Source organism: Rhodopseudomonas sp. P1, from assembly GCF_039642825.1.
Taxonomy (GTDB): Bacteria; Pseudomonadota; Alphaproteobacteria; order Rhizobiales; family Xanthobacteraceae; genus Rhodopseudomonas; species Rhodopseudomonas palustris_H.
This window is the reverse complement of record NZ_CP088006.1, coordinates 684,634-797,478: the sequence shown is the minus strand read 5'-3', so window position 1 is coordinate 797,478 and position 112,845 is coordinate 684,634. Positions and strand designations below refer to the sequence as shown.

Sequence of the window (112,845 nt, the reverse complement as noted above, 5' to 3'; positions counted from 1 at the left end):
TGCGCGCGGCGAACGCTTCGTAGTCGAACGGCGTATCGAACAGCGCGCGCGGGAAGTAAGCGCCGAGCGGGCCGCCGACCTGGACGGCGCGCACCGGCCGGCCGCTCAGCGTGCCGCCGCCGATCTCGTCGACCAGCTCGCCGAGGGTGATCCCGAACGCCACCTCGAACAGGCCGCCGTGCTTGATGTTGCCTCCGAGCTGGATCGGCTTGGTGCCGCGCGATTTGCCCATGCCGCAATCCGCATAGGCCTGGGCGCCGCCATCGAGGATGTAGGGCACCGCCGAGAAAGTCAGCACGTTGTTGATCACCGTCGGCCGGCCGAACAGGCCTTTATGCGCCGGCAGCGGCGGCTTCGCCCGCACCGTGCCGCGCTTGCCCTCGAGGCTCTCCAGCATCGAGGTTTCTTCGCCGCAGATATAGGCGCCGGCGCCGACTCGCACTTCGATGTCGAACGAATCCATCGAGTGGCAGATGTGCTCGCCGAGATAGCCGGTGCGCCGCGCCGCCTCGATCGCGGCGTTCATCGCCTCGACAGCATGCGGATATTCCGAGCGGATATAGATGTAGCCCTTGGTGGCACCGACCGAGATGCCGGCGATCGTCATGCCCTCGATGATCATGAAGGGATCGCCCTCCATCAGCATCCGGTCGGCGAAGGTGCCGCTGTCGCCCTCATCGGCATTGCAGCAGATGTATTTTTGGCCGCGCCCGGCCTGCGCCACGGTGCGCCATTTGGTGCCAGTCGGAAAGCCGGCGCCGCCGCGGCCGCGCAGGCCGGATTTGACGACATCGTCGATGATCGCGTCCGAGCTCATCTTCAGTGCGCGTTCGAGCCCGCGATAGCCGCCATGAGCGCGATAATCATCGATCGAGCGCGGATCGACGATGCCGCAGCGCGCGAAGGTCAGCCGGGTCTGCCGCTTCAGCCACGGAATCTCTTCGGTGAGCCCCTGCCTCAGCGGATGCGACGTGCCGGCCACGATCGCATCCAGCAGCGCCGGCACGTCGGCCGGCGTCACCGGCCCATAGGCGACGCGGCCGTCCGGCGTGTCGACTTCCAGCATCGGTTCGAGCCAGTACAGCCCGCGCGAGCCGGGCCGAACCAGATCGACCGGTAGGTCACGGACATGCGCCTGCGCGAGCAGCGCGGCTGCGACCTCGTCGGCGCCGACCGCGAGCGCGCCGGAATCGCGCGGAATGAAGATGCGCAAACTCATCGCTGCGCCTCCGCCAGCAGAGCGTCGAGCTTGCCGGCATCAAGCCGGCCGACTACGCGCTCGTTGATCATCGCCGACGGCGCTGTGGCACACAGACCGAGGCAATAGGCTGGCTCCAGCGTCACTGCGCCGTCCGCGGTGGTGGCCCCGAAGGTCACGCCGAGCCGGGTCTCCGCATGCGCCACTAGCGCGTCGCCGCCCGCGGCCTGGCAAGCCTCGGCGCGGCACAGCTTCAGCACGTGGCGGCCCGGCGGCTCACGGCGGAAGTCCGGATAAAAGGTGAGCACGCCATGAACTTCAGCGCGCGACAGGTTCAGCGCCTGCGCGATCATCGGCTCGGCGTCCTGCGGCACATAGCCGAACGCCTGCTGCAACGCGTGCAGCATCAGCAGCGTCGCGCCTTCCTTGTGCGTCAGCCCGGCGATGATTTCGCTCGCGCGGGCGGGTTCCCATGGTTCGTATTGCATCGGCGCTCTTCGTCGTCGTGGATCGCCGGATGAGAATGAGAATTGTTCAAAAGATCAATAAAGCAGTCCAATGCTGCGATAAGGAATCCGCAACGACAAGGGGCAGCCATAACGAGACGGGGCCGCCATCGCCCTCTCCGTCATTCCGGGGCGCCGCGCAGCGGCGAGCCCGGAATCTCGCAGTTGTGAAGCCAGGAGATTCCGGGTTCGCTCGCGCCCCGGAATGACGGACAGGTCCGCCCGCGATCAGCTCTGCAGCGTCGGCGCGACTTCGCGGGCCACCTGCATCAGGGCGGCGACCAGCGGCGTGTAGGGCTCGCGCGGCGGCACCACGAGGCCAATGCTGTAGGCGACCTTGGGCTCGACAATCGGAATCGTGCGGACTTCGTCGCCGAGCCCGAGCGTCTCGGCGAGCTTGGCCGGCATCACGCTGGCCCAACGTCCGGTCTTGACGTGGGTGTACAGCACGATGATCGAATTCGAAGTCAGCGTCGGCTGCGCGGAGGTGCCGGCGGCGCGCAGCGCGCGGTCGATGATGCGGCGGTTCTGCATGTTCGGCGTCAGCAGGCACAGCGGCACCTGGCCGACCTCACGCCAGGTCACCTGGTCGCGATCCCCGAACATCCCGTCCGGCGAGGTGATCAGCCGATAGCTTTCCTGATACAGCGGTACGCTACGGACTTTGCCGACCGGCTCGTTCTCGGTGTAGGTCAGCCCGGCGTCGACTTCGAGGTTTTCGAGCAGGCCCAGCACTTCCGACGACGTGCAGGACAGGATGCTGAAGCGGACGTTGGGGTGCCGCGCGCGGAACGGCGTGGTGAGCTGCGCCACCATGCCGAGCACGGTCGGGATCGCGGCGATCCGCAGTTCGCCGGACAGCTCGGCCTTCAGCGCACCGATATCCTGGCGCATGGCGCGGCTGTCGGCGACGATCCGGCGCGCCCATTCCAGCGCCCGCTCGCCCTCCGGCGTGAATCCGAGAAACCGCGAACCGCGCTGCACCAGCATCACGCCCAAGATTTCTTCGAGCTGCTTGATGCCGGTCGACATCGTCGGCTGAGTCACGCCGCAGGCCTCGGCGGCTCGGCCGAAGTGCCGCTCCTTGGCGAGCGCGAGTAACAGCTCGAGCTTGTCGATCAAACCGGCCTCTTGGAAATTCTGGTGAATTTCAAGAGTCTTGCCCGATCAGGACGCATTCGGCAAGGCGGCCCAGGCCTTGCACCACCGGACAACAATAACCCCGCCTCCCGGTTGCGCATCGGGAGCGCGGGGCCAGTCTGGGGAGAGACGCTGCCGGCGCGGGAAGCACGAACCATCCGCACCACGCTTCGTCACCGGCAAACTAACTGATCGGCGGGATCGCCGCTTGAGATGGATCAAGCTGACGCTATCGAACTGAAAGGTGCGCAACGCGCTTTACCCAGCTAGTTAGCAATTCTTGTACTGCAAATGCTGGAGACACGTGCACGTCGTCGTCGAAGTGGAATACTTGACGTCATAATAGGCGGGGCCGCTCGAATTGGCCGGACTGTCGGTCGAGCAGCGCGGGAACATCCACACGGTATCGGTCAGATTGACGGTGCCGCTGATCGTGAACCCGAGATTGGGCGTATAGGCGTACGTAACCTCTCCCACGATGAACGACACCTGATCGTTCTGGTTGTTCGGATTGGCCGCGTTGCCGACGGTCCCGTTCAACGACGTCGGCACCGTCAGGCCGGACAGGCTGGTTCTCCCGGTCCCGAAGGTTGCGCCATTATATGAGCGGCTCCATTGCAGGGTCAGGTTGCCGTTTGCGTCGCTGGAAACCTCCGACACGGTGACGGTCAGAAGTGACTTGCCGCTGCTGTCACTGACGGAATATGGCGCGATCGTTGCAGTTGCCCCGGTGAGGATGTTCTGCATCGACGTGGTGCTGAGCGAGGTGTTCTGTGTCACCATGTCGGCCACGGAGTGAGCTGTCGCGCTGACTTTGACGCTGATCGCCATTCCGTTCGCCAGCTCGACTCCGCCAATAAACAGCGCCAGCAGAAACGGCACCACGATCGCAAACTCGGTTGCGGCCACGGCGTCGACGTCGGTCTGCAGGCTCCTGACGGAAACTGATCGGCGGATCATAGGCTGAGGCCTTTACGGGTTGGCAGGCTCGTTCTGAAACGCTGCGGACGCCATGATCAGGCGGGATCCATTCGGCTGGTTTGCCAAGTTGAAGGCGATCGGCCCGAAGAACATCGGCCAGAGATACATCACCCGGACGACGACGATATCGCCGGCATGACCCGGGTTGAATTGCCAGCTGTTGTTGACGTTACCGTTGCTGTCGTAGGTCAGCGTCGGCATGCCGATATCCGTTGACGACCAATTATTGGCAACGTTGACGTCGACCATCAGCCCCGAGCAGCTGAAGAGCACGTTGGCATTGGTGCAGACGGTCTGCTTGAAGGCGGCGGCCGACGCCGCCGGCGTCAGGCTGACATTCTGCGCCTGAACCTGCCCGGTCAGGATCTGGCGGGCCGATTTCCGAACCGTGTTTTCGAGAACCGACTGCGCAAAGAACAACAGAAAGGTTTGGATCAATGCGACAATGATCGCGAAGAACGGCGTGGCGATCAGCGCAAATTCCACCGCGGTGGCGCCTGCGCGATCCTTGGCGAAGGCACCGATACGAACCCGGCCCTGTTTGATTGCTCTCAGTCCAAATCGGGCCATGACGGCTTTCTCATTGCGTGAGGCTGGCAGTACTCGACGCGACCTTGAGGAACAAATCCGTCAAGGCTTGCGTGATGTTGCCGCCGGTTTGGACGTTCGAGAAGAAGCCCGGGGAGGCGCAGGCTTGCAGATTCTGTGCGATGGCGCCGGTCGAAGACGTCGGTTCGTCGTAAGCATCGATCCAACTCATGTACCAACTGTCCGTCACCGGGACATTGGGGGTCTTGAGCTGCAGATACTCCGTATAGAGGATCGCGATCTTGATGCCCCGGTTCTTGATGGTCGTACAGATTGCGGTGTCGAGCGGCTGCTGGCAGCGGCTGTTGGAAGCATAGCTGCCGTTGGGGCAGGACGAGGTGATCTTGTCTTCCACACCATCGGTGACGAGAAACACAACCTCTTGCGGCGTATCGCCCGAAGCATTGCTGCCAAGGCCTGGGCTCGGCATGATCCCGTTGAGGCTGGTGAGAGCCCCCGCGATATCCGTGCCGTTGTCGGTCTTGCAGTTGCTCGGTGAGACCACGCAGTTCTGATAGGCGACGGGCATCAGCGCAATGTTGGAAACCTGAGCGCCAGCCTTCGTCGGGGTGGTGAGCGACGCCAGCGTGTTTAGGCCCAGGTCGAACGTATAGAGAGCCGCTCGGTACGTGGTATTGTTTAGGGCCGACATGCACTGCATGACTCCCCCCGAGATTCCGGACTGCGGGCAGTTCGACCAGGTGTTGAGCAGCTGATTGACAGCGCTGGTCACGAGATCGATCCGCAACGTGATGTTGTTGGCTCGCGCGATGGCGAGGTTATCCTTGGTCCCGCCGTCATGGGCGATATTGGTTTCATGACAGGCGAAGCCGCAGTTCTGCGAGGATGACGCCTTCTGGTATTTCGGAGCAGTGGCAGCAATCAGATTGCTGATGTCGGTGGCAGTCGCACCGATGCCCATCGACGGCGAATCATCCATCAAAAGATAGAAGTTCATGTTTGGCGCGCTGGACGCCTGCGCCGTCGATGCCCCACTGATCGCCCATGACACATTGTTCATCAGCAGTTGGGGGAAGTTGTTCAGGGATGCGGCGTTGTAGGACACCTTGACGGTGCGCTGAAGCCCCACGTCCGTGATCGTAATGGTCGGCGTCGGCACCGTCGCCAACCCGGATGCCAGCCGGTTCGCCGTCGACATGAAGATCGCATAGGCGGTGTTTTGTGCCACCGCGTCGGTTTGCATCAGCATGGCCGGACGAACGGCCGCGATGGCGGCCGCGTCGGCGGCGGCGTCGAGTTGCTGCTTCTTGCGCAACGCCTGGGTGAAGTCGAGCGTCATGCCGAGCAGAAAGATGATGGGAATCATCACGAGCGCCGTAATGACCGCGATGTTCGCTTTGCGATCTCGAACGAAGCGAGACAACAGGGCGTCAGACATGACTTCCATCCCAGTCGCTTTGGTCCAGCGGGCGTCTTTTCGATGGCGTGAAGGCCGAGAAGAGAAGAGCAACAAACGCTCTCTGCTACGTTTTGTAGCAGTGGATGTTGAAGAGGCACCGCTAAGCAATGCTTAAGCCGACCGCGTGAACGTCCGCACTTGAAAGTCGGTCGAAGCTGGTCCGGGCGGTTTGTTTAAGAAGCAGTAAACGCCGAATCCCGGAACGTCTTTCTCGGCCACGGTCTCGACTTAAGGCCTTGTCATCTAGACATTATTTGGTCTGAACGGCGACGATTACACCCAGCATCGGCTCGACCTGAGTGCCCATACTGGCCGCATAGCTGTCGATTAGTTCACTAGCACCGGGCCTCGTTCGCACGCGTTTGCTGCGCCGCTCTCAGTCCGCAACCGGATGGTGTGCCGCAGCGGCGGAATCGATACAGGGAAATCAACACGAATTCGGCTGCGGCAAGAGCGAATCTTGCCGTCAACGATCCTGGACTCGTTCGGGTCGCCTCAACCTCGGACGAACCCCACCAGTAGTTCTGCCTAGCTTCCCGCCCCCGACCGCCGCGTATAGCAGTGGAAGCCGCCGTAGATGCCGGAGCGGTCGCGGTCGAAACCGATGGCGCTGCGTTCGGCGTCGCGCTGCCAGGTCTGTTGCAGCGGAGCCAGCGGCTCGGTCTCAAGCGGGGATTCGGCGCCGGCGGTGCGGAAGATCACCCGCACCTGCTCCTTGCCGGCGCGGTCGATCGCGTCCCACAGCGCGCGAATTTCGTCCGGCGCCATCCAGTCCTGCGAATCGAGCAGCACCACGGCGTCGATCTGGCGGGCCGGCAGGCTCTCCAGGAACACCCGCAGGTTCTCGTGCACTGGGATCACCAGCCCGGCGCCGGCGCGCATCTGCTGATAACGGCTCTCCTGCAGGTATAGCGGCAGGCAGCGGTCGCCCGGCCCCGGATAGCTCCGGCTCAGCGCCTGCCAGGCGAAGTAATTGGTCTCGTTGGGATAGACGTCGATCAGCCGGAGCAGGCGCCGATGCAGCACTTCGTTGAGCGGCTGGTCGCCGCCGAGCAGTTCGCGCTGCTGCGGCGGAATGCCGAGGCTGAACAGCAGCGCCGGGGTCTGGGTGAGCATGCGGGCGAACCGCGAGTGGAACAGCCGGTCGACGCGCTGCAGCGCCGCCTGCCGCTCCGGCGAGTGCGGCGCGCCCTTCAGCAGCACGTTGAGGTCGATCTTGGCGATCTTCGCCAGCAGATGCGCAAAGCCGATGAAGCGGCCGAGCGCGCCGTGGCGATAGAACCCGTCGGTGAAGTAACGGTAGCGCGCCCGGCCGCGGAAGTCGCGCTCGTCCCAGAAGCCGCGGGCATCGAGATCGAGCGCGGGGCGCAGCCGCCGGCGATACAGGTCGGCGTTACCGGCCGCGGTGCCCTCTCCGAAGAACTGCCAGAACGACGCGTAGTCCGGCAGCGCCCGCAGGCCGGCGAGCTTCAGCTTGAGCAGCGCCAGGTGCGCCTCGTTGAGATCGACCGCGAACACCTGCGCCGGCTTGGCGGTGAGGTAGGACAGCGCGTTGCAGCCACCCGACGAGATCGTCACGATGGTGGAGCCGATCGGCAATTGCAGAGCCGCGAGGTCGGCCTCGGGATCTTCCCAGATCTGGGTATAGACCAGGCGACGAAACCAGATCGAAAACAAAGCGTCCCACAACGTCGACTCGCTGCGGTCCTTGCTGTTGCGGACGGCGTCCGCGATCAGTTGCTGCGTGTTCATCAAATCCTCGACTCGGCAATCGATCCAAATTAGCTGCGCAACAATGCAGTTTTGCGACAGCGCGGAACTGATCAGTGCCGCCTCCTTTGTCATCACGCTGTCGCCTGAAATCGCGATGGAAGGCGGATGATGCCGAACCAGGGTGGCAGGCCATGACGACGCTCACTCGTACCGATCTTCCGCGCACCGAGCTGACGCACCACGAGCTCACCGCCGATCCGGCGTGGCCGGTCGACGCGACCTCGCGGATGAATCGGATGTACCGCTATCAGCGGCACATCTACGACCTGACCCGCCGGTACTATCTTCTCGGCCGCGATCAACTCATTATTGAGCTGCAGCCGAAGGCGGGCGAAACCGTGCTGGAAATCGGCTGCGGCACCGGCCGCAACCTGATCCAGGCGGCGACGCGGTACCGCGAGGCAAAATTCTTCGGCCTCGACGTGTCGACCGAGATGCTGACCTCGGCGATCAGTTCGATCGAAGGCGCCGGGCTGATGTCGCGGGTCAAGGTCGCGCATGGCGACGCCACCGCCTTCACCGCGCAGGCGGTGTTTGGCCAGGCGGTCAGCTTCGACCACGTCATGATCTCCTACAGCCTGTCGATGATCCCGGACTGGACCGCGGTGATCGATCGCGCCGTCGCCAATCTGAAGCCGGGCGGCAAGCTGCACATCGTCGATTTCGGCGACCAGCGCGGCCTGCCTTCCGTGGCGCGCAACCTGCTGCGGCGCTGGCTGACGCTGTTCGACGTCACCCCGCGCGACAGCCTGGAAGCCGTGCTGATGCAGGTCGCGGCCCGCACCGGCGCCGGCTTGCGGTTCGAGCGGCCGTATCGCGGCTATGCCCAGCGCGCCGTGCTGACGCTGCCGCCGCGCAACAAGCCATGACCGGTTGGCTCGCGCTGTTTGCCGCGGGCCTGATGGAGATCGTCTGGGCGCTCGGGCTGAAGCATTCCGAGGGCTTCACCCGGTTCTGGCCCGCGGTCGTGACCTTGGCCGCGATCTTGGCCAGCTTCGGCCTGATGAGCATCGCGCTGAAATCGCTGCCGTTCGGCACCGCCTATGCGGTGTGGACCGGAATCGGCGCCGCCGGCAGCATCGTGGTCGGCATGGCGCTGTACGGTGAGCCGGCCAGCGGCGTGCGGGTGCTGTGCCTGTCGATGATCGTGGCCGGCATGATCGGGCTGAAGCTCAGCACTCCCGCCTGAACCGTCGGCCGCCCGACCAAGGCGGCGATTGACAAAGCAGGCCCGCTTCCATTTGATCGCGCCCGTTCAGGTGTGCCGGGAATCGTCCGGCACAGGGAAGCCGGTGCGGGCCCAAGCTTATGGCCGCAAACCCAAATCCGGCGCTGCGCCCGCAACTGTGAGCGGCGAGCGATCCTTCAATCAGCCACTGGGCGGCACTTGCCCGGGAAGGCGAAGGATCGCGACGACCCGTGAGCCAGGAGACCGGCCTGAGCACGTCATCTTCCACCGTGCGGCGCGCGCGGCTGGAGCGGTCCGCCGCACAGGTGACAGGATGCTGCTCACCGGCCGGAGACCGCCATGACCGATCTCGTTCTGCCCGCTTCTTCCGATGGATTCCGCGTCCGCCTAATCGCCGTGCTCGGCGGACTGGTGCTCGCCAATATCGCCGCCTGGGCCTGGGCGCTGACCGCCTTCGCGGGCGAGCCGGTGCTGATCGGCACCGCGGTGCTGGCCTATAGCCTGGGCCTCCGCCACGCCCTCGATGCCGACCATATCGCGGCGATCGACAACGTCACCCGCAAGCTGATGCAGGAGGGCAAGCGACCGGTCGCGGTCGGGTTGTTCTTCGCGCTCGGCCATTCCACCGTGGTGCTGGTGGCGTCGCTGGCAATCGCGATCGCGGCCAATTCGCTGACCGAGCGATTCTCGGGCTATCGCGAAATCGGCGGGGTGATCGGCACCTCGGCGTCGGCGCTGTTTCTGTTCGCGATCGCCATCGCCAATCTGTCGGTGCTGAGCGGCGTGTATCGCGCGTTCAAGAAGGCCAAGGCCGGCGAGATCGTGCACGACGACGATATCAACGAACTGCTGCAGCAGCGCGGCTGGCTGGCGCGGCTGTTCCGGCCGCTGTTCCGCTTCGTTTCCAAGAGCTGGCAGCTGTTTCCGATCGGGCTTTTGTTCGCGCTCGGCTTCGAGACCGCCAGCGAGATCAGCCTGTTCGGATTGGCCGCCAACGCCTCCGGCAACATTTCGCATTGGTCGATCCTGGTGTTCCCGGCGCTGTTCGCCGCCGGCATGACCCTGGTCGACACCCTCGATGGCGTGCTGATGCTCGGCGCCTATGGCTGGGCTTATCGCAACCCGATCCGCAAGCTGTACTACAACATGACCATCACCACCGTGTCGGTGCTGGTGGCGCTGCTGATCGGCGGCATCGAGACGCTCGGGCTGCTCGCCGGGCGCTTCCATCTCGAAGGCGCGTTCTGGGAGTGGATCGAAGAGCTCAACTCCAATTTCGGCGCACTCGGCTACGGCATCGTGGCGCTGTTCGTGGCGAGCTGGATCGTCTCCACCATCATCTATCGCCTCAACGGCTATCACCGGCTCGACCAGGCCGCCGCGACCGTGCAGAAATGAGCGCGGTATGACCCGACGTTCCGGACCGAATTCGCGCGCGGCGGCCGTTACCGCGGCGCTCGCGGTGCTCGTGGCCCTGCTGGCGATCGGATCGCTCGCGGTGGGACCGGTCAAGCTGTCGCCACTCACCGTGGTACAGGCGCTGGTCGGGCTCGGCGGCGAGGTGCAGCAGATCATCGTGCAGGAGATCCGGCTGCCGCGCACCATCCTGGCGCTCGCGATCGGCGGCATTCTGGGCCTGTCCGGTGCGGCGCTGCAGGGCCTGCTGCGTAACCCGCTGGCGTCGCCGTCGCTGTTTGGCGCGCCGCAATCGGCCGCGTTCGGCGCGGTGCTGATCATCTCGCTCGGGCTTGCCGACGTCCGCTCGTTCGCACTGCCCGTGGCGGCGATCATGATGGCGTTCGTCTCGGTGTTCGTGCTGCTGGCAATCGCCGGGCGCAACGCCAGCCTGCTGTTGCTGATCCTCGCAGGGCTGGCGATCTCCGCGCTCGCCGGCGCCGCCACTGCGCTGGTGATGAACCTGTCGGCCAATCCGTTCGCCAGCCTGGAAATCGCTTTCTGGCTGCTGGGCTCGCTGGAAGACCGCAGCTTCCGCCACGTCGTCTTGGCGCTGCCGTTCATCGTCGCCGGCGGCGTACTGCTGTTCAGCCAGCGCGCCGCGTTCCGCGCCCTCAGTCTCGGCGAAGAGACCGCGCAGAGCCTCGGCATCAATGTCGGCCGGTTGCGACTGATCGTGATCGCCGGCACCGCGCTCGGCGTCGGTGGCGCCGTCTCGGTGTCGGGCACGATCGGCTTCATCGGCCTGGTCGCGCCGCATCTGGTGCGGCCCCTGATCGGCCACGATCCCGCCCGCGTGCTGCTGCCGAGCGCGCTCGCCGGCGCGGCGCTGCTGCTCGCCGCCGACATCGCGGTGCGGCTGATCCCGGCCAGCACCGACATCAAGGTCGGGGTGCTGACCTCGATCATCGGCGTGCCGTTCTTCCTGTATCTGATCGTGCGCGAACGCCGCGCGCTGGGTGGAGGCGTCGCATGAGTGCCGCCTTCCTCACCGCCCGCGACCTCGCCGTCTCGCTCTCCGGCCGCGAAGTGCTGCGCGGTGTGTCGCTGTCGCTGACGCGCGGGCATCTGGTCGCGCTGGTCGGCCCGAACGGCGCCGGCAAGACCACGCTGCTGCGCGCCCTCGCCGGCCTGGTCGAGGCGCAAGGCGAGATCACCATCGGCGGCGAGGCGCTGGCGACGATGCCGCTGCGCGAGCGCGCCAAACGGTTCGGCTATCTGCCGCAGGGCCATCTGGTGCATTGGCCGTTGCCGGTGCGCGACGTCGTCGCGCTGGGGCGGTTTCCACATGGCGCCACCGATCCGGCCTGGTTGTCGCCGCACGATGCCGAGGCGGTCGCACAGGCGATGGCGGAGACCGACGTCGCGCAGTTTGCGGACCGCATTGTCACCGAACTCTCCGGCGGCGAACGCAGCCGCGTCGCGCTCGCCCGGGTGCTGGCGGTCGAGGCGCCGGTGGTGCTCGCCGACGAGCCGACCGCCTCGCTCGACCCGCGCTATCAGCTCGACGTGATGCAGACCTTGCGAAGCACCGCCGACGCCGGCACGCTGGTGATCGTCGTCACCCACGATCTCGGCCTCGCTGCGCGCTTTGCCGATACCGTGCTGGTGATGGCGAGCGGCCGGCTCGCCGCCCATGGCGCGCCGAGCGAAGCCTTGTCGGATGAGATCATGCAGCAGGTGTTTCGCGTCAGCGCCTACCGGGCACAGTATCAGGACACTGGCGTGATCCTGCCGTGGTCCGGAACCTGACGGTGCCGCTGCTACAGCGGTGCGGCGAGCGCGGCAGCGAGCCGATCGAGCCCGGCGGTATCGGCAGGCAGGCCGAACCTGAGCAGATCGTCCGCCCAGTCGAACCTTCGACACCAGATCCGCTGCTGCGCCAAAACCTCGTGCAACCGATGCGCCTCGGGGTGACGTGCCAGCCGGAACAGCGGTGTGCCGCCGACGGTGTCGAGGCCGGCGCCGCGCAGCACCTCGTCGAGCCGCGCCGCCTGTTCGCGCAACTCGTCGCGCGTCTCGATCGCCCAGGCCTGATCGCGCAGCGCCGCAGCTCCGATCCGCAGCGCCGGCCCGGAGCAACTCCACGGCCCGAGCGCCAGCGCGATCCGCCTCGCAATCACCTCACCCGCGATCGCAAACCCGAGACGCACGCCGGCAAGGCCGTAGAACTTGCCGAACGAGCGCAGCACGACGATCGGCAGCTCGGGCGTCAGCACGGTCGCAGTGAAAGACGGATCGACATCGGCAAAGGCTTCGTCGATCACCAGCCAACCGCCGCGCCGGCGCAGCTGCGCGGCGGCACGGCGCAAGGTCTCAGGTTCGACGATGCGGCCGTCGGGATTGTTCGGACTCACCACCACCGCGTGGCGAGCCTGTTCGGGAATCTCATCGAGCGACGCGATGCCGACAAGCTCGCGCCCGGCGTTCCGCCAAGCCAGCGCATGCTCCGCATAAGTCGGCCCGACGATGGCGACACCGCCCGGCGCTGCGAGATACGGCAGCCATTGAATCAGCGCCTGCGTGCCGGCGGCAGCGACGATGCCGGACTCCTCCGGCACCTCGTAGGCTTGGCGCGCGGCATCGTACAGCGCAGTCTCGTCGGCCTGCGACGGCAGACGCTCCCAAGCATCCGCGGCAACGTCTGGGATCGGCCAGGGACGCGGATTGATGCCAGTGGAGAGATCGAGCCAGTCGGCAGCATCGCCGCCGTGCCGCGCTATCGCCGCCGTAAGATCGCCGCCGTGCTTCATCACCGTGTCTTGCCATCATCGCGACCAAAGCGCGAGAGGCTCGGCGGCTTTTTAGCCGGATTGATGATGCTGTTAGTTGCGAGTCTCGCAACTGACGCGAGCGCAACCGCTGCGCCCAAGGTGGTATCGATCAATGCCTGCACCGATCAGTTGCTGCTGACGCTCGCCGATCCCGATCAGATCCTCGGGCTGAGCCCCTATGCACGCGATGCCGATCGCTCCTTCCTTGCCGCACAAGCGGCTCGATTTCCGCAATTGTCAGGCGAAGCCGAAGACGTTCTGATGCTGAAGCCGGACTTCGTGGTCGGCGGCCGATACACCAAACGCGCGACGCGCGAACTTCTGAAGCAGATGGGCCAACGCATCGTCGAGTTCGATTCGGTGAAGACGATCGACGAGTCCAAAGCGCAGATCCGGCAGATGGACGATCTTCTGGGCCATCCTGAGCGGGCCGACGCATCGATCGCTCGCATTGACGCTGCGGTAGCGCGCGCCAAACAGGCCGCGTCGCGAACGAAGCTCACTGTGCTGCCGCTGGCGCGGCGCGGTTGGGTATCGGGGCGCGACAGCCTGATCAGTACGCTGCTCGACACTGTCGGGCTGCGCAATGCTGCGAGCGGCCTCGGCCTGCAGCGCGGCGGCTTCGCGTCGCTGGAAGCGGTGGTGGCGTTACGGCCGGACTTTCTGCTGATCTCGGAAGACAGCGATTTCGCCGAGGACGAAGGCCGTGCCTTCGTGCTGCATCCGGCGCTGCAGCGCTTCTATCCGCCGTCGAAGCGCATTACGGTGCCGGAGCGGCTGACGGTGTGCGGCGGGCCGATGCTCGCCGACGCGCTCGACCGGCTGACCGAGGAACTGATCCGCGTGGAGCGTTGACATGTTGGTGGATTCCCACGCGCTGCTGATCGTCGTGGTGGCGCTTTTGCTTGATGCGCTGATCGGCGATCCCGATTGGCTGTGGAAGCGGTTGGCACATCCGGTGGTGCTGATCGGCACGATGATCGGCTGGCTCGACCGCACGCTCAACCGCGACGATTGGTCGGAAACGACCAAGAAAGTCGCCGGCATCGTCGCAGTCCTGTTCCTAATCGCGGTCGCCGGCCTGGTCGGGCTGCTGCTCGAAGCGCCGCTACGACAGTTGCCTGGCGGCTGGGTGATCGCGGCCGTGCTGGCCGCAACGCTGATCGCGCAGCGCAGCCTGTACGACCACGTCGCACGGGTGCGCGACGCCTTCGCGTCCGGCGGCCTAAAGGAAGCCCGCGAAAAAGTGTCGCTGATCGTCGGCCGCGATCCGCAGACGCTGGACGAAGCCGGTGTCTGCCGCGCCGCAATCGAATCCAGCGCCGAGAATTTCTCCGACGGCGTGGTCGCGCCGGTGTTCTGGCTGGCGCTGCTCGGGCTGCCGGGTCTGCTGATCTACAAGACCATCAACACCGCCGACTCGATGATCGGACATCTGACGCCTCTGCACCGATCGTTCGGCTGGGCCGCGGCGCGGCTCGACGACGTGTTGAATTTGGTTCCGGCACGACTGTCGGGCCTGCTGATCGCGCTGGTGGCACCGATCGTCCGCGGCTCGGTCAGGCAAGCGATCACGGTGATGCGGCGCGACGCCGGCAAGCATCGCTCGCCGAATGCCGGCTGGCCGGAATCAGCGATGGCTGCGGCAATCGGCGTCGCGCTCGCCGGCCCGCGCAGCTACGGTGGCAAGATCACCGACGATCCTTATCTCAACGCCGAAGCGCGGAGCGAGGCGACGCCGGCCGACATCGGCCGCGCACTGCGGGTGATGATCGCAGCTTGCGCGCTGCAGGCTGTGATCTACGCGGCGCTGGCGTTCGTGCTCTGACGGCTCCGCGCCATTCTGATCATCCGGTCGACATCGAGATGCGTTTCGAGATGATCGGCTAGGGCCTCCAACGCGGCTTCGATTTGCGCCTCATAGGCGAGCTGCGAGGCGATGCCGAGACCCGCAAGCCAAGCACGGCGGAACTCATCGTTCGTAAACAGGCCGTGCAGATAGGTGCCTTGCACCCGGCCGTCGCTTGAAATCGCACCGTCGGGACGGCCGTCGATCGTTACCACCGGCCGCGCGCAATCCGGTCCCTCGGTGCGGCCAAGATGAATCTCGTAGCCGTCGACCGGTGCGCCGGTCGCAACATGAGCGCCGTGGACCAATGTGGTCGACTTGTCGCCCCGCATGATCGTGACGGTGTCGAGCAGACCCAGCCCTTCGACCGTGCCGGGCGCGCCGTCGACGCCATCCGGATCGGCGATGCTGCGCCCGAGCATCTGATAGCCACCGCACAGCCCGAGCAGATGACCGCCGCGGCGGACATGCGCGGCGATATCGATATCCCAGCCCTGTGCACGCAGGAACGCGAGATCGCCGAGCGTCGACTTGCTGCCGGGAATGATCACCACGTCGGCCTCGGCCGGGATCGGCGTGCCCGGCGGCACGAAAACCAGCTTGACGCCCGGCTCCATGCCGAGCGGATCGAGATCGTCGAAATTAGCAATCCGCGCCAACATCGGCACGGCAATGATGCGCTTTGCCGCCGAGGCCTGCGCCCGGTCGAGATCGACCGCGTCCTCGGCCGGAAGTAACGCCGCGCTCGGCAGCCACGGCACCACGCCAAGCGACGGCCAGCCGGTCAGCTCGGTAATCGCCGTCAGCCCATGATCGAACAGCCTCACGTCGCCGCGGAATTTGTTGATCAGATAACCAGCTACCAGCGCCCGCTCAGCCTCGTCGAGCACCAGATGCGTGCCGGCGAGGCTCGCGATCACGCCACCACGCTCGATGTCGCCGGCGATCACCACCGGCACGTTCGCCGCCTGCGCGAACCCCATATTGGCGATATCGCCGGCGCGGAGATTGATCTCCGCCGGCGAGCCGGCGCCTTCGACCAGCACGATGTCGGCCTCTCGTGCGAGCCTCGCGAAGCTGTCGAGTACGTGCGGCAGCAGCGCCGCTTTCTTGTCGAGAAAATGCTGCGCGCCGAGCCGGCCGAACCGTTTGCCTTGTACGATCACTTGCGCGCCGGTGTCGGTCTCCGGCTTCAGCAGCACCGGATTCATATGCACCGTCGGCGGCAGTTTGGCGGCGCGCGCCTGCACCGCCTGCGCCCGGCCGATCTCACCACCGTCCACCGTCACCGCAGCGTTGTTCGACATGTTCTGTGGCTTGAACGGCGCGACCTTGAGCCCCCGCCGCACCAATGCCCGGCACAGCCCAGCCACCAGCGTCGACTTGCCGGCATTGGAGCAGGTGCCCTGGATCATCAGCGCGGGGGTGATGGTCATCGCAGCTTTCTCATCACGTGGCCGTCATTCCGGGGCGCGCCGACAGGCGCGAACCCGGAATCTCGAGGAGTTCTGCACTTCTGGATTCCGGGTTCGCCGCTGCGCGGCGCCCCGGAATGACATATTTGGGGCTCGGCCGCGCGCTCAAAACTCCACGCCCTTCTGCGCCTTCACGCCGGTCCGGAACGGGTGCTTCACCAACGTCATATCGGTCACGAGGTCTGCGATCTCGATCAGCGCCGGGTGGGCGTTGCGGCCGGTGATCACCACGTGCTTGTCGGCCGGCTTCTCATCGAGCAGGACCGCGACGATTTCTTCGATCGGCAGATAATCATAGCGCAGCACGATGTTCAGCTCGTCGAGCAGCACCATGCGATGACGGTCGTCGCGGATCAATTCCTTGGCACGTTCCCAGCCGGCGCGCGCCGCGGCGATGTCGCGTTCGCGGTCCTGAGTCTCCCAGGTGAAGCCCTCACCCATGATGTGCAACGTCGCAAGCTCCGGAAACTTCGCCAGCAGCTTGGCCTCGCCGGTGTTCCACTTCTCCGACTTGGTGAAGTGCACCACCCCGACCGGCATGCCGTGGCCGATATGGCGGAACACCATGCCGAGCGCGGCCGAGGTCTTGCCTTTGCCGGTGCCGGTGTGGACGATGATCAGCCCCTTGCTGTCGGTCATACCCTCGAGCTTCTTGTCGTGCGCGGCTTTCCGCTTCTTCGCCTTTTCGGCGTGGCGGACGTTTTCGTCGCGGGCGGGCAGAGGATCGGTCATGCAGCTTCCTTGGGAGTGAGAATTTCGGCGAGCAGGTCGGCTGCTCGGTTGGAACGGGGCGTCCACAGCCCGCGCCGGATCGCCTCATCGAACCGCGCCACGATATCGCGCAGCGCCGCCGGATTGGCGTCGCGGAGAAACTCGCGCACCGCGTCGTCTTCGAGATAAGCGGCGAACAGCAGGTCGAAATGACGGTTGCCGACGGCGTCGGTCGAAGCCGCAAAGCCGAACAGATAGTCGACGGTGGCGGCGATCTCGGAGGCGCCCTTGTAGCCGTGGCGCATCACGCCCTGAATCCACTTCGGGTTGGCGGCGCGGCCCCGCACCACGCGAGAGATCTCATGCGCAAGCGTCCGCGGCAGCGGCGCTTCGGGCCGCGACGTGTCGACATGGGCGACCCGCGGCGCCTGCCCGCGCAGACTTTCGACCGTTGCGGCGAGGCCGCCGATGAACTGGTAATAATCGTCGGAATCGAGAATGTCGTGCTCGCGATTATCCTGCGCCTGCGCCACCAGATCGACCGCCTTCAGCCGTGCCGCAAACGCATCGGCGGCCTCGGCGCCGTCCTGCCCCGCCCCATAGGCATAGCCGCCCCAGGCAAGATAAGCGCCGGCGAGATCATCGCGATTATTCCAGCCGCCGTCGTCGATCATCGCCTGCAGCCCGGCGCCGTACGTGCCAGGCCGCGCGCCGAACACCCGCGCGCCGGCTTGCTTCTTCGCCAGCTCGGGATCGACACCCGTTCGAACTAATTGGTCGCTGCGGACGCGGACCTGGGCGGCGATCGGATTGGCGTCATCAGGTTCGTCGAGCGCCGCGACCGCTGCAATTGCGCTGGCAATCAAGTCCATCTGCACCGGGAAGGCGTCGCGAAACAGTCCGGAGACGCGGAAGGTGACGTCGACGCGCGGCCGCCGCAGCTCCGACAGCGGCACGATCGCAAAGCCGGTGACGCGGCCGGTGGCATCTTCCCAGGTCGGCCGCGCACCGATCAGCGCCAGCGCCTGCGCGACATCGTCGCCGCCGGTGCGCATATTGGCGGTGCCCCACGCCGACAGCGCGATCGAGCGCGGCCATTCGCCGGCCTCCTGCCAATAGGATTCGATGAGCCGCTCGGCGGCGAGCTGCCCGATCCGCCACGCCGACGGCGTCGGCACCGCGCGGACATCGACCGCGAAGAAATTACGCCCCGTCGGCAGCACATCGGGCCGGCCGCGGGTCGGCGCGCCGGAGGGCCCCGGCCGAATGAACCGCCCGTCGAGCCCACGCAGCAGCGCGTCGCGCTCGGCGTCGCCCGACGCTTCGATCGCCGGACGCAGCGACGTGGCGATCCAGTCGAGCACGGGCTGAGTGTGAGGCAGTCTCTCCTCATCGCCCGCAGGAGAGGGTGAAGCTTGATGAAGAGCCGACACCAACCGCAAGGCCAACGCTTCGACCCGTTCGACGGTGTCACCATGGGTCCGCCATGGCCGATCACTCAACGTGGCGAGGATGGCTGGGTGCGGGCCGGCATAGGGGGTGGCCAGATCGCGGGTCAGCGGATCGAATTCGGTCCCGTCGGGGTTGGTTAGTCCGAGGTCCCGCGCCAGCGCGCGATGCAGCGAGGCATCCTGCGGCTTCAGTTCGGAGCGCGGCAGACGCGCGATCGACACCAACAGCTCGTCGCGCTGGGCGGCGAGCGGCGTGCGGCCGAATACGTGCAGCCCGTCGCGGATCTGCATCTCTTTCAGATCGCACAGATGCGCATCGATCGCGCGCAGCGCATCGAGCGTCGCGGTGTCGCGATCGATCGCGACGTCTTCGTCGAGCCGCGTCGCCCGTGCCAACGAAATGATGTCCTCGGCGATCGCGTCGGCGCGGGTCGGATCGAGATCGGCCGCCATCGCGTATTCGTCGACCAGCGCTTCCAGCCGCGCCATCTCGTCGTGCAGCTCGGCGCGGGTCATCGGCGGCGTCAGATGATCGACGATCACCGCCGCGCTGCGCCGCTTGGCCTGGATGCCCTCGCCGGGATCGTTGACGATGAACGGGTAGAGATGCGGCAGCGGCCCGAGCAGCGCAGTCGGGAAACAGTCGCGCGACAGCCCGGCGCTCTTGCCCGGCAGCCATTCGAGGTTGCCGTGCTTGCCGAGGTGGATCACCGCTTCGGCGCCGAACACCTGCCGCACCCACAGATAGAACGCCACATAGTGATGCGGCGGCGGCAGCTCGGGATCGTGGAAGCTGGACTTCGGATCGATTGCATAGCCACGGGCCGGCTGCACCCCGACCAGGATGTTGCCGAAGCGATGCAGGCCGAGCCGGAAGGCCCCATCGGCCACATGCGGATCCTGCTCCGGCGCGCCCCACCGCGCGATCACCGTATCGCGCACCGCCTGCGGCAGCTCCGCGAGCGCCGCCGCGTAGTCCGCCACCGGCCAGCTCACGCCGCCTTCCCGATCGGATCGGCTCTGCAGTTCGTTGGTCGGGCCGCGCTGCAGCTGCTCCATCAGTGCCGCTGTGTCGGCCGGCAGCTCGCGGGTGAGATAGCCTTCCGTCCGCAGCGTGAACAGCAGGTCGTGCAGCGATTGTGGGGTGTCGAGACCGACGCCGTTGCCGAGCCGGCCGTCGCGATTCGGATAGTTGGCAAGCACGATGGCGACGCGGCGTTGGTCGCGCGGCTGATGCCGCAGCCGCACCCAGGCCTGCGCCAGATCCGCCACCGCGTCGATCCGGTCCTGCAGCGGCTGATACACGGTCGGGGCGAATTCGGCGTCGCCGCCGCGCTGCTTGAAAGCCACAGCTCCGGCGAAGACACGGCCGTCGACCTCCGGCAGCACGACATGCATGGCGAGGTCGCGCGGATTGAGACCACGGCCGGATTGCTCCCAATGCTCGCGCGTCACCCCGGCCTGCGCCACCTGCAGGATCGGGCAATCCGCCGACGCCAGCACACCGGAGTCGTCCGTGGCGGTGGCGGTCGCAAACGCGGTGGCGTTGATGATGACGTCGGGCGGCGTCGCGGCAAGCACGCTGCGCAGGAACGCGATCGAGCGCGCATCCTTCAAGCTGGTCACGAAGATGCAGGTTGGATCGAAATCACGCGCGGCCAGGGCGTCACGCAGCGCCGCGATCGCCGCGGTATCGCCGCTCGCCGCCAGCGCCCGATAGAAGATTACCAGCGCGCGGCGGCACTGCGATGGCGGCGGCTCGGCCGGCCAGAACCCTGCGGCCGGCATCGGCCGCGGCGGCGGCGGGCAGTCGTCGCGCAGGATCATCCAGGCGGCATAGCGCAGCGCCAAGCGGATGTTCTCGGCGCCGCCCTCGCTGCAATAGCGCCACAGCGCGTGAGCATCGTCGAGATCGGCGGTGCTACGCGCAGCCAGCTCCGCATTCCACTCCATCTCGCCCGGAATGCAGACGAACTGCGCGCCGCGCGCCAGCGCATCGCGCCGCAGGCTGTCGACGCCGTGCGGCCAGTAGGCCTCGCCACCGAGCATCCGCAGGATGACGAGCTTTGCTTTCGCCAGCGTGCGCTCGACATAAAGATCGACCGAGGCCGGATGGCCGAGCGCCAGAAAATTGGTGAGCTGGAGCGTCGGATAGTCGTCCGGCATTCCGGCCCGCGCAGCACCGAACGCCGCCAGATCGCTGTCGGCCGCCGACAGCACCACAATATCGGCCGTCGCCTGCCCGAGATCGCGCGCAACGTCGCCGTCGTCGATGCTGACGCTGGTGTCGAGCTTCAGGTGCATCTGGAGCACCGTTGCTGTGCGACCGCCCTCTCTACGTCATTGCGAGCGAAGCGAAGCAATCCAGACTCGGGGCCGCTGCCCCTGGATTGCTTCGTCGCTTCGCTCCTCGCAATGACGGGGAGAGGCATATGAACTACCCCGCCAGCGCGCGCCGCGCGGCGTCGGCGTCAAAGCCTTTGAGGCCGATCACCACCAGATGGTCGGGACGCTCGGCATCGGGGCGGGCGAAGGCGAGATCGATGCGCGAGCCGACCGCCTGCACCACGACCGGGGCCGGCTTGCCGGCGACACGGGCATGGCCCTTGACGCGCAGCACGCCCTCGAGCCCCAGCGCATCGCCGACCCGCGCCTTCATGGCATCCAGCGTCTCCGCCGGCTGCGGGGTGATCACCAGCGAGTCGAAATCGTCGTGATCGTGCTCCTCGCCTTCGGCGTGATGGCCGGCGCGGGATGCAAGATCATTCTCGGCTTCGGCATCGAGCCCAATCAGCACCGACGGCGCCAGCGTGCCATGCGAGCGGACGATGCGGACGTTCGGCCGCACCCGGCTCGCCAGCTTAGCTTCGAGCGCGGCAAGCTGGTCGGGCGCGACCAGATCGCTCTTCGACAGTACCACCAGATCGGCGCAGGCGAGCTGATCTTCGAACACTTCCTCGATCGGATCGTCATGCGTGGCGTCACGCTGCGCCTTCACCGCGTCATCGTCGAGCGGCACCCGGCCTTCACTCAGCGCCAGCGCGTCGACCACCGTGACGACGCCGTCGGCGGTGGCACGGGTCTTCACCGCCGGCCAGGCGAACGCCTTCAGCAGCGGTTGCGGCAGTGCGAGCCCGGAGGTTTCGATCACGATCGCGTCGAGCGGCGTGTCGCGGTTCAACAACTTTTCCATCGTCGGGATGAAGTCGTCAGCGACCGTGCAGCAGATGCAGCCGTTGGTGAGTTCGACGATGTCGCCCGGCGCGCACACCGACGCGCCGCAATCCTCGACCAGCGAGCCGTCGAAACCGGCATCGCCGAATTCATTGACGATCACCGCGATGCGGCGGCCGCTCGACTGATTGAGCAGCGCGCGCAGCAGCGTGGTCTTGCCGGCGCCGAGAAAACCGGTGAGCACCGTGACGGGAACGCGGGCGGTCATGAACTACTCTCCTGTTTGGCGTTTCAGCCACAGCGGCAGGCCGGCGGCGATGAAGGCGACGTTGGGCACGGCGGCGGCGATGGTCTGATTGAGGCGGCCTTGCGCGTCGCGGAAGGCGCGGCCGAGCGGCGTCTCCGGCACCAGGCCGAGGCCGACTTCGTTGGAGACGAGCACGATCGGACCGGCGGCGACGCCGAGATAACGCGCCAGTCGCCTTGCTTCGACCTCGGGATCGCGGCCGGCTTCCATCAGGTTGAACAGCCACAGCGTCAGGCAATCGACCAGCACGGCGCGGCCGCGGCCGGCGTGCTGGGTCAGCGCATCGACCAAGCCGAGCGGCTCCTCGATCGTGGTCCAGCCGTCGCCGCGGCGGGCGCGATGGTGGGCAATGCGATCGGACATCTCGTCGTCGCTGGCGGTGGCGGTCGCGAGATAGATCCTAGCCAAGCCGCTCTCGGCGACCAGCCGTTCGCCGAACACCGATTTGCCGGAGCGCGCGCCGCCCAGCACCAGGGTGGAGATCAGCGCGCTCATGCCGGCGCCCGCCCATCGTCGGGAGACCATTGCGGCGGCGGCAGGCGGACGACGGTGCCCTTGCGCAGGACTTCCGGGCGCTGCCGCCACGGCACCAGACCGTAGTGACTGTCCTGATAGGAGGCCACGAACGCCGCCACAGCGTCAGCGCCGCCGGCGCCATCGAGATCGCCGAACACGAAGGTGTAGCCGCCTTCGCTCGACACCGCGACGGTGGCGGCACGCTTGCATGCGGACAGGCACTGCACGGCGCGCACCTGCACCGCGCCGGCGCCGGCCAGCGCGGCGCGGACGGCTTCCAGCATCGGCGCACCGACGGCGACGCCGTCGATCGTCTTGCAGGTGGTGCAGACGCTGACCATCACCGGCGCGCCAGGCAGCATGCGCGGCGGATCGGCGCTCACATCGGCAGGGGGCTCGGAATCCATCGGGCTCGAATCATCGGGTCAGCTATCGAGCTTTGTCGGAACGCGCGGGAGAGGCCTTTGCCGTCCGCACTGCTTCCGTCCGGTGCACCCCGCCCCGACGACCCTTCAAAGCACAATACGCGATGGCAGGTCTCCTGGCTCGCGAGTCGCCGCCATTCGCCGCCTTCCCAGGAATTCCCAGTGGCCTCGGCGATGGCTCGTCGCTTACAGTTGCGGGGGCAGCTCCGGGATCGAGACGCACCGCGTCTCCCACCGGCTTCCCTTTTCACCTTCCTTGCGGAAGGACCATCGTCGGGCACGCTAGCTGCGACGCTGTTGCGGGTCAACAACGCGAAGGTGGTGTTGACCGGGCTTGCGCGTTTGCCTCAGTTGCGCGCCTTGCCGAACCAAAGGACCATCCGATGCCGACCGAAACCCTCGTCACCTGGCAGCCGCCGTCGATCACCCCGGTCGACCCGTCGCTGAAAGCAACCTTGCGGGCGCGGGTGGACGGCAAGGCCAAGCCGCTCGGCTCGCTCGGGCGGATCGAAGACCTCGCCATCGAACTGGCCTTGATGCGGCATCCGCAGCCGCCGCGCGCCGACAATGCGGTGCTGATGGTGTTCGCCGGGGACCATGGCCTGACCGAAGAAGGCGTGTCGCAATATCCGTCCGCCGTGACGGTAGCGATGGTGATGACCTATTTGGCCGGCAAGGCCACCGCCAACGCATTCGCAGCCGCCAACCATGTCGACGTCCGGGTGATCGACGCCGGCGTCGCCGCCGATCTGCCGAAGCATCCCGATCTGATCGACGCCAAGGTGCGGATGGGAACCGCCAACGCGGCGCGTCAGCCGGCGATGAGCGTCGCGGAGACGTGCCAGGCACTCGATCGCGGCGCCGAACTGGCACGCGCCGAGATCGCCGCGGGCGCGGACGTGATCGCGCTGGGTGAGATGGGGATCGGCAACACGGCTTCGTCGTCGCTGCTGCTGCACCGCCTCGGCCCGGCGCCGCTCGACCAGAGCATCGGGATCGGCGCCGGCCAGGATGCCGACGGCATGGCCAAGAAGAAGGCGGCGATCGAAAAGGCGGCGATGCGCAGCCCCGCCACCGCACCGCTGGAGGTGCTGGCCGAATTCGGCGGACTGGAGATTGCCATGATGGCCGGCGCGGTGCTGGGCGCCGCATCGCAGCGCCGGCCGGTAATCGTCGATGGCTTCATCGCCACGGCCGCGGCGCTGGTCGCGGTGCGGCTGGCGCCGGAAGCCCGCGATTATTGCGTATTCGCCCATCGCTCGGCCGAGCGCGGCCACGACCTCGCGCTGCAGGCAATGGACGCCGCGCCGCTGCTCGATCTGCGGCTGCGGCTCGGCGAAGGCACCGGCGCGATCCTTGCCGTGCCGCTGGTGCGCGCGGCCTCGCGGCTGCTCACCGACGTCGCCGATCTCGCCGACGTGCTGGCGGGCAAGCTGTGAGTACGGTGCTGAACAAGATGGCGGCGATGACCGATCCGGCCGAGATCGCAGCCGCCAACGCCAACCCGCCGGTGTTCGACGAAGCGTTTCGGGAGAAGTTCGCCGAGCTGATCGCGTGGCGGCGCGACGTCCGCCGCTTCAGGACCGATCCGGTTGCGCCGGAGCTGATCGATCAGCTCCTCGACCTCGCCCAGCTCGCCCCGTCGGTCGGCAACAGCCAGCCGTGGCGCTGGATCAGCGTCGACTCGGCCGAGACGCGGGCGCGGATCCGCGCCAACTTCCTGCGCTGCAATGAGGTGGCGGCGAGCGCGTATCAGGGCGACCGTGCGGCGCTGTACGCCAAACTCAAACTCGAAGGCATCGACGTCGCGCCGCGGCAGTTCGCGCTGTTCTGCGACCGCGAGACGGCGCAGGGTCTCGGTGTCGGGCGCCAGACCATGCCCGAAGCGCTCGATTACTCCGTCGTGGCGATGATCGAGACGTTCTGGCTCGCCGCGCGGACGCTCGGCCTCGGAGTCGGCTGGGTATCGATCCTTGATCCAGAGGCGATCACCACCGAGCTCGACGTGCCGGCGACCTGGAAGTTCATCGCCTATCTGTGCGTCGGCTGGCCGGTGGAACACCACGTCGACCCGGAACTGGTGCGCCATCACTGGCAGGACCGCACCACCGCAGGCCGCATTGTGCTGTCGCGCTGAGTTCCATCGGTGCGCGGGCGCACTGAGTGCCCGCGCTGTTTGTTGATCGTTAAGGCAAGATCGCGGCGAGAGCCGCAATTTGCAAGAAATCGTCACATTCGCGCGTCAGGACTCCGTCCGCGTTTCCGATAACGGAGGACCGGACATGCGAACTACCAACCTTTGGACGACCGCTTTGTTTGCCGGCGCGCTGGTCGCGTCGAGCCTATCTGCCGCACCGGCGCTGGCGCGCGGTCAGCAGGATCAGCGCAACGCCGGCGAGGCCGCAGCGACGGCGTCGGGATGCAGCTCCTACGAACGCGCACCCGACGGATCATGGCGCCAGATTCCCTGCCTTTCGAGCGGACCGGCCGCCGCGATCACGCGCAGCTCGTCAAGCCGAAGCTCAGAAGCCAGCAACTGATCACAGCGCCTTCAAGACGACCGGCGCGGTCTCGGTCGTCCTGGCCTTTACGCTTCACTTCCGTCGTTGCTGATAACCGGACCAATCCGGCATCAGCAGCGAACAGGATGGCATCTGCTCGGGCTTAACGCCCGAACAGTCCGGTGATCGTCGTCTTCGCCAGGGTGTGGAAGTTGAGATCGAAGCCGACCAGCGCCGGCATCGCGGTGGCGCCAGCGTTCGGCAGCTTTTCGACGTCGACCGCGAATACCGTGATCTGATAGCGGTGCGGCTTGTCGCCCGGCGGCGGGCACGGGCCGCCGTAACCGGGCACGCCGAAATCCGTCAGGCCCTGGATCGTGCCTTCGGGCATCAACCCCTTCGCGATATCGCCCGCGCCCTTCGGCAGCGACGTCGTCGTGGCCGGAATGTTGAACACCACCCAATGCCACCAGCCGCTGCCGGTCGGCGCATCGGGATCGTACATCGTCACCGCGAAGCTCTTGGTGCCGGCGGGCGCGTCGCTCCAGCTCAGCGCCGGCGAGACGTTGGCGCCGGTGCAGCCGAAGCTGTTGAACAATTGCTCGTGGGCGATCGTTGCGCCTTCGGCGATGTCGGGACTGGTGAGCTTCATGGCCTGCACTCCTGCCGCATGCGGGCGCGCACGCCGGCTGGCGCGCAGCGCACGTCATCGGGTCGCTGATGTCGTGGTCCCCGCCGGGCGGCGAGGCGACGCGATGCTAGCAAGCCGAAACGGGCGACGGAAGCTCATGCGCGGCTCGGGGCCGGCGACAAATTCGCCGATTATTCCGGCTTAGCCGCCGGCGCCTTGCGGGACGGCCTCAACAGCAGCGGAAAACCGGAAAAGAAGGTGTTGGAATTGATCAGCAGCGGAATCCCGAGCCATTCCGACACGGTCCGCGGACCGCTGCGCAACTCCTCGCGCCGAGCCTGAGGTTGGGCCGGCCGCGCCGGTGATGCCGCTGGCGCCGACTTGAATGCCTGCGCCGCAGGATCGGGGACCGGCTGGGCTTCAGTCCTCGCCGGCTGCGCGAGGGCCGGCGCCGTAGAGCCAGCGGTGCTCGTCGCACCTGCCTCTTTGCCGCCGTGCCGTTCGAGAATGCCGCTGGCGACGAGCGCCGACCCGAACGGCGGCTCGACCCGGACCACGGTCCCGCCGCCGCTCGGACCGCGGCGATCGGGCACCTCGACCAGTTCGACCCGGTTGAAGCCGCGCTGCTTGAGTTCGGCAACTGCGGCCTTGGCCTGTGTGGCGCTGTCGAAGGTACGGGTGATCTGCGTCATGTCTGGCATGCCTCGGAGGGTTGCTCGTCGGCGTGCAAACGACCTGAAGCGCAGGATCGTTCCTTCCGGCAAACACGGCGTCCCGAGTGGGGAGCCGCTGGCCGGCTAGGCGCAGACGTCCGGCATGCAACAGCCGCCGCAGCCACCCTTGCCGTCGCACATCGGAGCCTCCGGCCCGCCCTTGGCGGGCTTGGCGATCAGCGACAATTGCTGCTCGAGGCTGGTGCTCTCGCAGGACGGGCACACCGCGGATTCACCGGAGAACAGCAACGTCTCGAACTGGTGACCGCATTTGTTGCAGACGAAGCCGTAAATCGGCATGACGGAGCTTCCGAAGCTGACTGGGAACCAGTTGCGCCTAGCAAACAACCGGCGCGGCCTGCAACGCGTCGGATCAAATCGAAGCCAAGGAGCGACGCGATGGATCAGGGCGAGGCCTGCGTGGTGATGGTGACGGCGCCGAATAAGGAGGAAGCGGAACGCTTGGCAGTCGCAACGCTCGAAGCCCGGCTCGCCGCCTGTGTCCAAATCCAGGCCATCACCAGCCATTATTGGTGGGACGGCAAGATCACCAGCGACGCCGAGCAACTGCTGCTGTTCAAAACCCTGCCGACGAAGTTCGCCGCCTTGCGCGACCTGATCACCTCGCTGCACTCCTACGACACCCCGGAGATCATCCAGCTCTCAGTCACCGCCGGCGCGGAGAAATATCTCGGCTGGATCAGGCGCGAGACCGGGGCGTAGAATCGCCCCGCAACCACACCGGCGCCGCGTCGTCTCCGGCGAGCGCCGTGCGGACTTTACGGGCAGCGACGCGCGACGGCCAACGCAGCAGATGGCTGTGGCAGTGGGCGCAATCCGTGGCGCCGAAGCCTTCGATCGGCACCGGCAGAAATCCCAGCCGCGCGACCAGCTCGCACTCGTCGCCGCCCGCAATCGCCCAGGCGCCCAGCACCTCGCCGGCCGTCGTCAACTGATCGACATGCCAGCGGATCGTTTTGTCCTTGCGGAAATGCCGTCCGAGCCGAGCGGGCAGGCCACCTGGCCCATAGGCCGAGCCGCAATACAGGTAGCGCCCCGGCCGAAGTAACGGCGACGCAGCGGCGCCGAGCCGGATCGCGAGCGGCGCGGCGATTGCGATCGCCACCACATAGGCGCCGGGACCTGACGGGCAGGCAGGATGCGGTGCGGAGGTCATCACGACCGGTGTGCGTCCGCCGTCTCCAGCCGGTCAAGCCCGCAGACGACGTCGCCGGCTAGTGCTTGGTCGGGACCTGGCTGAGCAGCATGCGCTTCAGCTTGGCGCGCGCGTGCATCTCGGTGGCGGACTGCATCACCAGCCCCTTGGGCGCATCGCTGAGAGCTTCGGCCTGCGCCCATTCGGCGGCGGCGAGCCATTCCAACTCGTCGGGCGACAGATTGCGGAAGGGAGCTGGGTCGGCGACCTTCATGGCGATTTCCTCATAGGAGCGATCCCGGCTGCTTCGGCTCCGATCGCTTGTCGTTATGGAGGCCAGCTTAGGGCGATGCCGACCCGACAACAACTGCGACATATCCGGCCGTCGCAAACGTTAGTTGCAAATGCAAAGCTAATGCGATGTTGACGCGCTCGGTTGCAGTGGCCACCGTCCCAGTGGATAGGTGCGTCACACTCGTCCGACCTGTGTGTGTTTGTCCCTCCTTCGATTCTGCTCGACATGACTGATCTACGATCCTATCGCGCACCGTGGTGGTTGCCCGGCGGCCATATGCAAACCATCTGGCCGACGCTGTTCGCGCAGCCACGGGCCTCGCAAGCCATCAAGCTCGTCCGCGAACGCTGGCGGGCGCCAGACGGCGACTTCATCGACATCGACCACCTACCCGGGCCCGACCATACGCCTTGGCTGGTGCTGTTTCACGGCCTCGAAGGATCGTCGGCGAGCCGCTACGCGATCGCATTTGCGCAGGGCGCGCTCGCGCGCGGCTGGCGGCTGTCGATTCCGCACTTTCGCGGCTGCTCGGGCGAACTCAATCTGGCGCCGCGCTCGTATCACTCCGGCGACTTCCAGGAAGTCGGCTGGCTGCTGGCGCGAATTCGCGACCGCGCCGATGCGCCGGTGCTCGCCGCCGGCGTCTCGCTCGGCGGCAACGCGCTGTTGCGCTGGGCGGAGGAAGCCGGAAGTGGTGCCGCAGAGATCGCGCGCGCAGTGGCGGCGGTCTCAGCCCCGCTGGATCTCGTGGCCGCCGGCGCCGCGATCGATAGCGGCGTCAACCGCCTGATCTATACCCGGCATTTCCTGCGCACGATGATTCCGAACGCGCTCGCGAAATGGCAGCAGCATCCGGGGCTGTTCGATCGCGACCGCGTGCAACGGGCAACGACTTTGCGTGAATTCGACGATGCCTTCACGGCGCCGCTGCACGGCTTTGCGGGTGTCGATGACTACTGGACCCGTGCCTCATCCAAGCCGCATCTGCACCAGATCAAGATCCCGGCTTTGGTCGTGAACGCGCGCAACGATCCGTTCGTGCCGGCCGCCTCGCTGCCGACACCGGACGACGTCGGCACGATGGTGACGCTCTGGCAACCCGATGAAGGCGGACATGTCGGCTTCGCCACCGATCCCTGGCCCGGCCGGGTCACCGCCATGCCGGAGGCGGTCAGCGAGTGGCTCGGCTCCGTTCTCGAGCGCTAATAATCGGCGCTGCGCAATTCGAACTGCGCGATACTCTTGAACCGGGCCCCGCGCGCGTCCTGGCGCAGCACAGCGATCCGATCGATTGCAATCCGGTCGATGCCCGCGGCCGCGAATTGTCTCCGCAGCAGCGCCAACAATTCGTCGTGGCGAGCCGGATCGAGCGAACCGGTCAGCGTCATGTGAAACCGGAACTCGTCCATCACATAAGGGTAGCCCCAGCGATCGAGATAGCCGACCTGCTCGGGCGTCAACCGTTCCGGCTTGCGCCGGGCGCGATCCTCCGCCGACAGCGGCGCCCGAAATTCATCGAAATCGCGAACGCAATCGGCCGCGAGCTGCTGCAGCGACTCGGACGGCACTTCCGGCACCAGCGCGATGAACCCACCGATCGGCCTGATTACCGGGGCAATCTGCGGAATCGCCCGTGGCGTTTCGGCAAAGGTCGCACAGGCCCACAGCAGGTCGCTCTCGCTGCGGCCGCCGATCAACCCGAACGGCGCCTTCAGGGTGGCGTGAAAGCCGTAGCCGCGTGGGTCTGCGGTGATGTCTCGCCAGTCTTCGATCGCCGCGGTCGGCGCGGCGAACGGCACGTCTTCGCCGGAGACGACATCGTAACCGAGCATCGTCGCCCCGAACTGCGCAAGAGCGCTGCCCGCGGCGGGCAGGTAGTAAATCGCGTAGCGTGGAAAGTTCGACATCGCCGATGATGATAACGTCAGATCAGGCGGCAACGCCAGCCGGGTGCGGCAGTTTGCGCGTGATCACGAAGCGCTCCGGATCGTCGACATGCACCAGCCGGCCGCCGGCGATCACAGCGACGATCCGCGGCCGCAACGCGACCCGATCATCGACCAGCAGAACGTCAGCGCGCTGGCCGCTCGCGATCGTGCCGCGCTCGGCGAGACCTGCGGCGCGGGCGGGGTTTTCCGAGATCAGCTTCCAGGCCTGCTCCAGCGGAAGGATGCCGTCATGCACCAGGCGGAACGCCGCGAGCAACGGCGCCGGATAGTAGTAGTCGGAGGCCAGTACCGAGCATAGTCCCTTGGCGATCATATCGGCCGCTTTGGTCCAGCCGGTATGGCTGCCGCCGCGCACCACGTTCGGCGAACCGAACACGATGAAATCGCCGTGCAGCGCCGCATCGCGCGCGGTCTCCTCGGTGGTGGGGAACTCGGCAATGCCGACGCCGAGATCGCGATAACCCTGCCGTATCGCCGGGGTATCGTCGTCGTGCGACAGCATCGGCATCGACACCTCGCGGGCGATGGCGGCGAGGCGCCGGTTCGCCTGTGGCACTTCGTCGCCGCGCGCCGCGACGCGCTCGACCAGCCGGTCGAATTCATCGTCGGATAGGCCAGTACGCTCGACCATCCGGTTGCGCTTCTGCGGCTTGGCGAGGTTCGCCAGCGTCGTGTCCATGTGATCGTTGAAGGCGAACAGATCGACGCGGCGATCAGCGATCCACTGCGCGATCTCGTCGACCGCATCGAGATTGAAGGTCTCGTGGCGCAGATGAATGCGGGTGTCGGCGGAAAGCCGCGGCTTGGTCAGATCGATCGCATCCAGCATCCGGCGGGCGTTGTCGGCGCTGCGCAGGCCGGGCTCCCACGACCAGGTGACGGCGTGAAAGACCGTGGTCAGGCCGTTGGCGATCGCCTGGCGGTCGCTGTCGATCAGCGCCACGTCGATCGGAAAGTCGACGCCGGGCCGCGGCATCATCTGCCGCTCGAAGGCGTCGCCGTGCAGATCGACGATGCCGGGCAGCACCAGCAGCCCGCGGGCATCGATCCGGATCGCCGCATTGCCGCTCGTGGAGCCGACCGCCGCGATGGCGCCGCCAGCGAGCTGCAACGATGCCTCGGCAATCTCGTCGCCGACCAGGGTCCGGCCGCCTTCGATCGCGATCTCGCTCATCCCATCACCTGCTGTTCTGCCGCCGGCTCTCGGTCCGATGGCTGCACTTCGGCCGCACCTTCATATCGGTCGAGGAATTCGTCCACTGACAATTTCCGGAAGTCGGGCAGCGCGGTGCGCAACGCTTCGTGGCCCCAATTCCACCACGCCAGCGCGACCAGACGCTCCGCCTGTTGCTCGGAGAAACGGCGGCGGATCGGCCGCGCCGGATTGCCGGCCACGATGGTGTAGGCCGGCACGTCCCGGGTGACGATCGCGCCTGCCGCAACCACCGCGCCGGTACCGATGTTACGGCCCGGCAGCACGATGGCGCCGTGACCGATCCAGACGTCGTGGCCGATCTCGACATGATGCGAGCGGCGCCAGGCGAAAAACTCGGCGTCGTCGCTCTCGCCCTCGAAATAAGTACTGGCGCGGTAGGTGAAGTGCGCCTGGGTGGCGCGCTGCATCGGGTGATTGCCGGGGTTGATCCGGGTCATCGCCGCGATCGAGCAGAACTTGCCGATGCTGGTGTAGGTGATCTGCGAGTCGTTGACGACGTAAGAGTAATCGCCCATCGCCACTTCGTTCAGGATGGTGCGGGCGCCGACTTCGCAATAGGCGCCGAGGGTGACGTCGTGCAGCTTGGCGGTCGGATCGACGGTCGGCGCGACCGTCAGCAGTTTCGCAGCCATGGGATTCTCGTGCGCGATGATTGGGGGTGAGCCTGTCATCGACGCCGCCCGTGACGCCGTCGTGACGCATCGATGACGCAGCGAAGACCTTGATATGTCGGCCGAACTACATCGACTGTCACACGGCTGCAAAACAACAGCGTTAGCGATTCCTCCCGAACCTGTTTCGGGAGCAGCGCATGCTGGTAGTTGAGGGTCTGACCTGCCGTTTCGGCAGCAAAGCCGCCGTAGATGGCGCATCGTTTTCGGTGGAGCGCGGCAGCTTCGTCGGGGTGATCGGCCGATCCGGCGCGGGCAAGTCGACCCTGCTACGCATGCTGAACCGGCTGGCGGAGCCGTCCGAGGGACGCATCCTGTTCGAAGGCGTCGATGTGACCGCGCTGCAGGGCCGCGAACTGCGACAATGGCGCGCACGCTCGGCGATGATCTTTCAGCAGTTCAACCTGATCGGCCGTCTCGACGTACTGACCAATGTGCTGATGGGCCGGCTGTCCGAAGTGCCGTCGTGGCGCTCGCTGGTGCAAATGTGGCCGGAGCAGGATCGCGCCCTTGCGATCTCGGCGCTCGATCAGTTCGATATGGCGTCCTATGCGGCGCAGCGCGCCGACCAGCTTTCCGGCGGCCAGCAGCAGCGCGTCGCGATCGCCCGCGCCCTGGTGCAGCAGCCGGACATCGTGCTCGCCGACGAGCCGATCGCCTCGCTCGACCCGCGCAACACCAAGATCGTGATGGATGCGCTGCTGCGCATCAACAAGCACTTCGGCATCACCGTGCTGTGCAATCTGCATTCGCTCGATCTCGCCCGCAGCTATTGCGACCGGCTGATCGGCATGGCCTCGGGCCGCGTGGTGTTCGACGGTGCGCCGGCCGCGCTCACCGATCAGATCGCGCGCGAACTTTACGATCTCGAAGCCGACGAAGTGCTCGGCGCAGCGCCGCACGTTCCGCACGGCCTTCCCGCCCCCGCATTGGCCGGCGTCGCCGTGGCCTGATCCCGGCGGCGATCGTTCGCCGTTTTCCCTATCCGGCACCGCCCGCGGCGCGTCCGCGTGCGGTCGCCGTGTTTCGACCGTTCACCGACTGAAGAGACAGGAAACCTCATGATCAAGCTCCGTACTCTCGTCGCCGCCGCTGCCGCGCTGGCGTTCACCGCGCACGCCGCGCCGGCGCAGGACTGGAAGGCGAAATATCCCGAGCTGGTGTTCGGCAAGATCCCGGACGAGAACGCCTCGGGCACCACCACCCGCTGGACCCCGCTGACCGACTACCTCACCAAGCAGCTCGGCGTGCCGGTGAAGCTGCGCATCGCCAACGACTATGCGGCGGTGATCGAAGGCCAGCGCGCCGGCAACATCCACATCGGCATGTATGGCCCGGCGTCCTACGCCCGCGCCTATCTGGTCGGTGCCAAGGTCGAGCCGTTCGCCATCGAGGTCAACGGTGACGGCTCAAAGGGCTATCACTCGGTGCTGTATGTGAAGAAGGACTCGCCCTACCAGAAGATCGAAGATCTCAAGGGCAAGAATCTCTGCCTGGTCGACCCGAATTCGACCTCCGGCAACAACGTGCCGCGCTTCATGATGAACAAGATGTCGATTGATCCCGACAAGTTCTTCGCCAAGGTGATCTACGCCGGCAGCCATGAGAACGCGGTGATCGGGGTCGCCCAGGGCACCTGCGATGCGGCGTTCAATTGGTGGAACACCGAGGACGAATCCAACCTGCTGCGGATGGACCGCAAGGGCATGGTCAAGGCCGCGGACTTCCGCATCATCCTGAAGTCGGACCTGATCGTGAACTCGCCGATGGCCTATCTGTCGGACCTGCCGGAAGACCTCAAGGCGGCGATCCGCAAGGCGGTGCTCGATCTGGCCACCAACGATCCGGAAACCTTCAACAAGATCTATGAAGGCAAGGCCAAGCCCTATGCGGCGACCAGCCACAAGGACTACGAGCCGGTGGTCGAGCTAATCAAGTTCGTCGACAGCCTGCGTAAGTCGAAGTCCTGACGCATCCCAGCACATCATCGGACGTGGGCGGCCCACCGGTCGCCCACGTCGTCATGTCGGACAACCGAATGCAGGCAGCCGTCACAGAACTTCCCGAACCGCAGCTCCGCGCCCTCGCCGATCACTACGACGCGGCGGTAGCGGCGAAGCGGCGTCGGTTGGCGCTCGGCGGCGCGATCCTGATCGCCGCGATCGCCGCGGCCGCCTGGATGGGCGAAGTCAATCTGGTCAAGCTGGCCGATAATTTCTGGCGGTTTCCGTCCTACTTCATTTCGATCGCGCCGAAGCTCGCGCTCGCAACCTTGTGGACCGACCTCGCCGACTGGTTCTGGGGCATCAAGCGGTGGACCGGGTTGCTGCTCGACACCATCCTGATTGCCTATGTGGGCACGCTGCTCGGGGCGCTCGCCGGCTTCGCGCTGTGCTTTCTCGCCTCGGCCAATCTGGTGCGTTCGCGCACGCTGGTCTTCGTCACCCGCCGCTTCCTTGAATTCTGCCGCACCGTGCCGGAGATCGTATTCGCGCTGCTGTTCGTGCTGGCGTTCGGGCTCGGCCCGCTGCCCGGCGTGCTGGCGATCGCGATTCACACCGCCGGCGCGCTCGGCAAGCTGTTCGCCGAAGTCGTCGAGAACATCGACGACAAGCCGCTGGAAGGCGTGGTGTCGTCCGGCGGTGATTGGTTCGAGATGGTCCGGTTTGCGGTGGTGCCGCAGGTGCTGTCGAACTTCGTCAGCTACGCGCTGCTGCGGTTCGAGATCAATGTCCGCGGCGCGGCCGTGATGGGCTTCGTCGGTGCCGGCGGCATCGGTCAGGACCTGATCGAAGCGGTGCGCAAGTTCTATTACAGCGACGTCAGCGCCATCCTGCTGCTGATCATCGTCACCGTGATGGCGATCGACTATTTCACCGAAGGCGTGCGCCGCCGCCTGATCGGCCAGGAGCGACGATGAGCACCGCCCGCCGCACCCTGAGCTTCGGCGACGAAGCCGGCATCGCCGCCCGCTTTCCCGAACACTTCCGTCCCAACTGGATCAACCGCGCCAAGCTGATCGGCGGCCTGACATTGGCCGCGGCCATCTTCGTGTTTGGCCTGATCCGTCTCGAGATCCCGTTTGACAGGTTATTCAGCGGCATCGGCCGTCTGATCGAATTTCTCGGCCTGATGCTGCCACCCGATCCGGGATCGTGGCAGCTCGCGCAAGTCTATCTGCACGCGATGGGCGAAACGCTGGCGATCGCCTTTCTCGGCACGCTCGGCGGTGCATTGCTGGCGTTTCCAGTGTCGTTCCTGGCGGCGCGCAACGTGCTACGCATCCGCCCGCTGCAATTGCTGACACGGCGCCTGCTCGACGCAGTGCGCGGCGTCGACACGCTGATCTGGGCGCTGATCTGGGTCGGCGTCGTCGGGCTCGGCCCGTTCGCCGGGATTCTGGCGGTGATGTGCTCGGACTTCGGCAATTTCGGCAAGCTGTTCTCGGAGGCCTTCGAGGCCGCCGACGAAAAGGCGAGCGAAGGCGTCAAGGCGACCGGCGGCTCGCACGTCCACAGCGTCCGCTTCGGCATGTTGCCGCAGGTGGTCCCGATCCTGGCCAGCCAGGTGCTGTACTTCTTCGAATCCAACACGCGCTCCGCCACCATCATCGGCATCGTCGGCGCCGGCGGCATCGGATTGCAGCTCGCCGAGCAGATCCGCGTGCTGGAGTGGCAGAAGGTGTCGTTCCTGATCCTGATGATCCTGGTCACCGTGGCAGCGATCGACTGGATCTCCAGCAAGCTGCGCTTCGCGATCATCGGCCGAAAGGCGGTTGGATAGCCACTGATGCGCGTGCGGATCGATCCCGACCCATTTCTTTATGTCGCCCCTATCAGAACGCAGTCGTCGGCCTCTCGATCCTTTATGCCGATCGGCCGATCTTTCCGTTGCGTTCGGCAAGTCCCGAACGACACGGAGGATCGAGCATGTACAGCCAGGGTGCGATTTATAGCGGGCGGAATCGCAGGGCCACCGTCCGGGCGCAGAAGGCGTGGCGCTCGAGCTTGCTGCTCGGCGCGCTGATGATCGTCAGCATCGCCATCAATGCCGCCATCGTGCTCGCCACCGGCAATGGCGGATAGTCATCGCGGCCTCAACGCCGGCTAATCCGGCTCGATCACGAACTCGACCCGCTCAGCGGCGAAGCGGGCGCGGGAGGTCAGCAGCGGTGTGCCGTCGGCAGCGACGTCGATACTCTCCACCACCAGCACCGGCCGTCCGGCCGCGAGATCGAGCCGCGCCGCATCGGCGGCATCGACCACCGAGGCGGTGATCCGGGTCGACAGCCGGCGATAGTCGCTGATGCCGTAATGCGCCAGCACCTTGGTCATCGAGCGTTTCGCCGCGAACACCTTGGGCGCATCGGGAAATCGCACCGCCGACAGCCAGGTCGTGCCGCGACTGATCGGCACGCCATCCGCCGATCGCAGCGCCTCGATCCGGAACAGTGGCGCGCCGATGTCGAGATCGAGCTGGCCGGCCAACGCGCCGGTCGCGGCCTCGCGCTCCGCGGCGATCAATTGACCGCGCGGCTCGCGCCCTCCTGCATTGATGATTTCGGAAAACCGCGTCCGGGTGCGCAGCGGATAAGCGATCCGCCGGCTGCGGACGAAGGTGCCGCTGCCACGCTCGGCGCGCACCAATCCACGCTCCGCCAGCGCCGCGAGCGCCCGCCGCACGGTGTGGCGGTTGACGCCGTAGTTCTCGGCAATCTCGGTCTCCCCCGGCAGCTTGCCGCCGGGCAGATAGCGGCCGTCGGCAATTGCCAGCTCGATGCCGTCGGCGACCTGACGCCACAGCGCGACGCCTGAAGAGAGTGCTTCGGCGGTCATGACCGGAACGCTTTCGTGATCATCGCCACGGAATTCGTCGTCATCGAGTTTTCACATTGTGCCTCTATCAAGTTGTCTATTAACATAGACAACTTGAACTGGGCAATGGCGATGCACGCCGAAACCACGAACCTCCCCGAACAAGCTGCGATCGCGCGGCGCCGCGCCGCGATGGCGGTGTTGGCTGCGTCGGATACCGCAGCGATCGACGCGCGCGTCGGCGCCCTGGCGCCGCCGGCCTTCACGCTGCTCCGTGAGCCGGAACAGGGACTGGTGATGCTGCGCGGCCGGATCGGCGGCGATGGCGCCGCCTTCAATGTCGGCGAGGCGACGGTGTCGCGCGCTGCGGTGCGGCTCGCCAGCGGCGAGGTCGGGCTCGGCTACACGCTGGGCCGAGATCGGACCAAGGCGAAGCTGATCGCGCTGTGCGACGCGCTGCTGCAATCGGCGGACTATTCGGCTGCGGTCGAGGCCGAGGTGATCGCGCCGCTGCGAACCGAGGTGGAAGCCGCTCGCGCCGAAAAGGCGGCCCAGACGGCTGCCACCAAGGTCGATTTCTACACGCTGGTGCGAGGCGAGGGCTGACCATGACCACCACCGAACTTGCCGCCGGCTTTGCCGACAAGGTGCTCGGGGCGCAATCGACCTTCCGCGCCGTGATGAAAGCGATGGCGCGGCCCGGCCGCATCCAACGCATCAGCGTCGAAGCCGGCACACCGGCGCCGCTGATGCACGGCAGCGCCGCACTGGCGCTGACGCTGTTCGATCACGACACGCCGATCTGGCTCGACGAGACGATCGCGGCGGACGGCACCGTGGCGCAGTGGCTGAAGTTTCACACCGGTGCGCCGCTGACCGGCGATCCCTCCTCCGCGGCGTTCGCGCTGATCGGGGACGGCTCAGTGTTGCTGCCGCTCGAGCGGTTCGCGGTCGGCACGCCGGAATATCCGGACCGGTCGACCACACTCATTATTCAAGTGCAGGCGCTCGGCTCCGGCGCCAGCTTCCGGCTGCACGGTCCAGGCATCGACGGCGAGGCGCTGCTGCAGGCATCGCTGCAGCCGGTCGACCTGTTCGATCGCCTGAATATCAACGCAGCGCTGTTTCCGCGCGGCTTCGACGTGGTGCTGGTGAACGGCGACCAGGTGGTGGCGATCCCGCGTACCACGCGCCTCAGCCAAGGGAGCTGACCGATGTATGTCGCAGTCAAAGGCGGCGAACGCGCCATCGACAATGCCCACCGGCTGCTCGCCGATGCCCGTCGCGGGAAGCGTAACGTGCCGGAGCTGACGCTCGACCAGATTTCCGAACAGCTCGCGCTCGGCGTCGATCGGGTGATGAGCGAAGGCTCGCTGTACGACCGCGAGCTGGCGGCGCTGGCGATCAAGCAGGCGCGCGGCGATCTGATCGAAGCGATCTTCCTGGTGCGGGCATTCCGCGCCACGCTGCCGCGGTTCGGTTCGTCCGAGCCGGTCGACACCGGCGCAATGGCGGTCCGGCGGCGCATTTCCTCGACCTTCAAGGACATTCCGGGCGGCCAGATCCTCGGCCCGACCTTCGACTACACCCACCGGCTGCTCGATCCGCAGCTCGCCGAAGGCGGCGATCCGGCCGAGCCGGCGACAGCGGAAGCCAGTGACGCACCGACGCCACGGGTGACCGACATCCTGCGCCAGGACGGCCTGATCGAAGAGTCACCGGTTGCCGCGGACGACGCAGCCGTGGGCGACCTCACCCGTGAGCCGCTGAATTTTCCAGCCGGACGCGACCTGCGGCTGCAGAACCTCGCCCGCGCCGACGAGGGCTTTCTGCTGGCACTCGGCTATTCCACCCAGCGCGGCTACGGCCGCAACCATCCGTTCGCCGGCGAGATCCGTTTCGGCGAAGTCGAGGTGTTCTTCGAGGCAGAAGACGCCGGCTTCGCGGTGCCGCTCGGCAGCGTGGCGCTGACCGAGTGCCAGATGGTCAATCAGTTCAAAGGCTCGGCGACCGAGGCGCCGCGCTTCACCCGAGGCTACGGCCTCGCCTTCGGCCAGAGCGAGCGCAAGGCGATGTCGATGGCCTTGGTCGATCGCGCGCTGCGCGCGCAAGAACTCGGCGAGGACATCAAGGCGCCGGCGCAGGACGAGGAGTTCGTGCTGTCGCATTCCGACAACGTCCAGGCGACCGGCTTCGTCGAGCATCTGAAGCTGCCGCACTACGTCGATTTCCAGTCCGAGCTCGGCCTGCTGCGCAAGCTGCGCGCCGAATTCAACCAGGACCAACCCGAGCTGCGCGAGGCTGCGGAATGACCGAGGCGACTTACAACTTCGCTTATCTCGACGAGCAGACCAAGCGGATGATCCGCCGCGCGATCCTGAAAGCGATCGCGATCCCCGGCTATCAGGTGCCGTTCGCCAGCCGCGAGATGCCGATGCCTTATGGTTGGGGCACCGGCGGCGTGCAGGTGACGGCGTCGATCCTCGGCCCGGACGATACGCTGAAGGTGATCGACCAGGGCAGCGACGACACCACGAACGCGATCTCGATCCGCAAGTTCTTCGCCAAGACCGCCGGCGTCGCCACCACCACGTCGACGCCGGACGCGAGCGTGATCCAGACTCGGCACCGGATTCCAGAGACGCCGCTGCACGAGGGCCAGGTGCTGGTGTATCAGGTGCCGATCCCCGAACCGCTGCGCTATCTCGAACCGCGCGAAACCGAGACGCGGCGGATGCACGCGCTCGCCGAATACGGCCTGATGCACGTCAAGCTGTACGAAGACATCGCCAAGTTCGGCCACATCGCCACCGCCTACGCCTACCCGGTGAAGGTCGCCGGCCGCTACGTGATGGATCCGTCGCCGACACCAAAATTCGACAATCCGAAGATGGACAATTGTCCGGCGCTGCAACTATTCGGCGCCGGCCGCGAAAAGCGGATCTACGCAATCCCGCCCTATACCCAGGTGGTGTCGCTGGATTTCGAGGACCATCCGTTCACGCGGTATCGCCAGGACGGCTGCTGCGCGCTGTGCGGCGCCGACGATTCCTATCTCGACGAGATCGTCACCGATAACGCCGGCACCCGGATGTTCGTGTGCTCCGACACCGATTATTGCGAAGGCCGCCGCGCCCAGGGCCACACCGGCAGCGAAACCGCACCGATGGAGAGCGTCCATGCTTGACCGCATCTCGTCCGCCGCACCGGGCGCCTTCACCGCGGCCGATCAGCCGCTGCTGATCGCCGATGGCCTGTCGAAACGCTACGGCCGGATCGATGCCTGTCGCGCCGTGTCGTTCGAGCTCTTCCCCGGCGAAGTGCTGGCGATCGTCGGCGAATCCGGATCCGGCAAATCGACCCTGCTACAGATGCTGTCGGGACAGATGACGCCGAGCGCCGGTCGCGTGTCCTACCGGATGCGCGACGGCATCTTGCGCGATCTCGCCGAACTCGGCGAAGCCGAACGCCGGCTGCTGCTGCGCACCGATTGGGGCTTCGTGCATCAGGACCCGGCGCAGGGCCTGCGCATGGCGGTCTCGGCCGGCGCCAATGTCGGTGAACGGCTGATGGCGGTCGGCTGGAATCACTACGGCAAGATCCGTAGCGTCGCCAGCGACTGGCTGGAGCGCGTCGAAATCGACACCGGCCGCATCGACGATGCGCCGCGCACTTATTCCGGCGGCATGCGGCAGCGGCTGCAGATCGCCCGCAACCTCGTCACCGATCCGCGCCTCGTCTTCATGGACGAGCCGACCGGGGGACTGGACGTCTCGGTGCAGGCGCGGCTGCTTGATCTGGTCCGCAGCCTGGTGGCCGAACTTGGGCTCGCCGCGATCGTCGTCACCCACGATCTCGCGGTGGCGCGGCTGCTGTCGCACCGCATCCTGGTGATGAAATCAGGCCGCGTCATCGAGACCGGGCTGACCGACCAGGTGCTCGACGATCCGCGCGAACCCTATACGCAACTGCTCGTCTCCTCGATCCTTCCGGCGTGATGACCATGACCCAAACTCCCGCTCTCGTCGTCGACAACGCCCAGAAGAGTTTCGTCATGCATCTGCAGGGCGGCGTGACGCTGCCGGTGGTGCGGGGCGTCAGCTTCCAGGTTCAACCCGGCGAATGCGTCGTGCTGTCCGGCCCCTCCGGCGCGGGCAAATCGTCGATCCTGAAAATGATCTTCGGCAATTATCGTTGCGACTCCGGCGCGATCCGGATTGCCCATGAGGGTGATACGCTCGACATCGCCACCGCGCAGCCGCGGCAGATCCTCGCCGCGCGCCGCGGCAGCATCGGTTACGTCAGCCAGTTTTTGCGCGCCGTCCCCCGCGTCGCGGCGCTCGACGTCGTGGCCGAGCCGCTGATCGTGCAGGGCACGGCCCGGGAGGCGGCGCGCGAACAGGCCGGCGTGCTGCTGCGCCGGCTGAACATTCCGGAGCGGCTGTGGACGCTGCCGCCGGCGACGTTCTCGGGCGGCGAACAACAGCGCGTCAACATCGCCCGCGGCTTCATCTCGCACACGCCGATCCTGCTGCTCGACGAGCCGACCGCGTCGCTCGACGCCAAGAATCGCGCCGTGGTGGTCGAGCTGATCGCGGAGACCAAGGCGCAGGGCGCCGCGATCATCGCCATCGTGCACGACGACGAGATCCGTGAGATCATCGCGGACCGCATCGTCGACGTCACCTCGTTTGCCGCCGCCGCATGACCAATGGAATGAACGAGACCATGAACAATTCGCAGGAGATGGTGCTGGGCAATGCCCGGCTGGTGCTGGCCGACCGGGTGATCGAACACGGCTGGGTCGCGATCGCCGACGGGGTGATTGCGGAAATCGGCGAAGGCGACGCGCCGAACGGCGCCAAGGACATGCAAGGCGATCTGGTGATGCCCGGCCTCGTCGAGCTGCACACCGATCATCTCGAGGCGCACTACACGCCGCGGCCGAAAGTGCAGTGGAATCCGGTCGCCGCCGTGGTGTCCTACGACGGTCAGCTCGCAACCTGCGGCATCACCACGGTGCTCGACTCGCTCCGGGTGTGGCGCGAGGAAGGTGCCGAGGAGGTGGATGGCCAGGCGATCGTGCTGGCCGGCGCGATCTCGACGGCGCGCGACGCGCAGCTGCTGCGCGCCGATCACTTCCTGCATCTACGCTGTGAAATTCCGATGCCGAACGTGGTGGCGGAGGCCAAGGAGCTGATTGACCGCCCCGACATCCGGCTGATGTCGCTGATGGATCATACGCCGGGCCAACGTCAGTTCCGCGACGAGGAAAAGCTGCGCGATTACTACCGCGGCAAGGGTGCCGGCATGACCGATGCCGAGCTCGACGTGATGTTCGCACGCCGGGTGTACTGCAAGGAGAATTACGCCGACGCCAATATGCGGGCGATCGTCGAGCTGGCGCATCGCTACGAGATTCCGCTGGCGAGCCACGACGACACCACGCCGGAGAACGTCGCCGACGCAGTCCGCGACCGGGTCGCGGTCGCCGAATTCCCGACCACGCTGGAAGCGGCGCGCGAACTGCACCAGGCCGGCATCGACATCCTGATGGGTGCGCCCAACGTGGTGCGCGGCGGCTCGCACTCCGGCAACATTGCGGCGATCGATCTGGCGCACGAGGGACTGCTCGACATTCTGTCGTCGGACTACATCCCGTCGAGCCTGTTGATCGCGGCGTTGCAATTGCCGATGCGCGCGCCGGCGATCGATCTTGCCGCCGCGATCCGCACCGTGACCAAGGCACCGGCCGAAGCGGTCGGCCTCAACGATCGCGGCGAAATCTCCAAGGGCAAGCGCGCCGACCTGATCCGCGTCCATGTCGCGCATGACGTGCCGGCGGTGCGCAGCGTCTGGCGCGAAGGACAGCGCGTGGCATGACCGACATCGCGGTGGCGGAGCAGACGACGAAACTGATCGGCCCGGGGCGGCTGGTGCTGGTGGTCGGCCCATCCGGCGCCGGCAAGGACACGCTGATCAATGCCGCCCGCTCGCTTTGCTCCGACGATACGGCGATCGTGTTTGCGCGCCGCGTCGTCACCCGCGAAGCCTCCGCGGCCGAGGACAATCTGCAGGTCACGCCGGACGAATTCAGCCGCGTCGAAGCCGCCGGCGACTTCGCACTGTCTTGGCGCGCCCACGGCCACGCTTACGGACTGCCGCGCAGTCTCGACGACGACATCCGCGCCGGACGCACCGTGGTGGCCAACGTATCGCGGATGGTGATCGACCCAGCGCGCAGCGCTTACGCCAATATCGTCGTCGTGCTGATCACGGCGCCGGCCGAGGTGCTGGCCGCCCGGATCGCGGCGCGCGCCCGCGCCAGCGACGGCAGCATCACCGAGCGCGTCGGGCGCAGCGTTGCGGCGCAATCCGACGTCACCATCAGCAATGTCGGCGATCCGATCGCCCACGCCCAAGACTTGTTGGAGATCATCCGCCATGGACGCCCGCAGCCCTGACGACCGCCGCACCGCCTTCCCTGCGCTCGACACGGTCGAGGCGCTGGAGGCGATCTATGGCGTGCCGAACGACGCCTCCACCGAAAAGGTGGCGCACTGGATCACGCCGCCCTATCGCACGCTGATCGAGAAATCGCCGTTCGCAGCGCTCGCCACCGTCGGACCCGAAGGACTCGATTGCTCGCCGCGCGGCGACGTCCCTGGCTTCATTCGTGTCCATGACGACACCACGCTGCTGATCCCGGATCGCCGCGGCAACAACCGGATCGATTCCTTGCGCAACGTGGTGCGCGATCCGCGCATCGCGCTGATGCTGCTGATCCCCGGCTCAATCAACGCCTTGCGCATCAACGGCCGCGGCTACGTCACCGCCGACGAGGCCTTGCGGATGTCGTTCGACGTCGAAGGCAAGGCGCCGCGTACCGTGATCGTAATGACGGTCGAGGAAATCTACTTCCAATGCGGTCGCGCGCTGATCCGCTCGGGCCTGTGGGACCCGAGCAAGCAGGTCGCACAAGAATCGCTGCCGACGCCCGGCGAAATCCTCGCTTCAATGACCAAAGGTCGCGTCGGCGGCGAGGCCTACGACCGCGCCTGGCCAGAACGCGCCAAGGCGTCGATGTGGTAGCTTGCCTCCCGCACGTCCACCGTCATTGCGAGGAGCGAAGCGACGAAGCAATCGAGACTCCATACGTTGAACCTCTGGAAAGCTCGTTTCACTCGTCAACGACGCAGCGACGGCCGGCGTTATCGCGCCGGTCCGGTCAGTTCTCTCGCAGTCCGGCCTCCTCGATCACCCGGCTCCACTTCGCGGTCTCGGCATCGATGAAGGCCGCGAACTCGGCGCCATTCAGTCCGTGCGCTTCGAGGCCCTGAGCGATCAGCTTCTTCTTCACCTCGGCATCGCCGAGTGCCCGCAGCACCGCGTCCTGCATCCGGTCGATGATGGGCGCAGGCGTTGCAGCCGGCGCCATGAAGCCGTACCAGCCGGCGGCGACGATCTGCGGGAAGCCCAGCTCGACCAGCGTCGGCGCGTCGGGATAGATCGCGCTGCGCTGGGCCGAGCCGGCGCCGAGCACACGGAAATTCCCCGCCTGGATGTGCGGCAATGCCGAGCTGATCGCCGTGAAGGTGGCGTCGACGCGTCCAGCAAGCAGTTCGGTATAGGCCGCGGCATCGCCACGCAGCGGCACGTTGAGGCCTTTGACGCCAGCGGTCTTGAACAGCAGCTCGGCCGCAAGATGCGGCTGCGAACCGGGCCCGGGCGAGCCAAACGTCAGCCCTTCCGGCTTCAATTTGCCGTAAGCGATCAAATCCGGCAGCGTCTTGAAGTCGGACTTGGCGTTGACGATCAGGAAGATCGGCGCGAATGCCGCCATCGCCACCGGCCGCAATTCGCTGCGCTGATAGTTGAGCTTGCCGAACAGCGCCTCCGCCGTGGCGTAAGGCGCCGCGGCGTACAGGAAGGTGTAGCCATCAGGCTGGCTGTGCGCGACCATCTCGTTGGCCAAGCGGGTGCCGGCGCCGGGCTTGTTCTCGACGATGAACTGCTGGTGCAGCTCGCGCTCCAGGAAATCGTTGATGATCCGCAGCGAGATGTCGTTGGCGCCGCCGGCGCCGTAAGGCGAAATCGTCTTGACGATGCGGGCGGGCCACTCGGACGCAGCAAACGCGGGCCATGAAGGAGCCGCGAAAGCCGCGGCTGTGCCGGCAAGTAGCAGGCGGCGGGTGATCGGCATGGCGTCCCTCCCTATGGTTCGACGCCGCTGGCGCGACGTCAGTCCAAGCATGAACGCGGCCGCAACTCCTGCACAGCGCGACGTTCGGGTGTCTCTCCCTGCAGGCGATGTCCAACCATGCACCTGCCGCTGCCCAGGCAGCGGCAGGTGATTGTCGTCTCACCTCGTATTGGTTTTGGCCGGCCGCTCGCGCGGCGCAGCAGGCTCCGGATGCACGACGAGCGCGCGGATGCTCTCCGCCAGCGCACGCACGCGCGGTCCAATTTCGTGTTCGAGCTGGCCCGGCTGCAGTCGAAACGCCGGGATGCCACAATTGATCGCGAACGAGCGGCCGCGCAGCCGGAACAGCGGCGCCGCGATGGCATGGATCGCCGGCAGGTATTCGCCGAAGCAGGTACAGAATTGCCGCTCGGCGCATTGCCGCAGCCCGTCGTGGAAGAGATCGCGATAGCTCGCCCACATCGCGCCATCGGCGGCTTCGAGCTGCTGTTCGAGCCTGGCGGCCTCGGCCTCCGGCAGGATCGATGCAGCCGCCCGGCCCATCGCGGTTCGCACCACCGGAATCGGCATCCCGATGTCGGGCGTGTGCGGCCCGACGTCGCCCGATCGCGCGGTCTCGACATAGACCATCGACGGCCCGTCGAGCAGACCGATCGAGACGGTGCCGCGCACGCTGTAGGCGAGATCCTGCATCAGCGGGCGGGCCAGCTGGCGAAACGGCATACCAGCAAGCAGCGGATGCAGCATCCGCAGCGCCCGAGCGCCCACCGCGTATTTGGCAATGCGCGCGTCATAGTTCAGGTAACCGAGCTCGGCGAGCGTATGCGTCAGCCGGGCCACCGTCGGCCGGGGAATCCCGGTGCGGACCGAGATCTCCATATTGCCGAGCAGCCCACCGCCCTCGAACGCCTCAAGCACCACAAGTCCCTTCGCGAGCGTCGTCGCAAACGCCCCATCGCTCGCGCTGTCGGCGAGGATGGGTTCGGCGGAGGGGCTGGGCATGAATGTTGGGCGGATGCGCGCGGTCTCAGTCATATTCCAAGTATCGGGAAGAATTTTGGACTTGTCCAATTTATTGCGAATTGAATGCGATCTCGTCCATTATGTGGACAAAACTGCTCAACCCCGGAAGCAACCGATTTCAGGTGTGGCGCGTTGAAAGACGGGAGGAACCCGCCATGAGCGAACGCAAGGAACTCGAGCCGCAGGATTTCCCGATCGAAACCGATCAGACCGCGCTGAAGACCAGCGACGGCCAGCCGATCGCCGAAGCCAAGAGCAAGAAGCTCGCCGACGATATCGCCGATCGCCTCAACGAGCAGGCGTATCGCGAAGAGCAGGACTGCTGGTCGGCCTAAGGCGAAGTCAGTCCTGGGACGAGATGGTCTTGGCGAAGCGAATGCGGCAGATCGCGAGCGTGACAACGCCGATGACGAGCAACGCCAGAAGCTGTCGCCAGACCAGGTCGAGGCCAGCGCCACGGTATAGCACCGCCTGCGAGAACGAGACGAACTGCGTGTTCGGCGTGAACTGCATAACGAACTGCAGCCAAGGCGGCATCGTCTCGATCGGCGTACTGGCGCCGGACAGAAGATAAAGAATAACGATCACCGGGATCGCCAGCAGGCCGAACTGCGGCATCGTGCGAGCGTAAGTCGCCAGCAGCAGACCGAGCGCCGTCACCGAGAACATAAACAGCACCATGCCGAAGGTGAACAGCGGCACCGAGCCGATGATCGGCACACTCAACACGCCTTTCACCATGAACTGCAGCGACAGCAGCGCGGCGATGATGATCACCGCGCCGTTGGCGATGATCTTCGACAGCATGATGTCAAGCGGCCTCACCGGCATCACCAGGAGATGCTCGATGGTGCCGCGCTCACGCTCTCGGATCAGCGCGGCGCCTGTCAGAATGATCGACAGCGTCGCGATGTTGTTGATCACCTGCATCACCGAGGTGAACCAAGCCGAGTTCAGGTTCGGATTGAACTTGGCGTGCATCACCAGATTGACCGGCGCTTTGGATGAGCCGGAATCCTTGCGCAGGTAAGCTGCGGTTTCATTCAGCACGATGTTCTGGATATCGACCGCGCCATTGCCGGCGATCGCCATCGCAGTGGCGTCGACATCGATCTGCACGGTCGGGTTTTTGCCAGAAAGCGCGTCGGATTCGAATTTCGGCGGGATCTCGACGACAAACACGTAGCGACCAGTGTCCATCGCCGAATCGATTTCGGATGGAGCAATGTGTTCGGCGGCGCGGAACAGCGGCGGAAGCATCGCGGCAGCGATCCGGCGCGACAGTTCGGAGTGATCCTCGTCGACCACCGCAACTCGCGCGGCCTCGACTTCCAGTTTGGCGCCTGTGGCGATCGTGTAGATGGCGACGCTGAACACATAGACGATGAAGCCGAGGAGGATGGGGTCGGCCCACAGGCTACGCAATTCCTTGCCGGTGAGGCGATAGATATGCCGTAGCATCGAGCCCATCGTCACGCCTCCTGCTTGCGCAGCGCAAGGATCGCACCAATCAAATAAACCAAGCCAAACCCGAACAGGATCAGCAGGTTCGGCGCCAGCATCCAGAAGCTCATGCCTTTGGTGAAGGCGCCGATACTGACCTCCTGAAACCAGGCGGCAGGGAACGCCTCACCGAACCACCGCCCGGTCTGCGACAGCGACGATACCGGCACCAGCAGGCCGGAGAAGTTGACGGCCGGGATGATCGAGATGATCGCGACGATGAAGATCGCGGCGATCTGCGTGCTCAGGAACGACGAGAACAGGACGCCGAGCGCCGTGGTGGAGAACACGTAGAGCAGCGCGCCGCCGACCAGTGCAACCACCGAGCCCCGGACCGGAACGCCGAAGATCACGATCGCGCCGACTAGCAACAGCACGAAGCTGAAGAACGACAGCAGCGCGTAGGGGATCTGCTTGCCGAGCAGGAATTCCGTCGCGGTCACCGGCGTCGACCGGAAGTTTGTGATCGAGCCGACTTCCTTCTCGCGGACCACGCCGACGGCGGTCAGCATCGCCGGGATCAGCATCAGGATCAGCGTAATCACGCCGGGAATGATCGAGTACACGCTCTTGAACGCTTGGTTGTAGCGGAACCGGGTCTCGATATTGATCGGCGCGGTCGGCGACGCCATCGCATGCCGCCGATACTGCTCGGCGAGATAGGCCTGCGACAGTCCGGTGACGTAGGACCGAATGGTCTCGGCGCGGAACGGCATCGCACCGTCGATCCACACCGCCACTTCCGGCGACTTGTTGGTCAACAGGTCGCGTCCGAAACCGTGGGGCACTTCGATCACCAGCTTCAATTCGCCGCTGGCAAGCCGCCGATCGATGTCTGCCGCGGACTTGATATCCGGCGCCTGCTGGAAGTATCGGGACCCGGAGAAACTCTCGAGAAGTTCGCGACTCTCCAGCGTGTTGTCCTGGTCGTACACCGCGTAGGTCAGGTTCTCGACGTCGAACGAGATACCGAACCCGAAGGTCAGCATCAGCACCAAGGGGCCGAGGATCGCAAAAGCGAGCCGCAGCCGGTCGCGCAGGATCTCCATCGTCTCGCGGCGGGCGTAGGCCCAGAGCCGCGCCGGGTTGAACCAGTGCTGCTTGGTCGTCGCCTCGCGCGACGCGGCGAAGCTGTCCTCTTCACCGTCATGTTGAACCCCAGTCGCCTCTTCCAGATAGGCGATGAAGGTCTGCTCGAGATCGGCAGCGCCGCGGCGCTCGACCAGCTCGTGCGGCGCGCCGACCGCCAGCACCTTGCCGGCGTGCATCAGCGAAATCCGATCGCATCGCTCGGCCTCGTTCATGAAGTGGGTCGAGATGAAGATGGTGACGCCGTCCTGGCGCGACAGCCCGATCAGCATCCGCCAGAACGAATCCCGCGCCACCGGATCGACGCCGGACGTCGGTTCGTCGAGAATCAGCACTTCGGGGCGATGGATCACCGCGACCGCGAGCTGCAGCCGCTGGCGCAGACCGAGCGGCAGGCTGTCGGGCCGGGAGTCGGCAACATCGGCAAGATCGAACCGCGCCAGCATCTCGGCGACGCGATCGGGAATCTGCGCGCTCGGCAGTTCGAACAATTGCGCGTGCAGCAGCAGGTTCTGCCGCACCGTCAATTCGGAATACAGCGAGAAGCTCTGCGACATGTAGCCGACGCGCTTGCGGGTCGCCATGTCGGACGCGTCGAGCACTTCACCGAACAGCCGCGCCTCGCCTTCGGTCGGAGTCAGCAGGCCGGTCAGCATCTTCATCGTGGTCGACTTGCCGCAGCCATTGGAGCCGAGGAAGCCGAAGATCTCGCCGCGCTTGATCTGGAAGTTGACGTGGTCGACCGCGGTGAAGTCGCCAAACCGGCAGGTCAGGTTCTCGGCTTCGATCGCGTAGCCGTCTCCGCTGTTCGGCAACGGCGGCAGCACCACGTCGGCATAGTCGGCGCGCATCTCGGCCGGCAGCAGCGCGATGAAGGCTGCATCCAGTGTCGGCTGCTTGGTCTGCGCCCGCAGTTCGGCCGGAGCTCCGGCACCAATCACCTTGCCGTCGTTGAGGGCCGCGAGCCAATCGAACCGCTCGGCCTCTTCCATATAGGCAGTGGCGACCAGCACGCTCATCTGCGGCCGCCGCTTGCGGATGCGATCGATCAGCTCCCAGAACTGCCGGCGCGACAACGGATCGACGCCGGTCGTCGGCTCGTCGAGGATCAGCAGATCCGGATCGTGGATCAGCGCGCAGCACAGCGACAGTTTCTGCTTCATGCCGCCGGAGAGTTTGCCGGCAGGCCGATCGCCGAACGGCGACAGGCCGGTGGCGCGCAGCAATTCGGCGATGCGTGCCTTGCGTTCGGCCGTACCCTGGCCAAACAGCCGGCCGAAGAAATCCAGGTTCTCGAACACCGACAGCGTCGGATAGAGATTTCGGCCGAGGCCCTGCGGCATGTAGGCGATCCGCGCCGCACTGGCGGCGCGATGACGCGCGTCGCGCATGTCGCCGTCCAGCGCCAGCACATCGCCGCTCTGGATCCGACGTACGCCGGCGATCAGCGCCAGCATCGTCGATTTGCCGACGCCGTCGGGCCCGATCAGGCCGACCATCTTGCCGGCGGGTAATTCCAACGTGACGTCGTCCAGAGCATGTATCGCGCCGTAGGCGTGAGTGACATGCGTGAGACGCGCGGCGAAGCCGGTCATTGCGGCAGCTTGACCTGCAGATTATCCGGCCATGGCTTGTCGCTGTCCGTGCGCAAATACGCCATCCCGCGCACGCCGGTCTTCACCTCGCGCTCGTATTTGCGCAGCAGGTCCGGAGGCAGCGTCAGCTTGACGCGGAACATCAGCTTTTCGCGCTCGTCCTTGGTTTCGACCGCCTTCGGGGTGAACTGCGCTTCGCTGGCCACGAAGGTGACCTTCGCCGGCACCACATATTGCGGGATCGCGTCGAGGATCAGCCGGGCGTCGGAGCCGTAGGCCAACGCGGCGGCGACGCTCGCCGGCACGAACACCGTCATGTAGACGTCGGTGAGGTCGACCAGCGTCAGCACGCGGGAGCCGGCACCGAGCACTTCACCGGCCTGCGCCAGCTTGTACTGAATGCGGCCGCGGCGCGGTGCCTTCAATTGCATATCGTCCAGCACGGTCTTGATCCGCGCCACTTCGGCGCGAGCGGCATCGATCGCAGCCGTGGCGTCACTGAGGCTCGCCTTCGCGGCGATCAGCGCCGCGTCGGCGACGTTCTGCGCAGCCTGGCGCTGGTCGCGAATTTCGGCGGTGGAGAAACCTTTTTCGAACAGCGCTTCGGCGCGGCCGAGCTGCTGAGCGGCGAGCTTCTGTTCGCTTTCCCGCTGCAGCACCATCGCTTCAGCGACCGCCTTGCTCTGCACGGCGCGGCGCTCCTGCGCTTCGGCAGCAAGGAGCTGGGCCTGAATGTCGGAGACGTCCATCTTCACCAGAAGCTGGCCCTTCTCGACCTCGTCGCCCTCCTTCACCAGAACTTCGGCGATCCGGCCCGCCAGCTTGGTGGCGATCTCGACCTGTTCGGATTCGAGCCGGCCGTTGGCCGAGGCAAAGCCCGCGGGCAGCCGCTTCGGCATTAGCTTCTGGATCAGCTTGTCGAATTTATCGTCGGCGTGAGCGGGAAGCGGGCCGGCCAAAATGCCGGCTCCGAGACACAGGGCGCTGAACAGCCGGACACCACGGCGGGTCGGGTGGAAGATCGTCATCATACGGCTCCGGAATCACGGACTGAACAGTGAGCGCCCCCGCCTCAGCTATCCCTCCGCTTGTTAAAGGCCAATTCCGCTTTGAAACGGATTGCCCGCGAAGCTCGTTCGCGGTATTGAACACAATTGTTCAAATCAGATCAAGTGTGTCCAAGATCGTGTCCAGCCCGGCGCAGCGACAGATCTACCTGGCGGCGATGCAGTTATTCGCCGAGCGCGGCCTGACGCAGATCAGCGTAACCGATTTAGCCCAGGCGGCCGGTGTCGCGCGGGGCACAGTTTACAATAACCTTGGCGACCTCACCGGCCTGTTCGACCTGGTGGTTACCAATCTCGCCACCGAATTGAATCCCCGGCTGACCGTGGCGCTGGCGGAGTGTCATGAGCCGGTGCGGCGGCTCGCGACCTGGATGCGACTGCTGATCCGTCAGGCCCACGAAGAGCCACGGCTCGGCCGGTTCGTCTGCCGGTTTGGCATGAGTTCGACGACGCTGCGGGTGGTCTGGGACGGACGTCCGCTCGACGACCTTGCCACCGGACTGTCGCAACGCGGCCACAGCCTCGGTCCCGCGCAGATCGCCTCGGCTGCTAATTTCATCTCGGGCGCGATCCTGGGCGCCATCTTCACGATCCTCGATGGCCACCGCACGTGGGTCGACGCGGCTGCCGAGACCGTGGAATGGGTGCTGGTGGGACTTGGCGTTTCGCGCGAAGAAGCCCGGAACCTGGCCGTCGGCGATCTTCCGCCACTGCCGGAGTGATCACAGCGGCGAGACGGCACGGCCCTTGCCGTTGAACTTACCGCCTACCGGTCTTATGCCTGGGCGATGCAGACATCCATTGATACGGCCCCGCCGCTGATGACCCGGTTCCGCTCCAGCGCGGCACCGCACAAGCCCGCGCCTTTCCTGCCGATGAGCCGGACCGAGATGAATAAGCTCGGCTGGGATGCCTGCGACGTCGTGCTGGTGACTGGTGATGCCTATGTCGACCATCCGAGCTTCGGCATGGCGATCATCGGTCGCCTGCTCGAATCCCAGGGCTTCCGCGTCGGCATTATCTCGCAGCCGGATTGGCAGTCCGCCGAACCGTTCAAGGCACTCGGCAAGCCGCGGGTGTTCTTTGGCGTCACCGGTGGCAACATGGACTCGATGGTCAACCGCTACACCGCGGACCGCCGGCTACGTCACGATGACGCCTACACGCCGAACGGTGAAGGCGGCAAACGGCCCGACCGCTGCACGCTGGTCTATGCGCAACGATGCCGCGAGGCGTTCAAGGACGTTCCGATCATTCTCGGCGGCATCGAGGCCTCGCTGCGCCGGATCGCGCATTACGATTACTGGTCCGACAAGGTTCGGCGCTCGGTGCTGGCAGATGCCAAGGCCGATCTGCTGCTCTACGGCAACGCCGAGCGCGCGGTGGTCGAAGTCGCACATCGATTAGCTGCCGGCGAAGTCCCGCGCGAGCTGGACGACATCCGGGGCGTCGCGCTGTTCCGCCGTGTGCCGGACAACTACACGGAACTGCACGCAGACGACCTCGATGCCGCCGACGAAGGCGCGCGGCAGGTGCGCGGCGACGTGGTGATCCGGCTGCCGAGCAGCGAGCAGGTCGAGCAGGACAAGGAAGCCTATGCCCGCGCCTCGCGGGTGCTGCACCGGGAAAGCAACCCCGGCAACGCCCGTCCCTTGGTGCAGCGTCACGGCGACCGCGACCTGTGGCTCAATCCGCCGCCGATTCCGCTGACGACGGAAGAAATGGACTCGGTCTACGATCTCCCCTACGCCCGCGCGCCGCATCCGTCCTACGGCAACGCCAAGATTCCGGCGTGGGACATGATCAAGAATTCGGTGACGATCATGCGCGGCTGCTTCGGCGGCTGCACCTTCTGCTCGATCACCGAGCACGAAGGCCGCATCATCCAGAGCCGGTCGGAAGCCTCGATCCTGCAGGAGATCGAGAAGATCCGGGACAAGACGCCCGGCTTCACCGGCGTGATCTCCGACATCGGCGGTCCTACCGCCAACATGTACCGGATGGCATGCAAGGACCCGACGATCGAGTCCTCGTGCCGTAAGCCGTCCTGCGTGTTCCCGGATATCTGCCCGAACCTCAACACCTCGCACGACGACCTGATCCGGCTGTACCGCAAAGTGCGCGAGGTGAAGGGCATCAAGAAGGTGATGGTGGCGTCGGGCGTACGCTACGATCTGGCGGTGAAGAGCCCGGCCTACATCAAGGAGCTGGTGAGCCATCACGTCGGCGGTTATTTGAAGATCGCGCCGGAGCACACCGAGCGCGGGCCGCTCGACAAAATGATGAAGCCGGGTATCGGTGCCTATCACCGCTTCAAGCAGATGTTCGAGGCCGCCGCCAAGCAGGCCGGCAAACAGTACTATCTGATCCCGTATTTCATCGCGGCGCATCCCGGCACGACCGACGAGGACATGATGAACCTCGCGCTGTGGCTGAAGCGCAATCGCTACCGCGCCGACCAGGTGCAGACCTTCCTGCCATCACCGATGGCGACCGCGACTGCGATGTATCACAGCGGCGTCAACCCGCTGCGCGGCGTCCGCCACGGCGCCAGCGAGCCGGTCGAGGCGATCAAGGGCCTGCGGCAGCGCAGGCTGCACAAGGCGTTCCTGCGCTATCACGATCCGGACAATTGGCCGGTGCTGCGCGAGGCGCTGAAGGCGATGGGACGCGCCGACCTGATCGGTTCACGGCCGGATCAGCTGGTGCCGGCGCATCAGCCGCCCGGCACCGGCAAGGCCGCCGGCACCCGTCGCCCGGTGCGCGGCGATGGACCAAAGCCACAGCGCTTCACCACCAAGGGCGTACGGCTGGTTAAGTAGCCGACGCTGCAAGTCGCGGGCTTACGTCAGCAGCCCGCGCTTGCCTTCTTTCCAACGCGCGAACTCGGTCTGCAGCACCGAGACGTGCTCGTCCTCTTCGGCGGCGAGTTCGCGGTAGAGCTGACGCTCGACCGACCCGTCCGGGGTCTCGCCGACCCGGGTCTTGAAGAACGAGGCGGCGCGCCGCTCGAACTCGATTGCGGCTTCGAACAGCGTGGTCGGATCGCCGATCCGGCCTTTGACACCGGCCATGATCGCCGCGGTGCCGAGATGGAAGCCCTCGGTCGCCTGCGGAATTGCCACATGGTAGCGATTGGCCAGCGTGGTCATGTGCTCCTCTTCCATCGCGGCAAAGCTGAGGAATAGCTCCTGCAATGTCGGATCGGACGTTTCCTTCGCGGCGCGAGCATAGAATGCGCGGCCACCGAGTTCGATCTCGAATGCGGTGCGGATCGCCGCAAGCCCGGCCTCGTCGTTGACGCCGACGCGGTCGAGCGGCTGCAGCTTGCCACCGCAATGCGGGCACATCCCGTAAGGGAACGCGAAGCCTTCGCTGACCTTGGCGCAGTCGTCGCAGCGCCATTGCAGCTCGGAGCCGGCACAGCAGATGTACTCTTCGGAGCCTTCCAGCGGCTGGTGACACTTTGGGCAATGCGCCACGCCATCCTCCTCGATCGGCGATGCCAGCTTGCCGGCGACGAAATCGTCGGCATCCTGCGCGGTGATGGGCCACTTGGTCTTGTTCAGACGCAGCCAGGCGGCGATCGACTTGGCGGCGCGGCGGCCCGCGCTCATCGCCAGGATCACAGTGGCGCCACCCGTGACGATGTCGCCGCCGGCGAACACGCCCGGCATGTTGGTCGACTGGGTGTCGTCGTCGGCCGCGATGTTGCCCCACTTGTTGAGCTCGAGACCCGGCGTCGCCTGACCGATGATCGGATTGGGCTTGGTGCCGAGCGCGTAGATCACCGTGTCGCATTCAAGCTCGATGAACTCGTCGAGCGGCACGGGCTTGCGGCGACCGCGCTCGTCGGCCTCACCGAGCTCCATCTTCTGCAGCCGCACCGCACGCACGTCGCCGCTCTCGGTGACGAGAATCTCCACCGGCGAATGCAGGAAGAAGAAGTCGACGCCTTCCTCCTTGGCGTGGCGGATTTCTTCGATACGGGCCGGTGCCTCGGCTTCCGATCGGCGATAGACGCAGCGCACCGTCTCGGCGCCGACACGGCGGGCGACACGCAAGCAATCCATCGCGGTGTTGCCGGCACCGATCACGATGACGCTGTTGCCGACGCTGACAGGCGTATCGAGATACGGGAAGCGGTCGCCGCCCATCAGATTGATGCGAGTGAGGAATTCGTTGGCCGAATAGACCCGGCCGGCGAACTCACCGGGAATGCCCAGGAAGGTCGGAGCACCGGCGCCGGCCGCAACGAACACCGCGTCGAAGCCGCGGTTGCGCATCAACTGTTCGATGGTGAAGGTCTTGCCGACGACCTTGTTGGTCTCGAACTTGACGCCGATATCCTTCAGCCGCTGAATTTCGCGATCGATGATGTCGCGCGGCAGCCGGAATGACGGAATGCCATATTGCAGCACGCCGCCGAGCACGTGCAGCGCCTCGTACACGGTGGTCTCTACATTGTAGCGCGTGAGATCGGCCGCGGCGGCCAGGCCCGCCGGGCCGGAGCCGACGATCGCGACCTTGCCGATCGTCTTGGACAGATCGATCGGCTTGCTCTTCGGCGCCCGTGCGTTGTCGCCGATGAAGCGCTCGAGACGGCCGATCGCGACCGGCTCATGCTTCTTGTACTTGCGGATGATGCACTGCGCTTCGCACTGCGTCTCCTGCGGGCAGACGCGACCGCAAATCGACGGGAAGATGCTCGACTGATAGATCGTCTCCAGCGCCGCGTCGAAGTCGCGGAACAGGATGTTGCGGATGAACACCGGAATGTCGATGCCGACCGGGCAGCCGGCCACGCAGGTCGGCGTGATACACTGGATGCAGCGCTCGGCTTCCTGCAGGGCTTCCTCGACCGAATAGCCGAGATTGACTTCCTTGAAGTTGGTGGCGCGCTCGTGGGCGTTGCGCTCGGGCATCGGGGTTTGATGCGGCGGCAGCGTCGCCAGCTTCTTGTAGTTGCGCTTGCCCTCGACGATCAGCTGCTTTTCGAGATTGCAGACGTGGGCGAAATGTTCGTTGGCCTTGTCTTCCTCGGTCTTGAAACGCTTCTGGCGAGCGTGCAGCTCGTGGAAGTCGACCTTGTGGCCATCGAAATCCGGGCCGTCGACGCAGGCGAACTTCACTTCATTGCCGACCGTGACCCGGCACGAACCGCACATGCCGGTGCCGTCGACCATGATGGTGTTGAGCGACACCATGGTCTTGACGCCGTGCGGACGGGTGGTCTCGACGCAGGCGTGCATCATCGGCATCGGGCCGATCGCCACCACCTTGTCGGGCTTCTGCTGGGTGATGACGCGCTCCAGCGCCGCGGTGACGAGGCCGGGCTCGCCGTAGCTGCCGTCATCGGTGCAGATGATCAGTTCGTCGGCGAATTCGCGGAACTTGTCCTCCCAGAACACCAGATCTTTGGTGCGGAAGCCCATGATCGCGGTGGTCCGCGCGCCGGACTGTTTGAAGGCCCGGAGCTGCGGGAAGATCGGCGCGACGCCGAGGCCGCCGCCGACGAACACCACGTGGTCGACCTTGTCGATGTGTTGCGGCAGACCGAGCGGACCGACGAAGTCTTCGAACGCCTCGCCTTCCTTGAACTTGTCGCGCATCTCGCGCGTGGTCTTGCCGAGCGCCTGGACGACGACCGTCACCAGCCCCTTGTCACGATCGAAATCGGCGACGGTGAGCGGAATGCGCTCGGCACCGTCGTAGAGACGAAGCATGACGAAATGGCCGGGCTCGGCAGAAGCCGCGATATCCGGTGCCTCGACGTCCCACAGGAAGGTCGCGTCCGAGAACTGCTCGCGTCGAACAATACGATACATGGTGACAGCACAGATTGGTCCGAGGCCGGCGAGCGGCATCGAGAGGTGAGGGGAAAGCGGTTCAAAATAGCCAACGAGCGCCAAATTGATTTGACTTCGGTCATGTCCGGTCCGGCGCCGCACGGTTGCCAGCGGACGCAGTCCACTCGGTGACGATCGACGGATTGGGCTGATTTGTGCGCTATTGACCGGCGCTGACGGGCAGCAAGCGAGTCTTCCCCCGACGTTCCGCATGCATGACCGGCATGCAAAAGGCCGCCCGGCTTTCGTCGGACGGCCTTAGACATAGGTCTAAGAATGAGAGCGCTACAGCTTCCCGCGTGGCTCAGGTCTCGATCTTGACGTACTCGAAATCTCCCGGGCGATTGTCGATGCCGACCTTCGGCGGCGAGATCCACGACGCGTACTGCCCGGCCTCCGACACCGGCACCATCAGCGAGGCGATGAATTCGCCATCATCATTCGACGGCAGCCATTCGTTGCGCCGCTTGGCCCAGGTCGCCGGATCGATCAGCACGCCGTCGGGCGTCGCTTCGACATCCTTGAACTCGCCGATCTGGCGGTGGAACGCGACGTGCGGCAGCTTGAGCTGGAAGTCGTAGCCGGCGGTGGTGATCACCTTGTTCCAGCGCAGCAGACCCTTGACGCAGTCCTGCGAGTAGTCGTCGCGCAGTCGCATGTTCAGCGCGGTCAGCGCCGGCTCATCGACGCGCTTGATCTCGCCGTCCACCAGCTTCAGCACCGGATAGGTGTCCTGCTCGAGCTTGTGATCGTCCTGGATCTGGGTCTCGTGGAAGCGCCCCTTGATGCCGGCATTGAATGCATTGGCCGCGTTGGTCGAAACTTCCGAGCCGAACAGATCGAGCGACAGCGAGTAGTGCAGATTGAGCTTCTTCTGCACCGTCGGCAGGTCGATCACGCCGAGCGCGCGGACCTTGTCGATGTCGGTCGGATCGGTGATTCCGGCGGTGCGCATCGCCTCGCAGGTCCGCTGCACCACCCGGCTGATGCCGGTCTCGCCGACGAACATGTGGTGCGCTTCTTCGGTCAGCATGAAGCGGCAGGTGCGCGACAACGGATCGAAGCCCGACTGCGCCAGGCTGTGCAGCTGCATCTTGCCGTCGCGGTCGGTGAAGTAGGTGAACATGAAGAACGAGAGCCAGTCCGGCGTCGCCTCGTTGAACGCGCCGAGCATCCGCGGCGCATCGTCCGAGCCAGAGCGGCGGCGCAGCAGGCCGTCGGCCTCCTCGCGGCCGTCGCGGCCGAAGTATTTCTGCAGCAGATACACCATCGCCCAGAGATGGCGGCCCTCTTCGACGTTGACCTGGAACAGGTTGCGCATGTCGTAGAGCGATGGCGCGGTCTTGCCGAGATGGCGCTGCTGCTCGACCGACGCAGGCTCGGTGTCGCCCTGGATCACGATCAGCCGCCGCAGCATCGCGCGATGCTCGCCCGGCACTTCCTGCCAGGCCGGCTCGCCGTAATGCTGGCCGAACGGCACGACGCGGCCTTCTTCCTTCGGCGCCAGCAGAATGCCCCAGCGATAATCGGGCATCTTGACGTAGTCGAACTTCGCCCAGCCGCGCGGGTCGACCGAATACGCCGTGCGCAAATACACCAGCGACTCCTGGAAGCCCTCCGGCCCCATGTCGTTCCACCAGTCGATGTAGCCGGGATGCCATCCCTCCAGCGCCTTCAGCACCTGGCGATCGGAGCCGAGATCGACGTTGTTGGGGATCTTGGTCGAGTAGTCGACGTGCATGATGTTCATATTCATGGGCGGCTCCCGGTTCGTTCGTGCATCCAAACTTTGTCGTCGTCATTGCGAGGAGCGAAGCGACGAAGCAATCCAGCTCCGTGCATCACACTTCTGGATTGCGTCGCTTCGCTCGCAATGACGGGGCTGGCGTTGTGCCAGTGCGCGTCGAATGCGCCGTGACGACTCACACTCTCGTCATATCGAATTGCGGCTTCTGGCCGCTGCCGTAGCGGCGCAGCGCGCCAACCTCGCCGACCGCGTTGGGACGCTGGAATATCCAATTCTGCCAGGCGGTGAGCCGCGCGAAGATCTTCGACTCCATGGTCTCGGGGCCGACGAAGCGCAGGTTCGCTTCCATGCCGGTGAGACTGTCAGGCGAGAACGATGCGCGCTCTTCCAGAAAGACGCGGACCTCATCGTCCCAGTCGATATCGTCGAGCGCGAACGTGACCAGACCCAGCGTCTCCGCCGCCTCGGCGTCGAGCGCGTCGCCGGTTTTGCTCTGCACCGCCTCGTGGTCGGCCGGATCAGCTTGGAAGCGCGACTGCAGCCGGGTGAGACCATGGCTCATCGAATAGGGGCCGAAGTTAAGTGCCGACAGCGTCAGCATCGGCGGCGGACGATTATCGCCGTCGCGCGAGCCGATCAGCATGTAGCTGCGGTCGGCGGCGAACACGAGCTCCGCCAACGTACCGGCGAAGCATGAGCCGGGCTCCACCAACGTCACCAGCGAGCGCGACGTGACATCGACGCGCTTCAGCACGCGCTTCCAGAAATGGCGGATCTCGTTGACGAGCCAGTGATCCTTATGCGCTTCGAGCAGCGCGTCGTAAGCTAGCACTTGGTTCGCATCACCATGTGACTTGAACACCCACAGTCCCAGCTCCGGCTCGTTCAGCCGCAGATGCAGAATGGCGTCGTCGAGTTCGCGGGCGAGCTGCAACGGCCAGAACGCCGCGCCTTGCGCCTGCAGCGCCTCGACCGACGTCGGCGGCGCCGCGTCCGGACCGCTCAGCGTGATGGTCGCGATCCGGGCGGCGCGATCGATCTCGACGCCGACCAAGCCGTAGCGCACGCTGGTGTCGTCGAACTGGCGCTGCAGCGGCGTCAGTTGCACGCCCGCGCCGCTTCCGTTGCGCGGCGAGGCGGCAGCAAGTTCGCGGGCGCGCTCGGCCACCTTGGCGTCGAGCTTGGTGGTCGCGACGATGTCGTCGACCAGTCGCCACTGCATCGCGCGCTTGCCCTTGATGCCTTCCTCGATGGTGCAGAACACGTCGGCATGATCGCGGCGAACCTTGCGCTTATCGATCACGCGCGTCAGACCGCCGGTGCCGGGCAGCACCGCGAGTAGAGGTACTTCCGGCAGCGCCACCGCGGCGGAGCCGTCGTCAGCCATAATAATGTGATCGGCGGCGAGCGCGAGTTCGTAGCCGCCGCCGGCCGCGGTGCCGTTGATCACCGCGATGCTACGCTGGCCGGAATGCTGCGATGAATCTTCGATGCCGTTGCGGGTCTCGTTGGTGAACTTGCAGAAGTTGACCTTGTGGACGTGGCTGGCGCCGGCCAGCATCCGAATATTGGCGCCTGCGCAGAACACCCGGTTCTTGGCGGAGCGTAGCAGGATCACCTTCACGGCGGGATACTCAAACCGCAGCCGCTGCATCGCGTCGGCGAGTTCGATGTCGACGCCGAGATCGTAGGAATTCAGCTTGAGCTGGTAGCCTTCGAACAGGCCGCCGTTCTCGTCGACGTCGAGGGTGAGCGTCGCGATCTCGCCATCAACCGTCAGCTTCCAATGCCGATAGCGAGACGGCTCGGTCTGAAAATCGACCCGCACAGCTCCGTTCGCGAGCGGGCGCGTGTCTGCGGCCTCGGCCATGGCGGCTCCCTGCGTTTCCTCTTGCTTCCAATATGCATTATATTTCATATTTTGGCGGAGAGTCCAGCCGCAAATGCGACTTTGATGCATTTTAATGCGAGGCGGCTTGGTCGGTTGTCGATGGCTGATCAGGCCGCGCGACCGCCGGTCGCCTCGGCATGGCCGCTCAGAATGCGGTCCGCGAAGCCGGCGACCAGCCGCAGCGTCGCGTCGGCGGCTTCGCGGTGCGGCGAATGCCCCGCTCCCGCGAGCAATTCGACTTCAAGCGGGCAATAGCATTCCGAACGCGCAATCTCGATCTGCCGCATCGTTCCGTATTGGTCGTTTTCGCCCTGCACGATCTGCAGCGGCACCCGGATGTAAGCGAGCGAGTCGGCGATGTCCCAGGCGCGGAACGCCGGATCGAGCCAGGCATCGTTCCAGCCGTAAAAGGCATTGTCGACGTCGTCGTGCCAGCGCGCCAGCTTGGCACGCAGCTCGGTCGTCTCGTACATCGTCCGGATCGCCGCGATCGACGCCACCGAAATGTCTTCGACGATGAAGTGCGGCGCAATCAGCGAGACACCGCGGACGCGGTGATCGGCGACGCCGCCCGCATACAGCGCCGCAATCGAGCCTCCATCGGAGTGGCCGACCAGCAGTCCCCGGCGAAAGCCGATCTGGTCAAGCACCCGCGGCAGCACCTGCAAAGCCTCGCGATGCATGTAGTCCAGCGGGCGCGGCAACGCGGCACGCGTCGAGCGGCCATAGCCGGCGCGGGAATATGCGAACACGCCGGCACCGGTCGCGGCCGCGAGCTTGTCCGGAAAATCGCCCCACAACGCCGCCGAACCCAAACCTTCGTGCAGCAACACAAGGGTCGGTGCGACGTCCGGCTGCGGACCGGTGAAGCGATATTCCAACTGGACGCCGTCGATCGCCAGCGTGCCGGTCGGGCTCAAGCCTGCCATTATGTTTCCTCTTATCGTTAGCTTGCACGAATTCAGTCGATCAGCACTACGCCGCGCAGGTTTCGCCCGGCGTCGAGGTCGGCATAGCCTTGGTTGATCTCGTCGAGCCGATAGGTTCGGCTGATCAGTTCGCCGAGCTTAAGATCGCCGCGGCGATACAGGCCCAGCAGTTCGGGGATCTGCAGACGCGGGCTGGCGAAGCCGTACACCGCGCCCATGATCGCCTTCTGAGTGGCAAACAGTTCCAGCGGCGGCACGTCGATCTGCTTGACGGTGTCGGGCGTGATCGCAGTGACCACGACGTTGCCGGCCTTGGCGGTGGCACGAAACGCCGGCAGCAGCGTTTCGGCTGGGTTGATGCAGACGAAAGCGTGATCGACACCGACGCCTTCAGTCAACGCCTGCACGGTGCTGATCAGTTCGTCGCCTTGCGCCGTGGTGCCGTGGGTGGCGCCGAAGCTCCGCGCCCATTCTAGTTTCTGTGCGACGATGTCGGCAGCGATGATCATCGACGCGCCACAGAGCTTTGCGCCCTGCACCACGTTCATGCCGTCGCCGCCGCAGCCGACCACCAACACCGTATCTCCCGGCTTGACGCGCGCGCGATGGCGCGCCGCGCCGACACCAGCCGGAACGCCACACGCGATCACGCTGGCATGATCGAGCGGAATATCCTTCTCGATCACCAGCACCGAGGCCTGATCGACGACGGTGGCTTCGGCAAACGCCCCGATCATGCAGAACGCGCCGACGCCGTGACCGTCGGCATCGCGTCGGCGGAAGCTGCCATCGAGCTGCGGCCCATGCGTAATGCGCGGCCCCTCGGCACACAGATGATGCAATCCGCGCTGGCACCAACGACAACGGCCGCAGCCGGGAATGAAGGTGAGCACCACGTGATCGCCCGGCGAGACGCCCTCCACCTGATCGCCGATCGCCTCGACAACACCCGCGGCTTCATGACCCAGCACCATCGGCTGCATCGCAACACGGCGCTCGCCGCGCATCACGTGATAATCGGTGCGACACAGGCCGATCGCGGCGAGCCGCACCAAGACTTCGGTCGGCTGCGGCGGATCCAGCACGATCTGCTCGACGCGGAGCGCCGCGCCAATCTCTCGAAACACCGCCGCCCGAATGTCCATGCCTCGTAGGTTAGCAGCGGCTGACAGGTTTTCAACGCGCCTCCGCGGCGCAGGACGGGTGATGCCCTGCACCATGGCGCTGCAATGCAACATAATTTCGTACCGAAATGCATAAAATAGTTGATGGCGATCAAGGAACCGCAAAACCCGCATGGGGTGTAGTGCCCTAATCAAAATTGGAAACGCTCTCGATGGCTTCGAAGCTGACCGGTGGTGATCTACAGGTCATCACCCGGATCGCCGTGTTTCGCGGACTGAAGGCGGAGACCGTCGCGCACATGATCGCGCCGGCCACCGCGATCAGCCTGCGGCCGCGCGAGTCGATCGTACGCCAGGACGAACCGGCGACCGCGTTCTTCATTGTCGTCGGCGGCTGGGTCAAGCTGTTTCGCAGCAATCTGGCCGGCGACGAAGCCGTGATCGAAATCATGAGTCGTGGCGGCAGTTTCGCCGAAGCCGCGGCGCTGACCGGTCACCGCTATCTGGCCAACGCCGAAGCTGTCACCGACGCGCGTGTCGCGCGAATCCCTGCCGATCATCTGGTCCGCTGCATCCGAGCCAATCCGGATATCTCGGTGCCGATGATAGCTTCGATCTGCCAGCACATGCACCATCTGGTGCAGCGCATCGAACAACTCAAGGCGCAGAGCGGGGTGCAGCGGCTCGCCGAATTCCTCGCCTCGCTGGCGATCGCCGAACAAGGTGCGTGCGCGCTGGTGCTGCCCTACGACAAGGCGTTGATCGCCGGCGAGTTGGGGTTGACACCGGAATCGCTGTCGCGGGCCTTCGCCAAGCTGCGCAGCATCGGCGTCACCGTCGAGGCATCGCAGGTCGCGGTGCGTGACGTGGCAAGGTTGCGCAAGCTGGCAACCGACGGCCGCAGTGCCGTGCGCGGCAAGCTGCAGGCCGTACGCTAAACGGTGAATCCCCAACGGCTCGCGGTCAGCCCTGCGCCAGCGAGGCAAACAGCTCGGCCGTCACGCGGCTCGCCAGGGCCGCCGCGACGACGCGCCGGTAGTTGGCCGGCATCAGCGTCGTCCGCATCGGCTGCACTTGTTTCTGCACCAGCCGATCAATCTCGCGTAGCAGAGCATCGTCAAGCGGCCGCTGCGAAAAGGCGGCGGTCTCGGCGAGCAGGAACGGCCTTGAATTGGTCCCAGTCAGCGCGATGCTAAGCTGCGCGATCTTGGAGCCGGAACGCGTCAGCGCGACGGCTATGCCGGCTAGCGGATAGTCGATTGCGCCGCGCTGCCGCACCTTGACGTAGCGCGACGCGGGCGGGTCGGGCGGCAACCGCACCGCAACAACAACCTCGCCCGGCCGCAGCGCGAGATGCGCCCGGCCGTCTTCAACATACAATTCGGCGAGCGCGATGCGGCGCCGGCCGCCCGGCCCGGCGATCTCGACCTCAGCGCCGAGCACCAGCAGGGCCGGCGCGAGATCGCCGCTGAAGGCGGCGTGGCAGCGGTTGCCCTTCGGGGCGACGTGACAAGTGTCGCCGCGATTCTTCAGGCAGTACGCATTGGCCTCGCGCCACCATTCGGTCTGATTGTAGTAGATGCAGCGGGTGTCGAGGCAGAGATTGCCACCGACGGTGCCGAGCTTGCGATGACCGGGGCCCGCCACACTGCGAGCAGCTTCGCTCAGCGCCGGATAGCGGGCCGCAACCAGACTGTCGGCGGCGAGGGTCGCCACGGTGACTCCGGCGCCGATGGTCACGCCGCTGCCATCGGCGACGAGCCGTTTGATCTCGGCGATGCCGGTGGTGTCGATCAGCGTCTCAGGCTGCGCGATGCCGCGCCGCATGTTGACGAGCAGATCCGTGCCGCCGCCGAGCAGCCGTCCTCCCGGATGCGCCAGCAACGCGGCGATCGCCTCATCGACCGAACCCGGACGAAGCAAATTCAACGCGTTCAGGCCGGTCATGAGGCGGCCCTCACCGCCACTGCCCGCTTCGCTTCGCGGCGGCGCCGCGCCAGCGCCTCGACGACGCGATCGGGCGTCGCCGGCAGATCATCGAGATCGATGCCGATCGCATTGGCAACAGCGTTGACCATCGCAGGCGGAAAACCAGCGAGCGCACCTTCGCTGGCCTCCTTGGCGCCGAACGGCCCAAACGGATCGACGCTTTCGACGATCGCGACCTCTATCGGAGGCGATTCGATCATCGTCGGCATCCGATATTCGAGAAAGCTGGCATGCGCGGGCAGCCCGTCGAGATAGCGCGTCTCCTCGCTCATTGCCTGCCCCATCCCCATCCACACCGCGCCCTGAACCTGCCCAACCACCGCGAGCGGATTGATGGCGCGGCCGCAATCCAGCGCCGCCCAGACCTTATCGACGGTGATCAGGCCGGTCGCGTCATCGACGCTGACCTCGACCACCTGGGCGGCGTAGCTGAATCCCATGGTCGAACCGACGGCGCCGCCACGATGTTTGCCGCCCTGCGATTCCGGCGGGCACGTGAAAGTGCCCTTGACCGTGATGGCGCCCTCGTCGACCAGCGCGGCTTTGACCACTTCGGCGAAACCAAGCGCGGCCTGGGCACCGCTGCCGATGAAGAAGCTCTCGCCGGCGCACTCGATCTGCTCCGGCGCAGCTTCGAGCTTGCGGGCTGCCGCCGCGATCAGGAGCTGTTTCAACTTCGTCGCCGCATCGATGGCGGCGTTGCCGACCATGAAGGTGATGCGCGACGAATAGGCGCCATTGTCCTTCGGAGTGATGGCGGAGTCGCCGGAGATCACCCGGACCCGGTTCAGCGCGATGCCCAGCGTTTCGGCGACCGTGATCGCCACCACGGTGGACGATCCCTGGCCGATATCAGCGGCACCGGTCAGCGCGGTGACGCCACCGTCGAAATCGAGCCGCAGCGCCACCACCGCGTGGGGCTCGCCGGTGAAATGAATCGGCTTGGCCGAGCCGCTGACATAGTGCGAGCAGGCCATGCCGAGGCCTTTGCCCGGCGGCAACCGGCCGATCCGCTCGCGCCAGCCGCTGGCATGCTCGACCTTGTCGAGACACTCGGCGAGGCCGTAGCTTTTGACCATCAGATCGTTGAGCGTGCGCGTCGGCGCCGCCAGCAGATTGGCACGGCGCACCGCAAAAGGATCGAGGCCGAGTTCACGCGCCATCCGGTCGACCAGATTCTCGAAGGCGTGACGGACGTCGACCGAGCCGTGCCCGCGCATCGCGCCGCACGGCGGCAAGTTGGTATAGACGCGGTAGCCGTCGTATTTGACCGCCGGAATGTCGTACAAACCCTGCAGCAGCGCGCCGGCATACAGGATGGTGACAATGCCGTACCCCGCATAGGCACCGCCGCGCTGCACCACCTCGCATGAGCAGGCGGTGAACCGGCCATCGCGGCGCATGCCGATCGTCAAGGTGATGTCAGTCTGCGGCCGGGCGCGGTGGGTGATGAAGGTCTCTTCACGGCTCAGCCGCATCGACACTTTGCCGCCGGCCTTACGCGCCAGCAGCGCGGCGATCACCTCGAAGTTCAGCACTTCCACCCGCGCGCCGAAGCCGCCGCCGACGAACGGCTTGATCACCCGCACAAGCGACGGATCGATCTCGAGGCAGCGCGCCAGCATCAGGTGCAGATAATAGCCGACCTGTGACACACTCTGGGCGGTGAGCCTCCCGGTGGCCGGATCGTAATCCATCAGGCAGGCATGCGGCTCGATCTGGGCGTGGTTGACCTCCGCACAATGGTGCGTGTGGGTCCGGATCAGGTCGGCGGCTTCGAAGCCCGCGGCGAGATCGCCGAACTCGTTGTGAACTTCGCGTTCGATATTGCCCGACTTGTTGTCGTGCAGCAGCCAGGCATCCGGGGCGCGTGCAGCCTCGGACTCGTAGTAGGTCGGGAGCTTTCGGAACTCGCATTCGATCAGGTCGAGCGCGCGCTGTGCCGTCTCTTCGTCGACAGCTGCCACCGCGGCGATCGGTTCGCCTCGATACCGGACCCGATCGCGCGCCATCGGATATTCGTTCATCGCGATCGGCAGAACACCGTAGGTGATTGCGCAGTCCTCACCGGTGACGATCGCCGCGACGCCCTTCAGCGCGAGTGCCTTGCTGATATCCAGCCGGACGATCTCGCCATGACTGATCGGACTGCGCAGAATGCGCGCGACCAGTGCGCCGGCATGATCGAGATCGGCGGTATAACGCGCTCGCCCGGTGACTTTATCGATGCCGTCGACCAGCGGAACGCCGGCACGGTCGAGCCCCCCCTGAAACGCGGGACCGCTCATGGCGCGATCTCCGCGGCGGCCTGCACCGATTCGACGATCTTGGCGTAGCCGGTGCAACGGCAGAGATTACCGGACAGAGCCGTCCTGATCTCTTCGTCGGTCGGGGACGGATTGCGGCGCAACAGACCTTCGGCCGCCATGATCATGCCGGGCGTGCAGAAGCCGCATTGGGCCCCGAGCCGCTCGTGAAATGTCTGCTGCAGCCGGTGCAGCCGCCCATTCGCCGCCAAGCCCTCGACCGTCTCGACGTGACGTCCCTCGCAGCGCACCGCCAGCACCAGGCACGACGGAGTTGCTTCGCCGTCGATCAGCACGGTGCAAGCACCGCACTCGCCGCCGTCGCATCCCGTCTTGACGCCGGTGAGCCCGGCGATATCGCGCAAGTAATCGACCAGCAACATGTCGTCGGTAACCGCGTCCTCGCGCCATCGGCCATTGACGTTCAGGCAGAGCAGCCGCTTGCGGCGTCGCAGCATCGCTTCATCCATGGGTCGCTCCCTCGCCGCAAGACTGTCGGTGCGGGAGGACGGCATCCATGACCAAAGTCAAGCGATCGTCACGCCGCAACAGCCGACTAAGCGCTTGGCAAAAATCAAGGAGATCACTCCGGGCGGACGCTTAGATCACTCCAATTCACAGACGGCGGAGGGAACCATGCCGCTACGCGACTACAACGCGGCTGTCGATTTCGTCGACCGCAACGTTGCGGAAGGCCGGGGCGGCAAAATCGCCTTCATCGATCCGCAGCGCAGCTTGAGTTTTGGCGAACTGGGCGACGCCGTCGCACGCGTCGGCCCGATGCTGGCACGCCTCGGCGTCGAGCAGGAAAACCGCATTGCGCTGGTGCTCAAGGACACCGTCGACTTCCCGATCCTGTTCTGGGGCGCGATCCGCGCCGGGATCGTTCCGGTGCTGCTCAACACCCGGCTGAATGCCGATCAGTATCGCTACCTGCTGGAAGATTCGCGATCCAAGGCGGTGTTCGCGTCGTCGGAGTTCCTGCCGGCGATCGAGGAGGCCGCGGCCGATCTGCCACATTTGCGCACGATTGTAGCCGTCGGCGATGCTCCGCCACCGACTTTGCAACTGGCTGAGCTGCTGGATGCCGAGCACGAAGGCGGCGCACCCGCGGCGACCTGCGCCGACGACATCGCCTATTGGCAATATTCCTCCGGCACCACGGGAATGCCGAAAGGCGTGATGCACGTGCATTCGAGTCCGCGCGTCATGGCCGAAAATGCCGGCCGGCGGATCGGCTACCGCGAAGACGACGTGGTGTTCTCGGCAGCCAAGCTGTTTTTCGCCTATGGGCTCGGCAACGCGATGTTCTGCACCATGGGGATCGGCGCCACCTCGGTGCTGTACCCCGAGCGACCGACTGCCGGCTCGGTGTTCGATACTTTGCAGGCACACCACCCGACGATGCTGTTCGCGGTGCCGACACTGTACGCAGCAATGCTGGCCGATCCGCGCTCTCGCACTGAGGCACTCCCGGACCGGCTGCGCCTGTGCGTCTCTGCCGGTGAACCGCTGCCGGCGCAGGTCGGGCTCAACTGGCGCAATCGTTTCGGCCGCGACATCGTCAACGGCGTTGGCTCGACCGAGATGGGCCACCTGTTCCTGACCAACCTCCCACACGCCGTGGAATACGGAACGTCAGGGGTGCCGGTCGACGGCTACCGGCTGCGGCTGGTCGACGAAAGCGGAGACGACGTCGCCGACGGCGAGATCGGCGAATTGCTGGTGAACGGCCGCTCAGCCGCCGCGGGCTATTGGAATCAGCGCGACAAGACACGCACTACATTCGTCGGTGAGTGGACCCGGACAGGCGACAAATATCACCGGCGCGTCGATGGCGTTTACACCTATTGCGGACGAACCGACGACATCTTCAAGGTCAGCGGCATCTGGGTGTCACCGTTCGAAATCGAACAGGCGCTGATGAGCCACCCCAAGGTGCTGGAAGCTGCGGTGATCCCCGCCGAGGACGTCGACGGGCTTGTCAAGCCAAAAGCGTTCGTCGTGCTGTCGTGCTGTGCCGAGGTCGATCCCGGCACACTGTTCGAGGAGCTGAAAGACCACGTCAAGTCTGCGATCGGGCCATGGAAATATCCGCGCTGGATTCAGATCATGGACGATCTGCCGAAGACATCGAGCGGCAAACTGCAGCGCTATCTGCTGCGCGAGATGACGCCCGGCGGAGTGGACGCGACGGAAAACACGCGCGCTGGCCGCGTGGTCTATGGACGCGCCGCCGCCGGCAGCGGACGATGACAACCAAGTCGGCGCTTGCGGGTGCAGCGCAACATCAGCAAGACTGACGATGCGACCATCGGCCTCATTGGCGTCTCGCAAAATGATCTGGCCCGATGTAATAGTCGCAATAAAGTACCGAAAAAGCAAAATGACGAGCTGATCGCTCGCGAAGGGAAGACCGAGGGGAGGACTACCATGATCGATCGACGTCGTCTGTTGTCGCTCGGAGCGTCGGCTGGTGCCGCGCTGGCCTGCGGCCCGTTTATTCGCCCGTCCTACGCGCAAGCCGGCGCCCTGAAGGTCGGCCTGCTGCTCCCCTATAGCGGGACTTATGCGCCGCTCGGCGAAGCCATCACCCGCGGGCTCGAGCTGTATGTGCAGTCGCAGGGCGGAAAGCTCGGCGGCCGCAGCATCAGCTTCGTCAAAGTCGACGATGAATCCGCGCCGCCGAAGGCTACCGAACTCACCACTAAACTGATCCAGAGCGAGAAGGCCGACGTGCTGATCGGCACGGTGCATTCCGGCGTGGCGATGGCGATGGTGAAGATCGCCCGCGAGGACGGCATTCCGACCATCGTGCCGAACGCCGGAGCCGACATTATCACCCGCGCGATGTGCGCCCCCAACGTATTCCGCACCTCGTTCGCGAACGGCCAGATCGGCCGTGCCACCGGCGATGCCATGATCAAAGCCGGCCTGAAGAAGGCCGTCACGGTCACCTGGAAGTATGCGGCAGGCGAAGAGATGGTGTCCGGCTTCAAGAAGTCGTTCACCGCCGGCAAGGGCGAAGTGGTCAAGGACATCACCATCGCGTTTCCCGACGTCGAATTCCAGTCGGCGCTGGCCGAAATCGCATCGCTGAAGCCGGATTGCGTCTATGCGTTCTTCTCCGGCGGCGGCGCGCTGAAATTCATCAAGGACTATGCGGCGGCCAATCTTGGCATTCCGCTGTGGGGACCTGGCTTCCTCACCGATGGCGTCGAAGCCGCGGCCGGCCCAGCCGGCGACGGCATCAAGACCGTGCTGCACTACGTCAGCGACCTCGACAACGCCGAGAACCAGGCGTTCGTCAAATCGTTCGAGGCGGCCTACAAGATTCCGCCGGACGTCTTTGCGGTGCAGGGCTGGGACGCCGGGCAACTGCTCGACGCCGGCCTCAAGGCGGTCGGCGGAGACGTCGCTAAGCGCAAGGAGCTCAATGCCGCGATGGCAGCGGCGAGCTTCGCCAGCCCGCGCGGACCGTTCAAACTGTCGGCCGCGCATAACCCGGTGCAGAACTTCTATCTGCGCGAGCTGAAGGGCGGCAAGAGCGTCAATCTCGGCCTCGCCGCACCGGCGGTGGCCGACGAAGCGATCGGCTGCAAGCTGAGCTGATAACTGCCCGACTGAGGGTTGCGGCAGCGGCCGGCGCATCGTCGCCGTCCGCGGCCCTGCACGACCGACATCGGTGACAGGTTCCCATGAGTCTCATTCTGATCCAGGCGCTGAACGGCCTTCAGACCGGACTGGTGATCTTTCTGGCCGCCAGCGGCCTGACACTGGTGTTCGGCATTCTCGGCGTCATCAATCTCTCGCACGGCTCGTTCTACATGCTCGGCGCCTATCTGGCGCTGTCGCTGACCGGCATGTTCGGCGACGTCTTTCTGGCACTGGTTGCCGGCATCCCGCTCGCCTTCCTGCTCGGTCTGGCGATCGAGTGGCTGTTCATCCGCCACCTCTACGATCGCGATCACCTGCAGCAGGTGCTGCTGACTTTCGCGCTGATCCTGATCTTCAACGAATTCCAGCAGGTGGTGTGGGGTTCGTATCCGCACTCGATCCCGGCGCCTGGCTATCTGGCGCACAGCGTCCGGCTCACCGAAGGCCTCAGCTATCCGGTCTATCGGCTGGCCTTGATGGCGATCTGCGTCGCGCTGGCCATCGCAATGGCGCTGGTGATTCAGAAGACCCGGATCGGCCGCCTAATCCGTGCGGCAGAATCCAACCGCGAGATGGTCGAGGCGCTCGGCTTCGACTCGCGGTTGATCTTCCGCATGGTGTTCGCCACCGGCGTCGCACTGGCCGCGACCGCCGGCATGCTGGCGGCCCCGGTCGAGAGCGCCTATCCGGGCATCGGCGACCGCGTGCTGATCATCTCCTTCGTGGTCGTGGTGATCGGCGGCATCGGCTCGGTCCGCGGCGCATTCATCGGCTCGCTGTTGATCGGCATGGCCGACGCCTTCGGCAAGGTGTTCCTGCCGCAGTTCTCCAGCATCATCATCTACGCGCTGATGGCACTCGTGCTGGTGATCCGGCCGGCCGGGCTATTCGGGCGGGCCTGACGATGCTGACCCGTCCCAACCTCGTCGTCGTCCTGTTCTTCACGGTGCTGCTCGGCTGCCTGCTGGCGCTGCCGTTCGTCGCTGGGCCGTATCCGGTGAAGCTGATGACACGGATCGTGATCATCGCGACCTTCGTGCTCAGCCTTGACCTGCTGATCGGCGTCACCGGCCTGGTCAGTTTCGGCCACGCCGCGTTCTTCGGCTGCGGCGCCTATGCGGTGTATTTCGTCTCGCCGGAAGCGGAAGCCGCCAACGTCATCGTCGCGCTCGGCGCCGGGCTGCTGGCCGGCGGGCTTGCCGCGCTGGTGGTCGGCGCGTTCGCGACCCTGACGCGCGGCTTCTACTTCATCATGGTGACGCTGGCCGCCGGCCAGATGCTGTTCGCGCTGTTCCACGACACCGACATCGCCAAGGGGTCGGACGGGGCCTACATCAACGTCAAGCCCGAGCTGACGCTGGGCGGTCTGACGCTGCTGGATTTCTCCGACCGCCGGCAGTTCTATTACGTCTGCATCGTCGTGCTGATCGCCGCCTACGGCCTGCTGCTGGCACTGGTGCGTTCGCCGTTCGGCCGGGTGCTGCAGGGCATCCGCGCCAACGAGGTGCGGATGAGCTCGCTCGGCTACGACACCTATCGCTACAAGCTCGCCGCCTTCACCATCGCCGGGATGGTGGCGGGGCTCGCCGGTGCGCTGTTCGCATCGATCGACGGTTTCGTCACGCCCGACCTGCTCAACTGGCATCAATCGGGCCTTGCCATCATGATGGTAGTGCTGGGCGGCGCCGGCACGCTATTCGGCCCGATCCTCGGCGCGCTCGCCTACTCGTCGCTGGAAGAACTATTGAAGACCGCCAGCATCGTCGGCTCGCTGGTCGCCGACCATTGGCGGCTCGGCACCGGCGCGACGCTGATCGCCGCGGTGCTGATGTCGCCGGACGGCCTCGCCGGTTTGCTGAACTGGCGGCGCAAGCAGCCGCAGGCCACACCCGCGCGGCCTCCGGTGGACGAACCGCAGCGTCCGGCGAAGACCGCGAAGGCGCTGGCGACCAGCCATCTCAGCAAGAACTTCAACGGCATCGCGGCAGTCAGCGACGTCACCGTGACGTTCGAGCCCAACAAGGTCCACGCCATCATCGGCCCCAACGGCGCCGGCAAGACCACCTTCACCAACCTGTTGTCCGGCGCGCTGCCGGCCAGCGCCGGCAGTGTGCAGATCGACGAGCTCGACGTCACCGGCTGGCCGGCCTACCGGATCGCCCGCGCCGGCCTCGGCCGCTCCTATCAGCGCACCAATATCTTCCCGCGCTTCACCGTGCGCGAGAACTGCGTGCTCGCGGCGCAGCTCGACAAGGGCGCGCTGTGGCGGCTGCGCGATGCGCCGTATCGGGCGCGCGAACACGCCGCGGTCGACCGCGCCCTGCGGGTCGCAGGACTCGCCGATCGCGGTGATATCATTGCCGGACGGATGTCGAATGGCGAGCAGCGGCAGCTCGAAATCGCAATGCTGATCGCCAGCGGCGCCGATCTCTTGATCCTCGACGAGCCGCTGGCCGGGATGGGGCCGGAGGAGACCCAGCGGGTGGTGGCGCTGCTGCGCGACCTGGTGCGCGACCACACCGTGATCGTGATCGAACACGACATGGATGCGGTCTTCGCCGCTGCCGATACGCTGACGGTGCTGGTGCAGGGCAAGTTGCTCGCCCGCGGCCGGCCCGACGAGATCCGGCGCAACGAAGCCGTGCTCGAAGCCTATCTCGGCCATCACGCCAAGATGAAGGAGTCGGCATGACCGCAGCGGCACAGGCGATGCTGGATGCACGCGGCATCGACACCTTCTACGGACCCAGCCACATCCTGCGCGGCGTGAACTTCCACGTCGGCCGCGGTGAGACCGTCAGCCTGCTCGGCCGCAACGGCATGGGCAAAACGACGCTGCTGCGGACGCTGATGGGGCTACTGAAGCCGAAGCGCGGCGCGATCCTGCTCGACGGCCGTGACGTCACCGATGCACGGGCCAATATCAAGGCACGTGCCGGCATGGGGTTCGTGCCGGAAGGCCGCGGCATCTTCCCGAACCTGTCGGTCGAGGAAAACCTGCTGTTTGCGGCGCGCCCGGGTCCTGACGGTCGGATCGATTGGACCCAGGAGGCGATCTACCAGATGTTTCCGCGGCTATTCGAGCGGCGGCGGATCTGGGGCAATCAGCTGTCCGGCGGCGAGCAGCAGATGCTGACGATCGGCCGGGTGCTGCTCAGCAATCCCAGCATCCTGCTGATCGACGAAGCGACCGAAGGTCTTGCGCCCAAGATGCGCGACGCGATCTGGGAAACGCTCGGCATCATCGCCTGCAAGGGCATCTCGATCGTGATCGTCGACAAGAACCTCGACGATCTGGTCGACCTGGTCGACCGCCACGTCGTGCTGACCAAGGGACAGGTGGTGTTCGAAGGCACCTCGGCCGAGCTGCTCGCCGATCAGGAGATGGTCAGAACCATGCTGGGCGTCTGAACCGCCTCGTCTCAAAGATCAATCGACGCCCGGCGCCGTGGCTGCATAATCCGCATCAGGAGCCGGGATCACGCGGCACCACGAGGGAGGACAACGCGATGAGTGGCGCAAGCAGCATCACCGCGGCGGAGCCGTGCCGCGATGTGCAGATCCGGCCCGCTGCTGCGACGGACGTGGCGCGCGTGGTGGCGATCGACGAGGCTGCGACCGGCGAAGCCAAGCCGCGGTATTGGCAGAGCCTGTTTGAGAGCTTCTCGCAGAGCCGCACCGGCTGCCGCGCCTTCCTGGTCGCCGAGCTGAAGGGCGAGGTGGTCGGCTTCATCTGCGGCGAAGTGCGGGATTTCGAGTTCGGTGCGGAAAGCTGCGGCTGGGTGTTTGCGTTGACCGTCGATCCTGCGATAAGGGTGAACAGTATCGGCACGCAACTCTTTGAAGAGATTTGTCTAATTTTCACTCAGGCGGGGGTGAGGAAGGTTCGCACGATGATCGAGCACGACAACCAGCTCGTCATGGCGTTCTTCCGCAGCCAGGGCCTGATGGTCGGCCGGTTCATCGGAATGGAAAAGAATCTCGACTGATCACACCACCCCGACACGCTCGCGCGGTTTGTGGTCGAGACCAACACGAAGATTGACGCCGATGCGGCTGCAGAAATCGACGATGTGTGGACTGTACGCCGTGCTCGAGCTCGCGGCGAATCCGGATCGTCAGGTTTCGGCCGGCGACATCGCCGACAAATACGACATCTCGCTCAATCATCTGGCCAAGGTGCTGCGCACTTTGGTACGGGCGCGGCTGATCGAGTCGGTGCGCGGCCCTGGCGGCGGCTATCGGTTCGCCGGCAATCCCAAGCGCGTCACCCTGCTCGATATCATCGCGCTGTTCGAAGACACCGGGCTCGACCTGCAGGAGGCCGCCTCGGACGAGCATGAAGAGAGCCGGGCGCTGCACAAGGTTCTGCGCGACATCGACGAAATCGCGATGACGACGCTGCGGTCGGTGTCGATCACCTCGCTGCTCAAGGTAATCGACACCGAACGCCGCAAGGTGGAGCGCGGTCCGAACGGTGCCCCGGCCCGGCATTCGTCGGCCGGACGGGCGTAGCCCTCGACCGGGCTTTCAGGCAGCGCCGTTTTGCGGCGCAGCCGATCTCAGGAATGCAGCTGCTGGTACTTGTCCTGCAACTGCTCGGGCGTCTCGCGCCAATCCGGATTGGGCACGATGCAATCGGCGGGGCAGACGAGCTGACACTGAGGCTCGTCCTCGGCACCGACACATTCGGTGCAGCGGAGCGCATCGACCGCGTAGATCGTGTCGCTGGCCGAGATCGCCTGGTTCGGACACACCGGCCGGCACGCGTCGCAGGCCGTGCAGTCCTCGTTGATCATCAGCGCCATGTCGCCCTCCTCCCCGTTCAGCCCAACACGCCCTCGCGCAGCTTGAAGCGCTGGATCTTGCCGGTCGCCGTCTTCGGCAGTTCTGCGACGAACACCGTGCTGCGCGGATATTTGTACGGCGCCAATCGATCCTTGATGAAAGTCTTCAGTTCGGTCTCGGACAGAGTCTGACCCGGCCGGGCCACCACATAGGCCTTCGGCTTGGTCAGGCCGTGCTCGTCGGCGACGCCGACCACGGCGGCTTCGAGCACGCCGGGATGCTGCACCAGCGTCGCTTCGATCTCGAACGGGCTGACATAGATGCCGCTGACCTTCAGCATGTCGTCGGTGCGGCCCGCATAGGTGTAGGAGCCGTCGTCGTTGCGGACGTATTTGTCGCCGCTCTTGGTCCAGCCGCCCTGAAAGGTGTCGCGGCTCTTGGCCCGGTTGCCCCAGTACATCGTCGCCGACGACGGGCCGTGAATGTAGAGATCGCCCGGCTCACCGTCGGCGACAGGGCCGCCGCCGTCGCCGCGCAGCTCGATCTGATAGCCCGGTACCGGCCATCCGGTGGTGCCGTAGCGCACCCGGTCCGGCAAGTTCGACAAGAAGATGTGCAACATCTCGGTCGAGCCGATGCCGTCGACGATGTCGATGCCGAAATGGCGCTGGAACCGCTGCCCGATCTCCGCCGGCAGCGCTTCGCCCGCAGACGACGCGAGCCGCAACGCCACTTGGTCGCGCGATGGCAGGTTTGGCGCGGCCAGCATGCCGGCGTAACCGGTGGGCGCGCCGTAGAACACGGTCGGCTTCACTCCGCCGACGCCGCCCAGCCAGCGCTTGAACACCGCGTCCGGGGTCGGCCGCTCGCCCATCAGCAGCGTGGTCGCGCCGACCGTCATCGGAAACGTCAGCGCGTTGCCGAGGCCGTAGGCGAAAAACAGCTTCGCCGCCGAGAAACAGACGTCGTCTTCGCGCAGATGCAGCGTGTGGCGACCGTACAGCTCCGAGGTCCAGTACGGATTGGCGTGGGTGTGCACCACACCCTTCGGCCGTCCGGTCGATCCCGACGAATACAGCCAGAACGCCGGATCATCCGCCTGGGTGGCGGCGGGCTTCTCCAGCGGCGCCTGGGCGCCGACGAACGCGGCGAAATCGACCTCGCCCGGCTCCAGCGGCGCCGCGGGGCGCGAGACGATGACCCGCTGCACCTCGTGATCGCTCTTGGTCAGCGCCGCCTTCAGCACCGGGTGCAGCGCGCCGCTGACCAGCACCGCCTGGGCGCGCGAATGCTCCAGCATGTAGGCGTAGTCATCGGCGGTGAGCAGCGTGTTGACCGCGACCGGGACGACGCCTGCGTAGATTGCGCCGAGAAACGACACCGGCCAATCGGTGCCGTCGAGCATCAGCAACAGCACGCGCTCTTCGCGTTTGACGCCGATCGCGCGCAAGGCAGACGCGAGCTGACGCGCCTTTACTTCGAGCTGCGCGAAGCTCAGCGACGAGACGTCGTCGACGAACGCCGTCTTGTCCGGCCGCACGCGGTTGGTCTGCAGCAGGTGTTCGGCGAAATTGAATTTCTCGGGTGGCGGCGTGACCGCGGCGGCATTCATGGTTTCCTCCTGATCGCCTTTATGGTTGTCCGGAAGCGATCTTGACGCCGCTTTCCGTTCGCCGGTTGGGAATGTCGATATCGGCATCCACCCGGCTTCAGGCTGATCGCAATTATCAGGCGGCGCGGGCCATGTCGGCAAGCCTCTTGTGACGGAAGGCTCCCCACAGCGCTGCGCCGATCGCCCCGGCATAAATCGCGTCCGGATGGCTCTCGATCGCGACGTCGACCTTGGCCTTGACCACAGCGTCCTTCATCGCCTCGACCAGCCCGGCGTCGAGTGCCAGACCGCCGGTCATCTGCACCGTGCCATCGAGGCTACCGAGGGTCTTGAGCAGCTTGGCGAGCCGGTCGGCCATCGATTCATGGATGCCGCGCAGAATGTTCGGCGACGAAATCCCACGCGACACCATGTTGATGACGTCGGTCTCGGCCAGCACGGCGCAGATGCCGGAGACTTTCTCCGGATTGTCGGCACGCTGCGACAGCGAACCGATCTCGTCCTGCGCGATGCCAAGATAGCGGGCGATGTTCTCCAGGAACTGCCCGGAGCCCGAGGCGCATTGACTGGTCATCTTGTAGGCCAGCACCTTGCCGCGCTCGTCCATGCGGATCGCGCGGCCATGCAGCGCGCCGGTGTCCAGCACCGCGCGGCTGCCCGGATTGAGATAGATCGCGCCGCGGGCATGCGTCGTCATCGAGTAGAAGTGCCCGGTGTGGAAGGTGAGCGCCTCGCCCTCGCCGGTTGTGGCACAATAGGCGACGTCGGCGCGCGCCAGACCCGTCTCTTTCAGCAGATCATCGTAGATGTCGCCGGCGAGCTTCAAGGGATCGCGCTGCCGCACCCGCTCGACCCGCTTGCCGAGGCAACGCTCCTGGTCGCCCTCGACCGCGAACGCCACCACCTTGATGGCCCCGGTCCCGACATCGATCCCCGACGTGATGGTCATCGTTTCCTCCTCGCAAGTCCGGCCGGACGTTCGATCAACCAAGCGCCCACCACTCACGCCGCAACGGCGCGGCGGGCGAATTCGGAGGCGCCGAGTGCGCCGGTGTAGATCGAGTCCGGATTGATGTTGATCGTCACCTCGCCGTAGTTCTCCTGGATCAGCTTGCGCAGCTCGCGCACCGCCGCCTCGTTCTTGGCGACGCCGCCGGTGAAGGTGAACTGATCGGTGACGCCGCCCGAGCGCGAGATGATCGAGATCGCCCGCAGGATGATGGCGCGGTGCAGGCCGGCGAGAATGTCCTCGCGTTTTTCGCCGAGCGACAGCCGATCGCGCAATTCGGCGCCGGCGAACACCGTGCAGGTCGAATTGATCCGCGCCGGGCGATTGGACTGCATCGCCAGCGGGCCGAGCTCATGCAGCCCCATGTTCATCTCGTCGGCGATGTAGCCGAGATAGCGGCCGCAGCCGGCAGCGCAGCGATCGTTCATCTGAAAATTCTCGACGATGCCGTGACCGTCGATCTGAATGCCCTTGGTATCCTGCCCGCCGATGTCGAGCACGGTGCGCGTGCCGGGATACATCATGTGGGCGCCGAGGCCGTGGCACAGGATCTCGGAACGAATGTGCTCCTTGGAGAACGGCAGCGTCACCCGGCCGTAGCCGGTGCCGACCAGATAGGTCTCCTCCAGCTCGATCCCGAGCGCCGATTCGATCATCGCGGCGAAATCGCCTTCGCCGTCGGCCGCGTGCGAATCCGCAGCCAGCATCCGGGCTACGGCACGGCGAAACTTGTCGCTGAGGTCGCCACCCGGTGGCCGATTCTCGACTTCGATGATCGACTTGTCGTAGGCGTTCAGCACCATGTCGAGGGCGATGCCCATCTCGCGGGCCACCGCTTCGGCGTGGACATGAAACCGTGAGCCGGCGATGTCACGGAAAAAATCCGACTTGCGCTTGGCGCCGGGGGCATAGAGCGAGGCCGCCTCCTGCCGCAGCCGGGCGAAGATGACGTGCAGCGCCTCCTGCAGCGGGCCGGCAATCGACTTGAAGCGATCCGCCTCAAGCTGGCGATGACACGTCTCCTCCAGATCGTCGAGCTGCTCGAGAAACTGAATCAGCCGGAAGTTACGCTCCAGCGCCGCTAGGAACTCGGCGCTGTGCTCGTGGCCGGCCTCGCCGACGTGAAGGGCCCTGCGGAACAACGTGAAGCGGGCATCGATCCGCGCCTCTTCGGAGGCGACGCGCGCCGCGGTGGCGTAGTTCGAGCGAGAATTGGTGATGCCGCGCCCGATCACCTCCTTGTTGTCGTCCATCAGCACCGCCTTGGTGGTGGTGGAGCCGAGATCGATTCCAACGAAAGTCCGCATCGTTGCGCTCCTCAGGCGGCGCTGCGGAAGCCCGCGCGCTTCTGCTCGATCATCTGGAAATAGCTCTCCAGCCGATTCTTGACGTTGGCGGCGGAGAAATAGCGCGGGTCGACCAGATCGGTCTCGATGAACGCCGCCGGCTTGCCGGTGCGCTTCTCGACCTCGCGCATCATCAGGAGCTGGCCGGCGGAGAACGAATTGCAGCTCTTGATCGAATTGATCAGAAGGCCGTCCGCTTGGTATTCGTTGATGTAGTTCTCCAGCATGTCCACCCGCATCGGTAAATTGCGATTGGTGTAGACGTTGAGGCAGTATTCGGCGAGCGACTCCAGCGGCCGATCCGGATCGTGGCGGAAGCCGTAATCATAGGTGCCCCCGACCTTGGTGTAGCTCGAGGCGACGACGACCGCGCCTTCGTCGTAGAACATTTTCCAGAACTGGCGAAAGTTGGTGTAGTTCGGCGGCCCTTCCACCACCAGGCGGTAGCGCTCCGGCCCCATGTCGCCGTCGGGCGTCACCGGCCCCTTACCTTGCGCGATCCGCTGTTCGACCTCGGCGCGCAGGAATTTGTAGTACTCGATCGCGTCGTCGGTGCCGCGGAAGGCGCCGAAGATCGGCCCGATGTAATAGATCCCGCCGAAATAAGCGTCGATCGGCGACGGCCTTTGCTTGGCTGATTGCAGCACCCAGACGTGATCGTCCTCGGCCTTGGCGGACTTGCGCAAATATTCGCGCAGCCGGTCGATGTCGAATTTAACGCCTGAGATCCGCTCCAGCTTCGGGATCACGTCTTGCCGGAGCTGCTTGACCATGTAGCTGACCATGTCCTTGGTGATCCGGCCGTCGGCCAGATACGGCGTCTGGAACATGATGGTCTCGCATTTGTACTGCCGGCGCAGCAGCTCGAACCATTTCATGAATGTGAAGCAGCCGGTGTAGGATAGCAGCAGCACGTCCGGATCCGGCAGCGGCTTGCCGTTCGGGCCGATATTGCCCTTGGCCATCATGCCGATGTCGGATTTGACGTAGGTGCAGACGTCCTCGGAATGGCCGAGTTTTTCCGCCTCCATCACGTAGCCGCCGCTTTGCCGCCGCAGCCCATTCTGGATCGCGTTGACCTCCGGCAGGTTGTTGACCATGTCGAAGCACATCAGCAGCTCGTTGAGATTGCCCGGCACGAAGGTCGCAGCCACCTTCTCGCCGCGCTCCTTGGCGCTCGCGAGGCGGTCGTAGTGGGCGTTGACCATCTGCTTCTGCCGCGCCATCGACGCGTCCTTGATGGCTTCCGGCGGCTTGGTCTTCGGTCCGACGATGACGGTCATGCTCCGCTCCACAATTTGATCGAATCGGCGAAGGTGCCGGCCTGCTCGCGGATTGGCTGCATCTGGCCGGAATTCTCGGCGTATTTGAACGCGATCTGCGGAATGCCGTGGCTCTTCAGCACCGCTTGCAGCATCGGCCGCTCGAGCAGGCCGGGATCGCAGAACGACGTCATGGCGAAGATCACGCCTTCGGCCCGGTTCTTCCGCACGCTGTCGACCAGATACAACCCCTTCTTGGCCTCGTCCGGCTCGTATTTCGGCGGCGTCGATTTGGAATCGTGCAGATAGGCGCGAGCGAGATTTCGCAACGGATCGCCGTCGAGCGCGACGTCGGAATTCTCCCAGCGCGTCACCAGAATGAAGTCGTCGTCGACGATGTAGCAACCCGACAGCTCGATCGACTTGATCAGGTTCAGCGGCGGCTGCTCGCAGAACATGCCACAGATCACCACCCGCGAATTGTCCTTGATCGGCCGCTGCTGCAGGCGAACCGCCGCCAGATAGTCCGCGAGCATCTGGTTGTGCTCCTCGACCGGGATCACCATGCCGGCGCGGAGCAGCAGATAGAGTTCCGCCGACGGCACGTTCCACGGCTCGTCGGCGCGCAGTTGATACAGCGCACGGACCAGCCGGCGATTGTCGTTGAACACCGCGATCGAGGCGCGGATCGCATCGGAGGTGATCGGCTTGCCGGTGAGGCTCGACAGCCATTCGCAGGTTTCGCGCAGCTCGCTGACATAGAACTCGCCGCCGAGATCGTCGTCGAAATTGTGCGGCAGGTCGATGTAGCGCGCGCCCTTGGACGGGAACATCAGCTTCCACATCCCCGACAGATTGCGGATCACGTCGCAGATCGATGGGAACATCATGCCGTCGACGAAATCGAGCCGGCCGGAGACGCCGAGCTCGATGGTCGAACGCGGAATTCGGCAGATGTAGCTCTGATAGTAGGCGTCGCCGTGGATGACTTCGAGCTGGTCGCCGCCACCGAAAATCCCGAGCGGCAATCCGCCGGCGGCGTGGACCAGCTCGCGGGGAGCGTAGTAGGGCAGAAAGCCGACCACGATGCGGCCGGGCTCTGCGGCCTTCCATTCGCGGGCGGCGGTGAAGCTGAGGTCGGAGAACAGCGCCTCGCAACGGGCGATGATGTCCGCCGTGGTGTGATGCGGCCTGTCGAGCATGCCGGTCGTCCTCCCTGCCCGGCGGCTCTGCCGGGGTCGCGCTGCCGGCCATTTTCCGGTCCGGCGATTTAAATGTAATCTAGTATTGGAATGCGGAAATTAATTTGATGCGGATCAAATTTGGCGATGGAGAGCCGACACGCGACGGACGGCGCTCCGTAGCAGCGAGGCTCAGATGTCGATCGCGATCTTGCCGAACTGGCTACCGGATTCGAGATGATCGAATGCGGCGCGGATATCGCCGAGTGGATAGCGCAGATCGATCGGCGGCGTCAGCTTTCCGGCATCGCACCAGGCGATCAGCTCGGAAAGTTCACTCGGGTTGCCGAGGGTCGAGCCGAAGATCTGAAGCTGGCGGATGAACACCCGGCGCAAATCGGCCGGAGGCTGATCGCCGATCGTGGCACCGCAGGTCGCGACCCGCCCGCCGCGCACCAGCGATTTCAGCGCCGCGCTCCACATCGCGCCGCCGATATTCTCGATCACCACGTCGGCGCCGCGGCCGCCGGTCAACTCCATCACCGCGGCGGGGATCTTGTCGGCCGGCGCATCGATCACCGCATCGGCGCCGAGCGCCCGGGCCCGCGCCAGCTTGTCGGCGCTGCGGGAGGTCGCCAACACACGGGCGCCGGCGGCCGCAGCAATCTGCATCGCCGCGAGCGACACGCCGCCACCAACCCCGAACACCAGCACGGTTTCGCCCGGCTGCAGCTTCGCCTTGGTGAACAGCATCCGCCACGCCGTGAGATAGTTCACGCCGAGCGCCGCGGCCTGGGCGAAATCGAGCCGGTCGGGGATCGGCAGTGCGTTTCCGGCCGGCACGCAGACATACTCAGCCATGGTGCCGTCGCGATGCTCGCCGAGCAGGCTCATCTTGGCGCACAGCACCGGCTCGCCGCGGCGGCAGAATTCGCAAGAACCGCAGACAATGCCCGGATACAGCGTCACCCGCCGCCCGATCAGCTCCGGCGTGTCCGCCTCCTCGATCACGCCAGCCCCATCCACCCCCATGATCTGCGGCAGGCTGTGGGTGATGCCGGCGCCGCTGTCGCGCATGTAGAGGTCGACGCGGTTGACGGTCGCGGCGCGCATCCGCACCAGCACTTCACCCGGGCGGCGCTGCGGCGTCGGGCGATCGCCGACCTCGATCACCTCGTTGCCGCCGTGACCGGTCATGAATGCCGCCTTCATCGCCTCCGCCCCCTCGTCTTGTTATCGCTTCCACCCGATAGACGTTGGATGACGCCCGCGCGCCTTGACCAAAGTCATTCCAGCCCCGTCGCCACAGCTTCGCCCGCAGCGCCATCGTCGAGACGCTTCATGTTGCCGAGGATCTTGAGCAGGTAGTGCAGCGTGTGGGTGACATCATTGATCGAAAAATCGCCGAGCACTTCGCCGTAATACGCCCGGATCTTCGGCTGCGCGAGCACCTCCCAGACGTGACGCCCGGACTTGGTCATCGTCACCAGCCGTGAGCGGCGATCGCGCTCGTCCGGAACGACCGCGACATGACCGTCGCGCTCCATGCGACCGATCAGGCCGGTGAGATTCTGCCGGCTGACCATCAGATAGCGGGCCAGATCGCCGATGCTCATGCCGCTCGCCACAGCGGGTCGCGACAGCGCTCCGAGCACCGCCCATTGCTGCGTCGTCAGCCCCTCGGCTTCGACCGCCCGCGTGCCGGTTTTATGCAACATATTTGCGCATTGATAGAGACGAAAGAACAGCCGGTTGGCCAACTCCATCTTCGCATCTGCAGCATTATCGGAATTTTTGCGCTTATTTGCCATCATCGACCGTCTTGACGCATCTTCGCAAGGCTGACTAAATATAACAATATATTGTCCTAGTTGCCAGCTTCGACCGCGGGCTTCCTGGGGAAAAATAGATCAGAATCAAAGAGGAGCGAGCGAGGATGGCGCGGCTACAGAACAAGACGGCGGTGATCACGGGTGGTGGCGGCGGCATCGGCGGGGCGACGTGTCGCCGGTTTGCGCAGGACGGTGCCAAAGTCGCGGTGCTCGACCTCAATCTCGACGCCGCCGAGAAGATCGCCGGCGAGATCTGCGCCGCGGGTGGCGCGGCCGAAGCGATCCGCTGCGACATCGCCGACCGCAAAAGTGTCGACACCGCGATCGCGACGACGGCGGACAAACTTGGGCCGGTGGACATTCTGGTCAACAACGCCGGTTGGGACATCTTCAAGCCGTTCACCAAGAGCGAGCCGGGCGAATGGGAGCGACTGATCGCCATCAACCTCACCGGCGCCCTGCACATGCATCACGCGGTGCTGCCCGGCATGGTCGAGCGGCGCTACGGCCGCATTGTCAACATCGCCTCTGACGCAGCGCGCGTCGGCTCGTCGGGCGAAGCGGTGTACGCCGCCTGCAAAGGCGGCCTCGTCGCATTCTCCAAGACCTTGGCACGCGAACACGCCCGCCACGGCATTACCGTCAACGTCGTCTGCCCGGGGCCGACCGACACCGCGCTGCTCGCCGGCGTGACTTCCGGCGCCGCCAATCCGGAGAAGCTGATCGAGGCCTTCACCAAGGCGATCCCACTCGGCCGGCTCGGCAAGCCCGACGATCTCGCCGGCGCGATCGCTTTCTTCGGTAGCGATGACGCCGGCTTCATCACCGGCCAGGTGCTGAGCGTCTCCGGCGGCCTGACGATGAACGGCTGAGCCCAATCAACAATAACGGGAGGATTCCGATGCAGTTCGAAGACCTGATCTATGAAATCCGCAACGGCGTGGCGTGGATCATCATCAACCGTCCGGACAAGATGAATGCGTTCCGCGGCACCACCTGCGACGAGCTAATCAAGGCGCTGTACAAGGCCGGCTACGACAAGGACGTCGGGGCGATCGTACTGGCCGGCGCCGGCGACCGCGCTTTCTGCACCGGCGGCGATCAGTCCACCCACGACGGCAATTACGACGGTCGCGGCACCGTCGGGCTGCCGATGGAAGAACTGCACACAGCGATCCGCGACGTGCCCAAGCCGGTGATCGCCCGCGTCCAGGGCTATGCGATCGGCGGCGGAAATGTGCTGGCGACGATCTGCGACCTGACGATCTGTTCGGAGAAGGCGATCTTCGGCCAGGTCGGCCCGAAGATGGGCTCGGTCGATCCCGGCTACGGCACCGCGTTCCTGGCCCGCGTCGTCGGAGAAAAGAAGGCCCGCGAGATCTGGTACATGTGCCGGCGTTACTCGGGCAAGGAAGCCGAGGCGATGGGCCTCGCCAATCTCTGCGTGCCGCACGAGGAGCTCGACGCCGAAGTGCAGAAGTGGGGCGAGGAACTGTGCGAGCGGTCACCGACCGCACTGGCCATCGCCAAACGCAGCTTCAACATGGACACCGCGCATCAAGCCGGCATCGCCGGCATGGGGATGTACGCGCTGAAGCTCTATTACGACACAGAGGAATCGCGCGAAGGCGTCAAGGCGCTGCAGGAGAAGCGTAAGCCCGAATTCCGCAAGTACATCAAATAACCGCTCTCCCGCCGACGAACGGCGCCGGCAACGCCGGCGCTCGAATTCTCAAGGAGGGCGAGGCATGAATCCATATTTGAATGAAGACCTCGTGGCGCTGGCCGCGCAGGCCCGGCGGTTCGCCGCCGACCGGATCGCGCCGGGATTTCAGGAACGCGACCGCACGCGGGTGCTCGACCGCGGCTTGATGAAGGCGATGGGCGAGATGGGCTTCATCGCACCCGAACTGCCGGAAGCTTGCGGCGGGCTCGGCATGGGCAGCCTCGCGGCCGGCGTGATCCACGAGGAGATCGCGCGCGCCGACCTCAGCATGTCCTACGTCAATCTGCTCGCCTCACTGAACGGTCAGATCCTATCGCAGCACGGCCAGCGCGAGATCGTGCAGCCGTGGCTGACGAAGCTGATCGCCGGCGACGCGCTGTTCGCGATCGCGCTGACCGAACCGCGCGGCGGCTCGGATGCGGCGAACCTGCGGCTGCGGATCGAGCGCGACGGCGACGACTACATCGTCAATGGCGAGAAGACCTCGATCTCCGCAGCCGATCAGGCCGACGCCGCGGTGGTGTTCGGCCGCACCGGCTCGATCGAGTCCGGCGCACACGGCGTCACCGCACTGCTGATCCCGATGGACCTGCCCGGCATCACCCGCAACAGGTTCGACTGCCACGGCCAGCGCGCGATCGGCCGCGGCTCGCTGTTCTTCGAGAACGTGCGCGTCCCGGCCGCGCATCGGCTTGGCGACGAGAACAAAGGCTTCGTCCAGGTGATGCAGGGCTTCGACTTCTCGCGCGCACTGATCGGCCTGCAAGTGCTCGCCGTCGCGCGCGTCGCGCTCGAGGAAACCTGGGCGCACGTCGCCGAGCGGCAGGCGTTCGGCAAACCGCTGTCGGCGTTTCAGGGCGTGTCGCATCCGCTCGCCGACCTCGACACCCAGGTGGAGGCCGCGCGACTGCTCTGCCTGCAGGCGCTGTGGCTGAAGGACCACGGCGCGCCGCACAGTGCCGAGGCCGCAATGTGCAAATGGTGGGCGCCGAAACTCGCCTACGACGTGATCCATCAATGTCTGCTGATGCACGGCCACGGCGGCTATGACCGCGGCCCGATGGAGCAGCGGCTGCGCGACGTGCTCGGCTTTCAGATCGGCGACGGCACCGCGCAGATCATGAAGACGATCATCGCGCGCCACCGCGCCGGCCGCGCCGCAGTGCCGGCCTGAACGGAGGCGCCGCCGAGACATTCTGCATCCATAACTAATAATTATTCCGGGGGAAACATGGAGTTCGACGCCGTTCTGCTGCCGCCACGCCGCGCCGCGAGCATCGCCGCCGGCCTGTGGCACGACCGCACCATCAACGACGATCTCGACGCCTGCGTGGCGCATTGTCCCGACAAGATCGCCCTGACCGCGGTCCGGCTCGATAGCGGCGCGGTTCGCCGCTTCAGCTACCGCGAGCTCGCGACGCTGGCCGATCGCGTCGCCGTTGGCCTCAGCCGGCTCGGCGTCGGCCGCGGCGACGTCGTCGCGATGCAACTGCCGAACTGGTGGCAGTTCACCGTGCTGTATCTCGCCTGCTCGCGGATCGGCGCGGTTCTCAACCCGCTGATGCCGATCTTCCGTGAGCGCGAGCTGTCGTTCATGCTGAAGCACGGCGAAGCCAAGGTGCTGGTGGTGCCAAAGAGCTTCCGTGGCTTCGATCATGAAGCCATGGCGCGCGGCCTGCAGCCTGATCTGCCGGCGCTTCGAACCATCGTAGTGGTCGATGGCGGCGGCGCGGACGATTTCGACACGCTGCTGACCACGCCGGAATGGGAGAAGCAGCCGGACGCCGCGGCAATCTTGCAAGGTAGCCGTCCTTCTCCTGACGACATCACACAACTGATCTACACCTCCGGCACCACCGGCGAGCCGAAAGGCGTGATGCACAGCGCCAACACGCTGATGGCCAATATCGTGCCCTACGCGCAGCGGCTCGCGCTTCGCGAGTCCGACGTGATCCTGATGGCGTCGCCGATGGCACACCAGACCGGCTTCATGTACGGCCTGATGATGCCGATCATGCTGCGCGCCAGCGCAGTGCTGCAGGACATCTGGGATCCGGCCAAAGCCGCCGAGCTGATCCGTGCGGAGCGCGTCACCTTCACAATGGCGTCGACGCCGTTCCTCACTGATCTGACGCGCGTCGTGAAGGAGAGCGGCGAGCCGGTGCCGAGCCTGAAGACTTTCCTCTGCGCCGGCGCGCCGATTCCCGGGCCGCTGGTCGAACAGGCTCAGGCAGGTCTCGGCGCCAAGATCGTCTCGGCATGGGGCATGACCGAAAACGGCGCGGTGACGCTGATCAAGCTCGACGACGACGACAAGCTCGCCTCGACCACCGACGGCTGTCCGCTGCCCGGCGTCGAGGTCAAAGTGATCGACGGCGACGGCAAGGCGCTGCCGCCGAACCAGATCGGCCGGCTGGTGGTGCGGTCGTGCTCGAATTTCGGCGGCTATCTGAAGCGGCCCCACTGGAACGGCACCGATGCCGATGGCTGGTTCGACACCGGCGACCTCGCCTACATGACCGCCGACGGCTACATCCGGATCAGCGGCCGCAGCAAGGACGTGATCATCCGCGGCGGCGAGAACATCCCGGTCGTCGAGATCGAGGCGCTGCTCTACAAGCATCCCGCCGTCGCCCAGGTGGCAATCGTGGCCTATCCGGACGAACGGCTCGGCGAGCGCGCCTGCGCCGTGGTGGTGCCGAAGACCGGGGCGAGCATCGACTTCGCCGCCATAGTCGAGTTTCTCAAGGCGCAGAAGCTGGCGCTGCAATACATCCCCGAGCGCCTCGTGGTTCGCGACGCGATGCCGGCAACACCGTCCGGCAAGATCCAGAAATTCCGGCTGCGCGAGATGCTGCAGCAGGACGATCTTTAAAGCGCACACCGACCACGGAGCACGACCTTGTCGTCCAATCCCATTATCACCGAAACCCAAGGCCGGGTCGGCATCATCACGCTCAACCGGCCGGAAGTCCTCAACGCGCTGAACGACGCGCTGATGGATGCGCTCGGCACTGCCCTTCTGACGTTCGACGCCGACGACGGCATCGGCGCGATCGTGATCGCCGGAAATGCCCGCGCGTTCGCGGCAGGCGCCGACATCGCCTCGATGGCGGCGTGGAGCTATAGCGATGTCTACGGCTCGAACTTCATCACCCGCAATTGGGAGACGATCCGTCAGGTGCGAAAGCCGGTGCTGGCCGCGGTGGGCGGCCTCGCTTATGGCGGCGGCTGCGAACTGGCGCTCGCCTGCGACATCGTGATCGCCGGCCGCAGTGCTAGGTTCGCGCTGCCGGAAATCAAGCTCGGCCTGCTGCCCGGCGCCGGCGGCACGCAACGCTTGCCGCGCGCGATCGGCAAGGCAAAGGCGATGGACATGTGCCTGTCGGCGCGACCGCTCAACGCCGAAGAGGCCGATCGCTACGGGCTGGTATCGCGCGTGGTCGATGACGACAGGCTGCGCGACGAGACCGTGGCGCTGGCCACCACGATCGCGGCGTTCTCCGCCCCAGCCCTGATGGCGCTGAAGGAAAGCCTCAACCGCGCATTCGAAAGCACGCTCGCCGAAGGCATCCTGTTCGAGCGCCGCGAGCTGCACGCACGCTTTGCTAGCACCGACGCCCGCGAGGGCATTCAGGCCTTCCTGGAGAAGCGCGCACCACAGTTCACCCACCGCTAGGCGGTGCGGCGCCGCCTGGTCATTTCAGATAGCTGGCGAGATTAAGACTGAAGATCTTGCCGATCGCCGAATACGACGCGGTCAATTGCGACTGGTAGGTCGACAGTTCGGCGGTGACCGCAGCGACGTCAACGCTGGTCAGGTCACTCGCCAGCGTCGAGGCGAAGCTCTTGTAGTCGCTCTGCCGCGCACTGGCATTCTCGATCGCGGACGCCGCGTTTCCGAGTCTTTCCTGCACCGAGGCAGTCGCATCGAGCGCGGAACTCGCCAGATCAAGCGCCGTCGCGATCTGGCCAGAGGACAGCGACGAACTGTTCGCCACATAGCGCAGCACGCGCATCACCTGCTCGAACGCGGAGTTGTCGGCATTGACGCCGTAGGCCACCGACTGGTCGGCGCTGACCCGGACGGACGTGGTCGCGTCGTCGCCGCCGTAATAGCTGGTGTCGGCAGTGGTGGTGCTGCCGGCACTCGAGGCAAAGCTGCTGAGATCGACCGGCGGCGTCGATATCTTACTGCCGGCAAACACGTATTGGCCGTCGTACTGGGTATTCAGCAGCGACCCCACCTGCTGCAGCATCTGCTGCGCCGAGCTGATCGCCGAGGTCGCTTCAGTGGTGCTTCCAGTCGACGCCGCACTGAGCTGCGAGCGGAGCTGGGTCACGATGTCGGCGATCGAGCCGGCCGCAGAGTACATCACCTGGACTTTGCCGCCGGCCAGCGTCGCCGCATCGATGTAAGACTGCGCGCGGGTGACCCCGACCTGCAGATTGACGACGTGCTGGGCGTCGGCGCCGTAGCCGGCGAAACTCTCGGACTTCACGCCCGACGCTTCCTGGATCTGCAGCTCCGCCATCCGCGACTGCACCCGCAGCGCGTCTGCGATCATCTGCCCGGACTGCGCGAAGGTCGCGACCCGCATCACCGTCATGCGCCGGCTCCAGCGTCAGGTCGAGCTCACGGCGCTGACCAGCGCGGTGAACATCGCATTGATCGCCTGGATCAGTTGTGAGGCGGCAGTGTATTTATTCTGCAATTCGCTGAGCCGCGCCGACTCTTCGTCGAGATTGACGCCGGACTGCGACGACAGCGAATTGGCGTAGGTCGATTGCGCAGCCTCCTTGGCGCTGTAGGTCGAGGACGCCTGCGACGCTTTCCCCGCGACGCTGGAAACGATGGTCGAGGCGAAATCGGCAAACGAGCCGGTGACGGCCGCCAGCCCCCCCACCGCTTTGAAGCTGGTCGATCCGGTCAGCACATCGTACAGCGCATTGGCAGCGCTGGCGCCATCGGACGACAGCACCGAGCTGCCGATGGTGAGCGTTGCCGACGACGACAGTGCCGCCAGCGACAGCGACGTTTTGCCGGACAGGATATCGCTGCGGACCGCGATGTCCGACGCCCCGGTGGCGGTGACGAGATCGTTGAGGCCGAAATAGTCGGAGAAGCTCTCACCGGCGCTGCCGACCGAACTGGTGAGCCCCGCAATCGAAACGCCTGCGTTGGACGCAGTCGTGGCGATCTTCAGGTGCCCGCTGGAATCGATCGTGGCCGACAGCCCGGATACGCCGTTGATGGCGCTCACCAGATCACCCACATTCGAATAGGACGACAAATCGAAATCGCTATAGGAGATCAGCTTGCCGCTTGAATCGGTGACCGCGAGACGCACCGAGCCCGTCGCGGATAACGCGTCCGAACTGCTGACCGTGGCGGTACCGGTCAGGCTCGCCAGCGGCGGCAGCGTGGTCTGGCTGTTGGACACGGCATTGAGGCTGGTCGCAAGCTGCTGTGCCAGTTCGTCGAGTTGCGATTGGGCGGCCGGCAGTGTCTGGTCGCGCAGCGTCACCAGCGCACCGATTTTGCCCGACGTGATCTGCGACGTGACATCGACGCCATTGAGCATGATGCCGCTGAAACCACCGCTGCTGTAGCTGGTCGCAGCGCTGACGCTCGCCGTCGTGGTGTAGCTCAGGGGATGCGCCGTGCTGTCGACCAGCGCCTGACCGGTTGCAGTATAGACCTGCAGATCGCCGTTCGACGCCGTGTAATAGCTGACATTCATCTGCGACGACAGATCCTGCAGCGCGGTGTTGCGCTTGTCTTCGAGATCCGCCGTCGACTGGCCCGCGGCCGCCGCCTGTTTGATCGCCGCATTCAGATCGGCGATCTTCTGCACATCGTCGTTCACCGAGCCGACCGCCGAAGCGATATCCTGGTCGGCATTGGACCGCAATTTCTGGATGCCGCTGGAGGTCTCGCGCAATTGCGACGTCACGCTGTCGAGCGCATCGACCACATTGGACTGCAGCGCCGAGCTGGTCGGCGTGCTCGCGAGCGACGACAACGCCGATTCCAGCGATGCCAGCGTATTGGCGAGCGAGGTTCCGGTCGAGGTACTCGTCGCGCTGGCCGAGGAACCGTAGAGCTGCTGCAACGAGGTCAGGTAGCTGTTGGTGGTGTCGGCCGCGCCCAGATCCGAATTCGCCGCGATCAGCGATTTCAGCAGCAGCTTGTCGACCGAGCTGGTGATGCCGGTGACGGTGACGCCGGTGCCGACCCCGCCGGTGACGCTGCTGGCCTGACCGGCGGTCTTCTTGGTGTAGCCCGTCGTGTCGGCATTCGAGATGTTCGCCGAGGTCACTGAGATCTGGACCTGCGTCGCCGCGAGGCCGCTGAACGCGATGCTGCGGGCGATGTTGAGCGACACGCGAGCCTCCCTGGGCTTGGATCAGGCGCGAAGGCTGGTCCCGCACGACACCGCCCGGGCGGTGCGCGTCCCGGCGGCGCCATACGGCGCATTGCCGGCCAGTTGCTCGCGGATCGCCTGCATCACCGCCTCGATGCGGCGATTGCTGGCTTCGATCGCCGCGCGCAGACGCATCAGGTTTTCATCCATTGCGCCACGGAGCTGAAGAATCCGGTCGAGCAGTCTGTCGCGCAGCTGGCGGTTCTGCACTTGGATCGCGCCATTCCCGCCAGTGCATTCAGCCACCCAGCGCTCGAACAGCTCGGCGAGCCGCGCCTTCTCCTCGACCTGCTTCAGCCGCGACGCGGGCAATCCCTTGGCGAGTTCGACATTCTCGTCGTCGATCACCAGGATCAGGTCATCGATCAGCGCGATCATCGCCAGCGCGCGCTCATCGCTCACCGGGGAAACCGTGGGGGTGCCAATCTGTGCCATCTTCATCATTCCCGTTGTTCGAATTCAGTGACGCCGCACGGGTGCGCCTGCCCCGCGCGCGTAGGCCGTGATCGCCGTGGTCCGCGTCGTCGCGCGGGCCATCTCGCTGCCGACCCGCTCGCGGCCTCGGACGAGTTCGCGCTTGATCTTCTCGACCTCGTCCAGCAGCGCGATCAGTTGGCTGCGATCGCCGCGGTCCACTGCCTGCGACAGCAGCTTGAGCCGTGCCAACCGGCTGAGCAGCAATTCGAGATGCGTCTCATCGCTGACGGCAGTGACCATGGCGGCTACCTCATTGCCGAGATCAGGGTGTCGAACATCTTGTTCACCGTCGTGATCACCTGCGAGGCTGCCGAATAAGCTTGCTGCGCCGAGATCATGCTGGCGAACTGGCTCGAGGTGTCGGTGGTGCTGGATTCCAGTTCGCTGCCGTAGATTTTGCCGGCCCCGTTGCTGCCGGAGGTCTGAACCGATGCATCGCCAGACGCCGCGGTCGCCGAATAGATGCCGTAGCTGTTCACCGAGAGGCCGTCGGGATCCTTGAAGGTCGCGACTGCGATCTTGTAGATCGCGATGGTCTGTCCGTTCGAATAGGTCGCATTGACCGTGCCGTCATCGCCGACCGCGATGCTGCTCAATTTGCCGTAAGGCAGACCGTCGGACGAAATGCTGGTGACGTTGATGGTCGGCGTCGCTTCACCCGATGCATATTGGGTGAGGCCGTTGGTCTTACCGACCGTTCCCAGGTCGAGCGAGATCGTGCTGTCTGCGGCACCGTTGGTCCAGCCGGACACCGAGATCGTCGGCGGACTGGGGCTGGTGGACGCGAGCGAGCCATCGCTGTTGAACGCCAGCGACACAGAGCCGGAGGTGGTACCCGTGGTAGTGCTGGTGCTCGACGACAGCGTCGGATTGGCGAAGCTTGCCGTCCAGGCATTCGACGCCGTCTTGGTCCAAGTCACCTGGATCGAGTTGGCGGTGCCGAGCGAGTCGTACACCGTCATCGAGCTCGAATAAGTCGCGCCCGTCTCCGCATCCGCCGGCAGATTGGCCGCGAAGGTGGTCTTGGTGGTGGCGCTGCCGCTGGTCGCGGCCACGTTGGTGTTGATCGGCGACAGCGTCGCCGACGATGCGTCGCCGACGATCTTGCCGTCGGCATCGGTGCGCCAGCCTTCCAGGTAATAGCCGCTATTGATCAGATAGCCGGCGTTGTCGATCGAGAACGCGCCGTTTCGGGTATAAGACGTTGTGCCGCCCGAGGTCTGGTCCGACACGACGAAAAAGCCGGAGCCCTGGATGGCAACGTCGGTCGCGTTGCTGGTCGCAGCCAGAAGTCCCTGCTGGCTGATGTTGGCGCGCCCCGCCACGGTGACGCCGCCGGACGCGTAGGACGTCGCGCTGCTCGACGCCGTCACCAGCTGACTGAACATCGCCGAGGTGGTTTTGTAACCGGTGGTGTCGGAGTTGGCGATGTTGTCGGAAATCATCGACAACGATTGGCTTTGCGCGTTGAGCGCAGATATCGCCGAGGAAAGCGCGCCGGTGAGACTCATGATACTACTCCGGCCGCACTCAGGACGAAACGCCGATGATGTTGCTGGCGCTGACCGACACGCCGTTGACGAGCAGGGCCGGCGTGCTCGACGAGGTGTCGATGCCGGTCACGGTCCCGCTGACGGTGGAATATTTGTAGACGGAGTTGCCGGCTGAATCGGTCGCGGTAACCGAGATGGTGTACTGGCCGCCGTCCGCGAGCTGGGTGCCGCTCGAATTCTTGCCGTCCCAGGTGAAGCTGTTGGAGCCGGCGTTGCCGGAGCCGGTGCCGCTCCATACGGTGTTGCCGGATGAGTCCTTGATGCTGATCGACACATCGGAGGCCGCTGACGACAGCGTGTAGCCGAAGGTCGCCGAGCCGCCCGTCAGCGTCGCCGTGTCGGTCTTCGCCTCGACGGTGTGGCCGATGTAGTTGACGGAATTCAGCGTCACCAGGCTGGAGAACGAATTCGCCAGCGACGTCATGCTGGAGTTGATCTCCTGCTGCTGGCTGAAATTGGCATAGGAGGTGAGCTGATTGATGAAATCGGTCGTGCTGGTCGCGTTCAGCGGATCTTGGTTCTGGAGTTCGCTGACCAGCAGGCTGAGAAAATCGCTCGAGCTCAGCGACGAAGACGCCGAACTGGTCGAACTCGTCGTGCTGGTCGTGGTGGCGGCCGTCGATACGGCGCTGGAAATCGTGGTCATGGCGCAGCCATCCTGTCTTCGCCGGATGCGGCGGAGGACTCGGGTCGTGTGGTGATCGTCGTGGTGGTGATCGCGAGGTGGTCTGCTGATCAAACGGGCGAGGCCGTCAAATCAGGCGCGCGTTCGCGGCGGCAGAACGATTTGATTGCTCGGCAGAATTTGCCTGTAGCAGGACGTAACGGAGCTGCGCCGGCACGATCAGCATGCGTACCAGGCGGCAAATGACGATACGTGCCGCTGACGAAGCGGCGCAGCATCTGGATCAGTTCAAAGACCTTGGATGAATTGCAGCGCCGACTTCATCGCCGCGCTGGCTGATTCGGAGGCAGCTCATTGGAATGGTCGCGCCAGAATCAGGCGGAGCAACAGAGCGTGCTTAGCCGTGGGGAGTCGCGGGCTCGGAGGGAGCGCGATCGTCGGCAGGCTCGGTCTTGGCGGTTGTCTTGGCCGTTTCGGCGCGCATCGCAGCCGCAACGATCCGGTCGGCGAGGCCCGCCGGGGCCCGAACCGGCGGCGCGGACAGCGCCTCTCGGACGGCACGCGCCTGGGCCAGCAGAGCGCGCGCGGCGGCGGACTCCTGCAGCAATCTCTCCGCGGCGAGACGCCGATCATCGGGCCAGCGGGAAGGATCTTCCCCCAGCCGATCGATCAGGTCTTCGAGTTCCGCAACGTCCATGCTGTGCTCGCCGAGGGCTACCACCTCCCTCTTAAAGCAATTGCGTGCCGCCGGAAATCCGTTTTCGGTGGAGACGATTACGGGGATCATCGTCATCAACGCCGCGTCGTCACCGCGACATACTCCCAAGCCTCACGCAACTCGGCGATGCTCGCGATGATCCGCCGCAGGTTGGCGGCGGCATGCGGCCTGCCATAGGACCGCAGCGCCGCCAGCACCAGCGCATTGTACGTCTCGTACAACCGCTCGGCGACGGCGCCACCACGGCTGCAATCGAGATGATGGCTCAGGCCACGGAGAATTGCGGTCGCCCGCACCAGGCAATCGTGGCCATGCTCAAATCGGCGCGCCTCCTGCGCCTCGATCGCCTGATGCAGCAACGTGATGGCGCCGCCGTGCAACATCACCACGGCCTTCAGCGGAGGAACGGTTACGGCGGTGCCGCGATAAGCCTGATTGGCGCGGTGCGCCATTGCATTCTGGGTCATCAATTACTCGAACTGGCGTTAAGCAGGGCCTTGAGATAGGTCATCGTGTTGTCGGCGCTCGCGATCGCCGCCTGGTATTTGGCGTATTGGGTCTGCAGCTGCGCCTTGAACGTGGCAGCCGCGGCCGTGATGTCGTCCACCCGCTGCTGCAGCTCGCTGTCGCGGCTCTGCAGATTGGTGATCAGCGTCTGCAGCGAGCCAGTGCTGGCCGAGGCCGTCTTGGCGATCTGGTACATTTGCGTGGCAATGCCCGATGTCGACGTGACGGTGATCGACTGCGAGGTGGTGCCGGTATAGGTGAATGCCATGCCGGCGTAGATGCTGCCGGACGCCCCGATGATCGTGTTGCCGCTGATCGTGAACAGCGAACTGTCGCCACCGACCGAGGCACTGCTCAGCGTTCCGCTGGAATCAACGGTCAGATCCAGCGTGAACGACTGGGGGGACGTTCCGGTGTTGACGACGCTGAGCTGGCTGGACGACGTGGTGGTCTGCGCCGACAGCAGCTTGGTGACGCCGCTGAGATTGGTCGAGAGGATCGTCGACAGCGTGCTCGTATCGAGTTCGAGCTCGTTCTGATCGTTGAACGACAGGCCGAGGTCGCTCATCGACAGCCCGCCCACCGTCGTGTTCAGCGCGGCTTCCAGCCGGGTCGTGATATCGCGCATGGTCCCGTCGCCGAACAGCACCGCGCTGTCCGATGCCGTGCCATCGGAGTTGGTCGCCTGCTGCGCGATCACCTCGTCCCGATACGTATTGTAATTGGTGACGAAGGTGGTCAGTGCCGATTGGATCTGGCTGGTGTCGGTGCCGATGCTGATGTTGATGGCCGAGCCGGTCGGCGTCGCCTGCAGCAAATTGAAGGTGACGCCTGCGAGCACGTCGGTAATGTCGTTGGTGTCCCGCGTCATCGAGATGCCGTCGAGCGAGAACTTCGCCGCCTGAGCGGTTTGCAGCACGTTCGCAAACGCACCAGAGCTGTCGGTGAAGCCGAGCGAATTCAGAATGTCGGTCCCGGAACTGCTCGAATAGGTGATATCGGCCGCATCCTTGGTGCCAGTCAGCACCATTTCGTAGGCACCGGAGGACACCTGGACGATCGAGGCCTCGACGTTCGTTGTCGAGGTCTGCGCGTTGACCGCATCGACGATATCCTGCAGCGACATCGTGCTGGTGACGGTGATGTCTGCGGTGGATCCGCCCGCGAGCCCGAGCGAAAACACGCCCGAATAGCCGAGATCGTCAGTTTGACTGGACTGCGTCGTGCCCATCACCTTGTGGGCGGTGGCGATCTGGCTGATCGTCAGCGTATGGTCGCCGGTCGCGGCACCGTTACTGACGCTCATCGACAGCGCCGAGGAGGCGCTGACGTCGCCGGTCGACGACAGCGTTGCGGCACGCGTGGCGAACACGTTGGTGGCCAGTGAATTGACCACCGCGGTCGCCAGCGAGGACAATCCTGACGACAGCTTGGAGAGATCGGTCTGCAGCGTCTGATAGGCCGAGATCTTCGCCTCGTTGGCGGTGATCTTGGTCGAGATCGAAGTGGCCGCGGCGAGCTTGGCGTTCACCGCCGAGGCGATCAGCGAATCCCAATCGACGCTGGTGGTGGTCGAGCTGCCCGAGGTCGTCACCGAGACGCCAGATGACGACGTCAACGAACTCGTGCTGCTGGTCGTGGCGGTGCTCGACGTCGTGCTGCTGACCGAGGTCATGACCAAAGTCCGATCACAGGAGAAGGCCGGGCCGGCAGGTGCCGGCCCGGATAGACGTCATCAGCCGAGCAGCTTCAGCAGATATTGCGGCATCTGGTTCGCCGCGGCTTCGGCCGACACCGCCGCCTGGGTCTTCACCTCGGCGGACGACAGCTTTGCCTGCTCGGCCGCGATATCGACGTCCTTGATGGCGGAATTCGCCGACTGCAGATTCTGCGTCTGGGTCGAGATCGAGTCGGCGCTGAAATTGAACCGCGACTCCTGCGCGCCGATGCTGGCGCGGGCCGACGATACGGTGTTGATCGCGGTGTCGAGCGCGCTCAGCGCCGTGGTGGCGCCGGACAGGCTGCTAACGTCCAGCGTCGACACACCCAGCGTCGAAGCCTTGAGGTTCGACAGCGTAATGGTGATCGAGTCGCTGCTCTGCGTCCCGACCAGCACGGCGACGCCGGAGGCGAATACGCTGGTGCCGTCGAGCAGGCTCTGGCTCGAATAGCGGGTGCCGCTCGCGATCGAATCGATCTGGCTCGAGAGCTGAGAGAATTCCGAATTGATGTAAGCGCGGCTGGAGTCGGTGGTGGTGCCGGAGGCCGATTCCGAAGCCAGCGACTTCATCCGGGCGAGAATGTCGCTGATGTTCGACGCACCGCCGTCAGCGGTCTGCAGGATCGCCACCGCCTGCGAGGCGTTGGTGGCCGCCTGCTGCAGCGTGGTGACGTCGGACGAGATCCGCGTCGAGATCGCAAGGCCGGCAGCGTCGTCGGACGCCGAGGTGATGCGCGAGCCGCTCGCCAATTTCGACAGCGAGCTGGTCTCCTGGGCGGAGTTGATGTTGAGGTAGCGGACCGCGGAGTTGGCCGCCGTGTTGGTCGAGATCGCGGGCATATCAAGGCTCCTGTGCTGAACGGCATAACCCGCCGCATCGCGGCGATGACACCTGACGACGCGGGATCGTCCCCGTCTGATTGCTCAAACGGAGGGACCGGCCGCGATCAGGCGACCAGCGCGGACGCAGCGAAAGTTATGGTCAAAAATCGGTAAACGCCGCCCGCAGCTCGGACTCGTCGCCGCTGAGCCGTGCGCGCAACTGCTGACGCCCGCGCTTAAGCAGCGACTCCACCGCGGAGATGGTGGTGTCCATCACCTCGGCGATCTCAGCGTTGCTCATGTTCTCGTGGTACGACAGAATCACCGCGATCCGCTGCTGTTCGGGCAGCCGCTGCATCGCGGCTTCGAGCAGATTGCTGAGCTCGTTGCGCTCGATCACGCGAACCGCATCCGGCTGAGTATCCGCCACTTCGGGGACAGCTTCGACGTTTTCGGTCCGCGGCTTGCGGCGCAGGTCAATGCAGCGATTGCTGACGACGCGATACAGCCAGGTCGAGAACTTGGCGCGGCCGTGCTGCCAACGCCCGCGATGCGTCCACACCTTCAACATGGTGTCCTGCACCACGTCTTCGGCATCGGCCGCATTGCCAAGGATGCGGAGCGCGATCGAATAGGCGCGGTCGATGTGCCGCTCGACCAGCATCCTGAAGGCCGCTTCGTCGTCGGTCGCAAGCCGGTCGAGCAGATCGGCATCCTCGTCGAACACCATCTCGGCACTGACCGGCGGACTATCGAGCACGATCTCGACCGGCTGCATGTCCGACGCTTCGTTATCAGCCGGGGCAGTCGCGGCGACTATGACTTCGGCGGGGGCCAAAACATCGAGCGCGCCATTCATCTCGCATCCTCCAACTCGCAGCCCCGGCAAAACTCCGCCAACGCGGGCTCATCGAGTTGAACGCGCCACCACTCCCGATCAGGCGCTAGATTTTGCAATTTTTTCAGATACTTAGGTGGAATAATTTGCCCACCGCCGGGCAAAATTTGCCGCCCTGATCGGGACCACGAGCCGCAAACAGCCGCTCCGCGCGCCGCGCGCGGCCACGACAGCATCGGGGCAGCAGTGCTGATGATAGAAGAGCGAAGCGCAGAAAGTCGAAGCCGCCGCTGAGCGACCTTGGGGCGATCAATTCGCCGAAGAACTGTCGACAAAGGCGGCATCTCCGCCCGCAGAAATTTCCAACTCATCGATCCGACGATCACACATGTTCGAATCTGTCAGTTCTCGGTGAAAGCAATCAACTGATCGCACGACGACTTTCTGTATCGACGCGCCTGATTTGTACCATGCGTCCGTTGAACAAAGGCAAACAATTGAGTTTCGCCTTATGTCTTTTGTTTCTATCGCTCACACACCTTGCGCCGAGAATCGTTTCGCCTGGTCGTTCGATGTTTTCGATACATTTCTGGTGCGCGCCTGTACCACGCCGACCGGCGTGTTCGAGCGGACTTATCAGCTGTCGCGTGTTTCGACTCTGTGTCCGAACATGTCTGAACATTTCGTCCAACATCGCATCCTGGCCGAGTCGCGTGTCCGCGAGGCCGCGCGTTCGCGGGGACAGGCGACAGAAATCAGCATCGACCAGATCTACGCGCGCTTTCCCTTCCGGTTGTTCGGGCTGAAGCGCGAGGATCTCGACCACCTGATCGAAGCCGAATTCAGCGCCGAACTCGAACTATGCCGAATCAATCCGGACATGCTCGAGCAATATCGCGCGCGCCGCCGCACCGGGAATCGTGTCGGCTTTATCTCCGACACCTATTGGAATACGGAGCGGCTGGGTCGGCTGCTGCGCGCCTGCAGTCCGGGGCTGACGTGGGATTTCCTGTACGCGTCTTGCGACCATGGCAGCGGCAAGGCAGAAGATCTATTCGCGACCTATCTGCGCCAACAAGGTATCGACGCAGACTCCGCATACCATGTCGGCGACAATGAGCACGCCGACGTCCGCGGCGCGAAGCGGCACGGCATCCGCCCACGACATTATCCGCAAGCCGGCCCGCGGCTCGCAACGCGGTTGCTGCGCGAAGATTCGCTGCAGCAGCTGATGTTCAAAGGACAGCCGACGAGGCTCGACCACGGTGCACGCACGCTGCGGCGGATGGTGGCGGCGCGCAGCGCCGAGAAGTCTGCGGCACATCATCTCGGCGCCACGGTGGTCGGGCCGGTGTTGGCGGCATTCGACGAATTCGTGGCGATACGCAGCGCCAAACTTGCAGCCGACGGCCTCCGTGTCGCGATCGGGTTTCTCGGCCGCGACGGTTTCCTGTCGCACCGCCTGTGGCAACAGACCCGCGGCGAGCCCGCCGCCTATCTGGAGATCAATCGCCGCGTCAGCCTGATTGCGTCGGCCGACACAATCGGGCCGATCTGCGAACTGATCCGCAAGATCCCAAGGATCGACGCGGCGAAGCTGCAGGACATGCTCAAAATCTTGCCGCCGGCGCTGGCGGACTATTTTGGACGCTGCGCCGGCGGAATCGCCACCGGCATCGAGCTGGCCGACGCTCTTCCAAGCTTGGTTGAGCCACACGAGATCGAAACGCTCGCGGCGGGCCTGCGCGGACGCCTGCTCGATTACATCCGGCAGCAGATTCCCGACCTCGACGATTGCACCGATCTGTTGCTGGTCGATCTCGGCTATTCGGCCAGTGTGCAGAAGGCGCTGAGCCGCGTTTTCAAACTCGCCGGTCTGAAGCTGCGCGTTCACGGCTGCTATCTGCTCGCCCTCGGCGATGCGTGGGACGACCTCGCCGAGGAGGACACCGTCTCCGGATTGATCGACGACCTCGTTCTGACGCCGCACCTCAATCGGACGCTGATCCGCAACGCGCCGATCTTGGAGCAGATCTGCTGCTCGGCAGACGGCTCGGTGCGCGACTATGCGGACGGTCACGTGCTGCGCGAGCCCGATCCGCGGCGGGCCGCGCAGATCGAGGTGACATCCGAGATCCAAGCGGGGGTGCTGACCTACGCGTCGGCGGCACGCGGTGTCGCCCACGAGGTTGGACTCGATCCCTATCAGGATCCCGGCGTCGCCGCGCGCGCGACCGCCACGACGCTCGGCCGCCTGCTGCTGCTGCCCGACGAGGAAGAACTGGCGTTGTTCGGCTCATTTCAGCACGACGTCAATCTCGGCACCGAGACGCTCGCGCCCATGATTCACAGCGCCGCGATCGGCGATCAGATCGTGCTGCGGGGCCTGCCAACAACCTGTGCGCTGTCGCCGCCGCCGATGTGGATGGCGGGCAGCTTCGCCGCACGCTCGCCGTCGCATGCCTATCTGTATGCGTTGTTCGGCGCCGGCCAGCTTTCTGGCGAGATGGTCGGCGACAGGCCTCACGGGGCGCTCCGGATCGGTCTGTTCGGTGCGGACGGCGCAGGATCGCTGCAGGAAGTGTCGGTGCTGCGCACCGGTTTCGGCGGCCTGCGCCTGCGCATTCCGCTGTCTGGCGCGATGCGGATCGCCATGATCGCGGTGCCGTTGGGGCGGCTGGCGCGGGAGGGCGTGATCGACGGCGTGATGATCCAGCGCGGCGGCACCGCCGCCGAGGCGATGCGCACCGAAGCGTTCGCGCCGGTCGCAACCGACCGTCTTGGCGCCGCCGGGCTGACCCGCAGCGGACGGCACTACCTCGCCCCAGACGACGACGGCTGCCTGCTGATACCGGTCGAGCCGGCGGACGGCATCACCATCTATACCGTCGCAATCACCCCGCTCGGCGGTTAGCGGATCCGGCGCCGGCCGCGCCTGATCCGGCGACCTGGTGCGTTGAAGTCATGACCATGCCTTCAACGAGCGCGTCATGATGCCGACCTCCCCCTCCGCCAAACTCACCGAACTGCTGCAAACAACCGGACTGCGGCTCGGGACGTCGCAGCGGCGACGGCTGGACTGGCTGGCGAATCGCGCGGGCCCCGCACAGCTGCAACGCCCCGGCGAAACGCCGGACCCCGACGCCGGGCTGATGATCGTGACCGAACCGATGAGCGGCGCCGGCGCCGAACTGTTCTGCAGCGCGCTGCCGCGGGATTGCGTGGTGGTGCTGCCGTTCGGGGAAAATCCCGACTTCGATTTCCTCAAGTCCAAACTGACTGAGTTCGGCACCGTCGGCCCGTGCGGCGCCGAGGGCCCGCACGAAATGTGGTGGGGCGGAGTGGGCGATGCCGAGACGCTCGCGGCCGATGCGTCCGAGACAGCCCGGCCTCGGATCGTGTCCTGCTATCAGCACGGCTGCGACGATCTGGTCTGGCCGCTGCAGCACGCCGCTCAGTCGCTCGGCCTCGCCGCGCACATCAGCCCGCTGATGAGCGAATGCGACGACCGTCTGCTCGCTTACGAGAAGGCTGAGTTCATCCTGCAGGCCTGGGAGCAATTTTCCGAACCGCTGCTCTATATCGAGGCCGGCGCGTTGTTGCAGGCGCCGCCGCTCCTGCCGGCGCAGCTCGATTGCGACGTCGCCCTGCACCGATGGAATCGCTGGGAACTGTCGGCGCGGACCTTGTATTTCGGACGTTCAGAGGCAGCGAAAGCGCTGCTACTCGGCTGGCGGCGACTGGCCAAAGCCCATCCCGCCGTCTGGGACGGTTATCTGCTCGACCAGGCCTGGAGCCTCGCGCTGTCGCGCAGCACGCTCGACACGGTGTGGCTGCCGCGCAGCTATCACACGCTGCATGGCGATCCCGCGCAGCCCTCGGCGACGATCGTCCACGATCTGCCGGGCACCTCGGCCGACCTCGGCCCCGATCCCGGCTTCGCATCGCTGGTGCGTACCGCACGCCGCGCCGGCCGCACCGGCGGACGTGACGCGCTGGTGGTGATGACGTCACATCAAGCCTCCGGCGACGGCGTTGCGGTGATCCTGCGGGACATCGCAGCCGCGGACAGCCGGGTGGTGGCCACAACGGTCGAGACCACGACGAGCGCCTTCGCAGCCGACAATGGCGGATTCGGCCGGCTCGAACTGATGCTGTGCGCCTGGCGAGATGAGGTCGACTTCGCTCGCGAAGCGGCAACGTCGGCGCGGCTGCGCGTCGCGGAAATCGTGCCCGGCCAGCCGATCCCGCACGACTTCTTCGCCAGGCTCGATCGGCAAGACGCCGGTCCCGCTTCCCTGATCGCCCGCGGTCGCTAGGTCGCCTTCACCTCCAGGAGCTCGTCATGCTGAAAAACCTGATCCTGTTCGCCGCCAATGCCGAACACCGGCCGGCGCTCGCCGCGCTGCTGCGCGAGCACAATCCCGGACTGACCGTCAGTGACGATCTCGAACTCTGCGATCTGGAGCAGCTCGAACCGGAGGAATTGCAGGAGTCGCGACTGATCTGTTTCGGCGGCCCGCTGACGCTGCAGAGCGATGTAGTGAAGCAGATCGGCCACGGCGCCTATCAGTTTTACTACGCGCCGCTGCAGTACCCGGGGCTGGCGCCCACCACCGCCCAGGAGGCCGAAGATGATGGGCCGTGCGTTTCGGTGATCGCGCAATCGATCGGCGACGCCGCGCCGTTCGATCAGATCCTCGACATCGAGACCGTCACGCTGCCGGCGACCATCGAGGCCCCGCAGCGCGATCTGATCGCCTTCACCCGCCTCGCCCGGATGTTCTGGCGCCTATCGCACGCCATCGCCTGCGAAAGCCTGCCCGCCGAACCGCGCAGCACCCGTCTCAACTGAGAGACCTTGTGACTCGCAAGCCAAATTTGGCCGCTCAACAGTGTTTATGCTTTGGAAGGGAGACCGGAGCTGCAGGCGATTGCCGGCCGGATCAGGCGCGCGATGGAGCGTGCCGGCGACAAGAAGACTGTCGTTGAAAAGACCGGAATCCCGAGCCGAACGCTGGGCCACTACATGGCGGGGACGGCCGAACCGCCTGCGCTGGCGCTTCAGAAACTCGCCAGCGTGTGCGGCGTGTCCGTCGATTGGGTGCTCAACGGACCGGACGAGGATTCGGCGTTCGGCATGGGCGCCCGAGGGGAAAGAGCCAAATTTGGCTCACAGATTGATGACGAGTTGTTCGGGCGAGTCGTTGATGCGATTCAGCGGCTTTACAAGGATCAGCGCGTTTCGCTGGCCCCGATCGACCTCGGCCGCCTTGCCGTTCAGAAGTACGACCAGATCATCGCGGCAACGGACGATCCGGACGAACGGCGGACCATGATCAAGTTGATCGTTGCGCAACTTTGTCGGGACATTCTATCTGTGGTTGCAGAACCAGGCACAGGTAAAGCCTCGGCCTGAGATTGGTATGGATAGTACCATTCGTTGAGCCGATGGTTGACGTGTTCAGCAGCGACGGGGTCGCGTTTATTGGTTCCATGGTCTAGTTCCACTGTCTTAAAGGACAGGTCACTGAGGGCGGTGGCATGCGTGCGCTTTTTCTGATGGTTTCGACGGCGGCCTGGGCGGCTCTTTCCACCTGTAACGCGATGGCCAGCGACTGGGATCAGGCTCGTGATTGGTACGTCGAGACAAAGCGGGCGGCGAAGTACGCTCGAATTGCGATCACCGGCACGGCCGACCTCGCTCGGATCGATGCGGAGCAGACCGCCGCCGCCCGACAGCTTCGGAGCGCGGCACAATTGCCGCTCGCTGACCACGACAAGGCTCTGTGCACGGGTGCGGCGAAGGCTGTTGTGGACTTCATCGCGGCCGGGAAAGCCGGCAACATGAGCGGCGGCCCGGCCAGCTACGAGCGCCAATACGCACGATGGCAGACGCTCTCGGAGGAGTGCATCCGAGCGATCCGACAGCAGACTAGCTCGGCGGATTGAAACGGCGGCGTCAGAGTTCGATCGGCGACCACGGGCGACCACCTCGCTTAAAATGCCCGTGTATCAAGCGTTTGCGGCCAGATTGACGTTTTCGGCGAAACACTGACGCCGCGTCAGACTTCGAAGTTGGCAGTCGCTGATTTATTGGGGTTTCCGCGGCGGCGCATTCGGCGCCCGCCCGCCATCCGTGCCATTTGATCTTGCGCGCCGTCCGCCAGCTTCCGAGCTAACTACATCGGCGCCAACGGCCTGATTTGGCTCACGATATCCCGCGTCGTCCCGCCTTATCTCGCATCTCCGGGGGAGTGCCATGTGATCTTGCGGGTTACAGTTGGGACGCAGCTCGGCGCGCTGGGCCGGCACGACCCGCGCTGTGCCGGACAGCGCGAGCGCGATTGCCCGGCGTGTCGCCGCCTGAACGAATATCGAGTTCGGGAAAATTCGAAATGGCGCGCCCGAAAGGATTCGAACCTCTGACCCCCAGATTCGTAGTCTGGTGCTCTATCCAGCTGAGCTACGGGCGCGTCTGCCGCGGGCTCGCTGGGCGTTAAGGCCTGGAGCCGCTGGCGTTCCGCAGCGGCGAAGCGCTGCGAAGGCCGCCATAGCTAGCGGCTCCGGTTCGGATTGGCAAGCGCCCCGGCTGCTCTTTTCTTACGGATTGACGACGCTGCGGCCGTCCTGGGGATTATCAGCAGCAAAGGCAGCCTGCGACCATGCCAACGCGTGCCGGCGTGGACGGCCGCTGAGTTCGAAAAATCTTCAATTGTAGAGAGTTAGGCGCGAGCGCGTTCGCTGCGCAGGCTGTGCAGATCGACCGGGCGGTCGGGGATCGAGATCCGGAAGGTGGCGCCGATCGTGCCTTCCACCAGCTTGATCTCTCCGCCATGGGCCCGCACCAGCTCGGCCGCGATGGCGAGGCCGAGACCCGAACCGCCGGCGCGAACCGAGCCGTGGAACGCCTCGAACAGGTGATCGCGCGCCTTCTGCGGCACGCCGGGTCCGGTATCCGACACCTCGAGCACCGTCACCGAGCCTTCCCGGCGGCCGGTGATGCGGATCTGCTGCAGGTTGGCGTCGTTACGCGGCTGGCCTTCCAGCGCCTGGGCGGCGTTGCGCACCAGGTTGAGCAGCACGCGGAACAGCTGATCGGGGTCGGCATCGATGGTCAAGCCGCGCTCGATCGCGCTGACCCAGGTGACCGACGCATCGTCGGCGAGCCCTGCGGTTTCGCGGACGTCGTTGACCAGCGGCTCGATCAGGATGCTGCGGCGGTCCGGCGCCGCCTCCTGGGCGCGGCCATACGACAGCGTCGACTGGCAGAACGCGATCGCACGCTCCAGCGAGCGCACCAGCTTCGGGGCGAACCGCTGCACCCGCGGATCCGGCACGCTGGAGAGCTGATCCGACAGCAGTTGCGACGACGCCAGCAGATTGCGCAGGTCGTGGTTGATCTTCGACACCGCCAAGCCGAGCGCAGCGAGACGGCTCTTCTGATGCAGCATCGACACCAGGTCGCGCTGCATGTCCGACAATTCCCGCTCGGCGAGGCCGATTTCGTCGCCGCGCGGGCCGGGCACCACGATCGAGGCCGGGCTTTCCGGATCGCGGCGGAAATTGACCATGTTGGCGGTCAGGCGCCGCATCGGCCGCACGAACAGGAAGTGCAGCGCCAGATAGATCAGCGCCGTGGTCAGGCTGGTGATGGTCAGCGACACCAGCAGCAGATTGCTGGAGAACCGATACATCGCATTCCGCAGCGGCGCGGCGTCGATCACCACCTCGATGAATTCGGCATTGCCCTCGGCCGGGCCGACCACGCGGATGGTCGGATTGCCGCTTTCGAGCATCACCACGAAAGAATCCAGGATCGCGCCCCAGGGCGTGACGTTCCGCATGTCGACGACGTGGTCGATCTTGGTCGGCAGGTTCGAGCTGGCGAGCAGCCGGCGCTGCTGGCCCATCTTGATCGCCACAGCCCGCGCTTCGATTGAGTCGAGAATCTGCTGGGCGAGGGAATCGGGCACCCGCCCGGAAGGGGATGCATCGAGCACCAGCGCCGCGGTGTTGGCGGCGGCGAGGCGGTCGTTCAGCCGGTTCAGCCGATAGTTGGCGATCGACGGCACGTAGATCAGGATTTCGGCGATCAGGATCAGCGGAATCGTCAACAGCAGCAGCTTGCCGGACAGCCCAATTTTAGGCTCCAGGCCGCGCCGCCACGCGTGCGTCTCCGGCTGTTTGTCCGCTGCCTGCACCGATTGTCGCCCTCGGCCCGCTCCTCACCGCCCTGTCGGGCCGGAATCGTGACAATATTTAATGTCAAGATGCTCCTTTGCCAGAAGCAGGTCAAATTACCGTTTCCTCATTCGTGAAGATGAGCGCGCGGTTTCGACACGTCCAAAGCAGTGCGGGGTGCAATTGACGAGAACAGGACGCTCCCGTATAAGCCGCGCCAACTGTCCGCGATGGCCCGGCTCTGCCCGGGGCGGTTCATTATTGGGCTGCATCCGGCTCATTCGTGAGCCGACATCTTCGGGCTTACCCACCACTTATGAATAACTGACCCGGCGACGGAGAACGACCCGTGAAGCGGACTTATCAACCCAGCAAACTGGTGCGCAAGCGCCGTCACGGCTTTCGTGCCCGTCTCGCCACCACCGGTGGCCGCAAGGTGCTGGCGGCGCGCCGCGCCCGCGGACGCAAGCGTCTGAGCGCCTGATCGGGCTTGCCCGGGACCTGTTGATGGAGCGGTTACGGCAGCGGGCGGATTTCATCGCCGTTGCCGGCGGGCTGCGGATCAACGGACCTGCCTTCGTGCTGCAGAGCCTGCGCCGCGAAGACCAGGGCCCGATCCGGGTCGGCTTTACCGTCACCAAGAAAATCGGCACCGCGACCGAACGCAATCGAATTCGACGCAGACTGCGCGAATTGGTGAAGCGGACGGATCGCGGTTTTCTGCTGCCGCACAGCGACTATGTGCTGGTCGGACGCCGTGCGGCGCTGAGCCGCGACTTTGCCGTCATGCTCGGCGATCTGCGCACCGCGCTCGAGCGGGTGGCGCGGCGCTCTCCCAAACCCGCGTGAGTGACGAGACCCGACGATGTCCGACAATCGCAACACCATCCTCGCCGTCGTTCTGTCGGGCCTCGTGCTGCTCGGCTGGCAATACTTCTTCAACATCCCGCAGATGGAAAAGCAGCGCGCCGCCCAGCAGGCGCAGCAGCAGGCCGCCAAGCAGCAGGCAGAAACCCAGACGCCGGGTGCCGCGCAGCCGAGCGCGACGCCGGCTTCGCCCGGTGCGCCGGGCGCCGCTCCGGCCAGCCCGCAGCCGGCCGCCGCCCCGACCGTCAGCCGCGAAGCCGCACTCGCTGCCGGGCCGCGCATCAAGGTCGAAACGCCCCGTCTGTCCGGTTCGATCGCGCTGAAGGGCGCCCGGATCGATGATCTGTCGCTGACGCAATATCGCGAGACGGTCGATCCGAAGTCGCCGCCGATCGAGCTGTTCTCGCCGTCGGGCAGCGCCCGTCCCTACTATGCCGAATTCGGCTGGGTCGGCGCCGCCGGCGCCAGCGTCAAGCTGCCGGACCACAACACGGTGTGGGAGCAGGCAGGCACCGGCGCCCTGACCCCGGCCACTCCGATCACGCTGAAATGGGACAACGGTGAGGGCCTCACCTTCCGCCGCCAGATCACCGTCGACGACCGTTTTCTGTTCACCGTTAAGGACGACGTCACCAACACCGGTGGCGCTCCGGTGACGCTGTATCCGTTCGCGCTGATCTCGCGCCACGGCACCCCGCATGTCGAAGGCTATTACATCCTGCACGAAGGCCTGATCGGCTATCTCGGCGACCAGGGCCTGCAGGAATACAGCTACAGCAAGATCGACGAAGCCAAGTCGGTCGGCTTCAAGGCGACCAACGGCTGGCTCGGCATCACCGACAAGTACTGGGCCTCGGCGCTGCTGCCCGACACCAGCGCTCAGCTCCAGGCGCGGTTCTCGGCCAACAAGGTCGGCAACGTCACCACCTACCAGACCGACTATCTCGAAGACGCCCGCACCGTTCCGATCGGCGGCACCGTCACCGCGAACGCCCGGCTGTTCGCCGGCGCCAAAGAAGCGCGGGTGGTCGGCATCAACTTCCCGTTCGCCGGCCTTGGCGGCTACGACCGCCAGCTCGGCCTGAACCACTTCGATCTGCTGATCGACTGGGGCTGGTTCTACTTCATCACCAAGCCGATGTTCCTGGCGTTGGACTTCTTCTTCCACCTGGTCGGGAATTTCGGCGTCGCCATTCTGCTGGTGACGGTGCTGGTCAAGCTGCTGTTCCTGCCGCTCGCCAACAAGTCCTACGCCTCGATGGCGAAGATGAAGGCGATCCAGCCGCAGCTTGCTGCGCTCAAGGAGCGCCACCCCGACGACAAGGTGAAGCAGCAGCAGGAAATGATGGAGATCTACCGCAAGGAGAAGATCAATCCGGTCGCCGGATGTCTTCCGATCCTGCTGCAGATCCCGGTGTTCTTCTCGCTGTACAAGGTTCTGTTCGTCACCATCGAAATGCGGCACGCGCCGTTCTTCGGCTGGATTCACGACCTGTCGGCGCCGGATCCGACCAACATCTTCAACCTGTTCGGCCTGATCCCCTACGATCCGACCGCGATCCCGGTGCTCGGCCACTATCTGGTGCTGGGCGCCTGGCCGCTGGTGATGGGCTTCACGATGTGGTTCCAGATGAAGCTGAACCCGCAGCCGCCGGATCCGACCCAGCAGATGATCTTCGCCTGGATGCCGGTGATCTTCACCTTCATGCTGGCGCACTTCCCGGCCGGTCTGGTGATCTACTGGGCCTGGAACAACACTCTGTCGGTGGCGCAGCAGGCCTTCATCATGCAGCGCAACGGCGTGAAGGTAGAGCTCTTGGACAATCTGAGATCGACCTTCAGCAAGAAAAAGAAGACGACCTGACGTTCACGTCATTCCGGGGCACCCGCCCCGGAATGACGACCCTGCCGGGCGCAGATTTGCGCTACCCCTGGACTCTCGCCGCATGACCGACGCCATCGATCCCGACTTGATCGAACGCGGCCGCAAGATGTTTGCCGGCGACTGGCATTTCATCTGGGCGTCGCCGTCGATCGAAACGCTGCCTCCGATGGGCAGTGTCGAGGTCGCCTTCGCGGGCCGCTCCAATGTCGGCAAGTCGAGCCTGATCAACGCGCTCACCGGCCGCAACGCCCTGGCCCGAACCTCCCACACCCCGGGCCGAACTCAGGAGCTGATCTTCTTCGAAGGCCCGCCGAATGCCGGACTGCGGCTGGTCGACATGCCGGGCTACGGCTACGCCGCCGCCTCCAAGGCCAAGGTCGCGTCCTGGACCTCGCTGATCCACCACTTCCTGCAGGGCCGCGCCACGCTGGCGCGGGTCTATGTGCTGATCGACGGCCGCCACGGGCTGAAGGACGTCGACCTCGACATCCTGAAGACGCTCGATAAGGCCGCGGTCAGCTACCAGATCGTGCTGACCAAGGCCGATCAGGTCAAAGCCGCCGAGCTCGCCGAGCGGGTGACCGCAACCCTCGCGGCGCTGGCGAAGCACCCTGCCGCCTTCCCGGAAGTGCTGACCACCTCCTCACGCACTGGCGCCGGTATGCCGGAGCTGCGGGCGGCGATGATCCGCCTGCTCGACGAGCGGCGGTGATGAACGCCCTGCACCGCCTCCCGATCGTGATCGCCGGGCTTTATGGCGCTGCCGGTGTCGCCCTGGCGGCGGCGAGTGCGCATCTGCCGGATGCCAGCCGGCTTGGTCCGGCCTCTTCGATGCTGCTGTTTCATGCCTGCGCGATTTCGGCGGCCGTGCTGCTGGTCGAGCGCGGCATCGCCCACCGGATTGCCGGGCTGGCGGCGACCTTCGGCTTTGTGCTCGGCACCGCGCTGTTCGCCGGAGCGCTGACGCTGCTGCAGTTCACCGGCCACGGCCTGTTTCCGATGGCGGCGCCGACCGGTGGCTCGGTGTTGATCGGAAGCTGGCTCCTGCTCGCGGTCGCCGCGCTGTGGCCACGACGCTAGCGCGAGCCCGGGCGGCGGATTCCGCCCCTAGGATCGGCCGCGCCGAAGTGCTAGCGATCTGTCCCGCCGCAACGGCCCCGGAATTGCTCGTTCAGATCATCCCTTCAGCTCGAAAGACCGCTTCATGACCGACGTGCCCGTCATCAGCCCGCTCGATCAGGCCCGGATTCTGTCCGAAGCGCTGCCGCATATGCAGCGCTACGACGAAGAAACCATCGTCATCAAATACGGCGGTCACGCCATGGGCGCCGAGGACACCGCCAAGGCGTTCGCGCGCGACATCGTGCTCCTCGAGCAGACCGCGGTGAACCCGGTGGTGGTGCACGGCGGCGGCCCGCAGATCGCGCAGATGCTGAAGCGCCTCGGCATCAAGTCGGAATTCGCCGCGGGGCTGCGTATTACCGATGCAGCCACCATCGAGATCGTCGAGATGGTACTGGCCGGCTCGATCAACAAGCAGCTCGTCGGCTACATCAACGAGGCCGGCGGCAAGGCCGTCGGACTTTGCGGCAAGGACGGCAACATGGTGTCCGCCACCAAGGCGACGCGGACCATGGTCGATCCGGATTCGCGGATCGAAGAGGTGATCGACCTCGGTTTCGTCGGCGAGCCGGAGAAGGTCGACCTGACCCTGCTCAACCAGCTGATCGGTCACGAGCTGATCCCGGTGCTGGCGCCGCTGGCGACCTCCGCGTCGGGCCAGACCTTCAACGTCAACGCCGACACCTTCGCCGGTGCCGTTGCCGGTGCGCTGCGGGCCAAGCGCCTGCTGCTGCTGACCGACGTGCCGGGCGTGCTCGACCAGAACAAGAAGCTGATCCCCGAACTGTCGATCAAGGATGCCCGCAAGCTGATCGCGGACGGCACCATCTCGGGCGGCATGATCCCCAAGGTCGAGACCTGCATCTACGCGCTCGAACAGGGCGTCGAAGGCGTCGTCATCCTCGACGGCAAGGTCCCGCACGCGGTGCTGCTCGAATTGTTCACCAACCAGGGCACCGGCACGCTGATCCACAAGTGATGCGGGGCTGCGGCGACAACATCCGTCATGGCCGGGCTCGTCCCGGCCATCCACGTCTTTCCGGCGGTTTTCTCAGCAAGACGTGGATGCCCGGCACAAGGCCGGGCATGACGGGGTGGAGATCGCGCGCCCTCGCCACCCTTGTCACCACCCTCGCCCTTGCCTCCGCCGCCCACGCCGACCTCAAGCTCTGCAACCGCATGAGCTACGTGGTCGAGACGGCGATCGGGGTCGATTCCAACGGCACCACCGCGTCGCGCGGCTGGCTGCGGATCGATCCGGCGCAATGCCGGGTCGTGGTGCAAGGCGCGCTCAATGCCGACCGCATCATGTTGAATGCCCGGGCGCTGCCGGTGTACGGCGTCTCGCCGCTGCCGCAGAACGGCACCGACCGGCTGTGCATCGCCGAGGACAATTTCGTCATCGCCGCCGCGCGGCAATGCCGCGGCGGCCAGACGCTCGCCGCCTTCACCGAGATCAAGCCCACCGACACCGAGGACGGCAACAAGATCGC

Annotated in this window: 109 protein-coding genes, 1 tRNA gene and 2 riboswitches (2 of these 112 cut by a window edge); of the genes, 53 read left to right on the top strand and 57 right to left on the bottom strand. The window is 65.4% G+C overall.

What is annotated here, in order from left to right:
- The 7 genes from LRC39_RS03770 to LRC39_RS03740 form a co-directional block, all read right to left on the bottom strand.
- Window positions 1-1,219 carry the 5' portion of a formate dehydrogenase beta subunit gene (locus LRC39_RS03770; protein WP_346296380.1) on the bottom strand. It extends 338 nt beyond the left edge of the window, so 1,219 of the gene's 1,557 nt are visible here — the first part of the coding sequence; it begins with the start codon at window positions 1,217-1,219; its stop codon lies off the left edge, out of view.
- The gene (locus tag LRC39_RS03765) at window positions 1,216-1,686 is read right to left on the bottom strand and encodes a formate dehydrogenase subunit gamma (RefSeq protein WP_107342918.1); all 471 of its coding nucleotides are present in this window, start codon (window positions 1,684-1,686) and stop codon (window positions 1,216-1,218) included. Before LRC39_RS03765 ends, LRC39_RS03770 begins: the two co-directional genes overlap by 4 nt.
- Window positions 1,687-1,932: 246 nt before the next feature.
- Entirely contained in the window at window positions 1,933-2,826 is an 894-nt protein-coding gene (locus LRC39_RS03760) for a LysR family transcriptional regulator (RefSeq protein WP_346296379.1), read from the bottom strand.
- Window positions 2,827-3,114: 288 nt separating this feature from the next.
- Window positions 3,115-3,804, bottom strand: a complete 690-nt coding sequence (locus LRC39_RS03755; protein ID WP_346296378.1) for a TadE/TadG family type IV pilus assembly protein — start codon at window positions 3,802-3,804, stop codon at window positions 3,115-3,117.
- Between the two features lie 12 nt (window positions 3,805-3,816).
- A complete protein-coding gene (locus LRC39_RS03750) occupies window positions 3,817-4,395 on the bottom strand; it encodes a TadE/TadG family type IV pilus assembly protein (RefSeq protein WP_264075468.1) in 579 nt (192 codons plus the stop codon).
- Window positions 4,396-4,405: 10 nt separating this feature from the next.
- The gene (locus LRC39_RS03745; RefSeq protein ID WP_346296377.1) at window positions 4,406-5,812 is read right to left on the bottom strand and encodes a TadE/TadG family type IV pilus assembly protein; all 1,407 of its coding nucleotides are present in this window, start codon (window positions 5,810-5,812) and stop codon (window positions 4,406-4,408) included.
- Window positions 5,813-6,361: 549 nt separating this feature from the next.
- A complete protein-coding gene (locus LRC39_RS03740) occupies window positions 6,362-7,585 on the bottom strand; it encodes a DUF3419 family protein (RefSeq protein WP_346296376.1) in 1,224 nt (407 codons plus the stop codon).
- 152 nt (window positions 7,586-7,737) lie between these two features.
- On the opposite strand from LRC39_RS03740, the gene LRC39_RS03735 reads away from it, so the two are divergent.
- From LRC39_RS03735 to LRC39_RS03715, 5 genes are all read left to right on the top strand, one after another.
- Complete coding sequence (locus tag LRC39_RS03735) at window positions 7,738-8,475, top strand: class I SAM-dependent methyltransferase (protein WP_346296375.1); 738 nt, start codon at window positions 7,738-7,740, stop codon at window positions 8,473-8,475.
- Window positions 8,472-8,795: a DMT family transporter gene (locus LRC39_RS03730; protein ID WP_107354204.1), complete on the top strand. Its 324-nt coding sequence runs from the start codon at window positions 8,472-8,474 to the stop codon at window positions 8,793-8,795. The genes LRC39_RS03735 and LRC39_RS03730 overlap by 4 nt, the downstream gene beginning before the upstream one ends.
- A gap of 51 nt (window positions 8,796-8,846) precedes the next feature.
- A riboswitch (cobalamin riboswitch) is annotated at window positions 8,847-9,061 on the top strand.
- Window positions 9,062-9,134: 73 nt separating this feature from the next.
- On the top strand, window positions 9,135-10,193 hold the full coding sequence (locus tag LRC39_RS03725; protein ID WP_264054216.1) for a HoxN/HupN/NixA family nickel/cobalt transporter: 1,059 nt from the start codon (window positions 9,135-9,137) through the stop codon (window positions 10,191-10,193).
- Between the two features lie 7 nt (window positions 10,194-10,200).
- Window positions 10,201-11,226 carry a FecCD family ABC transporter permease gene (locus LRC39_RS03720; RefSeq protein ID WP_346296374.1) on the top strand — a complete coding sequence of 342 codons (1,026 nt, stop codon included), beginning with the start codon at window positions 10,201-10,203 and terminating at the stop codon, window positions 11,224-11,226.
- Entirely contained in the window at window positions 11,223-12,002 is a 780-nt protein-coding gene (locus LRC39_RS03715; protein ID WP_346296373.1) for an ABC transporter ATP-binding protein, read from the top strand. The genes LRC39_RS03720 and LRC39_RS03715 overlap by 4 nt, the downstream gene beginning before the upstream one ends.
- Window positions 12,003-12,013: 11 nt before the next feature.
- On the opposite strand, the gene cobD is transcribed toward LRC39_RS03715, so the two are convergent.
- A complete protein-coding gene (gene cobD / locus LRC39_RS03710; RefSeq protein ID WP_346296372.1) occupies window positions 12,014-13,003 on the bottom strand; it encodes a threonine-phosphate decarboxylase CobD in 990 nt (329 codons plus the stop codon).
- Window positions 13,004-13,066: 63 nt separating this feature from the next.
- Here cobD and LRC39_RS03705 point away from each other — a divergent pair, with 63 nt between their 5' ends.
- The gene (locus LRC39_RS03705) at window positions 13,067-13,879 is read left to right on the top strand and encodes an ABC transporter substrate-binding protein (protein ID WP_346296371.1); all 813 of its coding nucleotides are present in this window, start codon (window positions 13,067-13,069) and stop codon (window positions 13,877-13,879) included.
- Between the two features lies 1 nt (window position 13,880).
- A complete protein-coding gene (cbiB, locus tag LRC39_RS03700) occupies window positions 13,881-14,852 on the top strand; it encodes an adenosylcobinamide-phosphate synthase CbiB (protein WP_346296370.1) in 972 nt (323 codons plus the stop codon).
- On the opposite strand, the gene LRC39_RS03695 is transcribed toward cbiB, so the two are convergent.
- From LRC39_RS03695 to LRC39_RS03670, 6 genes are all read right to left on the bottom strand, one after another.
- Window positions 14,825-16,309 (bottom strand): cobyric acid synthase, encoded by a 1,485-nt coding sequence (locus LRC39_RS03695; protein WP_346296369.1) that lies wholly within the window; start codon window positions 16,307-16,309, stop codon window positions 14,825-14,827. The genes cbiB and LRC39_RS03695 overlap by 28 nt on opposite strands.
- A 144-nt stretch (window positions 16,310-16,453) precedes the next feature.
- Entirely contained in the window at window positions 16,454-17,080 is a 627-nt protein-coding gene (gene cobO / locus LRC39_RS03690; RefSeq protein ID WP_107354196.1) for a cob(I)yrinic acid a,c-diamide adenosyltransferase, read from the bottom strand.
- Window positions 17,077-20,814, bottom strand: a complete 3,738-nt coding sequence (gene cobN, locus LRC39_RS03685) for a cobaltochelatase subunit CobN (RefSeq protein WP_346296368.1) — start codon at window positions 20,812-20,814, stop codon at window positions 17,077-17,079. The genes cobO and cobN overlap by 4 nt, the downstream gene beginning before the upstream one ends.
- Before the next feature lie 133 nt (window positions 20,815-20,947).
- A complete protein-coding gene (cobW, locus tag LRC39_RS03680) occupies window positions 20,948-21,952 on the bottom strand; it encodes a cobalamin biosynthesis protein CobW (RefSeq protein ID WP_346296367.1) in 1,005 nt (334 codons plus the stop codon).
- 3 nt (window positions 21,953-21,955) lie between these two features.
- On the bottom strand, window positions 21,956-22,486 hold the full coding sequence (cobU, locus tag LRC39_RS03675; RefSeq protein ID WP_011156281.1) for a bifunctional adenosylcobinamide kinase/adenosylcobinamide-phosphate guanylyltransferase: 531 nt from the start codon (window positions 22,484-22,486) through the stop codon (window positions 21,956-21,958).
- Window positions 22,483-22,914 (bottom strand): DUF1636 domain-containing protein, encoded by a 432-nt coding sequence (locus LRC39_RS03670; RefSeq protein WP_346296366.1) that lies wholly within the window; start codon window positions 22,912-22,914, stop codon window positions 22,483-22,485. Before LRC39_RS03670 ends, cobU begins: the two co-directional genes overlap by 4 nt.
- Before the next feature lie 107 nt (window positions 22,915-23,021).
- Window positions 23,022-23,219: riboswitch (cobalamin riboswitch) on the bottom strand.
- 96 nt (window positions 23,220-23,315) lie between these two features.
- On the opposite strand from LRC39_RS03670, the gene cobT reads away from it, so the two are divergent.
- Together cobT and bluB are read left to right on the top strand one after the other, a co-directional pair.
- Entirely contained in the window at window positions 23,316-24,371 is a 1,056-nt protein-coding gene (gene cobT / locus LRC39_RS03665; RefSeq protein WP_346296365.1) for a nicotinate-nucleotide--dimethylbenzimidazole phosphoribosyltransferase, read from the top strand.
- Window positions 24,372-24,397: 26 nt separating this feature from the next.
- Window positions 24,398-25,069, top strand: a complete 672-nt coding sequence (gene bluB / locus LRC39_RS03660) for a 5,6-dimethylbenzimidazole synthase (RefSeq protein ID WP_430624935.1) — start codon at window positions 24,398-24,400, stop codon at window positions 25,067-25,069.
- A 527-nt stretch (window positions 25,070-25,596) separates the two neighbouring features.
- Here the strand turns inward: bluB and LRC39_RS03655 are convergent.
- From LRC39_RS03655 to LRC39_RS03645, 3 genes are all read right to left on the bottom strand, one after another.
- Complete coding sequence (locus tag LRC39_RS03655; protein WP_107342895.1) at window positions 25,597-26,085, bottom strand: YbhB/YbcL family Raf kinase inhibitor-like protein; 489 nt, start codon at window positions 26,083-26,085, stop codon at window positions 25,597-25,599.
- A 170-nt stretch (window positions 26,086-26,255) separates the two neighbouring features.
- Window positions 26,256-26,828, bottom strand: coding sequence for a hypothetical protein (locus LRC39_RS03650; RefSeq protein ID WP_346296363.1), 573 nt, complete (start codon window positions 26,826-26,828; stop codon window positions 26,256-26,258).
- A 33-nt stretch (window positions 26,829-26,861) separates the two neighbouring features.
- Window positions 26,862-27,077 carry an FmdB family zinc ribbon protein gene (locus LRC39_RS03645; protein ID WP_107342894.1) on the bottom strand — a complete coding sequence of 72 codons (216 nt, stop codon included), beginning with the start codon at window positions 27,075-27,077 and terminating at the stop codon, window positions 26,862-26,864.
- Between the two features lie 99 nt (window positions 27,078-27,176).
- Here LRC39_RS03645 and cutA point away from each other — a divergent pair, with 99 nt between their 5' ends.
- Entirely contained in the window at window positions 27,177-27,500 is a 324-nt protein-coding gene (gene cutA / locus LRC39_RS03640) for a divalent-cation tolerance protein CutA (RefSeq protein ID WP_346296362.1), read from the top strand.
- Here the strand turns inward: cutA and LRC39_RS03635 are convergent.
- Together LRC39_RS03635 and LRC39_RS03630 are read right to left on the bottom strand one after the other, a co-directional pair.
- Complete coding sequence (locus LRC39_RS03635; protein WP_346296361.1) at window positions 27,478-27,903, bottom strand: GIY-YIG nuclease family protein; 426 nt, start codon at window positions 27,901-27,903, stop codon at window positions 27,478-27,480. The genes cutA and LRC39_RS03635 overlap by 23 nt on opposite strands.
- A 109-nt stretch (window positions 27,904-28,012) precedes the next feature.
- Window positions 28,013-28,207, bottom strand: a complete 195-nt coding sequence (locus LRC39_RS03630; protein WP_346296360.1) for a hypothetical protein — start codon at window positions 28,205-28,207, stop codon at window positions 28,013-28,015.
- Between the two features lie 246 nt (window positions 28,208-28,453).
- Here LRC39_RS03630 and LRC39_RS03625 point away from each other — a divergent pair, with 246 nt between their 5' ends.
- Window positions 28,454-29,434, top strand: coding sequence for a YheT family hydrolase (locus LRC39_RS03625; protein WP_346296359.1), 981 nt, complete (start codon window positions 28,454-28,456; stop codon window positions 29,432-29,434).
- Here the strand turns inward: LRC39_RS03625 and LRC39_RS03620 are convergent.
- Genes LRC39_RS03620 through LRC39_RS03610 form a run of 3 tightly spaced genes read right to left on the bottom strand, consistent with a single transcriptional unit; the run spans window position 29,431 to window position 32,025 of the window.
- Window positions 29,431-30,135, bottom strand: coding sequence for a DUF1045 domain-containing protein (locus LRC39_RS03620; RefSeq protein ID WP_346296358.1), 705 nt, complete (start codon window positions 30,133-30,135; stop codon window positions 29,431-29,433). The genes LRC39_RS03625 and LRC39_RS03620 overlap by 4 nt on opposite strands.
- A 22-nt stretch (window positions 30,136-30,157) precedes the next feature.
- Entirely contained in the window at window positions 30,158-31,351 is a 1,194-nt protein-coding gene (locus LRC39_RS03615) for an alpha-D-ribose 1-methylphosphonate 5-triphosphate diphosphatase (RefSeq protein WP_346296357.1), read from the bottom strand.
- Window positions 31,348-32,025 carry a chloramphenicol acetyltransferase gene (locus tag LRC39_RS03610; protein ID WP_107354182.1) on the bottom strand — a complete coding sequence of 226 codons (678 nt, stop codon included), beginning with the start codon at window positions 32,023-32,025 and terminating at the stop codon, window positions 31,348-31,350. Before LRC39_RS03610 ends, LRC39_RS03615 begins: the two co-directional genes overlap by 4 nt.
- Before the next feature lie 179 nt (window positions 32,026-32,204).
- On the opposite strand from LRC39_RS03610, the gene phnC reads away from it, so the two are divergent.
- From phnC to LRC39_RS03585, 5 genes are all read left to right on the top strand, one after another.
- A complete protein-coding gene (gene phnC, locus LRC39_RS03605) occupies window positions 32,205-33,017 on the top strand; it encodes a phosphonate ABC transporter ATP-binding protein (RefSeq protein WP_107342885.1) in 813 nt (270 codons plus the stop codon).
- A 108-nt stretch (window positions 33,018-33,125) separates the two neighbouring features.
- Window positions 33,126-34,034: a phosphonate ABC transporter substrate-binding protein gene (gene phnD / locus LRC39_RS03600; protein ID WP_107342884.1), complete on the top strand. Its 909-nt coding sequence runs from the start codon at window positions 33,126-33,128 to the stop codon at window positions 34,032-34,034.
- A 68-nt stretch (window positions 34,035-34,102) separates the two neighbouring features.
- Entirely contained in the window at window positions 34,103-34,984 is an 882-nt protein-coding gene (phnE, locus tag LRC39_RS03595; RefSeq protein ID WP_346296356.1) for a phosphonate ABC transporter, permease protein PhnE, read from the top strand.
- A complete protein-coding gene (gene phnE, locus LRC39_RS03590) occupies window positions 34,981-35,847 on the top strand; it encodes a phosphonate ABC transporter, permease protein PhnE (protein WP_264054193.1) in 867 nt (288 codons plus the stop codon). Before phnE (LRC39_RS03595) ends, phnE (LRC39_RS03590) begins: the two co-directional genes overlap by 4 nt.
- A 146-nt stretch (window positions 35,848-35,993) precedes the next feature.
- Window positions 35,994-36,149 (top strand): hypothetical protein, encoded by a 156-nt coding sequence (locus tag LRC39_RS03585; RefSeq protein ID WP_263990520.1) that lies wholly within the window; start codon window positions 35,994-35,996, stop codon window positions 36,147-36,149.
- A 21-nt stretch (window positions 36,150-36,170) separates the two neighbouring features.
- Here LRC39_RS03585 and phnF read toward each other — a convergent pair whose 3' ends face one another.
- Window positions 36,171-36,899 (bottom strand): phosphonate metabolism transcriptional regulator PhnF, encoded by a 729-nt coding sequence (gene phnF / locus LRC39_RS03580; protein WP_011156263.1) that lies wholly within the window; start codon window positions 36,897-36,899, stop codon window positions 36,171-36,173.
- Between the two features lie 111 nt (window positions 36,900-37,010).
- Between phnF and phnG the strand changes: the two genes are divergently transcribed.
- From phnG to LRC39_RS03535, 9 genes are read left to right on the top strand one after another with little or no spacing between them, the layout of a single operon-like run.
- Window positions 37,011-37,484 (top strand): phosphonate C-P lyase system protein PhnG, encoded by a 474-nt coding sequence (gene phnG, locus LRC39_RS03575; RefSeq protein WP_346297469.1) that lies wholly within the window; start codon window positions 37,011-37,013, stop codon window positions 37,482-37,484.
- Window positions 37,485-37,486: 2 nt separating this feature from the next.
- Entirely contained in the window at window positions 37,487-38,089 is a 603-nt protein-coding gene (gene phnH, locus LRC39_RS03570) for a phosphonate C-P lyase system protein PhnH (protein ID WP_346296355.1), read from the top strand.
- A gap of 3 nt (window positions 38,090-38,092) precedes the next feature.
- A complete protein-coding gene (locus tag LRC39_RS03565; RefSeq protein ID WP_346296354.1) occupies window positions 38,093-39,190 on the top strand; it encodes a carbon-phosphorus lyase complex subunit PhnI in 1,098 nt (365 codons plus the stop codon).
- A complete protein-coding gene (locus LRC39_RS03560; RefSeq protein ID WP_263990517.1) occupies window positions 39,187-40,065 on the top strand; it encodes an alpha-D-ribose 1-methylphosphonate 5-phosphate C-P-lyase PhnJ in 879 nt (292 codons plus the stop codon). Before LRC39_RS03565 ends, LRC39_RS03560 begins: the two co-directional genes overlap by 4 nt.
- A complete protein-coding gene (gene phnK / locus LRC39_RS03555) occupies window positions 40,058-40,876 on the top strand; it encodes a phosphonate C-P lyase system protein PhnK (protein WP_346296353.1) in 819 nt (272 codons plus the stop codon). Before LRC39_RS03560 ends, phnK begins: the two co-directional genes overlap by 8 nt.
- Window positions 40,876-41,586, top strand: a complete 711-nt coding sequence (phnL, locus tag LRC39_RS03550) for a phosphonate C-P lyase system protein PhnL (RefSeq protein WP_164605178.1) — start codon at window positions 40,876-40,878, stop codon at window positions 41,584-41,586. Before phnK ends, phnL begins: the two co-directional genes overlap by 1 nt.
- 8 nt (window positions 41,587-41,594) lie before the next feature.
- Complete coding sequence (locus LRC39_RS03545; protein WP_430624920.1) at window positions 41,595-42,761, top strand: alpha-D-ribose 1-methylphosphonate 5-triphosphate diphosphatase; 1,167 nt, start codon at window positions 41,595-41,597, stop codon at window positions 42,759-42,761.
- Window positions 42,758-43,342 carry a phosphonate metabolism protein/1,5-bisphosphokinase (PRPP-forming) PhnN gene (phnN, locus tag LRC39_RS03540; RefSeq protein WP_346296352.1) on the top strand — a complete coding sequence of 195 codons (585 nt, stop codon included), beginning with the start codon at window positions 42,758-42,760 and terminating at the stop codon, window positions 43,340-43,342. The genes LRC39_RS03545 and phnN overlap by 4 nt, the downstream gene beginning before the upstream one ends.
- On the top strand, window positions 43,323-43,970 hold the full coding sequence (locus tag LRC39_RS03535; protein WP_346296351.1) for a pyridoxamine 5'-phosphate oxidase family protein: 648 nt from the start codon (window positions 43,323-43,325) through the stop codon (window positions 43,968-43,970). Before phnN ends, LRC39_RS03535 begins: the two co-directional genes overlap by 20 nt.
- A 136-nt stretch (window positions 43,971-44,106) precedes the next feature.
- Here LRC39_RS03535 and LRC39_RS03530 read toward each other — a convergent pair whose 3' ends face one another.
- Window positions 44,107-45,081, bottom strand: a complete 975-nt coding sequence (locus LRC39_RS03530; RefSeq protein WP_346296350.1) for a Bug family tripartite tricarboxylate transporter substrate binding protein — start codon at window positions 45,079-45,081, stop codon at window positions 44,107-44,109.
- A 159-nt stretch (window positions 45,082-45,240) separates the two neighbouring features.
- The gene (locus tag LRC39_RS03525; RefSeq protein ID WP_346296349.1) at window positions 45,241-46,116 is read right to left on the bottom strand and encodes an IclR family transcriptional regulator; all 876 of its coding nucleotides are present in this window, start codon (window positions 46,114-46,116) and stop codon (window positions 45,241-45,243) included.
- A 143-nt stretch (window positions 46,117-46,259) separates the two neighbouring features.
- On the opposite strand from LRC39_RS03525, the gene LRC39_RS03520 reads away from it, so the two are divergent.
- Window positions 46,260-46,439 (top strand): hypothetical protein, encoded by a 180-nt coding sequence (locus LRC39_RS03520; protein ID WP_107342872.1) that lies wholly within the window; start codon window positions 46,260-46,262, stop codon window positions 46,437-46,439.
- A gap of 7 nt (window positions 46,440-46,446) precedes the next feature.
- Here the strand turns inward: LRC39_RS03520 and LRC39_RS03515 are convergent, their stop codons facing one another.
- Genes LRC39_RS03515 through LRC39_RS03505 form a run of 3 tightly spaced genes read right to left on the bottom strand, consistent with a single transcriptional unit; the run spans window position 46,447 to window position 51,319 of the window.
- Complete coding sequence (locus LRC39_RS03515) at window positions 46,447-47,574, bottom strand: ABC transporter permease (protein WP_346296348.1); 1,128 nt, start codon at window positions 47,572-47,574, stop codon at window positions 46,447-46,449.
- Between the two features lie 2 nt (window positions 47,575-47,576).
- Complete coding sequence (gene rbbA / locus LRC39_RS03510; RefSeq protein WP_346296347.1) at window positions 47,577-50,291, bottom strand: ribosome-associated ATPase/putative transporter RbbA; 2,715 nt, start codon at window positions 50,289-50,291, stop codon at window positions 47,577-47,579.
- Window positions 50,288-51,319, bottom strand: coding sequence for an HlyD family secretion protein (locus LRC39_RS03505; RefSeq protein ID WP_107357381.1), 1,032 nt, complete (start codon window positions 51,317-51,319; stop codon window positions 50,288-50,290). The genes rbbA and LRC39_RS03505 overlap by 4 nt, the downstream gene beginning before the upstream one ends.
- A 146-nt stretch (window positions 51,320-51,465) precedes the next feature.
- On the opposite strand from LRC39_RS03505, the gene LRC39_RS03500 reads away from it, so the two are divergent.
- Entirely contained in the window at window positions 51,466-52,080 is a 615-nt protein-coding gene (locus LRC39_RS03500; RefSeq protein ID WP_346296346.1) for a TetR/AcrR family transcriptional regulator, read from the top strand.
- Between the two features lie 66 nt (window positions 52,081-52,146).
- Window positions 52,147-54,180 (top strand): YgiQ family radical SAM protein, encoded by a 2,034-nt coding sequence (locus LRC39_RS03495; RefSeq protein ID WP_346296345.1) that lies wholly within the window; start codon window positions 52,147-52,149, stop codon window positions 54,178-54,180.
- 21 nt (window positions 54,181-54,201) lie between these two features.
- Here the strand turns inward: LRC39_RS03495 and gltA are convergent, their stop codons facing one another.
- The 5 genes from gltA to LRC39_RS03470 form a co-directional block, all read right to left on the bottom strand.
- Complete coding sequence (gene gltA, locus LRC39_RS03490) at window positions 54,202-57,186, bottom strand: NADPH-dependent glutamate synthase (protein WP_346296344.1); 2,985 nt, start codon at window positions 57,184-57,186, stop codon at window positions 54,202-54,204.
- A 325-nt stretch (window positions 57,187-57,511) separates the two neighbouring features.
- A complete protein-coding gene (gene boxB, locus LRC39_RS03485) occupies window positions 57,512-58,963 on the bottom strand; it encodes a benzoyl-CoA 2,3-epoxidase subunit BoxB (protein WP_346296343.1) in 1,452 nt (483 codons plus the stop codon).
- A gap of 166 nt (window positions 58,964-59,129) precedes the next feature.
- Complete coding sequence (boxC, locus tag LRC39_RS03480) at window positions 59,130-60,824, bottom strand: 2,3-epoxybenzoyl-CoA dihydrolase (protein WP_346296342.1); 1,695 nt, start codon at window positions 60,822-60,824, stop codon at window positions 59,130-59,132.
- 128 nt (window positions 60,825-60,952) lie between these two features.
- Complete coding sequence (locus LRC39_RS03475; RefSeq protein ID WP_346296341.1) at window positions 60,953-61,774, bottom strand: alpha/beta fold hydrolase; 822 nt, start codon at window positions 61,772-61,774, stop codon at window positions 60,953-60,955.
- A gap of 32 nt (window positions 61,775-61,806) precedes the next feature.
- On the bottom strand, window positions 61,807-62,919 hold the full coding sequence (locus tag LRC39_RS03470) for a Zn-dependent alcohol dehydrogenase (RefSeq protein WP_346296340.1): 1,113 nt from the start codon (window positions 62,917-62,919) through the stop codon (window positions 61,807-61,809).
- A 191-nt stretch (window positions 62,920-63,110) separates the two neighbouring features.
- On the opposite strand from LRC39_RS03470, the gene LRC39_RS03465 reads away from it, so the two are divergent.
- Window positions 63,111-63,836: a Crp/Fnr family transcriptional regulator gene (locus tag LRC39_RS03465; RefSeq protein WP_346296339.1), complete on the top strand. Its 726-nt coding sequence runs from the start codon at window positions 63,111-63,113 to the stop codon at window positions 63,834-63,836.
- A gap of 25 nt (window positions 63,837-63,861) precedes the next feature.
- Here the strand turns inward: LRC39_RS03465 and hcrB are convergent, their stop codons facing one another.
- From hcrB to hcrC, 3 genes are read right to left on the bottom strand one after another with little or no spacing between them, the layout of a single operon-like run.
- Window positions 63,862-64,845 (bottom strand): 4-hydroxybenzoyl-CoA reductase subunit beta, encoded by a 984-nt coding sequence (hcrB, locus tag LRC39_RS03460; RefSeq protein WP_346296338.1) that lies wholly within the window; start codon window positions 64,843-64,845, stop codon window positions 63,862-63,864.
- The gene (gene hcrA, locus LRC39_RS03455; RefSeq protein ID WP_346296337.1) at window positions 64,842-67,175 is read right to left on the bottom strand and encodes a 4-hydroxybenzoyl-CoA reductase subunit alpha; all 2,334 of its coding nucleotides are present in this window, start codon (window positions 67,173-67,175) and stop codon (window positions 64,842-64,844) included. Before hcrA ends, hcrB begins: the two co-directional genes overlap by 4 nt.
- Complete coding sequence (gene hcrC, locus LRC39_RS03450) at window positions 67,172-67,663, bottom strand: 4-hydroxybenzoyl-CoA reductase subunit gamma (RefSeq protein ID WP_346296336.1); 492 nt, start codon at window positions 67,661-67,663, stop codon at window positions 67,172-67,174. The genes hcrA and hcrC overlap by 4 nt, the downstream gene beginning before the upstream one ends.
- 166 nt (window positions 67,664-67,829) lie before the next feature.
- Between hcrC and LRC39_RS03445 the strand changes: the two genes are divergently transcribed.
- The 7 genes from LRC39_RS03445 (at window position 67,830) to LRC39_RS03415 (ending at window position 75,365) form a co-directional block, all read left to right on the top strand.
- Window positions 67,830-69,449 carry a benzoate-CoA ligase family protein gene (locus LRC39_RS03445; RefSeq protein WP_346296335.1) on the top strand — a complete coding sequence of 540 codons (1,620 nt, stop codon included), beginning with the start codon at window positions 67,830-67,832 and terminating at the stop codon, window positions 69,447-69,449.
- A gap of 177 nt (window positions 69,450-69,626) precedes the next feature.
- The gene (locus tag LRC39_RS03440; RefSeq protein ID WP_164634016.1) at window positions 69,627-70,805 is read left to right on the top strand and encodes an ABC transporter substrate-binding protein; all 1,179 of its coding nucleotides are present in this window, start codon (window positions 69,627-69,629) and stop codon (window positions 70,803-70,805) included.
- 86 nt (window positions 70,806-70,891) lie between these two features.
- Window positions 70,892-71,752 carry a branched-chain amino acid ABC transporter permease gene (locus tag LRC39_RS03435; protein ID WP_346296334.1) on the top strand — a complete coding sequence of 287 codons (861 nt, stop codon included), beginning with the start codon at window positions 70,892-70,894 and terminating at the stop codon, window positions 71,750-71,752.
- 2 nt (window positions 71,753-71,754) lie between these two features.
- Window positions 71,755-73,542: a branched-chain amino acid ABC transporter ATP-binding protein/permease gene (locus tag LRC39_RS03430; protein WP_346296333.1), complete on the top strand. Its 1,788-nt coding sequence runs from the start codon at window positions 71,755-71,757 to the stop codon at window positions 73,540-73,542.
- Window positions 73,539-74,261: an ABC transporter ATP-binding protein gene (locus LRC39_RS03425; RefSeq protein WP_346296332.1), complete on the top strand. Its 723-nt coding sequence runs from the start codon at window positions 73,539-73,541 to the stop codon at window positions 74,259-74,261. Before LRC39_RS03430 ends, LRC39_RS03425 begins: the two co-directional genes overlap by 4 nt.
- A gap of 182 nt (window positions 74,262-74,443) precedes the next feature.
- The gene (locus LRC39_RS03420) at window positions 74,444-74,839 is read left to right on the top strand and encodes a GNAT family N-acetyltransferase (RefSeq protein WP_264054166.1); all 396 of its coding nucleotides are present in this window, start codon (window positions 74,444-74,446) and stop codon (window positions 74,837-74,839) included.
- Between the two features lie 61 nt (window positions 74,840-74,900).
- Window positions 74,901-75,365 (top strand): Rrf2 family transcriptional regulator, encoded by a 465-nt coding sequence (locus tag LRC39_RS03415; protein ID WP_346296331.1) that lies wholly within the window; start codon window positions 74,901-74,903, stop codon window positions 75,363-75,365.
- Between the two features lie 47 nt (window positions 75,366-75,412).
- Here LRC39_RS03415 and LRC39_RS03410 read toward each other — a convergent pair whose 3' ends face one another.
- From LRC39_RS03410 to LRC39_RS03375, 8 genes are all read right to left on the bottom strand, one after another.
- Window positions 75,413-75,658, bottom strand: coding sequence for a YfhL family 4Fe-4S dicluster ferredoxin (locus LRC39_RS03410; protein WP_011156229.1), 246 nt, complete (start codon window positions 75,656-75,658; stop codon window positions 75,413-75,415).
- A gap of 17 nt (window positions 75,659-75,675) precedes the next feature.
- Window positions 75,676-77,250 carry a benzoate-CoA ligase family protein gene (locus LRC39_RS03405; RefSeq protein ID WP_346296330.1) on the bottom strand — a complete coding sequence of 525 codons (1,575 nt, stop codon included), beginning with the start codon at window positions 77,248-77,250 and terminating at the stop codon, window positions 75,676-75,678.
- A gap of 115 nt (window positions 77,251-77,365) precedes the next feature.
- On the bottom strand, window positions 77,366-78,199 hold the full coding sequence (gene bcrD, locus LRC39_RS03400; protein WP_107346410.1) for a benzoyl-CoA reductase subunit D: 834 nt from the start codon (window positions 78,197-78,199) through the stop codon (window positions 77,366-77,368).
- A gap of 53 nt (window positions 78,200-78,252) precedes the next feature.
- The gene (gene bcrA, locus LRC39_RS03395; protein WP_107342851.1) at window positions 78,253-79,566 is read right to left on the bottom strand and encodes a benzoyl-CoA reductase subunit A; all 1,314 of its coding nucleotides are present in this window, start codon (window positions 79,564-79,566) and stop codon (window positions 78,253-78,255) included.
- Window positions 79,567-79,577: 11 nt separating this feature from the next.
- Entirely contained in the window at window positions 79,578-80,888 is a 1,311-nt protein-coding gene (gene bcrB, locus LRC39_RS03390; protein ID WP_346296329.1) for a benzoyl-CoA reductase subunit B, read from the bottom strand.
- Window positions 80,885-82,069, bottom strand: coding sequence for a benzoyl-CoA reductase subunit C (gene bcrC, locus LRC39_RS03385; protein ID WP_346296328.1), 1,185 nt, complete (start codon window positions 82,067-82,069; stop codon window positions 80,885-80,887). Before bcrC ends, bcrB begins: the two co-directional genes overlap by 4 nt.
- Before the next feature lie 171 nt (window positions 82,070-82,240).
- A complete protein-coding gene (locus LRC39_RS03380) occupies window positions 82,241-83,260 on the bottom strand; it encodes a zinc-binding dehydrogenase (protein ID WP_346296327.1) in 1,020 nt (339 codons plus the stop codon).
- Window positions 83,261-83,334: 74 nt separating this feature from the next.
- A complete protein-coding gene (locus LRC39_RS03375) occupies window positions 83,335-83,862 on the bottom strand; it encodes a MarR family transcriptional regulator (RefSeq protein WP_346296326.1) in 528 nt (175 codons plus the stop codon).
- A 122-nt stretch (window positions 83,863-83,984) separates the two neighbouring features.
- On the opposite strand from LRC39_RS03375, the gene badH reads away from it, so the two are divergent.
- The 5 genes from badH (at window position 83,985) to LRC39_RS03350 (ending at window position 89,285) form a co-directional block, all read left to right on the top strand.
- Window positions 83,985-84,752 (top strand): 2-hydroxycyclohexanecarboxyl-CoA dehydrogenase, encoded by a 768-nt coding sequence (gene badH / locus LRC39_RS03370; RefSeq protein WP_346296325.1) that lies wholly within the window; start codon window positions 83,985-83,987, stop codon window positions 84,750-84,752.
- Between the two features lie 29 nt (window positions 84,753-84,781).
- On the top strand, window positions 84,782-85,564 hold the full coding sequence (gene badI, locus LRC39_RS03365; RefSeq protein ID WP_107354141.1) for a 2-ketocyclohexanecarboxyl-CoA hydrolase: 783 nt from the start codon (window positions 84,782-84,784) through the stop codon (window positions 85,562-85,564).
- Window positions 85,565-85,628: 64 nt separating this feature from the next.
- Complete coding sequence (gene aliB, locus LRC39_RS03360) at window positions 85,629-86,780, top strand: cyclohexanecarboxyl-CoA dehydrogenase (protein WP_346296324.1); 1,152 nt, start codon at window positions 85,629-85,631, stop codon at window positions 86,778-86,780.
- 57 nt (window positions 86,781-86,837) lie between these two features.
- Entirely contained in the window at window positions 86,838-88,481 is a 1,644-nt protein-coding gene (aliA, locus tag LRC39_RS03355) for a cyclohexanecarboxylate-CoA ligase (RefSeq protein ID WP_346296323.1), read from the top strand.
- Window positions 88,482-88,508: 27 nt separating this feature from the next.
- Window positions 88,509-89,285, top strand: a complete 777-nt coding sequence (locus LRC39_RS03350) for an enoyl-CoA hydratase-related protein (protein WP_346296322.1) — start codon at window positions 88,509-88,511, stop codon at window positions 89,283-89,285.
- Window positions 89,286-89,304: 19 nt separating this feature from the next.
- On the opposite strand, the gene LRC39_RS03345 is transcribed toward LRC39_RS03350, so the two are convergent.
- The 11 genes from LRC39_RS03345 to LRC39_RS03295 form a co-directional block, all read right to left on the bottom strand.
- Window positions 89,305-90,216: a flagellin gene (locus LRC39_RS03345; protein ID WP_346296321.1), complete on the bottom strand. Its 912-nt coding sequence runs from the start codon at window positions 90,214-90,216 to the stop codon at window positions 89,305-89,307.
- 15 nt (window positions 90,217-90,231) lie between these two features.
- Complete coding sequence (flgK, locus tag LRC39_RS03340; protein WP_346296320.1) at window positions 90,232-91,995, bottom strand: flagellar hook-associated protein FlgK; 1,764 nt, start codon at window positions 91,993-91,995, stop codon at window positions 90,232-90,234.
- Between the two features lie 21 nt (window positions 91,996-92,016).
- Window positions 92,017-92,469, bottom strand: a complete 453-nt coding sequence (locus LRC39_RS03335; RefSeq protein ID WP_346296319.1) for a flagellar protein FlgN — start codon at window positions 92,467-92,469, stop codon at window positions 92,017-92,019.
- A 24-nt stretch (window positions 92,470-92,493) separates the two neighbouring features.
- Complete coding sequence (locus LRC39_RS03330; protein WP_264075405.1) at window positions 92,494-92,751, bottom strand: hypothetical protein; 258 nt, start codon at window positions 92,749-92,751, stop codon at window positions 92,494-92,496.
- Window positions 92,752-92,756: 5 nt separating this feature from the next.
- A complete protein-coding gene (gene flgE / locus LRC39_RS03325) occupies window positions 92,757-94,022 on the bottom strand; it encodes a flagellar hook protein FlgE (RefSeq protein WP_346296318.1) in 1,266 nt (421 codons plus the stop codon).
- Between the two features lie 19 nt (window positions 94,023-94,041).
- Complete coding sequence (locus LRC39_RS03320; RefSeq protein WP_107354133.1) at window positions 94,042-94,710, bottom strand: flagellar hook assembly protein FlgD; 669 nt, start codon at window positions 94,708-94,710, stop codon at window positions 94,042-94,044.
- A 376-nt stretch (window positions 94,711-95,086) separates the two neighbouring features.
- A complete protein-coding gene (locus LRC39_RS03315) occupies window positions 95,087-95,386 on the bottom strand; it encodes a hypothetical protein (RefSeq protein WP_107346408.1) in 300 nt (99 codons plus the stop codon).
- Between the two features lie 95 nt (window positions 95,387-95,481).
- On the bottom strand, window positions 95,482-95,874 hold the full coding sequence (gene fliS, locus LRC39_RS03310) for a flagellar export chaperone FliS (protein WP_263990480.1): 393 nt from the start codon (window positions 95,872-95,874) through the stop codon (window positions 95,482-95,484).
- A complete protein-coding gene (gene fliD, locus LRC39_RS03305; RefSeq protein ID WP_346296317.1) occupies window positions 95,874-97,589 on the bottom strand; it encodes a flagellar filament capping protein FliD in 1,716 nt (571 codons plus the stop codon). The genes fliS and fliD overlap by 1 nt, the downstream gene beginning before the upstream one ends.
- A 60-nt stretch (window positions 97,590-97,649) precedes the next feature.
- Window positions 97,650-98,474, bottom strand: coding sequence for a flagellin (locus tag LRC39_RS03300; RefSeq protein ID WP_011156207.1), 825 nt, complete (start codon window positions 98,472-98,474; stop codon window positions 97,650-97,652).
- 142 nt (window positions 98,475-98,616) lie between these two features.
- A complete protein-coding gene (locus tag LRC39_RS03295; RefSeq protein ID WP_346296316.1) occupies window positions 98,617-99,315 on the bottom strand; it encodes an RNA polymerase sigma factor in 699 nt (232 codons plus the stop codon).
- A 490-nt stretch (window positions 99,316-99,805) separates the two neighbouring features.
- On the opposite strand from LRC39_RS03295, the gene LRC39_RS03290 reads away from it, so the two are divergent.
- From LRC39_RS03290 to LRC39_RS03270, 5 genes are all read left to right on the top strand, one after another.
- Window positions 99,806-102,208 (top strand): hypothetical protein, encoded by a 2,403-nt coding sequence (locus tag LRC39_RS03290; protein WP_346296315.1) that lies wholly within the window; start codon window positions 99,806-99,808, stop codon window positions 102,206-102,208.
- Window positions 102,209-102,284: 76 nt separating this feature from the next.
- Entirely contained in the window at window positions 102,285-103,613 is a 1,329-nt protein-coding gene (locus LRC39_RS03285) for a hypothetical protein (protein WP_346296314.1), read from the top strand.
- Between the two features lie 26 nt (window positions 103,614-103,639).
- Window positions 103,640-104,149 (top strand): hypothetical protein, encoded by a 510-nt coding sequence (locus LRC39_RS03280; protein WP_346296313.1) that lies wholly within the window; start codon window positions 103,640-103,642, stop codon window positions 104,147-104,149.
- 102 nt (window positions 104,150-104,251) lie between these two features.
- On the top strand, window positions 104,252-104,713 hold the full coding sequence (locus tag LRC39_RS03275) for a helix-turn-helix domain-containing protein (protein WP_346296312.1): 462 nt from the start codon (window positions 104,252-104,254) through the stop codon (window positions 104,711-104,713).
- A gap of 125 nt (window positions 104,714-104,838) precedes the next feature.
- Entirely contained in the window at window positions 104,839-105,246 is a 408-nt protein-coding gene (locus tag LRC39_RS03270) for a hypothetical protein (protein WP_346296311.1), read from the top strand.
- Window positions 105,247-105,693: 447 nt separating this feature from the next.
- Here the strand turns inward: LRC39_RS03270 and LRC39_RS03265 are convergent.
- Window positions 105,694-105,770 (bottom strand) — tRNA-Arg (locus LRC39_RS03265).
- Between the two features lie 249 nt (window positions 105,771-106,019).
- A complete protein-coding gene (locus LRC39_RS03260; RefSeq protein WP_107354127.1) occupies window positions 106,020-107,498 on the bottom strand; it encodes a sensor histidine kinase in 1,479 nt (492 codons plus the stop codon).
- Between the two features lie 329 nt (window positions 107,499-107,827).
- On the opposite strand from LRC39_RS03260, the gene rpmH reads away from it, so the two are divergent.
- From rpmH to LRC39_RS03225, 7 genes are all read left to right on the top strand, one after another.
- A complete protein-coding gene (rpmH, locus tag LRC39_RS03255) occupies window positions 107,828-107,962 on the top strand; it encodes a 50S ribosomal protein L34 (RefSeq protein ID WP_006609582.1) in 135 nt (44 codons plus the stop codon).
- Between the two features lie 23 nt (window positions 107,963-107,985).
- The gene (gene rnpA, locus LRC39_RS03250; protein WP_011156201.1) at window positions 107,986-108,327 is read left to right on the top strand and encodes a ribonuclease P protein component; all 342 of its coding nucleotides are present in this window, start codon (window positions 107,986-107,988) and stop codon (window positions 108,325-108,327) included.
- Window positions 108,328-108,343: 16 nt separating this feature from the next.
- Window positions 108,344-110,209: a membrane protein insertase YidC gene (gene yidC / locus LRC39_RS03245; RefSeq protein ID WP_346296310.1), complete on the top strand. Its 1,866-nt coding sequence runs from the start codon at window positions 108,344-108,346 to the stop codon at window positions 110,207-110,209.
- An 82-nt stretch (window positions 110,210-110,291) separates the two neighbouring features.
- Entirely contained in the window at window positions 110,292-110,942 is a 651-nt protein-coding gene (gene yihA, locus LRC39_RS03240) for a ribosome biogenesis GTP-binding protein YihA/YsxC (protein WP_107342828.1), read from the top strand.
- Window positions 110,942-111,310, top strand: a complete 369-nt coding sequence (locus LRC39_RS03235) for a DUF423 domain-containing protein (RefSeq protein ID WP_346296309.1) — start codon at window positions 110,942-110,944, stop codon at window positions 111,308-111,310. The genes yihA and LRC39_RS03235 overlap by 1 nt, the downstream gene beginning before the upstream one ends.
- Window positions 111,311-111,434: 124 nt before the next feature.
- Window positions 111,435-112,331, top strand: a complete 897-nt coding sequence (gene argB / locus LRC39_RS03230; protein ID WP_107342826.1) for an acetylglutamate kinase — start codon at window positions 111,435-111,437, stop codon at window positions 112,329-112,331.
- 86 nt (window positions 112,332-112,417) lie between these two features.
- Window positions 112,418-112,845, top strand: the 5' portion of a protein-coding gene (locus tag LRC39_RS03225) for a DUF1036 domain-containing protein (RefSeq protein WP_430624919.1). 592 nt of this gene lie beyond the right edge of the window; the window shows 428 of its 1,020 coding nt (coding positions 1-428); it begins with the start codon at window positions 112,418-112,420; its stop codon lies off the right edge, out of view.

Coding starts and splice junctions, on each gene's coding strand:
- LRC39_RS03765 (WP_107342918.1), bottom strand. CDS start 1,686: ATGCAATACGAACCATGGGAACCCGCCCGCGCGAGCGAAATCATCGCC.
- LRC39_RS03755 (WP_346296378.1), bottom strand. CDS start 3,804: ATGATCCGCCGATCAGTTTCCGTCAGGAGCCTGCAGACCGACGTCGAC.
- LRC39_RS03750 (WP_264075468.1), bottom strand. CDS start 4,395: ATGGCCCGATTTGGACTGAGAGCAATCAAACAGGGCCGGGTTCGTATC.
- LRC39_RS03745 (WP_346296377.1), bottom strand. CDS start 5,812: ATGTCTGACGCCCTGTTGTCTCGCTTCGTTCGAGATCGCAAAGCGAAC.
- LRC39_RS03740 (WP_346296376.1), bottom strand. CDS start 7,585: ATGAACACGCAGCAACTGATCGCGGACGCCGTCCGCAACAGCAAGGAC.
- LRC39_RS03735 (WP_346296375.1), top strand. CDS start 7,738: ATGACGACGCTCACTCGTACCGATCTTCCGCGCACCGAGCTGACGCAC.
- LRC39_RS03730 (WP_107354204.1), top strand. CDS start 8,472: ATGACCGGTTGGCTCGCGCTGTTTGCCGCGGGCCTGATGGAGATCGTC.
- LRC39_RS03725 (WP_264054216.1), top strand. CDS start 9,135: ATGACCGATCTCGTTCTGCCCGCTTCTTCCGATGGATTCCGCGTCCGC.
- LRC39_RS03720 (WP_346296374.1), top strand. CDS start 10,201: ATGACCCGACGTTCCGGACCGAATTCGCGCGCGGCGGCCGTTACCGCG.
- LRC39_RS03715 (WP_346296373.1), top strand. CDS start 11,223: ATGAGTGCCGCCTTCCTCACCGCCCGCGACCTCGCCGTCTCGCTCTCC.
- cobD (WP_346296372.1), bottom strand. CDS start 13,003: ATGAAGCACGGCGGCGATCTTACGGCGGCGATAGCGCGGCACGGCGGC.
- LRC39_RS03705 (WP_346296371.1), top strand. CDS start 13,067: ATGATGCTGTTAGTTGCGAGTCTCGCAACTGACGCGAGCGCAACCGCT.
- cbiB (WP_346296370.1), top strand. CDS start 13,881: ATGTTGGTGGATTCCCACGCGCTGCTGATCGTCGTGGTGGCGCTTTTG.
- LRC39_RS03695 (WP_346296369.1), bottom strand. CDS start 16,309: ATGACCATCACCCCCGCGCTGATGATCCAGGGCACCTGCTCCAATGCC.
- cobO (WP_107354196.1), bottom strand. CDS start 17,080: ATGACCGATCCTCTGCCCGCCCGCGACGAAAACGTCCGCCACGCCGAA.
- cobN (WP_346296368.1), bottom strand. CDS start 20,814: ATGCACCTGAAGCTCGACACCAGCGTCAGCATCGACGACGGCGACGTT.
- cobW (WP_346296367.1), bottom strand. CDS start 21,952: ATGACCGCCCGCGTTCCCGTCACGGTGCTCACCGGTTTTCTCGGCGCC.
- cobU (WP_011156281.1), bottom strand. CDS start 22,486: ATGAGCGCGCTGATCTCCACCCTGGTGCTGGGCGGCGCGCGCTCCGGC.
- LRC39_RS03670 (WP_346296366.1), bottom strand. CDS start 22,914: ATGGATTCCGAGCCCCCTGCCGATGTGAGCGCCGATCCGCCGCGCATG.
- cobT (WP_346296365.1), top strand. CDS start 23,316: ATGCCGACCGAAACCCTCGTCACCTGGCAGCCGCCGTCGATCACCCCG.
- bluB (WP_430624935.1), top strand. CDS start 24,398: ATGACCGATCCGGCCGAGATCGCAGCCGCCAACGCCAACCCGCCGGTG.
- LRC39_RS03655 (WP_107342895.1), bottom strand. CDS start 26,085: ATGAAGCTCACCAGTCCCGACATCGCCGAAGGCGCAACGATCGCCCAC.
- LRC39_RS03645 (WP_107342894.1), bottom strand. CDS start 27,077: ATGCCGATTTACGGCTTCGTCTGCAACAAATGCGGTCACCAGTTCGAG.
- cutA (WP_346296362.1), top strand. CDS start 27,177: ATGGATCAGGGCGAGGCCTGCGTGGTGATGGTGACGGCGCCGAATAAG.
- LRC39_RS03630 (WP_346296360.1), bottom strand. CDS start 28,207: ATGAAGGTCGCCGACCCAGCTCCCTTCCGCAATCTGTCGCCCGACGAG.
- LRC39_RS03625 (WP_346296359.1), top strand. CDS start 28,454: ATGACTGATCTACGATCCTATCGCGCACCGTGGTGGTTGCCCGGCGGC.
- LRC39_RS03620 (WP_346296358.1), bottom strand. CDS start 30,135: ATGTCGAACTTTCCACGCTACGCGATTTACTACCTGCCCGCCGCGGGC.
- LRC39_RS03615 (WP_346296357.1), bottom strand. CDS start 31,351: ATGAGCGAGATCGCGATCGAAGGCGGCCGGACCCTGGTCGGCGACGAG.
- LRC39_RS03610 (WP_107354182.1), bottom strand. CDS start 32,025: ATGGCTGCGAAACTGCTGACGGTCGCGCCGACCGTCGATCCGACCGCC.
- phnC (WP_107342885.1), top strand. CDS start 32,205: ATGCTGGTAGTTGAGGGTCTGACCTGCCGTTTCGGCAGCAAAGCCGCC.
- phnD (WP_107342884.1), top strand. CDS start 33,126: ATGATCAAGCTCCGTACTCTCGTCGCCGCCGCTGCCGCGCTGGCGTTC.
- phnE (WP_346296356.1), top strand. CDS start 34,103: ATGCAGGCAGCCGTCACAGAACTTCCCGAACCGCAGCTCCGCGCCCTC.
- phnE (WP_264054193.1), top strand. CDS start 34,981: ATGAGCACCGCCCGCCGCACCCTGAGCTTCGGCGACGAAGCCGGCATC.
- LRC39_RS03585 (WP_263990520.1), top strand. CDS start 35,994: ATGTACAGCCAGGGTGCGATTTATAGCGGGCGGAATCGCAGGGCCACC.
- phnF (WP_011156263.1), bottom strand. CDS start 36,899: ATGACCGCCGAAGCACTCTCTTCAGGCGTCGCGCTGTGGCGTCAGGTC.
- phnG (WP_346297469.1), top strand. CDS start 37,011: ATGCACGCCGAAACCACGAACCTCCCCGAACAAGCTGCGATCGCGCGG.
- phnH (WP_346296355.1), top strand. CDS start 37,487: ATGACCACCACCGAACTTGCCGCCGGCTTTGCCGACAAGGTGCTCGGG.
- LRC39_RS03565 (WP_346296354.1), top strand. CDS start 38,093: ATGTATGTCGCAGTCAAAGGCGGCGAACGCGCCATCGACAATGCCCAC.
- LRC39_RS03560 (WP_263990517.1), top strand. CDS start 39,187: ATGACCGAGGCGACTTACAACTTCGCTTATCTCGACGAGCAGACCAAG.
- phnK (WP_346296353.1), top strand. CDS start 40,058: ATGCTTGACCGCATCTCGTCCGCCGCACCGGGCGCCTTCACCGCGGCC.
- phnL (WP_164605178.1), top strand. CDS start 40,876: ATGACCATGACCCAAACTCCCGCTCTCGTCGTCGACAACGCCCAGAAG.
- LRC39_RS03545 (WP_430624920.1), top strand. CDS start 41,595: ATGAACGAGACCATGAACAATTCGCAGGAGATGGTGCTGGGCAATGCC.
- phnN (WP_346296352.1), top strand. CDS start 42,758: ATGACCGACATCGCGGTGGCGGAGCAGACGACGAAACTGATCGGCCCG.
- LRC39_RS03535 (WP_346296351.1), top strand. CDS start 43,323: ATGGACGCCCGCAGCCCTGACGACCGCCGCACCGCCTTCCCTGCGCTC.
- LRC39_RS03530 (WP_346296350.1), bottom strand. CDS start 45,081: ATGCCGATCACCCGCCGCCTGCTACTTGCCGGCACAGCCGCGGCTTTC.
- LRC39_RS03525 (WP_346296349.1), bottom strand. CDS start 46,116: ATGACTGAGACCGCGCGCATCCGCCCAACATTCATGCCCAGCCCCTCC.
- LRC39_RS03520 (WP_107342872.1), top strand. CDS start 46,260: ATGAGCGAACGCAAGGAACTCGAGCCGCAGGATTTCCCGATCGAAACC.
- LRC39_RS03515 (WP_346296348.1), bottom strand. CDS start 47,574: ATGGGCTCGATGCTACGGCATATCTATCGCCTCACCGGCAAGGAATTG.
- rbbA (WP_346296347.1), bottom strand. CDS start 50,291: ATGACCGGCTTCGCCGCGCGTCTCACGCATGTCACTCACGCCTACGGC.
- LRC39_RS03505 (WP_107357381.1), bottom strand. CDS start 51,319: ATGACGATCTTCCACCCGACCCGCCGTGGTGTCCGGCTGTTCAGCGCC.
- LRC39_RS03495 (WP_346296345.1), top strand. CDS start 52,147: ATGCAGACATCCATTGATACGGCCCCGCCGCTGATGACCCGGTTCCGC.
- gltA (WP_346296344.1), bottom strand. CDS start 57,186: ATGTATCGTATTGTTCGACGCGAGCAGTTCTCGGACGCGACCTTCCTG.
- boxB (WP_346296343.1), bottom strand. CDS start 58,963: ATGAATATGAACATCATGCACGTCGACTACTCGACCAAGATCCCCAAC.
- boxC (WP_346296342.1), bottom strand. CDS start 60,824: ATGGCCGAGGCCGCAGACACGCGCCCGCTCGCGAACGGAGCTGTGCGG.
- LRC39_RS03475 (WP_346296341.1), bottom strand. CDS start 61,774: ATGGCAGGCTTGAGCCCGACCGGCACGCTGGCGATCGACGGCGTCCAG.
- LRC39_RS03470 (WP_346296340.1), bottom strand. CDS start 62,919: ATGGACATTCGGGCGGCGGTGTTTCGAGAGATTGGCGCGGCGCTCCGC.
- LRC39_RS03465 (WP_346296339.1), top strand. CDS start 63,111: ATGGCTTCGAAGCTGACCGGTGGTGATCTACAGGTCATCACCCGGATC.
- hcrB (WP_346296338.1), bottom strand. CDS start 64,845: ATGACCGGCCTGAACGCGTTGAATTTGCTTCGTCCGGGTTCGGTCGAT.
- hcrA (WP_346296337.1), bottom strand. CDS start 67,175: ATGAGCGGTCCCGCGTTTCAGGGGGGGCTCGACCGTGCCGGCGTTCCG.
- hcrC (WP_346296336.1), bottom strand. CDS start 67,663: ATGGATGAAGCGATGCTGCGACGCCGCAAGCGGCTGCTCTGCCTGAAC.
- LRC39_RS03445 (WP_346296335.1), top strand. CDS start 67,830: ATGCCGCTACGCGACTACAACGCGGCTGTCGATTTCGTCGACCGCAAC.
- LRC39_RS03440 (WP_164634016.1), top strand. CDS start 69,627: ATGATCGATCGACGTCGTCTGTTGTCGCTCGGAGCGTCGGCTGGTGCC.
- LRC39_RS03435 (WP_346296334.1), top strand. CDS start 70,892: ATGAGTCTCATTCTGATCCAGGCGCTGAACGGCCTTCAGACCGGACTG.
- LRC39_RS03430 (WP_346296333.1), top strand. CDS start 71,755: ATGCTGACCCGTCCCAACCTCGTCGTCGTCCTGTTCTTCACGGTGCTG.
- LRC39_RS03425 (WP_346296332.1), top strand. CDS start 73,539: ATGACCGCAGCGGCACAGGCGATGCTGGATGCACGCGGCATCGACACC.
- LRC39_RS03415 (WP_346296331.1), top strand. CDS start 74,901: ATGCGGCTGCAGAAATCGACGATGTGTGGACTGTACGCCGTGCTCGAG.
- LRC39_RS03410 (WP_011156229.1), bottom strand. CDS start 75,658: ATGGCGCTGATGATCAACGAGGACTGCACGGCCTGCGACGCGTGCCGG.
- LRC39_RS03405 (WP_346296330.1), bottom strand. CDS start 77,250: ATGAATGCCGCCGCGGTCACGCCGCCACCCGAGAAATTCAATTTCGCC.
- bcrD (WP_107346410.1), bottom strand. CDS start 78,199: ATGACCATCACGTCGGGGATCGATGTCGGGACCGGGGCCATCAAGGTG.
- bcrA (WP_107342851.1), bottom strand. CDS start 79,566: ATGCGGACTTTCGTTGGAATCGATCTCGGCTCCACCACCACCAAGGCG.
- bcrB (WP_346296329.1), bottom strand. CDS start 80,888: ATGACCGTCATCGTCGGACCGAAGACCAAGCCGCCGGAAGCCATCAAG.
- bcrC (WP_346296328.1), bottom strand. CDS start 82,069: ATGCTCGACAGGCCGCATCACACCACGGCGGACATCATCGCCCGTTGC.
- LRC39_RS03380 (WP_346296327.1), bottom strand. CDS start 83,260: ATGAAGGCGGCATTCATGACCGGTCACGGCGGCAACGAGGTGATCGAG.
- LRC39_RS03375 (WP_346296326.1), bottom strand. CDS start 83,862: ATGATGGCAAATAAGCGCAAAAATTCCGATAATGCTGCAGATGCGAAG.
- badH (WP_346296325.1), top strand. CDS start 83,985: ATGGCGCGGCTACAGAACAAGACGGCGGTGATCACGGGTGGTGGCGGC.
- badI (WP_107354141.1), top strand. CDS start 84,782: ATGCAGTTCGAAGACCTGATCTATGAAATCCGCAACGGCGTGGCGTGG.
- aliB (WP_346296324.1), top strand. CDS start 85,629: ATGAATCCATATTTGAATGAAGACCTCGTGGCGCTGGCCGCGCAGGCC.
- aliA (WP_346296323.1), top strand. CDS start 86,838: ATGGAGTTCGACGCCGTTCTGCTGCCGCCACGCCGCGCCGCGAGCATC.
- LRC39_RS03345 (WP_346296321.1), bottom strand. CDS start 90,216: ATGACGGTGATGCGGGTCGCGACCTTCGCGCAGTCCGGGCAGATGATC.
- LRC39_RS03335 (WP_346296319.1), bottom strand. CDS start 92,469: ATGGCACAGATTGGCACCCCCACGGTTTCCCCGGTGAGCGATGAGCGC.
- LRC39_RS03330 (WP_264075405.1), bottom strand. CDS start 92,751: ATGGTCACTGCCGTCAGCGATGAGACGCATCTCGAATTGCTGCTCAGC.
- flgE (WP_346296318.1), bottom strand. CDS start 94,022: ATGAGTCTCACCGGCGCGCTTTCCTCGGCGATATCTGCGCTCAACGCG.
- LRC39_RS03320 (WP_107354133.1), bottom strand. CDS start 94,710: ATGACCACGATTTCCAGCGCCGTATCGACGGCCGCCACCACGACCAGC.
- LRC39_RS03315 (WP_107346408.1), bottom strand. CDS start 95,386: ATGGACGTTGCGGAACTCGAAGACCTGATCGATCGGCTGGGGGAAGAT.
- fliS (WP_263990480.1), bottom strand. CDS start 95,874: ATGACCCAGAATGCAATGGCGCACCGCGCCAATCAGGCTTATCGCGGC.
- fliD (WP_346296317.1), bottom strand. CDS start 97,589: ATGACCTCGGTCAGCAGCACGACGTCGAGCACCGCCACGACCAGCAGC.
- LRC39_RS03300 (WP_011156207.1), bottom strand. CDS start 98,474: ATGCCCGCGATCTCGACCAACACGGCGGCCAACTCCGCGGTCCGCTAC.
- LRC39_RS03295 (WP_346296316.1), bottom strand. CDS start 99,315: ATGAATGGCGCGCTCGATGTTTTGGCCCCCGCCGAAGTCATAGTCGCC.
- LRC39_RS03290 (WP_346296315.1), top strand. CDS start 99,806: ATGTCTTTTGTTTCTATCGCTCACACACCTTGCGCCGAGAATCGTTTC.
- LRC39_RS03285 (WP_346296314.1), top strand. CDS start 102,285: ATGATGCCGACCTCCCCCTCCGCCAAACTCACCGAACTGCTGCAAACA.
- LRC39_RS03280 (WP_346296313.1), top strand. CDS start 103,640: ATGCTGAAAAACCTGATCCTGTTCGCCGCCAATGCCGAACACCGGCCG.
- LRC39_RS03275 (WP_346296312.1), top strand. CDS start 104,252: ATGGAGCGTGCCGGCGACAAGAAGACTGTCGTTGAAAAGACCGGAATC.
- LRC39_RS03270 (WP_346296311.1), top strand. CDS start 104,839: ATGCGTGCGCTTTTTCTGATGGTTTCGACGGCGGCCTGGGCGGCTCTT.
- rnpA (WP_011156201.1), top strand. CDS start 107,986: ATGGAGCGGTTACGGCAGCGGGCGGATTTCATCGCCGTTGCCGGCGGG.
- yidC (WP_346296310.1), top strand. CDS start 108,344: ATGTCCGACAATCGCAACACCATCCTCGCCGTCGTTCTGTCGGGCCTC.
- yihA (WP_107342828.1), top strand. CDS start 110,292: ATGACCGACGCCATCGATCCCGACTTGATCGAACGCGGCCGCAAGATG.
- LRC39_RS03235 (WP_346296309.1), top strand. CDS start 110,942: ATGAACGCCCTGCACCGCCTCCCGATCGTGATCGCCGGGCTTTATGGC.
- argB (WP_107342826.1), top strand. CDS start 111,435: ATGACCGACGTGCCCGTCATCAGCCCGCTCGATCAGGCCCGGATTCTG.